60 protein-coding genes, 1 tRNA gene and 1 pseudogene are annotated in these 83,132 nt (G+C 38.8%); 32 read left to right on the forward strand and 30 right to left on the reverse strand.

The genetic code is table 11. The features are described 5' to 3' along the window. From BUA16_RS19075 to BUA16_RS18635, 5 genes and pseudogenes are all read left to right on the forward strand, one after another. Positions 1 to 558, forward strand: a pseudogene (locus BUA16_RS19075) (collagen-like protein); the annotation flags it as partial. Positions 559 to 599: 41 nt separating this feature from the next. Continuing rightward, positions 600 to 1,814, forward strand: a complete 1,215-nt coding sequence (locus BUA16_RS09470; protein ID WP_245795545.1) for a T9SS type B sorting domain-containing protein — start codon at positions 600 to 602, stop codon at positions 1,812 to 1,814. Positions 1,815 to 1,925: 111 nt separating this feature from the next. Continuing rightward, positions 1,926 to 2,660, forward strand: coding sequence for a M15 family metallopeptidase (locus tag BUA16_RS09475; RefSeq protein WP_072764511.1), 735 nt, complete (start codon positions 1,926 to 1,928; stop codon positions 2,658 to 2,660). 33 nt (positions 2,661 to 2,693) lie between these two features. Then, the gene (locus BUA16_RS09480; RefSeq protein WP_072764512.1) at positions 2,694 to 3,467 is read left to right on the forward strand and encodes a M48 family metalloprotease; all 774 of its coding nucleotides are present in this window, start codon (positions 2,694 to 2,696) and stop codon (positions 3,465 to 3,467) included. Positions 3,468 to 3,587: 120 nt separating this feature from the next. Further along, positions 3,588 to 3,755 carry a DUF6747 family protein gene (locus tag BUA16_RS18635; protein WP_178338866.1) on the forward strand — a complete coding sequence of 56 codons (168 nt, stop codon included), beginning with the start codon at positions 3,588 to 3,590 and terminating at the stop codon, positions 3,753 to 3,755. 96 nt (positions 3,756 to 3,851) lie between these two features. Here the strand turns inward: BUA16_RS18635 and BUA16_RS09485 are convergent, their stop codons facing one another. Continuing rightward, positions 3,852 to 4,247: an ankyrin repeat domain-containing protein gene (locus BUA16_RS09485; RefSeq protein WP_072764513.1), complete on the reverse strand. Its 396-nt coding sequence runs from the start codon at positions 4,245 to 4,247 to the stop codon at positions 3,852 to 3,854. A 225-nt stretch (positions 4,248 to 4,472) separates the two neighbouring features. Here BUA16_RS09485 and gpmI point away from each other — a divergent pair, with 225 nt between their 5' ends. The 3 genes from gpmI (at position 4,473) to BUA16_RS09500 (ending at position 7,792) form a co-directional block, all read left to right on the forward strand. Beyond that, positions 4,473 to 5,990, forward strand: a complete 1,518-nt coding sequence (gene gpmI, locus BUA16_RS09490; RefSeq protein WP_072764514.1) for a 2,3-bisphosphoglycerate-independent phosphoglycerate mutase — start codon at positions 4,473 to 4,475, stop codon at positions 5,988 to 5,990. Between the two features lie 79 nt (positions 5,991 to 6,069). Then, positions 6,070 to 6,888 (forward strand): type I methionyl aminopeptidase, encoded by an 819-nt coding sequence (gene map, locus BUA16_RS09495; protein ID WP_072764515.1) that lies wholly within the window; start codon positions 6,070 to 6,072, stop codon positions 6,886 to 6,888. A gap of 127 nt (positions 6,889 to 7,015) precedes the next feature. Next, on the forward strand, positions 7,016 to 7,792 hold the full coding sequence (locus tag BUA16_RS09500; RefSeq protein WP_072764516.1) for a class I SAM-dependent methyltransferase: 777 nt from the start codon (positions 7,016 to 7,018) through the stop codon (positions 7,790 to 7,792). Here BUA16_RS09500 and BUA16_RS09505 read toward each other — a convergent pair. The 8 genes from BUA16_RS09505 to BUA16_RS09540 form a co-directional block, all read right to left on the reverse strand. Further along, the gene (locus BUA16_RS09505; RefSeq protein WP_072764517.1) at positions 7,784 to 8,815 is read right to left on the reverse strand and encodes an FAD:protein FMN transferase; all 1,032 of its coding nucleotides are present in this window, start codon (positions 8,813 to 8,815) and stop codon (positions 7,784 to 7,786) included. The two genes, BUA16_RS09500 and BUA16_RS09505, sit on opposite strands and share 9 nt — an antisense overlap. Next, positions 8,790 to 9,152: a Na(+)-translocating NADH-quinone reductase subunit F gene (locus BUA16_RS09510; RefSeq protein ID WP_072764518.1), complete on the reverse strand. Its 363-nt coding sequence runs from the start codon at positions 9,150 to 9,152 to the stop codon at positions 8,790 to 8,792. The genes BUA16_RS09505 and BUA16_RS09510 overlap by 26 nt, the downstream gene beginning before the upstream one ends. 107 nt (positions 9,153 to 9,259) lie before the next feature. Beyond that, positions 9,260 to 10,567 carry an NADH:ubiquinone reductase (Na(+)-transporting) subunit F gene (gene nqrF, locus BUA16_RS09515; RefSeq protein ID WP_072764519.1) on the reverse strand — a complete coding sequence of 436 codons (1,308 nt, stop codon included), beginning with the start codon at positions 10,565 to 10,567 and terminating at the stop codon, positions 9,260 to 9,262. 2 nt (positions 10,568 to 10,569) lie between these two features. Then, a complete protein-coding gene (gene nqrE / locus BUA16_RS09520; RefSeq protein ID WP_072764520.1) occupies positions 10,570 to 11,307 on the reverse strand; it encodes an NADH:ubiquinone reductase (Na(+)-transporting) subunit E in 738 nt (245 codons plus the stop codon). A gap of 25 nt (positions 11,308 to 11,332) precedes the next feature. Further along, entirely contained in the window at positions 11,333 to 11,980 is a 648-nt protein-coding gene (locus BUA16_RS09525; protein ID WP_072764521.1) for an NADH:ubiquinone reductase (Na(+)-transporting) subunit D, read from the reverse strand. 3 nt (positions 11,981 to 11,983) lie between these two features. Continuing rightward, the gene (locus tag BUA16_RS09530) at positions 11,984 to 12,736 is read right to left on the reverse strand and encodes a Na(+)-translocating NADH-quinone reductase subunit C (RefSeq protein WP_072764522.1); all 753 of its coding nucleotides are present in this window, start codon (positions 12,734 to 12,736) and stop codon (positions 11,984 to 11,986) included. A 2-nt stretch (positions 12,737 to 12,738) separates the two neighbouring features. Continuing rightward, positions 12,739 to 14,007: an NADH:ubiquinone reductase (Na(+)-transporting) subunit B gene (locus tag BUA16_RS09535; protein WP_072764523.1), complete on the reverse strand. Its 1,269-nt coding sequence runs from the start codon at positions 14,005 to 14,007 to the stop codon at positions 12,739 to 12,741. A gap of 3 nt (positions 14,008 to 14,010) precedes the next feature. Further along, positions 14,011 to 15,363, reverse strand: a complete 1,353-nt coding sequence (locus tag BUA16_RS09540) for a Na(+)-translocating NADH-quinone reductase subunit A (protein ID WP_072764524.1) — start codon at positions 15,361 to 15,363, stop codon at positions 14,011 to 14,013. 149 nt (positions 15,364 to 15,512) lie between these two features. On the opposite strand from BUA16_RS09540, the gene BUA16_RS09545 reads away from it, so the two are divergent. From BUA16_RS09545 to pruA, 4 genes are all read left to right on the forward strand, one after another. Next, entirely contained in the window at positions 15,513 to 16,757 is a 1,245-nt protein-coding gene (locus BUA16_RS09545) for a type IX secretion system plug protein (protein WP_072764525.1), read from the forward strand. A 50-nt stretch (positions 16,758 to 16,807) separates the two neighbouring features. Continuing rightward, positions 16,808 to 17,920: a DUF3667 domain-containing protein gene (locus BUA16_RS09550; RefSeq protein WP_072764526.1), complete on the forward strand. Its 1,113-nt coding sequence runs from the start codon at positions 16,808 to 16,810 to the stop codon at positions 17,918 to 17,920. An 11-nt stretch (positions 17,921 to 17,931) separates the two neighbouring features. Further along, a complete protein-coding gene (apaG, locus tag BUA16_RS09555; protein WP_072764527.1) occupies positions 17,932 to 18,318 on the forward strand; it encodes a Co2+/Mg2+ efflux protein ApaG in 387 nt (128 codons plus the stop codon). Positions 18,319 to 18,401: 83 nt separating this feature from the next. Then, positions 18,402 to 20,030: an L-glutamate gamma-semialdehyde dehydrogenase gene (gene pruA / locus BUA16_RS09560; protein WP_072764528.1), complete on the forward strand. Its 1,629-nt coding sequence runs from the start codon at positions 18,402 to 18,404 to the stop codon at positions 20,028 to 20,030. Positions 20,031 to 20,588: 558 nt separating this feature from the next. On the opposite strand, the gene rsmG is transcribed toward pruA, so the two are convergent. After that, positions 20,589 to 21,224: a 16S rRNA (guanine(527)-N(7))-methyltransferase RsmG gene (rsmG, locus tag BUA16_RS09565; RefSeq protein ID WP_072764529.1), complete on the reverse strand. Its 636-nt coding sequence runs from the start codon at positions 21,222 to 21,224 to the stop codon at positions 20,589 to 20,591. Positions 21,225 to 21,339: 115 nt separating this feature from the next. Between rsmG and BUA16_RS09570 the strand changes: the two genes are divergently transcribed. Both BUA16_RS09570 and BUA16_RS09575 read left to right on the forward strand, forming a co-directional pair. Next, positions 21,340 to 22,443 carry a fatty acid desaturase family protein gene (locus tag BUA16_RS09570; protein WP_072764530.1) on the forward strand — a complete coding sequence of 368 codons (1,104 nt, stop codon included), beginning with the start codon at positions 21,340 to 21,342 and terminating at the stop codon, positions 22,441 to 22,443. 14 nt (positions 22,444 to 22,457) lie between these two features. Further along, on the forward strand, positions 22,458 to 23,642 hold the full coding sequence (locus BUA16_RS09575) for a pyridoxal phosphate-dependent aminotransferase (RefSeq protein ID WP_072764531.1): 1,185 nt from the start codon (positions 22,458 to 22,460) through the stop codon (positions 23,640 to 23,642). A gap of 405 nt (positions 23,643 to 24,047) precedes the next feature. Here the strand turns inward: BUA16_RS09575 and BUA16_RS09580 are convergent, their stop codons facing one another. Further along, complete coding sequence (locus BUA16_RS09580) at positions 24,048 to 25,538, reverse strand: TrkH family potassium uptake protein (protein ID WP_072764532.1); 1,491 nt, start codon at positions 25,536 to 25,538, stop codon at positions 24,048 to 24,050. Between the two features lie 4 nt (positions 25,539 to 25,542). Next, positions 25,543 to 26,892 carry a Trk system potassium transporter TrkA gene (trkA, locus tag BUA16_RS09585; protein WP_072764533.1) on the reverse strand — a complete coding sequence of 450 codons (1,350 nt, stop codon included), beginning with the start codon at positions 26,890 to 26,892 and terminating at the stop codon, positions 25,543 to 25,545. A 392-nt stretch (positions 26,893 to 27,284) separates the two neighbouring features. On the opposite strand from trkA, the gene ubiE reads away from it, so the two are divergent. Both ubiE and porT read left to right on the forward strand, forming a co-directional pair. After that, entirely contained in the window at positions 27,285 to 28,013 is a 729-nt protein-coding gene (gene ubiE / locus BUA16_RS09590; protein ID WP_072764534.1) for a bifunctional demethylmenaquinone methyltransferase/2-methoxy-6-polyprenyl-1,4-benzoquinol methylase UbiE, read from the forward strand. 3 nt (positions 28,014 to 28,016) lie between these two features. Next, on the forward strand, positions 28,017 to 28,718 hold the full coding sequence (gene porT / locus BUA16_RS09595; protein ID WP_072764535.1) for a type IX secretion/gliding motility protein PorT/SprT: 702 nt from the start codon (positions 28,017 to 28,019) through the stop codon (positions 28,716 to 28,718). Between the two features lie 6 nt (positions 28,719 to 28,724). Here the strand turns inward: porT and BUA16_RS09600 are convergent, their stop codons facing one another. Next, complete coding sequence (locus tag BUA16_RS09600; protein ID WP_072764536.1) at positions 28,725 to 29,447, reverse strand: RNA methyltransferase; 723 nt, start codon at positions 29,445 to 29,447, stop codon at positions 28,725 to 28,727. A 24-nt stretch (positions 29,448 to 29,471) separates the two neighbouring features. Here BUA16_RS09600 and tamL point away from each other — a divergent pair, with 24 nt between their 5' ends. The 12 genes from tamL to BUA16_RS09660 all read left to right on the forward strand — a co-directional run bounded on the left by tamL (position 29,472) and on the right by BUA16_RS09660 (position 45,302). Next, positions 29,472 to 32,060, forward strand: a complete 2,589-nt coding sequence (tamL, locus tag BUA16_RS09605) for a translocation and assembly module lipoprotein TamL (protein ID WP_072764537.1) — start codon at positions 29,472 to 29,474, stop codon at positions 32,058 to 32,060. Positions 32,061 to 32,117: 57 nt separating this feature from the next. Continuing rightward, the gene (gene fbaA / locus BUA16_RS09610) at positions 32,118 to 33,185 is read left to right on the forward strand and encodes a class II fructose-bisphosphate aldolase (protein WP_072764538.1); all 1,068 of its coding nucleotides are present in this window, start codon (positions 32,118 to 32,120) and stop codon (positions 33,183 to 33,185) included. Positions 33,186 to 33,209: 24 nt separating this feature from the next. Further along, a complete protein-coding gene (gene accD / locus BUA16_RS09615) occupies positions 33,210 to 34,070 on the forward strand; it encodes an acetyl-CoA carboxylase, carboxyltransferase subunit beta (protein WP_072764539.1) in 861 nt (286 codons plus the stop codon). A gap of 109 nt (positions 34,071 to 34,179) precedes the next feature. Beyond that, positions 34,180 to 34,449 (forward strand): 30S ribosomal protein S15, encoded by a 270-nt coding sequence (gene rpsO, locus BUA16_RS09620; RefSeq protein ID WP_072764540.1) that lies wholly within the window; start codon positions 34,180 to 34,182, stop codon positions 34,447 to 34,449. A 228-nt stretch (positions 34,450 to 34,677) separates the two neighbouring features. Then, entirely contained in the window at positions 34,678 to 36,897 is a 2,220-nt protein-coding gene (locus BUA16_RS09625; RefSeq protein WP_072764541.1) for a polyribonucleotide nucleotidyltransferase, read from the forward strand. A 452-nt stretch (positions 36,898 to 37,349) separates the two neighbouring features. Then, positions 37,350 to 38,213 carry a sigma-70 family RNA polymerase sigma factor gene (locus BUA16_RS09630; RefSeq protein ID WP_072764542.1) on the forward strand — a complete coding sequence of 288 codons (864 nt, stop codon included), beginning with the start codon at positions 37,350 to 37,352 and terminating at the stop codon, positions 38,211 to 38,213. A gap of 162 nt (positions 38,214 to 38,375) precedes the next feature. Next, entirely contained in the window at positions 38,376 to 38,831 is a 456-nt protein-coding gene (locus BUA16_RS09635; protein ID WP_072764543.1) for a tRNA (cytidine(34)-2'-O)-methyltransferase, read from the forward strand. A gap of 108 nt (positions 38,832 to 38,939) precedes the next feature. After that, a complete protein-coding gene (locus tag BUA16_RS09640) occupies positions 38,940 to 39,398 on the forward strand; it encodes an FKBP-type peptidyl-prolyl cis-trans isomerase (protein ID WP_072764544.1) in 459 nt (152 codons plus the stop codon). A gap of 472 nt (positions 39,399 to 39,870) precedes the next feature. After that, positions 39,871 to 42,069 carry a B12-binding domain-containing radical SAM protein gene (locus BUA16_RS09645; protein ID WP_072764545.1) on the forward strand — a complete coding sequence of 733 codons (2,199 nt, stop codon included), beginning with the start codon at positions 39,871 to 39,873 and terminating at the stop codon, positions 42,067 to 42,069. Between the two features lie 209 nt (positions 42,070 to 42,278). After that, positions 42,279 to 43,514: a DEAD/DEAH box helicase gene (locus tag BUA16_RS09650; RefSeq protein ID WP_072764546.1), complete on the forward strand. Its 1,236-nt coding sequence runs from the start codon at positions 42,279 to 42,281 to the stop codon at positions 43,512 to 43,514. Positions 43,515 to 43,665: 151 nt separating this feature from the next. After that, a complete protein-coding gene (rpe, locus tag BUA16_RS09655; protein ID WP_072764547.1) occupies positions 43,666 to 44,325 on the forward strand; it encodes a ribulose-phosphate 3-epimerase in 660 nt (219 codons plus the stop codon). Beyond that, positions 44,325 to 45,302: a YpdA family putative bacillithiol disulfide reductase gene (locus tag BUA16_RS09660; protein ID WP_072764548.1), complete on the forward strand. Its 978-nt coding sequence runs from the start codon at positions 44,325 to 44,327 to the stop codon at positions 45,300 to 45,302. Before rpe ends, BUA16_RS09660 begins: the two co-directional genes overlap by 1 nt. Before the next feature lie 73 nt (positions 45,303 to 45,375). Here the strand turns inward: BUA16_RS09660 and BUA16_RS09665 are convergent, their stop codons facing one another. The 15 genes from BUA16_RS09665 to BUA16_RS09735 all read right to left on the reverse strand — a co-directional run bounded on the left by BUA16_RS09665 (position 45,376) and on the right by BUA16_RS09735 (position 77,432). Further along, a complete protein-coding gene (locus BUA16_RS09665; protein WP_084668475.1) occupies positions 45,376 to 46,890 on the reverse strand; it encodes a sulfatase family protein in 1,515 nt (504 codons plus the stop codon). A gap of 115 nt (positions 46,891 to 47,005) precedes the next feature. Next, entirely contained in the window at positions 47,006 to 48,589 is a 1,584-nt protein-coding gene (locus BUA16_RS09670; protein ID WP_218616759.1) for a sulfatase family protein, read from the reverse strand. Positions 48,590 to 48,701: 112 nt separating this feature from the next. After that, positions 48,702 to 50,327 carry a DUF4955 domain-containing protein gene (locus BUA16_RS09675; RefSeq protein ID WP_072764549.1) on the reverse strand — a complete coding sequence of 542 codons (1,626 nt, stop codon included), beginning with the start codon at positions 50,325 to 50,327 and terminating at the stop codon, positions 48,702 to 48,704. Positions 50,328 to 50,383: 56 nt separating this feature from the next. Then, positions 50,384 to 53,461, reverse strand: a complete 3,078-nt coding sequence (locus tag BUA16_RS09680; protein ID WP_178338867.1) for a chondroitinase family polysaccharide lyase — start codon at positions 53,459 to 53,461, stop codon at positions 50,384 to 50,386. Between the two features lie 62 nt (positions 53,462 to 53,523). Beyond that, positions 53,524 to 54,270 carry a hypothetical protein gene (locus BUA16_RS09685; protein ID WP_072764551.1) on the reverse strand — a complete coding sequence of 249 codons (747 nt, stop codon included), beginning with the start codon at positions 54,268 to 54,270 and terminating at the stop codon, positions 53,524 to 53,526. Continuing rightward, positions 54,242 to 55,771, reverse strand: a complete 1,530-nt coding sequence (locus BUA16_RS09690; RefSeq protein ID WP_084668477.1) for a sulfatase family protein — start codon at positions 55,769 to 55,771, stop codon at positions 54,242 to 54,244. The genes BUA16_RS09685 and BUA16_RS09690 overlap by 29 nt, the downstream gene beginning before the upstream one ends. A 5-nt stretch (positions 55,772 to 55,776) precedes the next feature. Next, the gene (locus BUA16_RS09695; RefSeq protein ID WP_072764553.1) at positions 55,777 to 57,006 is read right to left on the reverse strand and encodes a glycoside hydrolase family protein; all 1,230 of its coding nucleotides are present in this window, start codon (positions 57,004 to 57,006) and stop codon (positions 55,777 to 55,779) included. Positions 57,007 to 57,329: 323 nt separating this feature from the next. Beyond that, complete coding sequence (locus tag BUA16_RS09700; RefSeq protein ID WP_072764554.1) at positions 57,330 to 60,677, reverse strand: VCBS repeat-containing protein; 3,348 nt, start codon at positions 60,675 to 60,677, stop codon at positions 57,330 to 57,332. 212 nt (positions 60,678 to 60,889) lie between these two features. After that, positions 60,890 to 62,485, reverse strand: a complete 1,596-nt coding sequence (locus BUA16_RS09705) for a SusD/RagB family nutrient-binding outer membrane lipoprotein (protein WP_072764555.1) — start codon at positions 62,483 to 62,485, stop codon at positions 60,890 to 60,892. A gap of 27 nt (positions 62,486 to 62,512) precedes the next feature. Next, the gene (locus tag BUA16_RS09710; RefSeq protein WP_072764556.1) at positions 62,513 to 65,572 is read right to left on the reverse strand and encodes a SusC/RagA family TonB-linked outer membrane protein; all 3,060 of its coding nucleotides are present in this window, start codon (positions 65,570 to 65,572) and stop codon (positions 62,513 to 62,515) included. Between the two features lie 214 nt (positions 65,573 to 65,786). Beyond that, the gene (locus tag BUA16_RS09715; protein WP_084668479.1) at positions 65,787 to 66,716 is read right to left on the reverse strand and encodes a DUF5017 domain-containing protein; all 930 of its coding nucleotides are present in this window, start codon (positions 66,714 to 66,716) and stop codon (positions 65,787 to 65,789) included. Positions 66,717 to 66,758: 42 nt separating this feature from the next. Continuing rightward, positions 66,759 to 68,342 carry a RagB/SusD family nutrient uptake outer membrane protein gene (locus tag BUA16_RS09720; RefSeq protein ID WP_072764558.1) on the reverse strand — a complete coding sequence of 528 codons (1,584 nt, stop codon included), beginning with the start codon at positions 68,340 to 68,342 and terminating at the stop codon, positions 66,759 to 66,761. Between the two features lie 11 nt (positions 68,343 to 68,353). After that, the gene (locus BUA16_RS09725; RefSeq protein ID WP_084668480.1) at positions 68,354 to 71,533 is read right to left on the reverse strand and encodes a SusC/RagA family TonB-linked outer membrane protein; all 3,180 of its coding nucleotides are present in this window, start codon (positions 71,531 to 71,533) and stop codon (positions 68,354 to 68,356) included. 658 nt (positions 71,534 to 72,191) lie between these two features. Continuing rightward, positions 72,192 to 76,355 (reverse strand): hybrid sensor histidine kinase/response regulator transcription factor, encoded by a 4,164-nt coding sequence (locus tag BUA16_RS09730; protein WP_072764560.1) that lies wholly within the window; start codon positions 76,353 to 76,355, stop codon positions 72,192 to 72,194. 57 nt (positions 76,356 to 76,412) lie between these two features. Next, positions 76,413 to 77,432 (reverse strand): LacI family DNA-binding transcriptional regulator, encoded by a 1,020-nt coding sequence (locus tag BUA16_RS09735; protein ID WP_072764561.1) that lies wholly within the window; start codon positions 77,430 to 77,432, stop codon positions 76,413 to 76,415. Positions 77,433 to 77,881: 449 nt separating this feature from the next. On the opposite strand from BUA16_RS09735, the gene kduI reads away from it, so the two are divergent. The 4 genes from kduI (at position 77,882) to BUA16_RS09760 (ending at position 82,479) form a co-directional block, all read left to right on the forward strand. Beyond that, positions 77,882 to 78,724 (forward strand): 5-dehydro-4-deoxy-D-glucuronate isomerase, encoded by an 843-nt coding sequence (kduI, locus tag BUA16_RS09745; RefSeq protein WP_072764563.1) that lies wholly within the window; start codon positions 77,882 to 77,884, stop codon positions 78,722 to 78,724. A gap of 18 nt (positions 78,725 to 78,742) precedes the next feature. Continuing rightward, complete coding sequence (locus tag BUA16_RS09750) at positions 78,743 to 79,537, forward strand: gluconate 5-dehydrogenase (protein WP_072764564.1); 795 nt, start codon at positions 78,743 to 78,745, stop codon at positions 79,535 to 79,537. Positions 79,538 to 79,556: 19 nt separating this feature from the next. Next, positions 79,557 to 80,732 (forward strand): DUF4861 family protein, encoded by a 1,176-nt coding sequence (locus BUA16_RS09755; RefSeq protein ID WP_072764565.1) that lies wholly within the window; start codon positions 79,557 to 79,559, stop codon positions 80,730 to 80,732. Between the two features lie 205 nt (positions 80,733 to 80,937). After that, positions 80,938 to 82,479, forward strand: a complete 1,542-nt coding sequence (locus BUA16_RS09760; protein WP_072764566.1) for a pyruvate kinase — start codon at positions 80,938 to 80,940, stop codon at positions 82,477 to 82,479. A 256-nt stretch (positions 82,480 to 82,735) separates the two neighbouring features. Here BUA16_RS09760 and rpsT read toward each other — a convergent pair whose 3' ends face one another. Next, positions 82,736 to 82,987: a 30S ribosomal protein S20 gene (gene rpsT, locus BUA16_RS09765; protein ID WP_072764567.1), complete on the reverse strand. Its 252-nt coding sequence runs from the start codon at positions 82,985 to 82,987 to the stop codon at positions 82,736 to 82,738. A gap of 52 nt (positions 82,988 to 83,039) precedes the next feature. Then, a tRNA-Glu gene (locus tag BUA16_RS09770) sits at positions 83,040 to 83,111 on the reverse strand. Between the last annotated feature and the right edge of the window lie 21 nt (positions 83,112 to 83,132).

Genomic DNA, 83,132 nt, shown 5'->3' on the forward strand with positions numbered 1-83,132 from the left:
GGAATCCAAGGCGAAACTGGAGCTACTGGAGCCACTGGTGCTACTGGGGCGGCAGGCACGGATGGTATGGACGGTGCAACCGGGGCCAAAGGTGATACGGGAGCGACAGGTCCACAAGGTGTAAAAGGTGATAAAGGAGAAACCGGAGCTACTGGCGAACAAGGAATCCAAGGAGAGACCGGAGCCACTGGGGCGACCGGTGTACAAGGAATCCAAGGTGAAACCGGGGCTACTGGCCCAACGGGTGCCCAAGGGGCCACAGGTCCACAAGGTCCTTCTGGTGAAAGTGAATCTGGAGGTGGATTTGTTCGAAAGATCAGAAAAGTCAATAGTGATACGACCTTAAAACTAGATGACTTTACCTTAATCATTGAAGGAAACAACCAAACTATTTATTTTCCTTCAACCGCTGAAATTGGCCAGATTTACGTTGTTAAAGTTATGGGGACTAATACCAATACAAATATTAACGACAACGGGAATAAGACGTTAAAATTAACAAATAACAGTGTGAACTGGTTTCAATTTGATGGCGCTAACTGGCATCTAATAAATTAAGATAAGAAGCAATTCAGAATTACTCCTTCTTTATAAAACCTTTGATTACAAAACAACAAAGCAAGTCCAATAGTATCATGAATACCATAAAATACATAGTTAATATTCTTCTTTTTGCCAGTGCATTTTATGCAAATTGTCAAGAGGCAGTCCATAACTATGGTAGCATCCAAATACATGAAACGGCTATGGTGGGCTTTCATATGGATATTATTAACGATGGGACTTTTGATGAGAACAAAGGATTGGTAGGGTTTTATAATGAAGATAATGCATTGACCATCTCTGGGGCTTTTGCCCCGATCTTTGACGATTTGGAAGTGGCCATTACGGATGGACTATATCTAGAGACGTCTATGGGAGTGAACAACAATCTTAATTTTGTCGATGGCAATATTTTTACCCCTAAGAATAGAAGCGATATAGTTGTTCGGTTTTTTGACCAAGCCTTTTATGTTGGCGATGGTATAAAAACTAAAATTGAGGGCTACGCTACCGCAATCAATAAGGACACTTTTACCTTCCCGGTTGGGGATGATGATCGTATTAGGCCTATGACTGTTATCTCTGACACCATCATTCCCCTGTCCAAATGTGCTTATTTCTTTGAAGACCCCAACGGTCTTGAAACAACCCAAAGGAATAATGAATCCAAGAAGTTAGATTTTAACGTAAAGAAAGTAAGCTCCAAGGAATATTGGCGTTTAGAGGGCGATAATCCCGTACAAGCAACCCTGAGTTGGGATACCAAAAGTAATATTGGTAGCCTCGGAGAATATCTTAGTGATCTTATTGTAGTGGGGTGGCGTAAAAAAGACCAGAAATGGCAGAACCTTGGAAATGCAATAGTGGAAGGAGAAATAGGCATGGGCAGCATTACTTCGAATACTTTTTTACCCAACGACTACGAACTGATTACCATTGGTGGAATATTAGATCTTAATGAAGTATTGACAACAATTGATTTGGGCAATTATTTTTTAACACCAAATGGCGATGGAAAAAATGATTTTTTGGTGCTAGACGGTATCACGGAATCTCCCAATAATCTATTGCAAATATTTAATAGATTTGGCGTTTTGGTATATTCTAAAGCTAATTATAATAATGAGTTCAATGGCTTATCAAACCAAAAAACACTTATAAATGGTGATAGAGGACTGTCTTCGGGAGTATATTTCTATATCCTCACCTTACATGATTTAAAAATAAAACATCAGGGTTATATGTATATTTCGCAGAAGGCAACCCCTTAATTCCATGTCTGTAACATGTAGGCTCCCCTACTCTATAAAATAATTTCCATGAAACATATGTTATCTATTTATTCATCTGATTTCCTTATATTTAAATAATTTACTAGTCCTATGCATAGAAGATCTTTTATAAAAAAAAGTAGCTATACTGGTTTAGCCATGTCTATTTTACCAGGGCTTAGCCTTAGTAAAGAGTCCCAATATTCGGTCTTGGAATTGATGGGAAAAACTAGTATTGACCTTTTTGGAACAGAAATTAACCTTAGAAAGGAAGCCCATGATGCTTTTTTAGACATGAAGAAAGCCGCTTATAGCGATGGGGTAGATTTAAAAATAGTGTCGAGTTACCGAAATTTTCACCGTCAGGATGCCATATGGGAAGGCAAATACTTACAATTTACGGAGCAAGAAGGGATGTCTCCGCCCGCAGCTATTGAAAATATTATTCAATATTCTACCATACCAGGAACAAGCCGCCATCATTGGGGTACCGATGCGGATATTATTGACGGTTACCCAAGAACTACAGGTGATGTTCTTGAGGTTGAAAAATTCGAGGAAGGCGGACCTTTTGCGTATTTTAAAAAATGGATGGATGAAAACGCTACCAAATTTGGCTTCTATTTGGTCTACACCGAAAACCCAAAAAGGAAGGGTTTTAAATACGAGCCCTGGCATTACAGCTATGCTCCCCTATCCGTTCCGATGTTGACAAGCTTCAGGAGAAAAAATATTTTTAAATTGTTGTTGGAAGAAGACATCATAGGAAAGGAAAATTTTAGCTCTGGCTTTTTAAAAGACTATATACAGAACAACATACTATCTATAAATCCGGAATTATTATAATTATTTAGAGTATTGACCTGATAATTAAGCATCATGAAAAGAGGCAGTTGGAAAATTAGAATATTTATTGGCGCAGCCATTATAGCCTTTGCTTTTATTCAACGTTGTAACAATAAAGAAAAAAACCCATATACCGGAAGGGTCCAAAACATTAGTATGGATACGGAGCAAGAAATTGCCATTGGTTTACAAACAGCTCCTGAAATCGCCCAACAATATGGCGGTCTTTATCCCGATGAGCGTATGCAAGCTTTTGTAGATCAAATAGGAAATAAACTTGTTAACAATAGTTTGGCAAGAGAGACACCTTATCAGTACGACTTTCATTTACTTGCCGATGACAACACCATAAATGCCTTTGCCTTACCGGGCGGACCGGTTTTTATCACCTATGCCCTATTTTCTAAATTGAACGAAGCACAACTTGCCGGTGTGTTGGGACACGAAATTGGACATGTCATAGGCAGGCATTCTGCCGAAAGAATAGCCGATAGCAATTTTTGGAAAACCGTTACCCTAGGAGCTTCTGTAGGTGCGGATGCTGGGGATATTGTAGGAAGCATAGGTAGAACCACTCTTTTGACCAACGGTAGAGAAGATGAGTTGGAAAGCGATGAATTGGGCGTTCTTTTTATGATAAACGCTGGATACGACCCCCATGAAATGATAAAAGTAATGGAAATATTAAAATCGGCAGCAGGGGAAAATAACATTCCTGAATTTCAAAGTACACACCCCGATCCGGATAACAGAATTGAAAAAATTAAGGCTGCCATAAAAAAACACCAAGAAGCATTACAACGATAAATCACTAAAAGATAATAAGTTATTCATTATCTTTTAGTACCTTGCGTCCATACCCAAACTTATTGCTACCTCATACCAAACTCTTATAGCTTTGATTAATAATCATTAAAAAAGGACTATATGGGAACACTATTACATTTTAAAAGTATTTATCTGGAAGCGTTTGAGAATTGTAAGCCAGAGATTGCTGTAGTACTCTTAAAAATTTACTCTATTTTTTGTATGGCCATGATATTTATGGCCCTTTATGCCTTTGTTTACAGAGCATTTACTGGATTTGAATTTTAGATTTACAATTTTAGCAGAACACTAGAAGAGTTTAACAGCATTTAAAATAACCTATTGGGATTTCCCAATAGGTTTTTGGGTCCTTGAAAAATGTGATTACTTCTTCAATTGATTTTCAATAATTCTCAATGTTTCAAAAGCATTAGCTTCTTGTGCATATTTTTGGGCCGAATAACCACTATTACATCTTAGTGTAATATCGGCACCATTTTTAATAAGAAGTTCTAAAATTGCTCCTCTATTATAGCGGGCAGCAAAAATCACTGGCGTTTTTCCCAAAGATTTTTGATTTACATCAACGCCGTTCTCTAAATAGCGTTTGACCGATTCGATATCTCCTTTTACAATAGCTTTGCAAAAAGGTGATATTTCCTCGATTTTAATGGTAGTTTCTGAGTCATTTCCCATTCCATTGCCCGATAGATTTTTGGCACTAAGTCCATAAACCACAAGCAATAATACTCCAGTTGTGATGATGATTGTCTTTCTCATGATGAATAATTTTTAAAAGTTTTTTGATGATAATTAATAGACCTGTCCAGGGGCCATTTGTTTCAGCATAACATATTAAATAACATAATTTTAACAGTTGGATCGTTTTCGAAGGTTCCATTTACAACATCGCCCCTATCGTATGTGAAATTTTCAAAAAAGCTCCGTTATATGCTAGTTAAAGAGCTTAAATCGTACTATTTTTGAAGTAGAAAAACATAGAACATGAACAAGAAAGTGATTTTAATGATTTTGGATGGCTGGGGAAAATCTCCAGACCCTAAAGTCTCTGCAATAGAAAATGCCAATACTCCATTTATAGATTCTCTATATACTACTTATGCGAATGCCAATCTTTTAACCGATGGTATGAATGTAGGCTTGCCGGAAGGCCAAATGGGAAATAGCGAAGTAGGCCATATGAATTTAGGTGCTGGCCGCATTGTTTATCAAGATCTGGCAAAAATAAACCTTGCCATTGAACAGGACACCTTAAAAGACGAACAGGTTCTTAAAGATGCTTTTTTACATGCTAAAAAAAATAATAAAACTGTACATTTTCTTGGGTTACTAAGTGACGGAGGCGTACATAGCCATACCTCGCACCTTAAAGGTCTTATTAGTGCCAGCGAAAGCTACGGGATTAAAAACACCTTTATCCATGCCTTTACCGATGGTCGTGATGTAGACCCTAAAAGCGGTGTAGGTTATTTAGATGACATCAATAATTATTGTGCCGATAAAAATGCGAAATTGGCTACTGTAATAGGACGTTATTATGCAATGGACAGGGATAAAAGGTGGGAACGAGTAAAACTTGCCTATGACCTTTTGGTGAATAGTGTTGGAACAAAAACCCAAAACATTTCTGAAGCTATCAAGAGTAGTTATGAAGAAGGTGTTACCGACGAGTTTATAAAGCCAATAGTACTTACAAACGAAGAGGGTGCGCCTTTGGCCAATATAAAAGAGGACGATGTTGTAATCTTTTTCAACTTTAGGACAGATAGAGGTAGAGAACTTACACAGGTCCTTAGTCAGCAAGACATGCATGAGCAAAACATGCATAAATTAAACTTGTACTATGTTACAATGACCAATTATGACGAATCTTATACAGGGGTTAAGGTAGTGTATGACAAAGACAATATCCAGGACACCTTAGGCGAAACTTTGGCCAATGCCCATAAAAAGCAAATTCGTATCGCAGAAACTGAAAAGTATCCGCACGTTACCTTTTTCTTCAATGGGGGTAGAGAAATTCCGTTTGAAGGGGAACAACGAATTCTATGTCCTTCTCCCAAGGTAGCCACCTATGATCTGAAGCCCGAAATGAGCGCTTATGAAATTAGGGATGCTATTATTCCTGAATTGAATAAAGGGGAAGCCGATTTTGTTTGCTTAAATTTTGCCAATCCAGATATGGTTGGACATACTGGAGATATGCAAGCTGCTATTAAAGCCTGTGAAGTTGTAGATAGATGTGCAGAATCTGTAATAAATGCAGGTTTAGAAAATGGATATACGACATTGGTCATTGCAGACCACGGGAACTGCGAAACCATGGTTAACCCAGATGGCACTCCTAATACGGCCCATACGATCAACCCGGTTCCGTTAATTTTAGTAGACAAGGACCTAAAAAATATAAAAGATGGTGTTTTAGGTGATTTAGCACCTACTATTCTAAAATTAATTGGTGTACCACAACCTAAATTAATGACTAGGGAGTCATTGGTATAAAGGTTAAACTTTTAATAAATTATAACTCAACACCTTAGGAACTCTGTGTTTTTAAAGTATTGTTTTACATTTGTATTCTATGGTAAAAATTAAAACTTTAGAGGAGATAGAATTAATGCGTGAAAGCGCATTAATAGTGAGTAAAACCTTAGGCATGCTTGCTAGTGAAGTAAAACCTGGTGTAACCACCTTGCATTTGGATAAGCTTGCAGAGGAATATATAAGAGATCATGGCGGTGTACCTGCATTTTTAGGCCTCTACGATTTCCCAAATTCTTTATGCATGAGTCCTAATGCCCAAGTAGTTCATGGTATTCCCAATAATACCCCATTACAAGAAGGTGATATTATTTCAATTGATTGTGGTGTTTTAAAGAACGAATTCTACGGCGATCACGCCTATACGTTCGAGGTTGGTGAAGTAGCTCCGGAGGTTAAAAAATTACTTCAGGTAACCAAGGAATCCCTTTATATTGGCATACGCAAATTTAAGGCAGGAAACCGCGTCGGCGATGTGGGTTATGCCATTCAAAAATATACCGAAGACCACGGTTACGGTGTAGTCCGCGAATTGGTAGGACATGGATTGGGCAGAAAAATGCACGAAGATCCGGAAATGCCAAATTATGGGAAACGAGGAAAAGGCAAGAAATTTGTAGAAGGTATGGTGGTTGCCATTGAACCTATGATAAATCTAGGAACTCAAAGGATAAATCAGTTACAAGACGGATGGACTATATTAACGGCCGATAATAAAGCTAGTGCCCACTTTGAGCACGATGTAGCGATTGTTAACGGAAAGCCCGAAATTTTATCTACCTTCGCGTATATTTATGAAGCCTTAGGTATTAAAAGTAATGAAGAAGACGAATTTCGTCAAAAGGCATTAGTATTGTAATCCTTCTTTTAAGTCTTCAGGATACTTATTAATTCCCTATACCAAGTACTAGCAGTACCTATTTTTTAACAACGAACCAAGTTTTATATCTTTAGAACTTGGTTTGTTGTAATATGACTAACCATTTATGAAACGTATTTTCAAGTTTTTTCTTAATACCATTCCACGCCCATTATTAATAAAACTGAGTTATCTCGTTAGACCCCTTCTCTCTGTTTTCTTACGAGGAAAGAGGTATACAGATCCAATTGATGGAAAACAGTTTTCCAAGTTCCTCCCGTATGGATATGAGAACCCTAGGGATAATGTTTTGTCCCCTTCTACCCTATCATTGGAACGCCATAGACTATTATGGTTGTTTTTACAAAATGAAACCAAATTTTTCACGGCAAGGTCTAGAGTATTACATTTTGCCCCTGAACAAGCCTTTTATGATAGGTTTAAACTACTAGATAATATAGATTATACCACTACGGATTTAGATTCTCCGTTGGCCGATGTCACCGCCGATATATGCAATTTACCCTTTCAGGACAATTCCTTTGATGTCATATTCTGCAATCATGTTTTAGAACATATTCCAGATGATACAAAGGCTATGCAAGAATTGTACAGGATATTAAAACCAGGAGGTTGGGGTATTTTTCAAGTTCCTCAAGATTTAGAAAGACAAACTACCTATGAGGACGATAGTATAACCGACAAAAAAGAAAGAGCTAAAATATTTGGACAATATGACCATGTGAGGATTTACGGGAAAGACTACTTTGACAAACTCAGAAGCATAGGCTTCAAAGTACATGAAATAGATTACACCCTTAAAAACCTCACCGCAGAAGAAATTGACCGTTATCGACTAGCAAAAGGAGAAATTATTCCCTTTGTTTCGAAGCAATTACTCTAGGATCATCTTTTTAAAGCCTTCGGTCATATATTCTTGGGTATTCCCGTTTTCACCGATATAGATAATATATCCTTCCAGATTTTTATGACCTTCCAAAATAGCTTTTGACTGCTCAAGATCCATTGCCATAAAGCCTGTTGCAAAAGCATCGGCGGTAGCACAATTCTCGGCGACTACCGTAGTGGCCAAAATATTTGAATTTTTAGTAAAACCGGATTTTGGATCGATGGTGTGTACATATTTCTCCCCTGTATTTTTATCGACCCTATATTTTCTGTAATTACCAGAAGAAGCCATGGCCCTATCCTTAAGGTTAACTAACCTCTTAGACGTTCTATTTTCTCCCATTTGAGGATCGTCTACAGCCACTACCCACTGTTTTTTCTTTATGGTATTTTCACCTTTAGCAACCAGTTCTCCCCCTACTTCCAAAAGGTAATTTGTTATTCCTTTGCCATCTAACATTACCGCTAACCTATCTATAGAATAGCCCTTAGCGATAGCATTGAAATCGAAATAAATATTTGGATTCTTCTTTTTGATTTTGTTTTCTGCAGTGAGTAAGACCTTGTTAAATCCGACAAAATCCAATAAACTATCTACTTTAATACTGTCTAGTTCTATCTGTTCACCTGGTCCAAAACCCCAAGCATTTACAAGAGAGCCTACTGTGGGATCAAAATAACCATCGGTTTTTTCGTAAATTGCTTTAGAAAGGTTAAATACCTCTTGAAACATATGATCTACCACTAGGGTTGAATCTCCTTTATTAATCTTGGAGATATCAGAGGTTGGTATATAAGTAGACATAGAATGATTAACCACCTCAAAGATAGAATCTATTTGTTGTTCCAGTTTTAACTCCTTATCGGAAATAATGATAAGATTATAGGAGGTTCCTAAGGCCTCCCCGGAATGAACATTTTTAACTAATTGATTCTTTTCGCCACAGCCTTGCACCATAACAACCAATAATGCTCCTACTCCTAAAAGCCTCTTAGGATATTTTAATAAGTCCCTCATAATCTTCAATATAATCTTGGTTTAAATAAACAGGCAAATCTTTATCTGTAGCGTTGTACAATCCCACTCCGGCATAAAAGGCATCAGCTTGATGTTTTTCGGCATGCTCCTTCATTTTTTTCATCAATACGGGGTCGTAATCCGTAGGATCATGAGGATAGGCCACAGCCCTCACTACTATAAAGTATAATTGCTTGTCTTTTAAGCAAACATATTGTGGATTTTTCTTGGGCTGACTATTTATCCCCATAAACTCAAAGCCATTGGCTTCTAAATGCTTGCCAACAATATTCATGGCCAAATTATGCAATTCCTGCGCTGTCAAAGGTGTACTCATACTACAAAATTAAGACAAAAAAAACCGATGTAAAATACATCGGTCCTTAATATTATTATAAGACCTGTACAGTTTTTATACCATGCAGGTCTCTTAAAATTTAATGGTTATCCTCCAAAATCATCAAATCTGATATGCTCATCTGGAATACCGAAATCTTCACCCATTTTCTGAACTGCTTTGTTCATCAATGGAGGTCCACAGAAGTACAATTCAATATCTTCCGGAGATTCGTGGTGGTTAAGGTAGTTTTCAATTACACAATTGTGAATAAATCCAACAAATCCATCCCCTGGGGCATCTATATTTTCTTTCACCTTCCAATTATCTTCTGGCAATGGTTCTGAAAGTGCCAAATAGAATTTAAAGTTAGGGAATTCTTTCTCTAATCTATAGAAATGATCTAGGTAGAATAATTCTCTCTTAGATCTACCTCCGTACCAATAAGTAACCTTACGGTTTGTCTTTAAGGTATTAAACAAGTGATATAAATGAGATCTCATTGGCGCCATACCTGCTCCACCTCCTACATAAAGCATTTCTGACTCTGATTCATTGATAAAGAATTCTCCATAAGGTCCTGAAATAGTTACAGGATCTCCTTTTTTCAAGTTAAAGATATACGAAGAAGCGATACCTGGATTTACATCCATCCAACCGTTTTTAGCCCTATCCCATGGCGGAGTAGCGATACGAACGTTCAACATAATTTCTCTTCCTTCAGCTGGGTAAGAAGCCATAGAGTAAGCTCTTTCTACAGTCTCCGGATTCTTCATCACCAAAGGCCATAAGTTAAACTTATCCCATTCTGCTTGAAACTTATCTGGTGTCTCGTGCTCTTCTGGATGCGCAGTGATATCCATATCAGAGAATTTCACCTCACATGGTGGAATTTCAATTTGGATATACCCACCAGCTTTATAGCCCATATCCTCAGGGATTTCGACTACAAATTCCTTAATAAAGGAAGCAACGTTATAGTTACGTACAACGGTACCTTGCCATTTTTTAATACCAAAAACCTCTTCAGGTATAGTAATATCCATGTCTTGTTTCACCTTTACCTGACAGGCCAAACGGGCACCTTGAGTTAATTCTTTTTTAGAAAAGTGTGGTGTTTCGGTTGGTAAAGCCTCACCACCTCCAGAAAGAACGTGACATTCACACTGAATACAGGTACCCCCACCTCCACATGCTGAAGGAAGGAATATTTTTTGATTTCCTAAGGTAGATAACAAAGACCCCCCTGAACCAACTTCTATTTTCTTTTCGCCATTTATCGTAATGGTTACCGGTCCTGATGGTGACAACTTTTCTTTTGTAAAAAGTAAAAGAGCGACCAACAATAACAGTAGCACCATAAAAGCAACTACCGTAATAATTATTGTACCAAGTGTACTTGTAGCTAATATCATTTTTACTCGTTTATTATAGCATTGTTGTATGAAACTGAATTCCCATCAGTTTCTTTAATCGTTTTAACTTCTTCGGTTTTCTGAACGGTATTCTTTTCAACCTCTGCTGGAGCTTCGTCACCACCAGTAAGCATACCTCCGAAACTCATAAAACCAATAGCCATAAGTCCGGTTATAATGAAGGTAATACCAAGACCTCTTAATGGAGCTGGCACATTAGAATAGCGTATTTTTTCGCGAATAGCAGCAATTGCCAAAATAGCAAGGAACCAACCAATTCCTGAAGACAAGCCGTAATTAAAAGCTAATCCCAAAGATTGAATATCTCTAGACTGCATAAACAAAGATCCCCCAAGAATAGCACAGTTTACCGCAATTAAGGGTAAAAATATTCCCAAGGAATTGTAAAGTGCAGGAGAAAACTTTTCTACCACTATTTCCACCAATTGTACCATCGTTGCAATGGTAGCAATAAACAAAATAAAGGATAAAAAGCTTAGGTCATAATCGGCATATTCTGGCCCCAACCAAGCCAAAGCCCCATTTCTTAAAAGATACTGATCCAACAACCAGTTAAGGGGTACCGTAACCGCAAGTACAAATATTACTGCGGCTCCCAAACCTACTGCAGTAGTCACTTTTTTAGAAACGGCAAGGTAAGAACACATTCCTAAGAACGTGGCAAATACCATATTATCTATGAATATGGATTTAAAAAATAATTCTACATGTTCTAACATAACATTCTTTTCTTAATAATGACTACTAGTTTTCTTCTATTAATGCTTTGTTACGCGAGCGTTGTACCCATATAATGATACCAACTACTATTAAGGCCATGGGCGACAACAACATAAATCCGTTGTTTTCGTACCCAATAGCATATAGACCAGTTTTTTCGATAGGATCTCCTAACACCTTAATACCTAATAAGGTACCCGATCCCAATAGCTCTCTAAAGAATCCGATAATCACAAGGATCAAACCGTATCCCGCAGAGTTACCAATGCCATCTAGGAAAGATTTCCATGGTCCATTCGCCAAAGCGAAGGCCTCAAAACGTCCCATGATAATACAGTTAGTAATGATTAACCCAATGAAAACAGAAAGAGTTTTGCTCAACTCATAAGCAAAGGCTTTTAACACTTGGTCTACAATAATCACCAAGGTAGCTACCACCACCAATTGAACAATAATTCTGATCTTCGAAGGAATTATATTTCTCATCAAGGAAATAACAACATTTCCCAACCCCAGTACAAACACAACGGACAATGCCATTACGATTGAGGCTTTAAGTTCTGCTGTAATTGCCAATGCGGAACAAATACCCAATACCTGGATGGTAATAGGGTTATTATCTGCTAATGGATCTAGTATAAGTCTAGAATCTTTTTTTGAAAGTAGTGCCATTGTTTAATTTTTAACTCTTATGGTTTCCAAATAAGGTTTATAAAGGTTTACGCTTTCTTTGATCATTGCAGATAAGCCGTCACCTGTAATGGTTGCACCTGCCAATGCATCAACTTCATTATCGTCTTTGTCTTCATTGGTAGGGTCGTTGTTTCCTTTTGCCACGGCAATACCAGCGTAACGATCATTATCAAGGATAGACTCTCCAATAAAATCATCCATAAAATAACGTTGCTTAATATTTGCACCGAGTCCTGGAGTTTCACCTTTATGATCAAAATACACTCCTTGAACTACCATGGTTTCATCCAAGGCTACAAAGCCCCAAATAGCATCCCATAATCCTTTGCCTCGCATAGGGATAATGTAATTCTTCTTACCGTCTTTTTCCCCGACAAAAACAGGCAACCTTCTTGTCTTTCCGTTTTTAGCCCTAGTTTCTTCTGCTTTTAAATCTATCAAATAAGCATTAGGATCCGAAGTAATATTCTCTCCTTCAATCACTAATTGTTCTTTGATATATTTAGAAAACTCACCAGCTACTTTATCTGTTGAAACAAAATTAACGCTTCCTTCGTCTTCATTTTCATTTACACCCATGGCGTAAAGAATATTTTGTTGCTTTTCCAATCTTTCGTTTTCCCCAATTCTTTCTTTCAAGGATGATGCGAAAAATGCTAAAAGCGACCCAACGACGATCACCATAATAGCGGCGAACATAATTGTGTAACTATTTTTTTCTGTATTAACTGCCATGATTATACTGTTTCTGCTTTTAATTCTTTTGCTTTTCCATGAGCTCCTCCTGCCAAATCTTTACTAGCTTGAAGACGCTTCATTCTTTTATTAACGTTTGCTCTAACCACGTAGTGATCAATAGTAGGAGCAAATACGTTCATTAACAAAATAGCCAAGAACACTCCTTCTGGATAAGCTGGGTTAAACACTCTGATCATTACTGAAATAAATCCGATAAAGAATCCATATATCCATTTCCCTTTATCCGTTTGAGAACCAGTAACTGGATCAGTAGCCATATAAACGATACCAAAAGCCAAACCACCTACAAGTAAGTGCTTCCAGAACTCAAAGCTCATCAATCCATAAAACTTAGAAGTTTCTGCGATCCAACCTAGTTCTGTTGCACCATTAAAAATAAGTCCCATAACCAAAGCTCCGGCCACGGCACTCACCATAATTCTCCAGCTTGCGATCTTAGTAAAGATTAAGAACAACCCTCCTAACAAAATAAGGAGCGTAGAAGTTTCCCCTACAGAACCTGGGATAAATCCGAAAAACATATCTGAGATAGAATAACTCATTTCAGATCCTCTTCCTTGTGCTAAAAACCCCAGGATAGTTTCTCCAGAGATTGCATCAGGCCCTCCTGCTTTTTCAACTGCTTGGTGTACCCAAACCTTATCACCACTCATCCAGGTAGGATAAGCAAAGAACAAGAATGCTCTAATAGTCAATGCTGGGTTTAGAATATTCATTCCAGTACCACCAAAAACTTCTTTTCCAATAACTACTCCGAAGACAACAGCTACAGCCAACATCCATAATGGTGTATCGATAGGAACGATCAACGGCACTAACATACCGGTAACCAAATACCCTTCTTCCACTTCGTGACCTTTAATTACCGCGAATATAAACTCTACGACAAGACCAACAACATAGGACACAATTACTAAAGGCAATACTGTCCATGCTCCCATTAAAAAATTCTCCCAGGTAATAAAATTACCAAAAAGAGATGCTTGACGGATAACGCCATTCGCAGCATCTACCGCAGCGTAATGCTGATATCCTGCATTAAAAATACCGAAGATAAGCACTGGCACCAACGCCATGATTACCGTATTCATCGTACGCTTCAAATCATCCACGGCACGTACATGTCCGCCTGAGTGCGTAGTTTCATTTGGAGTATATAAAAAAGTATGCAACGCATTAAAGGCCGGAGCCATCTTTTTACCCTTATATCTCTCCTTAAGGTTATGTAAATTACTTTTTAAGCTCATCTTTTATCCTATTTCTTTATATAATAAATCCAAACCTTCCCTGATGATTTGTTGGTGGGGCTGCTTAGAGATGCAAATAAACTCCGTTAGAGAAAAATCTTCAGGAGCTACTTCATAAAGTCCCAATTGCTCCATTTCATCAAGATCTTTAACCATGCACGCTTTTAGTAATTGTAATGGGTAAATATCTAATGGAAAAACCTTTTCGTACATTCCAGTAACCACAAATGCTCTGTGCTCTCCGTTTGTATTGGTATTTAAATCGTATTTTTTATTTGGGGTCAACCAAGAAAAAGTAAGTGATCTTGTTGTTGATATCTTATCAAAAACTGGTTTATTCCATCCAAACAGCTCATAATCGTCTCCTTCTGGAATAGCGGTAACGGTACTGTTATAATACCCTAAATACCCATTAGGTGTAGTTTGACTACCTGTTAACACATCGCCATTAATAAGCCTGAAATTCTCTGTATTCACACCGCTAGCATAAAGAAAGGTTGCGATTTCAGCTCCTATTTTAGTAACATAATACTTAGGTTCCTTTACACTAGAACCTGCCAATGCCACTATTCTTTCGGCATTAAACTTACCGCTCAGCAACAACTCACCAATAATCACCAAGTCTTGTGGAGTAACCGTCCAAACAACTTCTCCTTTATTAATAGGATCTATTTTATTTATCTGGGTACCTACCAAACCAGCTGGATGCGGCCCTGAAACTCTATGCAGTTCAATACCGCTCATAGCTTCAAGAACAGACTGACTTCCTTTACCCACAGAAACATGTACTTTGCCAGAAGTCAATTTCGCCAAGGCACCGATAGCAGCCTGCAGCTCTTTTTCTTTTCCTTGAAGAATATAATCTAGATCTGCCGACAATGGACTCGTCGCATAACCGGAGATAAAAATTGCTTTAGGCGTAACGTCCGGATTCGCAATAATATCGTACGGCCTTTGTTTTATAAAAGACCAACATCCAGATTTTAAAAGCAGTGCTTTAATTTCTTCCGTGGAAGCGTTCTGCGGCACAATCGTCTCGTGCTCAACAAATTCCTGGCTCTTATCGGCCAAAATCTTTAAAGTTAAAATCCTCCTTCTTGCACCTCTTACTACCTCAACCAGTTCGCCGCTCACAGGAGAAACAAAAAGCATATCCTCTTTATCTTTATTAAAGAAAAGTGGTTGTCCAGCCTTTACCTCAGCCCCTTGCTTAACTAACATTTTAGGTGTAATACCGTGAAAATCCTGAAGATTAATCGCATAAACATTACTTAAAACAGCTTTGGAAGTTATCTTTTCCGCTTCACCAATAAGATTAATGTTCAAGCCTTTTTTAATTCGAATGTCTTTTGACATATTTAGTAGACCTTAGGTTATCAAAATTTCGAGCAAATTTAGTACTTAAAAGAAAGTTTTCATAATTATTACCCATAAATTTAGAGATTAAGGCTTGCTAAAATATTTGACCCGCCATTTTTCTTACCTTTACGTAAAATTATCATAAAATGCGATCCTATTTTTATACGATAATATTTCTATTAGGCACCTACCTATCTCCTGCTCAGGTACAAGAAGAAATAAATCCCCCTTCGAATATTAAATCTATAATTTTCAAAGGTCAAACTGACGACCAATTTCCCATCGTGTTATTAGGAGACCCTATATATTTAGAATTTGACGACCTTTTCGCTAACGAAGAAGACTATTATTTCAAAATTATCCACTGTAATTACGATTGGACCCCCTCGGCCCTGCTCAAATCCGAATACTTAAATGGCATGGACAACCAACGAATCACAGATTACAACAACAGTTACTCTACCTTACAGCCATACTCTAACTACAAGCTTTCCATTCCAAATGAGCACTTAAGTTTAAAGGTGAGCGGTAATTACCTAATCGCTATTTACAACAACTATGATGAGCTTCAATTTTCCAGACGATTTATTGTCTACCAAGACCTGGTATCTGTCCAATCCGAGGTAAAGCGCTCCAGAGATTTTAATTACCTCAATGAAAAACAAAATGTACAATTTTCCATCAACGCCAGTGACATCTCCTTGGTCAACCCAAAAAAAGAGGTAAAAGTCGCCATCTTACAAAACTACCAATGGTCCACAGCTAAGTACAACCTTACACCTCAATTTATTTTAGGAAACACCTTAAGCTATAAGTACGACAAGGAAACCAGTTTTTTTGGAGGCAATGAATATCTGAATTTTGACACCAAAGACCTAAGGGCCCCCAGTGCTGCCATTTCTAAAGTAGCATTGAACGATCTTTACGAGCACTACCTTTTCCCTAACGAATACAGACATAAGCACCCTTACACCTATTTTCCTGATATCAACGGCGATTTTGTAATTAGAACCCTCCAAGGAGAAAACAACTCTACAGAAGCAGAGTACTCTTTTATTCACTTCTATTTGCCATACTCTAAAGAATTAGGCCTTAACAACGTATATGTTTATGGTAAATACAACAATTACGCTCTTAATGAAGAAAACAAAATGACGTACAATGAGGACAGCGGGTATATGGAGGCTACCATAAAAATGAAACAAGGTTTCTACAATTACAAATATGTTGTTGAAAACGAGGACGGTGACATAGAACTAAATACAGTATCTGGCAATTTTCATTTTACGGAAAACAATTATTTAATACTAGTCTACTATAGAAAATTTGGCGATATCTATGACAGTATTATCGGAATAGGCTCTGCAAACTCAACCTCTTTAACCAACTAAAACAAAAAATGTAACTGTTTCCTATTTACAATCTATAAAATCGGATTCCTATGAAACATATTACGACTCCGAAAGGGCGATACAAATTAAAGCACCGAGGTACAAAGTGCTTAAACTGTGACCATTCATTGGACATCAGTGATAGATTTTGCCCTAATTGTTCACAAGAAAACAGCACTAAAAAACTCAGCCTAAAGGTTTATATAGTCGAGTTTTTCTCCACCTTTATTGCTTATGATTCCAAACTAATAAGAACCTTATCCCACCTCTTGTTTCATCCCGGCAAGATGACTAAAGACTACATTCTGGGAAAAAGAGCTAGCTTTACGAATCCATTTCGGTTTTTACTAAGTTTATCTATAATATACTTTTTACTTCTAAATGCAACTGGAGATTACACGCAACTTGACAATATCAACACTCCCGATGATAGCAATTTTTTATTTTCCGGAATATCGGAATTGAATATCGATAACAACGACAGTGACACCAAAGGAATCAACCCCTCAGACTCCCTAAGCACAACACGAAATTTAGATAGTTATAAAAAAAGTAAGGATTCGGTCATACTTCGTAATCCGGAGGCATATTTTGAAACTATAAAAGATAAAACCACCCTCAACCGAATCACTAAAAAGATCGACTTTTACAATACGCTTATTAGAAATGAAAAAGTGTATTCGTTTAAGGCACTTTATCAGAAATACAATATCCCCAACACTAAGGAAAACCTCTTTTGCTATAAAACCACAAAAGGCTTATTGAAGGCTTTTAATCAACCTGGAAGCTTTATTGCGGCGCTTATATCGAGACTTCCGTTCTTAATTTTCTTTTTACTTCCAATATTCACCTTGTTCATTTTCCTGACATATGTCAGGAAAAAATATAATTATACCGATAATCTAATTTTTTGTTTCCACAATCAATCAATGTTATTTATATTGCTCATTACAAGACTTTTAATAGATACCACATTCAGCATAAGCAGTAATATAGTTTTCCTTTTAATATTTGGAATATACCTATACAAAGCTATGCTTAACTTTTATGGCCAAAGCAGAATTATGACTTTTGTTAAATATATGTTTTTAAACGTAGTGTTTCTTATTTTAGCAGTACTTTCAGTGGTTTTGCTTTCGTTAGGAAGCATTTTAACATATTAGAATTTATCGTTATGACAACACAGATAACCAAAGGGATTAAAATATCGGTAATCACTAGTTTTGAAGGCACATTTTTCAAAAACTACAAAATGCATTTTGCTTTTGGATATACGATTACCATCGAAAACCAAAGTAAAGATTCTGTGCAGCTCACTTCTAGACATTGGCAGATTTACGATTCTCTAAACGATTTAGAAATTTTAAACGGGGAGGGAGTGATAGGCAAAAAGCCTGTTTTAAGACCTGGACAATCTCACACCTATAGTTCTGGCTGCTTATTAACCTCTACCATTGGAGCTATGAAAGGCCACTATAACATGGTAAACTTAAACAATTCTGAAAAATTTAGAGTACAAATCCCCAACTTCAAATTCAGTGCACCATTTGTTCTAAATTAGCCATAAATTACTTATAATCTTCGTTTTAATATCGCAGATGCTTTTATTACCTTTGCCTTAATTTTAATCTAAAATTCAAAATCATGGGTAAAGGATTTTTTCAAGTCCCCACAGCGTATAACGAACCTATAAAAAGTTTTGCTCCCGGAACTCCGGAGAGAGAAGCTGTTCTAAAACAATACAAGGCATATTTTAACGATACGGTTGATGTACCAATGTATATTGGCAGTAAAGAAGTTAAAACAGGGAACACCAAACCTATGTCTCCTCCACACGACCACAAACATATTGTTGGGCAATACCACCTTGCCGACAAGGAGCATGTTACTGAAGCAATTGACAATGCTTTAGAGTCTAGAGAAAAGTGGGCTAATTTGGCTTGGGAACAACGCGCCGCAATTTTCTTAAAAGCAGCAGATCTAATCGCTGGTCCTTATCGAGCTAAAATAAATGCTGCTACGATGATTGCCCAGTCGAAAACCATACATCAGGCAGAGATTGATGCGGCCTGTGAATTCATCGATTTTCTTCGTTTTAACGTAGAATACATGACCCAAATATACGCAGAACAACCAGAATCTGCCGAGGGTATTTGGAATCGTGTAGAGTACAGACCCTTAGAAGGATTCGTATATGCCATTACTCCGTTTAACTTTACTGCTATTGCCGGAAACCTTCCCGCAAGTGCTGCTATGATGGGTAATGTTGTTGTTTGGAAACCAAGCGACCACCAAATCTTTTCTGCCAAGGTTATTGTTGATATTTTTAAAGAAGCCGGACTTCCTGATGGTGTTATCAATGTTGTGTACGGCGATCCTGTTATGATTACCAAAACAGTTATAGACCGTCCGGAGTTTGCAGGAATTCACTATACAGGCTCTACTTTTGTATTTAAAGAATTGTGGAAACAAATTGGAAATAACATCCATATTTATAATACTTACCCAAGAATAGTTGGTGAAACCGGAGGTAAAGATTTTATCCTTGCACACCCAACAGCCAATACGAAGCAAGTAGCTACGGCTATTGTCAGAGGAGCCTTTGAGTTTCAAGGACAAAAATGTAGTGCTGCCTCAAGGGTATACTTGCCAAAATCGACGGCACAAGAAATCTTGGAACATGTAAAGGCCGATTTAGCGTCTTTTAACAAACCGGGATCGCCTGAAGACATGAGCAATTTCATTACGGCGGTTATTCACGAAGCCTCTTTTGACAAACTTGCAAAATATATCGATCAGGCCAAAGCAGATACAAATGCTACCATTTTTGCCGGAGGCAATTACGATAAGTCGAGAGGTTACTTTATAGAACCTACCGTAATCGTAACAACTGATCCAAAATATACTACGATGGAAACGGAGCTTTTTGGCCCTGTTGTTACCGTTTATATATACGAGGATGCAGAATGGTCCAATACACTTACATTGATAGATCAAACTTCGGAATACGCCCTTACGGGAGCTGTTATTTCTGGAGACCGCTACACTATTGAAGAAGCGACTAAAGCCCTTCAAAACTGTGCCGGTAACTTCTACATCAATGACAAACCAACCGGAGCTGTCGTAGGACAACAACCGTTTGGTGGTGCAAGAGCTTCAGGAACCAACGACAAGGCTGGTTCTGCACAAAACTTATTGCGTTGGGTTTCTCCAAGACTAATAAAAGAAACCTTTGTTACTCCTGTAGATTACAGATATCCGTTCTTAGGGTAACACTTAATAATATTTCAAACAAAAAAAAGGCTGCTCATTGAGCGGCCTTTTTTTATTAATACTTATACTATGCCATGTTTCCTGAACTACGACTTAGAAAAAATAGGAGTCGCATTTCTTTACGCTTTAGAATTAGAAGTAACACTGTTTTATAGTTGCTTTTCTCTAGTAACGCTTCCCCTATAAATTACAGTACAAATTGCCTAGATTAAATGTTTCCTATACTTTATTACTCAATAGTATTGATGAAAAAAATCTTCTGTCAGGAATCATACCCCTTTAATTTAGAAGTCAGCCCTAATACTCCATCATAAATACTGCAAACCCTCCTTGTACAGACTTTTTCTTACATTTTAACCGCTCCAGTGTAAAGTTTAGGTTAATTTTTTGTAAATTCAGCGTAAACTCAATTATAAAAATCTAAGATATGAAAACAAAAAACCCAACATACCACCAAAAACAATCAAAACCTTTTTCCTTTAGTCTACTCTTTAAATATCTAAAAGACTACGCTAAAAGATGTAAAGAATCGTACTACCGAATGTTAAGTTTATAGTATTATCCCTTAAACTTCATAGGAAGATATACTAGTTTTTTGGTTTCATAGAACTCCTCTTCATAAATATCGGACAGCTTATATATTTGCACCGTGCGGTACTCTTTTAATTCTTCTTCCAAGTCGCCTCCTTTTAGATAAAGAATACCGTTTTTACGGTCGTGCTCGGAGTTCTTTTTGATTCTGCCTTTTACCCAGTGCACAAAAGTAGGCATAGCGGCTACGGCCCTGCTTACAATAAAATCGAATTGTTCTTTAATTTCCTCTACCCGACAATTTTTTGCAGTTACATTGGTTATCCCGAGTCCGTCTACCACTTCTTGAACCACTTTTATTTTTTTCCCTATAGCATCGACCAGCGTGAAATGGGTTTCAGGAAATAATATTGCCAAAGGGATACCAGGAAAACCTCCTCCGGTACCTACATCCATCACGGTGGAACCAGGCCTAAATTGTTGGAATTTAGCAATAGCCAGGGCGTGCAATACATGTCGCAAATACAGTTCATCTATATCCTTTCTGGACACCACGTTAATTTTAGTGTTCCAGTCTTGGTATAAAAACTGTAGTTTTTCAAACTGTTCTTTTTGCAATTCCGTTAGATCCGGAAAGTATTTATATATGATATCGATCCCCATAATTTTCAAAATATTAATTGCAAAAATAGTATTTTCGACGCCATTTGTTAACTTTTAACAAAGTAGATATATATAATAAAGTTATGAATTACCGTATCTTTACAAAAAATTACGCATGGATAATAAAACCGTAAGGTTTTCAAGAAAAGACTCCACTCAATTCTTCAAAACCTTAAACAAAAGAGTAAACGATTATTTTAAGGAAAATAATATTAAGAAAACGGGGAACTGGAGATTGCATTTAAAGACTGCTATTATGTTCGCCTTATTTTTGGCACCCTATTTTTTAATTTTGACCCTTGGTCTCCCTAATTGGGCCAACCTGTTATTGACCATCGTTATGGGAATAGGAATGGCCGGAGTTGGCATGAACGTTATGCACGATGGCAACCACGGGTCCTACTCTACCAAGAAATGGGTCAACAAGATCATGGGGGGCAGCATCTATATTCTTGCTGGAAACGTCTATAATTGGCAAGTACAGCACAATGTGTTACACCACACCTACACCAATATTCACGAGCACGATGAAGATTTGGAAGCCGGTAGGATCCTTAGATTTTCGAAACATGCCGAATGGAGAAAATACCATAAATTTCAGCATTTTTACTCTATTTTCCTTTATGGACTTTTGACCTTTAACTGGGCTATTACTACAGATTTTCAACAAATGTACCGTTACACCAAACGAAAACTAGCTTATGGCAAATTCCCAAATCCATTTATGAACTGGAGTATGTTGGTAGTGACTAAAATTATTTATATCACGATTTGGATTGTCCTTCCAATGTTATTTTTAGACATTCCGTGGTGGACGATTATTTTAGGATTTTTCATCATGCATTATGTTGCCGGGGTTATTCTAAGTGTTGTTTTTCAATTGGCACATGTGGTAAAAGATGCCGACACCCCACTACCCCAGGAAGATGGTAGCATGAAAAACACCTGGGCTATTCACCAACTTTTCACCACGGTAAATTTTGGCACTAAAAACCGTATTATCAATTGGTTTACAGGAGGATTAAACCACCAGGTAGAGCATCACATTTTCCCTAACATCAGCCATGTACATTACACAAAAATTGCCAAAATTGTTAAAGAGACAGCAAATGAATTTAATTTGCCCTACAACGAATATAAAACTACTAGAAAAGCCATAATTTCGCACTTCAAGCATTTGAAAGAACTGGGCAAAAACCCTGAAATACAATATCAGTAAATTTAAACATCGAGATGAAAAACCACTTATCCAATAGGATTAACTCAATGGCTACTTCGGCTACTTTAGCTATGGCCGCAAAAGCAAGAGAATTAAAAAGCGAAGGAAAAGATATCATTGGGCTTAGTTTAGGGGAGCCTGATTTTAACATTCCTGATTTTATCAAGGAAGCTGCCAAACAAGCCGTAGATGACAACTACAGCAGCTACTCTCCTGTTGATGGATATGCAGACTTAAAGCAGGCAATAGCCAACAAATTCAAAAGAGACAATGGTCTAACCTACGGTCTTAACCAGATTGTGGTTTCTACTGGAGCGAAGCAATCTTTAGCCAACATTGCCATGGTAATGTTAAACCAAGGAGACGAGGTTATTTTACCTGCACCTTACTGGGTAAGCTACAGCGATATTGTAAAACTTGCCGAAGGGGTTCCTGTAGAAGTTGCTACAAGTATTGATACCGATTTTAAAATGACCCCGGAACAATTGGAAAAAGCGATTACGCCAAAGACCAAAATGATTTGGTTTAGCTCTCCATGTAATCCAAGTGGATCTGTTTACAACGAAGAAGAATTGGAAGGTTTGGCCGTGGTTCTCAGAAAGCACCCAAATATTTTTGTTGTCTCCGATGAAATCTACGAGCACATAAACTTCAGAGGAGGCCATGTAAGCATCGCCAATATCGATGGAATGTACGATCGTACCATCACTGTAAACGGTGTTTCCAAGGCATTTGCCATGACCGGATGGAGAATTGGATACATTGGTGCTCCTGAATGGATTGCCAAGGCATGTACCAAGTTCCAAGGCCAAATTACCAGTGGTGCCAATGCTATCGCCCAACGCGCTACCATCGCCGCGCTTGAGGCCCCTGTTTCTTCTATCAAATACATGATCGACGAATTTCACAAAAGACGCGACCTTGTTTTAGCCCTTTTAGGCGAAATAAAAGGGTTTAACCTAAACGTTCCTGAAGGGGCTTTTTACGTATTCCCGGACATTTCTGGTTTCTTCGGAAAAACTTTAAACGGTAGTCTCATTAACAATGCTTCTGACTTTTCATTATACCTGTTAGAACACGCCAATGTAGCAACCGTTACCGGAGAAGCTTTTGGCAACCCTAACTGTATCCGTATTTCATACGCAGCATCGGAAAAAGAACTAAGGGAAGCGATCGGCAGAATTAAGGCTGTTCTATAACTTGTTTTTATATATATTTATAAATATGGCTGCCTTTAAAAGGCAGCCATATTTTTTTTAGTCCTCTTAGCCACTTCCTAAAAAAACCATTAGCATTTCCCGAAGGTAGCACTGTTAAGCTATTTTCATAAATCACCTTGCTTGGTTACCCACAACTAGTCGTAACCATGGCAACCATTAAAATCGCAGTTTATAAAGTTCAATACGATCGTATTTTTGCGTTAGGGACCGCGGCGGCATCCCCGCAGCGGAGCAAGGGATACAGACAAGGGCCCGCCCGACGAAGGAGGGAACGCCCAAAATAACATGCCAAAATCTAAGGGTATTTAGAGTCAACTTTTCTTAATACCTATTCTATTTGATTTAGCACACAAAATCCAGCTGTTTCCCATAGAAACTCAGTCATTAGCTGGTTTTCCAAAAATATGGTGTACATAAAATAAGGACGGTAAACAGTTCTAATCTTCCCAACAACATTAAAAAACCACACCACCATTTACCCAATTCCGGAAGACTATTATAATTGCTTACCGGATTTAGGCTCCCTAGGGCAGGCCCTACATTCCCCAAGGAAGAGGCTGCACCCCCAATGGCACTGGTAAAATCGAGTCCTAGAGCACCCAGGCCGAGTGAACCAATTATAAACAACAACATATACAGCACAAAAAATCCGATGATGTTATATACGATATGCTCATCTACGGTCTTATTATTATACCTTACCGGAATAATGGCATTGTTATGAAGGGTACGCTTAAACTCTAACAAGCCATTCCTAATAATCAACAAATGCCTCATCACCTTGATTCCCCCTGAAGTAGATCCGGCGGAACCACCTAGAAACATTAACCCAAAAAATAGCACCGTAAGAAAAGGAGCCCATGAGGTAAAATCGGCCGTCACAAAACCTGTGGTGGTAATTACAGAAACTACCTGAAACAAGGAATGTCTGAAGGCACTTTCTGCCTCTCCAAAGACCATAGGATGAAAATCGGACATTGGCACATTGGCCTTTAAATAAACAACCAAGGCCGCGATTAGAGAAAAACTGATTATAAAAATGGAATACATTTTAAATTCTTCATCAAAAAGAACCTTTTGGATTTTCCCCTTAAAGGCATAATAACTCAATACAAAATTGCTCCCTGCCAAAAACATAAATAAAATAACTATATATTGAATCAAAGGCTGGTCGTTCCAATAGGCCATACTTAAATTCTTGGTAGAAAATCCGCCTGTAGATAAGGTTGCCAAGGAATGATTTATAGCGTCAAAAAAGGACATTCCCGCCAATTTCAACAGCAGGGTCTCTGCCACGGTATAGCCAAAATAAATCAGCCACAATCTCTTTGCTGTGTCCGTAATCCTAGGGTGTAGCTTATCGGTACTCGGACCCGGAGCCTCGGCCGCGAAAAGCTGCATGCCCCCGATTCCCAAAAGGGGCAAAATAGCAATAGCAAGGACTATAATCCCCATCCCCCCTATCCAATGGGTCAGACTTCTCCAAAAAAGAATTCCTTCGGGAAGCGCTTCGATATCGTCGACAATACTAGCCCCTGTAGTGGTATACCCTGATATGGTTTCAAAAAAAGCGTTGGTAACACCTGGAATGGCTCCGGAAAAAAGATAAGGCAACATACCGGAGGCAGACATAACAAGCCACCCAAAAGTAACGATGATATACCCTTCCCTACGTTTTACCTCCTTCTTATGGGTACGTGTATAGAACATAGAAACGGTTCCTATGAGCATGGTAATAATCCCTGCCAAGGATATATCCAAAGTGACGCCATCGTCATAAATACCGCTTACTATGGCCGCTATAATCATAAAAAAGCCATTGCAAAGCAACAGCAATCCCATGAGGTGAAATATGATTTTTAAATTTAATCGCATGAACCTAGAGAAATAACTTTTCTATTTTTTGAATCGCGCTAGGCAAACAACAGACTACCACTCGGTCTCCCTGAAGAATCTCAAATCCACCTAGTGCTATGATCCCTTTATTATCACGTATAACGCCACCGATGGTAGCCTCTCTAGGAAACTCTAATTCCCGTATCAATTTCCCGTTGACCCTAGAGGTTGGTTTTACCACAAATTCCAATATTTCGGCATTTAAATTATTCAACCTGGTCACTGCTACAACTTCTCCCTTACGGATATGCCTAAATATATTATTGGCCGCCAGCAGCTTTTTATTGAGTAGGGTATCTATTCCGATAGAATGCGAAAGCTGAAAATAATCCATGTTTTCGACCAAGGCTATCGTTTTTTTAACATTCTTTGATTTAGCGACCAAACAGGACATGATATTGGTTTCGGAATTTCCCGTCACCGCAACAAAAGCATCCATAGCCTCTAAATTCTCTTCTTCGAGCAATTCTACATTTCTACCATCGCCATTAATAATTAAGGCATTGGGAAGCATATCGGCAAGATCGAAAGCTTTTTCTTTATCCTTTTCAATTAGCTTTACATTGAACTTATTGACACAGAGATCACGAGCGGTTTTAAAGCCAACCTGACTCCCCCCTAGTATCATTACATTTTTTATTTCTTTACGCTCTGTACCGGTTAGTTTATGAATTTCTTCGACACCTTCTTTGGAGATAATAAAATATACCTGATCTTTTTCCTTAAAAACCGTATCGCCTCGAGGCACGGTGGTATATTGAGTACCGCTTCGCTGAAGCGCTATGGGCATAAAGTGCAGTTCGGGAAAAATTTTCGCAGCATCTTTCACCATCTTCCCTACAAAGGGTGCCGTTTTTGGCATGCACACCCCCACCATAATTAAGGCACCATCTTCAAATTCGTAGGTATTATTAAAACCCGATTGATTTAATAAAAGTTGTATCTCCGTAGCAGCCAATGCCTCTGGCGAAATTAACTCATCTATTCCAAGATCGGAAAATTTAAGATCTTCTTTATTATGAATAAATTCTGCATTAGAAATCCTAGCAATGGTTCTTTTACTCCCCAATTGCTTTGCCAACATACACAAGGTAAGGTTAGTCGTCTCCGAAGACGTTACCGCAATAACTAAATCCGATTTTCCCACTTGGGCATCTTTTAACACTGCAATAGAAGTAGCATCTCCTCTGAGCACCCGTATATCCAAATGGCTATCGGCATAAGACAAGCTGTCTTTATTGCTGTCTATTAAAGTAATATCCTGGGATTCGTAAGAGAGCAATTTTGCCAAATGAAATCCTACTTCACCAGCCCCCGCAATAATAATTTTCATCTATTGAGTAAAAAGTTTTTCATAACATGAACCTACAATATTAACCTGGAAATAAAAATAATTAAATTAACTATTTCGATTAATAGACTTGAAGGAAAAGCATGGCAAAACTACATAATTTTATTGTGTTGCCACTGTTTATACCCGAGAGAAACTCTCCCATCCCACCTAAAGACAAAGATTTACAGGATATCCCTTCCCTTTTTATGGGTATTTTAAAGAAATAATAGCTAATTTATATATCCTATGGAATCAAAACCCTTGGCATTAATTTTTTCAAGAAACACTGTACCTAAACCATTGGACATAAATTTTCGCTCCAGTCTAATATCTAAACCAAAGTTGCACCATAACTTTATGGTTAAATAGTATCTTTACCAAAAATTTTAAAAATGAACAAAAAAGTCACTCCATACAGCGATTCTAAACTTGGCAAAAAGGAGCAAGTAACACAAATGTTCGATAATATTTCTGGCGATTACGACGGACTTAATAGGGTTATTTCTTTTGGCATTGATATAAAATGGAGAAAACGGGTTGTAGCTATTATTGGCAAAACGAATCCCAAAAACATTTTAGATATTGCTACAGGCACGGGTGACCTTGCCATAAACATGGTTAAAACAGGCGCTAAAGAAATCATTGGCTTAGATATTTCTCCTGGCATGTTGGCTATAGGAAAGAAAAAAATAGCGGATAAAAATCTAGATAAGACCATTAAAATGGTGGTCGGAGACAGTGAAAAATTACCGTTCCAAGACAACACTTTCGATGCCGTTACCGTAGCTTTTGGTGTGCGTAATTTTGAAAATCTTGAAGTAGGGTTATCAGAAATATATAGAGTTCTTAAGCCCACGGGCACATTTGTGGTATTAGAAACTTCAGTACCAACAAAAACACCTTACAGACAGGGTTACAAAATATACACCAAATATATTTTACCTACCATCGGACGTTTATTTTCCAAAGATCGTAGCGCTTATTCTTATCTTTCGGAATCGGCTGCTTCTTTTCCACACGGACAGGCCTTCAACAATATTTTACAAAAAACAGGGTTTATAAAGGTAGAGAACAAACCTCAAACCATGGGTGTTGCCACTATTTACGTTGCTACAAAATAACAGATGAAACAGATTCTTATCCTTTTTACCGTTTTTGTGTTCCTAGGCCCTACCCTTAGGGCCCAGTTTAACGAAAAGCCTGTATTAAACCTCCAAAACGAGGATAAGGCTCTCTTAAATTGGGGCTATTTCCTAGGTTTTAACCAATACGATTTTAAGTTTAACTACAAAGAAGACACAGAAGATATTTTGGTTCGCAAATCTATAGGCTTCAACGTGGGGCTTATTGGGGAATTGCGACTCAATAAGTTTATGGATCTACGTTTTGAACCCGGTCTCCATTACAATCAGCGCGATTTAGGATCTCGTAAGTTTTTCGAAGGCGAAGAAGACGAAGCTGTTCGAGAGATAAAATCGACTTACATCAATTTCCCCCTATTATTAAAGGTAAGTACCAAAAGGTTGGGCAACTTTAAACCTTTTATCATTGGGGGAGCATCGACCTCTTTAAACCTTGGGAGCAACGAAAAAAGCGTAGAAGATAACGCAAGTGGTACCTTCCGCATGAAAAAGAACACCCACTACTACGAACTGGGCTTTGGCATCGATTTTTATTTGGAATACTTTAAATTTAGTCCGTCTATCCGGGGCGTTTTTGCCATCAACGACGAATTAATTCGCGACAAGGACCCTAATAGTAGGTGGACAGGAAATATAGACACCATGAAAACCAGAGGGCTTTTTGTGAATTTTACTTTTGAATAAACCTACTTAGCTTCTTCTAATTTCGTTTAATAGAATTGCGGTAGCCGTAGCCACATTAAGGCTTTCTGTGGCAGTGGTACCAAACTGGGGAATACTAATTTTTTTGGCAACCAAGGCTTCTATACTTTTAGAAACCCCATTGGCCTCGTTCCCCATAACCAAAATTCCGGTTTCTGGCATTTTTTCGCCGTAGACCAACTTTCCTTCCATAAAAGCTCCGTACACAGGAACCTTTACCTCTTGAAGAACGCTGTGCAAATTAGCATACACGATATTCACACGGGTAATAGAGCCCATGGTTGCCTGTAGCGTTTTAGGATTATAGCAATCGACCGTTGCCGAAGAACAAAGCAGCGTTGGAATGCCGAACCAATCGCAAAGACGGATGATGGTCCCTAAATTTCCAGGGTCTCTAACATCGTCCAGTGCCACCACCCAATTAGAAAAATCTATTTCTTTCTCTTCGGGCATGTGAAAAACCCCTAAAACCTTATTAGGAGTGGTTAAACTGCTCATTTTTTTCAGATCGCCTTCGGCAACCAATGTCATTCCTTCCGTATTTGGAGGCAATACAGAAGGATCGCTCACATAAACTTGGTAGTTTTTTAAGCGAGAAGCTAATAGCTCTTTTACGGTTTTTACCCCTTCAACCACAAACAACTTATGTAGTGCTCGGTATTTTTTTTGCTGTAAGCTTTTTATAAATTTTATTTGGCTTTTACCAACCATTCAAATAACGTATTTTTGACTCCTATGAGGACCCGATTGTCTATGATTAAAAACTTCCCAAAAATAAGCTTAATATTCCTAGCAATTGCAATCACCTCTTGTAATGCTTTAAAAAGGGTTGGAAAGGACGAACTGTTACTTTCCAAAAACACTCTGTATGCCGACGATAAAAAAATTACCGACGAGGACATCCATAGTTTAATTGTTCAAAAACCAAATAGCAGAGTGTTAGGATACCCCCTGCGCCTAAACTTGTACAACCTTGCAAAAAAAGACCCCGACTCTTCTTTCCAGACCTGGTTGCAGAAAAAAGAAAAAAGGGAACAACGCCTCATTAATTTTTTATCGGAAAAGCAGGTAAACCGCTTAGGGGAGTCCTTTCTTGTGAAAGGAGCCAGCATTTGGTTAAAAAATATTGGCGAGGCCCCAGTGGTTATAGACACCGCAAAAACCAACAAATCCCTCCGAAGATTAAATGCCTATTATAAAAGCAAGGGGTATTTTAATAACAATACCACTTTTGTTATAGACAGTAACAAACAGAGAGGCCGCATCACTTATAAACTAGACTTGGGCGCCCCGTTCCTTATCGATTCTGTATCGGACAAAATCGCTTCCAAAGCATTGGATTCCATCTACCATTCGGAGAAAAGGAATTCTTTAATTAAAAAGGGACAAAAAATAGATTTGGACAATTTAAACAACGAAAGGGAAAGACTGACAAATTTATTTAGGAATACCGGGGTACATAATTTTCAAGAAAGCTCTATCTCTTATGATTTAATTGGCGACACGACAAAAGTTAGTGGCAATCAGAAATTGGATATTCTGTTAAACATTGATAACCTTCGAAAAAGAACCGACAATAATATTACTACTACGGAGTATAAGGTGTATAGATTTAAAGATATTAATATCTACACAGACTATCTTTTTAATTCCGACACGGATAGCTTGCAATCTATCACCTATAATGACTTTACCATATATTATAAGGACAAATTACGATACAAACCAAAAGCCATCACCGACGCTGTCTTTCTAAAAAAGGATAGTATTTATAGGGAAATTGACAGAATTAGGACATATAGGCAGATCAACAATTTGAATTCTTTTAAATATCCCAACATCGAATTTAAAGAAGACAGCATTCAACCTTATTTAACCACCAATATATACCTGGCCCCAAGGCCTAAATACTCGTTGGGAACAGACTTGGACATTACCCATTCTAACATACAATTTTTAGGCTTGGGCTTTAGCCCATCCTTGCAAGCTAGAAACTTATTTAAAGGTGCCGAACATCTCAGTATCTCTGGAAGGATCAACCTAGGAGCTTCTAAAGACCCAAAAATAACGGACAACCGTTTTTTCAACATTTTAGAATTTGGAGGCGACGTCAACTTAAACATCCCAAGGATTTGGTTTCCGTTAGTAAACACCAATAAGATTATCCCCAACTATATGTTACCACAGACAAAAGTGTCTATTGGTACAATGTTTCAGCAAAATATAGGTTTGGACAAGCAAACTTTTAATGCTGTCTTTGGATACAATTGGTCGCCTACAGATTTCAAGAAAAACAATATAGAATTGTTAAATGTACAATTTGTACGCAATGTAAACCCCAACAGGTTTTTTATGGTATATCAAAATACCTATAATAAATTAGACAATATAGCGGACAATTATCAGGACAATGCAGCCCTTGCCGAATACTTCGAAACTTTGGAAGGGGAAACCGAACCAACGCTCATTATCCCGGAAGGCACCACAGGTTTTACCAACGCTATTTTAAACAGACAAGTGGCATCTTCTTCCCAAGACTACACCGAAATCAGCAGTATTGAGGAAAGAAGGAAAAGGCTTTCTGAAAATAATTTAATCTTTGCCAGCAACTATACCTATAACAAAACCAGTAAAAAAAGCATTACTGATAACAATTTTTATCAATTTAGATTCAAATTAGAAAGCGCTGGAAGTCTCCTAACGGGTTTATCAAAATTAATCGACTTTAATAAAAACGAAGAAGACAAAGCCTTAGTGTTCAAAGTTCCGTATTCCCAATACTTAAAAACGGAATTAGACTTTATAAAGCACTTCACCATTTCAGGTTCTGACGTACTGGCCTTTAGAAGCTTTTTTGGCATCGCTATCCCTTACGGCAATTCGGACAACATTCCTTTTGTAAGGAGTTATTTTGCAGGAGGCTCTAACGACAATCGCGCTTGGCTGCCGTATTCCCTTGGCCCTGGCGCTACCAAGGATTTAAATGACTTTAATGAGGCAAACTTAAAAATAGCCTTTAACCTAGAGTACAGATTTCCTATCGTTGGCAATATCAAAGGAGCGCTATTTGCCGACGCTGGCAACATTTGGAATGCCATGGACAACGTTCAGGACAGCGCTGCCACTTTCAACGATTTTAGCTCTTTGGCCGAAATAGCTTTAGGGACCGGCATAGGTTTAAGATATGATTTTACATACTTTGTTTTTAGGCTAGATATGGGGCTAAAGACCTATAATCCTGCTGAAGAAGCGGCAAAAAGATGGTTCAGAGATTACAACTTAGCGAACGCTGTCTTCAATATAGGGATAAATTATCCTTTTTAGAGCTAATTATTTTATTACTTTTGTCAATCTTTTAATTAACTACACTAAAGTAAGATTATGGCACACGAGATTAAACCAGGAGTTGCAACCGGAGATGAAGTACAGGCAATTTTTAAATATGCGAAAGAAAAAGGATTTGCCCTTCCTGCTGTAAACGTTATTGGTTCTGACACCATTAATGGGGTTTTGGAAACTGCTGCAAGTTTAAATGCACCGGTTATTATTCAGTTCTCCAATGGCGGCGCACAATTTAACGCTGGGAAAGGATTATCTAACGACGGACAACAAGCGGCCATTCAAGGAGCTATCGCTGGGGCCAAGCATGTACACCAATTAGCAGAAGCTTATGGAGCTAGCGTAATTTTACATACAGACCACTGTGCAAAAAAATTATTGCCTTGGATCGATGGTTTATTAGAAGCTAGTGAAAAGCATTTTGCAGAAACAGGAAAGCCTTTGTTCAGCTCTCATATGATCGATTTATCGGAAGAGCCCTTAGAGGAGAATATTGCCATCTGTAAAGAATATCTTGCTAGAATGAGCAAAATGGGCATGACCCTAGAAATTGAACTGGGAATCACAGGTGGTGAAGAAGACGGTGTGGACAATACCGACGTTGACGATTCTAAACTGTACACCCAACCAGAAGAAGTTGCTTATGCTTATGAGGAACTTTCTAAAATAAGCCCTAAATTTACAATTGCCGCTGCTTTCGGTAATGTACACGGTGTTTACAAGCCTGGAAATGTTAAATTGACTCCGAAAATCTTAAAGAACTCTCAAGAGTTTATTTCTGAAAAATACGGGGTTGAAGAAAACCATATCGATTTTGTATTCCACGGAGGTTCTGGATCAACTATTGAAGAGATTCGTGAAGCTATCGGTTATGGTGTTATTAAAATGAATATCGATACAGATCTACAATATGCTTTCTTATCTGGAATCAGAGATTATATTCAAGATAAAAAAGACTATTTACAAGGACAAATTGGCAATCCAAATGGAGCCGATGAGCCTAACAAAAAGTATTACGACCCACGTGTTTGGTTAAGAGAAGGTGAAAAAACTTTTATCGAGCGTTTAAAGAAAGCCTTCGAAGACCTTAACAACGTAAATACTTTATAATCCGCAAACCTTAATACAACATTTATGTCATCTTGGTTCAAAAGAAAGGAAAAAGGTATACAAACTGCCACAGATCAAAAAAAGGACACTCCTAAAGGCCTTTGGTATAAATCCCCTACGGGAAAAATTGTAGAAGCCGATGAATTGGCCAAAAACTTTTATGTAAGCCCCGAGGACGATTACCATGTTCGCATCGGCAGTAAAGAATATTTTGAAATTCTTTTCGATAATAATGAGTTTAAAGAGCTAGATGCAAAGCTTACGTCCAAGGACCCTTTAAAGTTCGAGGATACTAAAAAATATGTTGACCGTTTAAAAGCGGCCGAGAAGAAAACAGGATTAAAAGATGCTGTAAGAACCGGCGTTGGAAAATCACTGGGCAAGGAAATAGTCATCTCATGTATGGACTTTAGCTTTATTGGCGGGTCTATGGGAAGTGTCGTTGGCGAAAAAATCGCAAGAGGTATAGATTATGCGATCAAAAACAAACTACCATTTGTTATGATCTCAAAATCTGGTGGTGCCCGTATGATGGAAGCTGCCCTATCCTTGATGCAATTAGCCAAAACATCGGCTAAATTGGCTCAACTTGCAGAGGCTGGATTGCCGTATATTTCCTTATGTACGGACCCTACCACTGGAGGAACCACCGCTTCTTATGCCATGTTGGGAGATATTAATATTTCCGAACCAGGTGCTCTTATCGGTTTTGCCGGACCACGAGTGGTAAAAGAAGCTACTGGAAAAGAATTGCCAGAAGATTTTCAAACAGCAGAGTTTTTGCAAGAACACGGTTTTTTAGATTTTATAGTTCACCGTAGAGATCTTAAAAAGAAAATTAATCTTTATATAGATCTAATCGAAAACAAGCCTGTTAGGGCCTAATAATTTTCTGTTTGTCAATTATCGGCAGACTATAAAAAAAATAATCGTATATTTGCGCCCTTGACCGAATTTCGGTCATGTACATAAAAATCATTAAAACAATATTGGAATGTATTTAACTAAAGAAGTAAAAGCTGAGATTTTTCAGAAGCATGGTGGTGAAGCAGTAAACACAGGTTCTGCCGAAGGACAAATTGCTTTGTTCACTTACAGAATCAACCACTTAACAGAGCACTTAAAAAAGAATCGCAAAGATTTTAACACTGAGCGTTCTCTAGTAAAATTGGTAGGTAAGAGAAGATCTCTTCTAGATTATTTAATTAAGAAAGATATTACTAGATATCGTGCTATAATTAAAGAATTAGGAATTAGAAAATAATTCACGAAAAGGGGGAAAGTTGTACTTTCCCCCTTTTTTACAATACCCATAACGTTGATTATCAATTCTATGGCAAAGCCCTTAGGATCCCTTAAGGCAAAACAAAAAGCTTACTTATAGTTTTTCATTGGTCCACAACACACAACTACAACACAACAACTTCGTTTCTACAAGGCGAAAGACCATTGTTTAACAAACCTATAAAGAGATAGGTTTTAATTCGTATTTATGATACCAAAAGTATTTAAAGAGGTCATTGACCTAGGTGACGGTAGGGAAATTTCTATCGAAACCGGAAAATTGGCTAAGCAGGCCCATGGTTCTGTTGTTGTTCAATCAGGCGACTGTATGTTATTGTGTACCGTTGTTTCTAACTACAAGGCCAGTGATGTAGATTTTCTACCTTTGACGGTAGATTACCGTGAAAAATTTGCCGCTGCCGGACGTTACCCAGGTGGATTCTTTAAAAGAGAAGCCAGACCTAGTGACGGTGAAGTATTGACTATGAGATTGGTAGACCGCGTTTTACGTCCACTTTTCCCAAAAGACTATCATTCAGAAACTCAAGTGATGATTCAGTTAATGTCTCATGACGACAATGTAATGCCAGAAGCTATGGCTGGTTTGGCTGCTTCTGCTGCCATTCAGTTATCTGACTTCCCATTTGAATGTGCCATTTCTGAAGTACGTGTAGGACGTATTGATGGTAAATTTATCCTTAACCCAACTAGAGAACAATTAGAGTTGTCTGACATCGATATGATGATCGGAGCCTCTGCAGATTCTGTAATGATGGTAGAAGGTGAGATGAAAGAAATCTCAGAAGAAGAAATGGTAGAAGCCATTGAGTTTGCCCATGAAGCTATAAAAGTTCAATGTGCCGCCCAGTTGCGTTTGGCCGAAGCTTTCGGTAAAAAAGAAGTACGCGAGTACACCCCAGAAAAAGAAGACGAGGCCTTAGCTAAGAGAATTCACGATATGGCTTACGACAAAGTATATGCCATTGCAAAAGCCGGATCGTCTAAAAAAGAAAGAACTACTGCCTTTGCTGAAATAAAAGAGGAGATCAAAGCTTCTTTTTCTGAAGAGGAAAATGCCGAATTTGGAGACTTGGTTTCCAAGTACTACTACCAAGCAGAAAAAGCTGCCGTTAGAGACCTTACCTTAAACGAAGGATTACGTCTAGACGGTAGAAAAACAGATGAGATTCGTCCTATCTGGTGCGAGGTTAACTACCTGCCTTCTACCCACGGTTCTGCAATCTTTACAAGAGGAGAAACTCAGGCCTTGGCCACGGTAACCCTAGGAACTTCTAGAGAAGCCAACAAAATAGACATGCCGTCTTTTGAAGGTGAGGAAAAATTCTATCTACATTATAACTTCCCTCCTTTCTCAACTGGTGAAGCTAAACCAATCAGAGGTACTTCACGTAGAGAGGTAGGACACGGAAACTTGGCACAACGTGCCTTAAAAGGAATGATCCCCGAAGATTGCCCTTATACTGTAAGAGTGGTTTCGGAAGTATTAGAATCTAACGGTTCTTCTTCTATGGCTACCGTATGTAGTGGTACTATGGCCCTTATGGATGCCGGTGTTCAAATGATCAAACCGGTTTCGGGTATTGCTATGGGATTGATCTCTGATAGCGAAAGCGGTAAATACGCCGTTTTATCGGATATCTTAGGTGATGAAGATCACTTGGGAGATATGGACTTTAAGGTTACCGGAACCGCAGATGGTATTACTGCCTGTCAGATGGATATTAAAGTAAAAGGTCTTTCTTATGAAATTTTGGTGAACGCTTTAAAACAAGCAAGAGCCGGACGTTTACATATCTTGGAAAAAATTACCGAAACTATCGCTACACCTAACCAAGATGTAAAAGCACACGCTCCTAAAATGGTTACAAGAACTATTCCTGGACAATTTATCGGTGCTTTGATCGGACCTGGTGGAAAAGTTATCCAAGAATTACAGAAAGCTACCGATACTACTATCGTTATCAACGAAGATCCTGTTACCGAAGAAGGTATTGTAGAAATTTTAGGTACTAATCAGGACGGAATCGATATGGTATTGGCCAAAATAGACTCCTTAATGTTTAAACCAGAGTTAGGTGGTGCTTATGAAGTTAAAGTAATTAAAATGCTCGATTTTGGTGCGGTAGTAGAATATACCGAAGCGCCAGGAAATGAAGTATTGCTTCACGTATCCGAACTAGCTTGGGAACGTACCGAGAATGTATCCGATGTCGTAAAGATGGGTGATGTTTTTGACGTGAAATATTTTGGTCTTGATCCAAGGACTAAAAAAGAAAAAGTATCTCGCAAAGCGTTACTTCCAAAACCTGAAGGATTTGTTGAAAGACCTCCAAGGGATAACAAAGGTAGCGGAAGAGATAACCGTGGCCGCGACAACCGCAGAGACGATAGAAAACCAAGAGACTAATCTTTCAGTCTTTTAAATACATTAAAGCCTATTCATTCAGATGGATAGGTTTTTTTTGTTACCCCCTACTTCAAAATTTACAATGGCCATATTGCTTTGGGCGTTCCCTCCTTCGTCGGGCGGGCCCTTGGCTATATCCCTTGCTACGCTGCGGGGATGCCGCCGCGGTCCCTAACGCATCATTACCTCTCCATGCTAATACGCTCTCAAAAGCAACCAATCTGCCATCTATGCGGCTTTTAAAAAAATATAGATAAAGACAAGAAGAATTACTAAATCCTTCTATACCATAAAGCTAGCCCTGCTCAAAAGGTGTTAAATCAAGCTTTTTTTCCTGTTTTTTCGTTATTATGTAAAAAAAAATAATTAAATTGTAACATTTTAGTCGCTTCGAACGTATAACCTAATGCAGCCCATGCTTACTGCACTTAATTTAGAAAGGAAAAACTTCGATGAGACAGCTAAAAATTACAAAACAGGTTACCAATAGAGAAACCGCTTCTTTAGATAAATATTTGCAAGAAATTGGAAAAGTTGATCTTATTACTGCGGATGAAGAGGTTGAATTGGCACAAAGGATCAAGGCGGGCGATCAGGTTGCCCTAGAGAAATTGACAAAAGCCAATTTGCGATTTGTGGTTTCCGTAGCAAAGCAATACCAAAACCAAGGCTTAACCCTACCCGATTTAATTAACGAAGGCAACCTTGGACTTATTAAGGCTGCCCAACGTTTTGACGAAACCCGTGGATTTAAATTTATCTCCTATGCCGTATGGTGGATTCGTCAATCGATCCTTCAGGCGTTGGCAGAGCAATCTCGTATTGTTAGACTTCCTTTAAACAAGATTGGATCTATCAATAAGATCAACAAGACATTCGCCTTCTTGGAGCAAGCACACGAAAGACAGCCTTCCGCAGAAGAAATTGCCAAGGAATTGGATATGACTGTTGAAGACGTAAAACAATCCCTAAAAAACTCTGGACGCCACGTATCCATGGATGCCCCTTTGATCGACGGGGAAGATTCTAACCTCTACGATGTATTGCGAAGTGGAGAATCGCCAAACCCAGATAGGGAATTATTACACGAGTCTCTTAGAACAGAAATAGAAAGAGCTTTAGAAACCTTAACCCCAAGAGAAGCCGATGTTATCCGTTTATATTTCGGATTGGCAGGACAGCACTCTATGACCTTGGAAGAAATTGGAGAAACTTTTGACCTTACAAGAGAAAGAGTACGTCAAATTAAGGAAAAAGCCATCAGAAGGTTAAAACATACTTCTAGAAGTAAAATTCTAAAAACTTATTTAGGATAAACCCATACATGTATTCATTACCTGCAACAACATCGTATTTGGAAAGTTGTTGTTAAAATAATACATTGTGAACCGTAACAACAGTTATCATGACTGTTCGTTTTTTGATTGATGAATAAACTCCGGCTGATTACCGGAGTTTTTTTTTAAAACCCCTCATTAATGCCCTACAATATTGTTCTTATAGAACCCGAAATTCCGATGAATACCGGAAACATCGGTAGATTAAGTTTAGCCACCGGAGCAAACCTTCACCTGGTAAAACCCTTTGGTTTTGAATTGGATGACAAACGAGTTAAACGTGCCGGCCTGGATTACTGGCAACATATTTCGCTTTTTATCTATGAAAGTACCGAGGATTTTTTTGCCACTCATAAAGACAAGGAAATGGCATTCTTCTCTAGTCATGGTGAAAAGGACCATTGGTCAATAGACTTTAAGGAAGACATGTTTTTTGTTTTTGGCAAGGAATCCAAGGGGCTCTCAAACGAAATCACGGACAACAACCAAGACAAATTATATAAAATTCCCTTATACAGTCCACATATACGCAGCTTAAATTTAGCCAATGCGGTGAGTATTGTCATGTATGAAGGCCTAAGAAGTCTTCGCAGCTAAGATTTTTTTAGATCCAGCATCCTGCTACCAACCGCTATTCCTTTAGGAGATGTAAGGTATGCTTTGGCATTTTACTATATTTGTGCCGTTTTAAAATAATAGAACCTTATGAAGTATACCTTTTTTGCACTAGTATTTGCCCTGTTTATTTCGTGTGATGACGATAAGAAAGCAGAGGATATAGATTATGTTGCCAAGAATGAATTGGAAATTACCGAGTATATTAAAGACAACAGCCTAAACGCCCAAAAAGGTGAAAATGGCCTGTATTATGTCATCGATGAACCGGGAGAGGGAAAACAACCTACTGCCTCTTCGCAAGTAACCGTTGCCTATAAGGGAACTTTTATCAACGGAAAAAAATTCGATGAAAGTGGTGCAGAGGGCATAACTTTTGGCTTAAACCAAGTGATTAGTGGTTGGACCATGGGCATCCCTTATTTTAAAGAAGGTGGTAGCGGTATGCTTTTAGTACCGGCACATTTAGGATATGGAAATAGAGATTACGGGCCAATCCCTGGCGGTTCTGTGCTTATTTTTGATGTAAAACTCATCGCTGTCAATTAACATCAATACTATGGTACTCAGTTTATAAATTAGGAATAAGTGCCATTAAAGCGCAATCCAAAAAGAAAAAGCCCTTTAATGGGCTTTTTTTGGGGCTATGTTTTAGTGTTTAAGTCCTTTCTTCCACAACTCTTATTAATATTGATTTAGAGAGCTTTAGTTTGCGTTAGGGACCGAGGCGGCATCCCCGCAGCGTAGCAAGGGATACAGCCAAGGGCCCGCCCGACGAAGGAGGGAACGCCCAAATAAAAATAATAAGACCGTTTATACTTTGTAATACCTTATTTGGACTCCAGCTATTAAGGTGCTAGGGAAAATAATGGAGGGGAAATTAATATACATTGCCTTGGCCTTCCGAACCTCAAGGCTAAACCTCTTGTTAAAAAGCCTATTATTCCTTAAAATTTCATTTATTTTTGCACAGACTTTAGACCTTGTAACCTATCCTGTCTATTGGTAAAACCCAAAACTTTTGAAAGACATTCTCCTTCTTACGCCTCCCTTTACCCAATTAAACACCCCTTATCCGGCAACCGCCTATTTAAAAGGGTTCTTAAACACCAAAAACATTGGGAGTTTTCAGATAGATTTGGGCATTGAGGTTATTTTGGCCATTTTTTCAAAAAAAGGACTGGAAAACATATTTGCATTGGCCGAAAAAAACCAACGGATAGTGACAGCGAATGCAGGGCGTATTTTTGCTTTACAACACCACTATTTAAAGACCATAGATCCTGTTATTTCTTTTTTACAGGGCCATAATGCTACCCTGGCCAGACAGATATGTACTGATGATTTTTTGCCACAGGCTTCTAGATTTCATCAGTTGGACGATATGGAATGGGCATTTGGCGCTATGGGCACCCAAGACAAGGCCAAACATTTGGCTACGCTGTACTTAGAAGATCTCTCCGATTTTATCGTGGAATGTATAGACGAAAATTTTGGTTTTAGCCGCTATGCAGAACGCTTGGGAAGAAGTGCCAATTCTTTTGACGAACTGTATCAGCATTTACAAAAGGAGCCTACCTATATAGACCGTATTACCCTAAATATTTTGGAACAACGCCTAAAAACCGTGCAACCAAAACTGGTCTGTATTTCTGTTCCCTTCCCTGGCAATTTATACAGCGCCTTTAAATGCGCGCAGTTCATTAAAGCGCATTATCCCGGAATTAAAACTTCTATGGGCGGCGGATTTCCAAATACGGAATTGCGATCGCTCACCGATACCAGGGTTTTCGAATTCTTTGATTTTATTACCCTAGACGACGGAGAGCTTCCTATAGAGCTTTTGGTATCGCATATTACCAATACCGAGCCAGCGCAAGAACAGCCGGAATTTAAACGGACCTATGTCCTTGAACACGGAGCGGTATCGTACCATAACTCCTCCCCAAGGCCAGACTACAAACAAAGTCAGGTAGGCACCCCAGACTATTCGGATCTGCTTTTGGACAAGTATATTTCCGTTATAGAAATTGCCAATCCCATGCACAGCCTTTGGAGCGATGGCCGATGGAACAAGCTTACTATGGCCCACGGTTGTTATTGGGGAAAATGTACTTTTTGCGATATCTCCCTAGATTATATAAAAATCTACGAACCTATTGCTGCCAAACTTTTGGTAGACAGAATGGAAGAGCTCATAGAAACCACCGGGGAAAGAGGTTTTCATTTTGTAGATGAGGCGGCTCCCCCGGCCCTTATGCGTGCTTTGGCGCTCGAAATTATAAAACGGAAATTAACCGTTACCTGGTGGACCAATATCCGATTTGAGAAAAGTTTTAGCCGCGACCTATGCGTGTTGTTAAAAACATCGGGCTGCATTGCTATTTCGGGCGGATTGGAAGTGGCATCGGACCGATTATTGGCCTTGATAAAAAAAGGGGTTACCGTTACCCAAGTAGCCCAAGTAACCAGAAACTTAACAGAGTCGGGAATCATGGTACACGCTTACCTTATGTACGGGTATCCTACCCAAACTGTTCAGGAGACCGTAGATAGCCTTGAAATGGTTCGACAAATGTTTGAGCTTGGAGTATTACAATCGGGCTTCTGGCATCAATTTGCCCTTACGGCCCACAGTCCTATTGGCTTAAATCCGTCGGAATACAAAATAGTCCCACAATACGAAGAAATAAGCTTTGCCAACAATGATGTGCAGTTTATTGACAAAACCGGTATCGATCATGAACAATTTAGTTATGGGCTTAAAAAATCGCTCTTCAATTTTATGCACGGCATTTGCTTTGACTATCCCTTGCAGGACTGGTTCGATTTTAAAATCCCAAAAACTACTATCGCCCCCAATTTTATCGAAACAGCACTAAACGCGGAACCTGTGTTTACCAATAAACAAAATGCCAAAATTGTCTGGTTGGGAAACCCACCATTGGTACAAACCCTGACAAAATCGAAAAAAGGACAAAGTTGGGAACTATTAAAACTAAGCTTTCATGACAAAACAGAAACGGTCACTATTTCGGTCGACAAGGAAAAAGGAGCATGGCTTTTGGATACTTTAGGCAAAATATCGCCTTATAAAGATAAAACCCTTACTTTTTCTCAATTAAAAGCAGATTTTGAAACTTCTTTTGATGACTTCGAGCTTTTTTGGTATTCAAAACCCTTATCGGTTTTAAAAAATCATGGCTTATTAGTACTTTAAGATAAAAGAGGATTCCGTTTGAAGGAAGAGTATTTTAGTAACATTAACTACTCGCAGCAAACATCTCTTTTTTTGTGATACCAAGTTTTTTTACCCAAGGTACTTTCCAGATTTATTTTGAAAAAAATTGGCTATAAGTTGGGTAGAAAAAAAAGGTAAACTACGAATTTACCGTACCTTTGTACACATATTTTCGAAAATTAACATCCATGAATTTTAAAGAGTTAAGGCTTAACAAACCTATCTTAAGAGCAATAGCTGAAAAAAATTACGACGCTCCTACTCCGGTCCAAGAAATGACTATTCCTCTTATCCTCGATGGGAAAGACGTTATTGCTTCGGCACAAACGGGTACTGGTAAAACAGCAGCCTTTGCCTTACCTATTTTACAGCTTTTATTTGACAGACAGGACGCCTCTAAAAAAGGTAAAAAGATAAAGGCCTTAATCATAAGTCCAACCAGGGAGTTGGCCATGCAGATTCAGGATAACTTTAAAGATTACGCCCAATACACCAATCTTGTTTCGGCTGTTATATATGGAGGATCGGCTATAGAACCACAGATAGAAACCCTAAAAAAAGGAGTCGATATCCTAGTGGCAACCCCCGGTAGGTTATTGGATTTGCACAAACAGGATGTTATTAATTTAGATTATATAGAGACCTTGGTTTTGGACGAGGCAGATTTAATGTTGGATATGGGCTTTATTGACGATGTCAAGAAAATAGAACGTCTATGTCCAAAAGGAAAACAAATTTTATTGTTCTCTGCTACCATGCCTTTTAAAGTGGTTCAATTGGCTAATAGTATTTTAAAAGATGCCGAAAAGGTTGCCGTCACCCCTACCTCATCGGCGGCAGCCCGGGTTCATCAAATACTTTATTTTACGCCTAAACCCAAAAAAATAGAGCTGTGCCTTCACCTTTTAAGAAATACGATAAAAGGCAATATCCTTATCTTTAGGAGAACCAAACACGGTGTCGACAAACTCGAACAAACCCTTCTTAGAAACAATTATAAGGTAGATAGCATTCATGGCGCCAAAAGTCAGGAGGAAAGACAAGAAGCCTTAAACAGGTTTAAAAATAAGGAAACCAATATTCTAATAGCCACAGACGTTGCTGCAAGGGGTATTGATATCGATAACCTGGACAGTGTTGTAAACTTTGATTTACCCAACATTCCAGAAACCTATGTTCACCGAATCGGAAGAACGGGAAGAGCGGGCCAAAGCGGTACCTCGTACTCCTTTTGTTCTGCAGACGAAAAGCAATATGTCATTAGCATTCAAAAATTGATGCAAAAACATATCGATGTAGAAGAAGACCACCCTTATCCATTAGATCCGAAAGCTCAGCCCGAAGTGCACAAAAGAAAAGGCAGTAAACACAGGAAAGGCAGAAAATCTGAAGGTTCAAAAAAGAAAAAGAAACGCTGGTATTAATAACAGTGGCATTGCCCCTAATGCTATTAACACCCAATATGTTTTCCATAAATATGCAGGAATCATAGAATTCATCTACTAATGAAGAGATCGTTTTTTAGGAAACCTATCAAATTATTATCTTTATACCATAAAATTATAGCGACTGAAAATGGATAAAAAAATCATAGCACCTTCCCTGTTGGCTGCCGACTTTGCCAACCTACAACAAGATATAGAAATGGTAAACAACAGTGAGGCAGATTGGTTTCATATCGACATCATGGATGGTGTGTTTGTCCCTAATATATCCTTTGGCATGCCTGTTTTAAAAGCCATTACGGCACATGCCCAGAAGACTATAGATGTACATTTAATGATTGTAGATCCAGACCGTTATATCAAAACCTTTGCCGATTTAGGAGCTCATAATTTGACGGTACATTATGAAGCTTGTACACATCTGCACCGAACCCTACAAGCCATAAAGGCCGAAGGGATGACAGCTGGAGTGGCCCTAAACCCACATACGAATATCAATCTTTTGGAAGATATTATCAATGATATTGATCTAGTTTTGATAATGAGTGTAAACCCTGGGTTTGGCGGACAATCCTTTATTGAGAACACATACGATAAGGTCAAGGCTCTAAAAGAACTCATCAACCGTAAAGGGGCTCATACCATAATAGAGATCGATGGCGGTGTTAGTTCGGAAAATGCCAAAGAGCTTATCGATGCCGGTGCCGATGTATTGGTGGCAGGGAGCTTTATTTTTCAGAGTGACAACCCTACCAAGACCATCAAAGAATTAAATGAATTAATTGGGTAATGAAGAATTTTGATATTGTCATTGTTGGAGGAGGACCTATTGGTATTGCATGTGGCCTAGAAGCTAAAAAGAAAGGCCTTTCCTATGTTATTCTAGAAAAGGGATGTATCGTCAATTCCCTTTACCATTACCCGCAGAACATGCAGTTCTTTTCTTCTTCGGAGAAATTAGAAATAGATAATATTCCCTTCATCAGTATTGAGGCCAAACCTAAAAGAAATGAAGCCTTAGAGTATTACAGACGCATTGTGACCAGCAATGAACTGAACATACAACTGTTTGAAAAGGTAGGATCCGTCCAAAAAATGGACGGGTATTTTGAAATCCAAACAACAAAAAACACCTATCGTGCATCCAATGTTATTTTAGCAACCGGGTTTTATGACATCCCTAATAAGATGGATGTTCCTGGGGAAGACCTGGATAAGGTATCGCATTATTACAAGGATCCCCACTTTTATTCTAGCCAGAAAGTAGCCGTTATAGGCGCCAGCAATTCGTCTATAGATGCTGCCTTGGAGTGCTACCGAAGAGGCGCCGATGTTACCCTTATCATTCGTGGCCCAGGGGTAGGAGAACGTGTAAAATATTGGGTAAGGCCCGATATTATCAATAGAATTGAAGAAGGCAGTATAAAAGCCTACTATAATAGTACCGTAAAAGAAATTACCGAAGAGGAGATTATAATACAATCGTCCACAGAGACCATAGCCTTGAAAAACGATTATGTATTGGCCCTTACGGGATATATGCCAAATTTTGGATTTTTGGAAAAGATAGGCATCCAACTATCAGAAGACGAAAAAAGACTTCCACAATACGACCCGGAAACGATGGAAACCAATGTAGAAGGTATTTATTTGGCTGGAGTTATTTGCGGGGGCATGGAAACCCATAAATGGTTTATAGAAAACTCTAGGGTTCATGCCAACATGATCATAGGTTCTATACTCGAAAAAAGAACCGTAAACACCTAAGAAACGCCTTAAAATAAAAACCCAAGGAGACACTATACGGAAGCGTCTTCTTGGGTTCTTTATTCAAGAATACTTAATACGGTTTATCAAACAGCTCGCTCGATGAGATAGTGCTATTGGCAGGTAGTATTACTTTTCTTAAAAACTTAGTGTCGTTGGTTTCCTTGCACCAATCGAGTAGCTTTTGACGATACACATCCAATTTTTCTGAATAGGTTGTAGAATTCACCAAATTATTCATTTCAAAGGGATCGTTTTCTAGATCAAATAACTGCTCTCTGTTTTTTCCCCAACTGTACAATACGTACTTGTATTTTTTACCGATCAACGCCCTACCTAAGGTTCCATAGGCCTGCTTTCCTTCAAATTTAGTCTCTACCACTACAAAGTCCCTTTCTTTACTTTTCTTTTTCCCTTCCAGTCGCGGTTTTATACTTTCTCCTCGCAACTCTTCTGGAATAGGAATTCGGGCATAATCACAAATAGTAGGGTACAGATCTAACCCATTACTGATCAAGCTTTGGTCTACCCCTTTCTTAAACCCTTTTTTTCCTTTGTAAGTCATAATAAAAGGCACTTTAACGCTTTCCTGAAAAAGGGCCGTTTTTTGGTTCCAACCATGGGAAGCATTTCCGTCGCCATGGTCACTGGTAAATATAATCAGGGTATTGTCACTTAAGCCCATAGCATCAATGGCGTCTATAATCTTTCCTATCTCTCGGTCTACTTTTTCTACCAGCCTATAATAGGTATAGCGGTACTGTCTCCAATCTTCTTCGGTATAATTTTGGGTCGGGTACACCTTCTTATCTACGTCTTGCTCTATTTGCAAGGCTTCGGGAAAAGTTTCCGATTTCTTGAAATTAGGGGGCAGCCCTGGTGTTTCGCTAAGGGGAACCATGGGGATATTCCCATAAGGCAAGGGTTCGTTCCTCGCCCATTCGCATATATTATGCGGGTTGTCAAAAGAAGCTACCAAAAAGAAGGGCTTGTTGCCATCTTTTTTAGATGCCATATAGTCGATACATTTCTCTGCCAAAGGGATATCCCCAAAATCTGCGATCTTCTCAAAACCATTTCCTTCGGAGATAGCCGCCTCATGGGCATGCCATTTACCACCATAGGCACAGTCATACCCTGCCTGTTGCATGATATTCCCTAAGCCCATTTCCTTATTTTCAACGGACATGATATTATCACCAGAAACATTGGAATTAACCCCTAGGGTATGTGGCATTTTCCCAGTAAACATACTGGATCTCGAAGGACTGCACAACGGAAAAGTAACATAGGCGTTGTGAAAGCGAACGCCATTTTTGGCCAATTTGTCTAAATTAGGGGTTTTTAAATCCGTATTCCCCGCTATACTCATTGCCGCTGCTTGGTGTTGATCGGTCATAATCAACACTATATTGGGTCTTTCCTTATCCTGAACCCCATCTGAAAGAGATTTTTGAGCCCAGCTTAGTTGGCAGACCAACAACAAGCCTATTGTTAATAAGTTGTTTATTGCTGTTTTAAGTGTTCCCTTCGACCAATTCCCTGAATTGGCGACAATCACAATGTTCTGATTTGGTTCGATGTTCATAATTTCCCTTCAATTGATTTATGGCATATATCTAAGTCACTAAAATATCATATAAAGCGGTTCTATTTTTTTAATACTTTATAGCACTATGTATCGTTAACGATTCTTTGGTGTCCTACTCAACGATATTTACCTCGTGAACATTGACAAAGGAACCTTGTGTTACTATGCCCATTTTCTCTTGTAATTCGGCTACCTTTTCGGGCATCTCATTCGCTAGATTATCTTGTTCATTAGGATCTTCTACCAGATTATACAATTGCGGTTTAGTCTCAAACCCCGTCTCAATCTTAGGTCCCCATGGTACCATTTTAGGTCCATCGTGGGGCAGAATATATTTCCACCCGTTCTCTATATAAGATAACGGACCTTGAAAGCTCTCGTGTATCAGGGATCCTCTACCGCTCTGGTCTTCGCCATTTAGGACAGCCAGCATATTTTGGCTATCTACCGCTTGGCCCTTATCCACATCAACACCTAGCAAAGTACTAAAGGACCTTAGAAAATCGACCTGACTAAACAGTGCGTTAGAAATGCTCCCCTTTCCTTTGGCATCGGGCCATCTGATGATCATGGGGATTTTTGCTCCACCATCATAAGAACTGTATTTACCTCCTCTTAAGCCGCCTGTAGGTTTATGGTCACCCACCAATTCTCTTGCTTGGTCGTGGTATCCGTCGTCTAAAACCGGACCGTTGTCACTCGAAAAAACAACTATGGTATTATCTAATAAATTTTGGGTTTCTAAAATTTTCATAATTTCCTTGACGGTCCAATCTAATTGAAGAATAACATCTCCCCTTGGGCCCATGCCACTTTTACCTTGGAACATTTTGTTGGCTACTCTTGGCACATGTATGTCATGAGTCGATAGCAATAAGAAAAATGGTTGATCCTTACTAGAATTAATGAATTTTTTAGATTTATCTACCAATTCCATAGGGATGGTTTCATCATCCCATAAAGCGGCTTTACCACCCTCCATAAAACCAATTCTACTGATACCGTTTACAATAGTATTGTTATGGCCTTGCGAAGGTTTCATGGTTAATAACTCCGGATTTTCTTTCCCTGTAGGCCAATTTCCAATCTTCTCTTTGTAATTTACTTTTACAGGATCGCTAGGGTCCAAATTAACTATATGATGATTTTCAACAAAAACACATGGTACTCTGTCGCCCGTTGCTGGAATTATATACGAATAATCAAACCCTATTTCTAAAGGTCCAGGACTAATTTTTCCGTTCCAATTTGGTCCATTTTCATCCCCTAGACCTAAATGCCATTTCCCTACAATACCAGTATTATAACCAGCAGTTTTTAATATACCTGGCAAAGTTGTTTTCCTGGTATCAATCAGAAGTGACTCATCTCCTGCAGCAACCCCAGTTCCTTTTTTACGCCACGCATAATCCCCTGTTAATAACGAATATCTTGAAGGGGTACAAGTAGCGGCCGTGGCATAAGCATTTGTAAATAGTATGCCATCCTTGGCCAAGGCATCAATATTAGGAGTACTAATGGTAGTGGCCCCATAGGAACTGATATCCCCATATCCTAAGTCATCTGTGTATATAAAAACGATATTGGGTTTCTTTTTGTCCTGAACAACTTGGGCAGACTTTTCTTTTTGCTCTTTGCAGCCCACCATAGCAATACCCAGCAGTATTGCTATTATATAGCTTCTTTTTATGGTCATAATTATAAGTTTTATTGTCGTTATTTAAATATTTTATGTTTTTGCCCTCTATGCAAAGGAATAAACCCCTCATGGCTGTCCTTCTCTACTAACTAGCAGAAGCCACAGCGTTTTATTGCTGCCCAACCTTTTGCGAAGCCAACTCCCTTTCTATTTTATACCATTCTTTTTGATACTTTTCAATCCATTCTGGGGGGTTCCCTAATCTGTATTTTAATTGTGCTTCGTATAAGGATTCAGGAAAAACGGCCTGTCCTAAACTTTCAAGATATCCGAGGTTTTCTTGAATGAAGCTTGTCCTTGAACCATGCATACCTACAACGGTAGGATTCACGACAGAAAACCCCCAATACAAATGTTTTGGACCTGACAGTTTCCAGAAATCGTAATTATCTTGTGGTTCACCCACTCTTTTATAGTTCCATAAGGTTAATCCTTTTAAGTGATGCGGCTCATTCTTGTAATAACCACCGTGGCTGGTCATTTTTGAACCTTCGTACATATCCACCAAATTATTGATTGGAATGTCGGCATGGGAATCCCATCCTTGTTTTGGCGTTTTTACGCGCCAAATTACAGATCCCGATGTTTTGTGAGACATAGATGCGCCATGGAATTGCCCGTTATTGGAAGCATCCTTAATTAAACCCGTTAACACCCGTGTAGACTGTGTCACGTTCGTTAATTTATGTCCGCTGTTCCCTTCGACCCATAACATTAAAACAGAAGATGCATAACTTTTGCTAACAGAAACAGCTCCACTAACACTGCTAAACCGGCATCTTCTAACCCAAGAGTTTGCCACTCTTTGCATAGAAACCATAGACCAAGCATTGTCGTGCAAAAAATCTTTATGGTGCACAAATGTATCCTTAAAATTTGCTTTGAAGAAGATATCTTCTACACCCACATTTTCTAACGGATAAAAAGGTTTTGCTTGCCAATTGTAATCGGTATTAATCGAATTTATCAACGGGTCTTTTAAGGTGATTTTATTCCCAGAAATACTTTTTATTTCATGGTTCTCAATAAATGTCACTCCTTCTTGTTGAATCTTTTCCCATTGTGGTCTTGGTTTCTTTCCTTCAAATGATTCTTTTGCAACAGTGACATTATAAGGCATTTGTAGTTGTATAAACTTTGTATCTTTAAAGATGTCTGCATTTTTCACAACAATGGTAAACGCTCCTTCATTTGCGTTTTCTGTGATCTTTGTTCGTTGTTTTTCTCCTTTTTTTGAGGAAAATGTAAACATATAACTCACTTTCCATTCAGGTTCATCGGGCGTTCGTTGCAACATGTGATCTTTCATATTAATCACCGTTCCATTTTTCCCCATGCCACTTCCCTTTAAAATAATATTAGAAGATGATATTTCAATAGGATTTGTTTTTTTGGGTTTCACATTCACCATAAAATCTCCTGGCGGAAAAAACACAATGCCCCCCTTGTTTAATTCTGCTGCGTTTATAGCAGCCTGAATAGCCTCTTGGTCCGAAATACTATCATTGGGGATAGCGCCAAAATCTAACACATTAAAAACCTTTAAACCCTTATGATTTTCGGGGATTCCTTTTTCACCAAGTTGATATCCGGCATAGGAATAATCAAATAGCAATGGAATTTCAGGGTCGTTTATTTCACCTGTAAATTTTTTCCATATAACCGCTTCTTGAGCAAATGACGGGCCTATGTTAAATATGAAAGCTATAAAATAAGTAATAAAAAGTACACGCATTGTTGTGGGTAATTTCTCTATTTAAAGACTTAGAAGCAACAGGATGCCTTCTTGGCCTAAGAACTTAATTTCATCATTTTAAACACCCTTGGAAATCCATCTTTACACTCTAAACTAATGACGGTTTTCGTACCAGAATTATCGATAGCGGTTATAAAATCGGCTGGCAAGGCACTCCATTTCCCTTCTAAGGTAATGGTCAGTGTAACTGGGGTGCTGTAATTCCTATATTTATTCGGTTGGTATTCCGGAAAATTCAAATCGGGCTGCACAGCACTGATGGTTATATTTTTATCAGAATCCTTTCTCACCATAATTAATGCAGGTTCCGACACTTCTGATAAATAACCACTATCCAATTTTCTCTTTGCCTCAAAAACGGCGTATGCCGTGCTGTTCGACTTATGGTCCGAAACAATATGAGCTGTACTATCGGCTCTAATAATGGTATAAGAATCATCGGCCTTTGCCTTTTTCTCGAATTTCTTTTGATCTTCCTCCTTCAGAAAGGGATAAATAACATATTGATAGTTGGCATTTTTAGGAGCCAATCCATGGTCTATCCAAGCAGCAGCATAATCGGCCTCGGTCTCTTTTGCTCCTTTGCCCTTGGCATTCATTCTCCCGGTATTGACCGAATACTTGTTGTGATAAGAATGTTGATGTTCCTTCTTTAATTGTACGGCGGTATTGGAAAGGATATAATACCCATTCCCATAAGGATCTACCACCCAGTTATTCTTTTTCACATCAGAAGCCAATTCTGTTTTTACCGGAAACTTTGTTATAGTTTTATTAGATGTGTAGAGCGGAATTTTTGGATCTATTAACAAAGACTGAAAAAGATTGGTCTGTACAGGATTATTTTCGTCTACACTACAAATATTGGTTCCTATTACTATCAGCTTGTCACCAAATGAAAATACCGATTTCTTGGCATACAATTTTCCTGGAAATCCCACTTTCGTTTCTGGCCATTCCGAATTAGAGCCTTTGCCTTCATTTAAGATCATTCCAAAAACCCCGTTCCCGTCCAATTCCGTTGCCCCGGCAAAGGTTTCATTGGAACGGAACATTATTAGTGGCATTTTTGGTTCCAATTCTTCAAAAGGCAAGTTAATTACGGTAGCCCCTGGATATCGGTTCCAATCCCAACCCTCCTGAACAAAGCCGCTTCCTATTTCTCCATTTCGGTTTAACAGTTGTATGGTTCCGTTGGCAGGGTATCTACCATACCTATTTTCATCAACATAAATTTCAGATGCCCATACATATTTACTATACCCCTTAACAATGGCGGCCCAATCGTTGCGCCTATGAATTGCCGTGGCTGCATAGGGCATGGTATGATAGCCTTCGAGCTGTTCTGGTTGTATTCCGTTAATTTCCCTAAAAAGGGTACTATTGAGTTTATCTTCTTTTCCCCATAGTCTAAGATATGCAGCGGCTATCTCCTTATCAATTTTCTCGGTTCCCTCGGGATTTCCAGCATATGCCATTAAAAGATACTCTTCTTTTAAGGATTTAATACTGTTGGCTTCCAAGGGATGTCGTCCTGCATTTCCAAATCCCCAATCGTACAGTTGACTATAAGCTCTAGTATTTAAAAAGGCCTTTTTAAAATTCTCATGTCCGTCCGTTTTTATTCGAAACCTAGTCCCTGACAAGGTTCTGATTACTTTAGGGACCGTTTTAAAGGCACCATAGCCGTAAGCCGGATAGTGACCATTGTGATGCCATGCCGTACCATCTACCTTAAAGCCCCATTCTTCATTTTGTTGTGCTAGGGTTATAGAGATATAATTAGAATAAGCATGTAATAAGGCTGCTTGCTTTTCCTGGCTATCCATAAGGAAAATCAACATTAAATGATAATAGGATTGTGTGTTTAGGTAATCGATATTTACATGAAAATTACTTTCATCGTCCAAAAGCATTCCTAAGTTAAACAACCAGTGCAAACTTGCGCCAATCTCATTTAACAAACCGTTGTCGTATAGCAATTGTCGCATGGTAAAAAATGCCTCGGTAATGTCCCTAACGTTATACCCAATATGATGCCTTGTACCGCCAGCGGCACCAGCCACCCAACCTTGATCTAAAAAGTATTTAGTCCCGGTCAAAAACATTTCCTCAATTTCCTGTTTCTGGGAGGTATCTGCCCTATCGTGAAAATTAGCCAGTTTTTTTAATACTTTCCCCAAATCCGACACATCATTAACCTTTAATGGCCCATGTTGTTTCTCATCATAATACTCCTGCCTTATCATAAAAGTTAAAGGAGGCCCTATTACCGTCTCACCCGTATCCTTTATATTTAACTTTTGAAAATCTTCCCGTAAAGACTTTATATACACCTTGTATTTCTTATCGATCCTTAAATCTGCGTCAATTAATTTTTCGAATTTTTGTAAATCCATCCTCACAGCCATAGAAATTGGGGATACCTCCAAATTCTTAATGCGTTCGTAATTGCTTATCAAAGGCATCCAATGATCACTTCCCAATTTAGTATCTGCCTTAATAAAGGGCACCAAAAGATCTGGGTATTGATGCCTGTCATCCTGGTATTGTGAAAAAACAATGTCGTCTAGATATAGTTTTCCCTTTTCTGCTGAAGTACTAATTCTAAAATAATCATAATCTACTTCTGCTCCCTTCTCTGGAGCATTTCCTTGCATTTCATAAAAAGGAACCCAAATTCGTCGCCATCCTTTAAAAGACAATGGAACATCAAACCAAACCGCTACTTTTCCTTCTTTTTCAAAGGAAATAGTTAGGGTATCGTTTTGTGGTGTCTCGTTGTAAAGGGAAATCGCTGTAGTGGGACTAGACGGAAAGTAATTTCCGTACCGCAATGGACTTTCTGCATGTGACAATATCCTAAAATTGGCAGTCCCTAGACTACTTTGGCCTTGCCATTCCCATTTCAATGACGATTTTCCTAACCTCATACGATCAGTACTGATAGCCAAAGTGCTATTAGAATTTTGATATAACTCTAATACGTTGCTGGACTCAAAAGATTCTAAGGCGGGTAGCTTCGTTTGTTGTGAAAAACCTATACCAGTGATTAAAAAAAGGACCATTTTAATTGGCATACGTTTTCTTGATTTATAAAATAATGATCTCATTAGTTTCCTTATATTTTTAATAGGCATATATCATGGCTTCTTTTGCCAAAACACCCTCATGATTAATATATTTTCCAATCTTTAAACCAAACACTTTTTGTAAAACTGCTTTGGTCTTTAGCATTGCTTTGAAAATTACTCACCAACGCCAAATCGCCCTTCCACCTTTCTATAGCTACATGGTTCTTAGATATATTGGCCAATAATTTACCCGTGCTAATGTCGGAGATAGCAACATTTACCACATAGTTATTTGTCTCTGGCCTAAGTTGCACTTTTAGGTTCACTCCAGTAGGCAATGCTTTCATCACATTCTTATTTTTAGGATTAGGGCTTGGCGTTCCTATAAACAATACCCCGTTAGTACTGACCCCTATATTTAAGCCTTTTCGATCCACCGCATGATCTGAACTTAGGTTATCGGCTCCCAAATTAAATCCGGCCCAATTCTTACTATTCCCAACCAAATCCCCATTATAAAAACCAACCTCAACTTCCATTTCAAAGGTTCCCTCTCTTAACTGAGGTGTTAACAGGTGAACTGTTCTATTTTCCCTACTGACCAAACATTCCAATTTCCCATTGGACACCTGCCAATCTTCCAATGGATAAGGCGTATACTCTGGCCCTACCCTTGAAGGTGTTGCAGTGCCTGTAAAATCACATTTAAAGACGATCTTATTTTCTATCTTGCCTTTACACCCCAGCAAGGTATAAAGCAAGATAATTAAGCATACAACTGTCCTATTAAAACTCCAGGCATTCATTGGTCTCGATGGTTTACTTTGCTGGTACCGTTTCTGAATCATTTAACTTTTGGAATCGTTTAAACCAAGGGTCCTTTTTATCCTTTAATTGCTTTAAAAGTTTCTTTTTCAACCCGCTTTTCAATTCCGTATCCTTTTCGGCTATATTATGTTTTTGAAAAGGATCGTTTTTATTATCGTATAAAAATTCACGGGCTTGGTTTTGGTCATCCAAGGTGATCACATAAGTATGGGTGTGGGTCCTTATTCCACGGTGTCCCGATGCTGGCTGTCCTTCTTCTATATAGTAATACAAGACAGAACTTGGTCTTTTCCCTTCATTTTTTAAAATGATGGACGATAGGTCTTGGCCATCTACATTGGAAGGAATACCATCTGTAGTACCTAGCATATTTAGGATAGTCGGCATAATATCCGTAGCACCAATAAGCAGATCGTCTTTTTGGCCTCCCTTAATTTTAGCCGGCCATCTAATGATAAAAGGAACGTTTATAGCTTCTTCATACCATACATTTTTTGACATTAAAGCATGGCTACCCATCATTTCGCCATGATCTGAGGTAATGACTACTATAGTGTTATCTTCCAATCCCTCTTCTTCCAAGGCCTTTAACACTCTCCCTATTTGGTCGTCTACACCCGTCACCATAGCATAATAATTACGGATATGCTCTTTGGCCAATTCGGTTCTTTTCCTGGTTGCTCCCTTATGGAAGGCCAATTCTTGGGCCTCGCTATCCAAATCTAGATTTCCTCTATTGAGCAATTCCTCCAAGGATTTGTCCTTATAGGGTGCTATATATTTTTCAGGCACATATTGATATGGGGGATGGGGTGGATTTACTGACCAAAAAAGAGCAAAGGGCTTGTCTTTAGTCCTTGTTTTCTCGGAGGGGTTTTTAATATAATCGATGATCACATCTGCTTCGTGCTTGGCAGACCATTCGTTGATATACGTCAGCTCATCCTCCGCAGCATCGTTGATCCAATAATGAGGTGTGTTGTGCTCATCAAAAGTGCCATAAGCATACCAAAAATTAAACCCGTGCCGAAATTCCTTAGGGGTATAAGCATCCCATAACACCGTATCCTTATCCGCAACAGGCGGTGGAGAGGTTAAATGTAATTTCCCTACATAACCGGCATCATAACCGTTCTTTACCAAAACATCGGAAAAACTAATATCGTCTTTTTGCCATGAATTATTGTACTTATACCTATTGGAGTTACTATTGGTCAGCACCGAATTATTATAAGGTAATTTTCCGGTCATCAACATAGCCCGGTAAGGGCTACACAGCGGAAAGTTACTTATAGCATCTGTAATCACCATTCCCTCTTTGGCCAGTTGATCCATATTAGGAGTCACCACCGGATCTTGTCCATTGATCCCAATAGCCGAATTTCGCAATTGATCGGGAAAGATAAACAGCAAATTGGCTGCTTCCTTTTGCGAGGGTTTTAAGGTAGGCTTACAAGAAACCATAGTGGCGAACACCCAACTAAATAGCAACAAATACCGAATTACAAAATGCATGTTCATAATACCTAGTTTACTGAATTCATTTTCTTTAATCTATCCAAAGCCTCAATATAATAATAATCGGCATAGATCAGGGCAACGTCAATTTCGTGTCCCAATGATTTTGCACCTGTCGAATGAAGTAAAAAAGAATCGGCTTTCCCTACTCCCGAATATTTTTCGGAACTTAAAGAAGTTAACATGTTTAGGGCCGCGTTATAATATTTATTTTGCAATGCTTCGTCTTCCATGTACGTACTAAGCTCTAACAAACCAGAGGCGACTATAGCGGCAGCAGAGGCATCCCTATCATCATCTTTTGTAGTGTCTATATCAAAATCCCAATGAGGTATGTAATCTTCTGGAAGTAGTTCTAAGTACTTATCGGCAATCTTTTGTGCAAAATCTAGAAACTTTTTGTCCTTTGTTTCCCTATACATCAAGGTATACCCATAAATCCCCCATGCCTGTCCTCTAGACCAACGGCTATCATCGTGAAGACCTTGTTTGGTATGCTTGTTCAATACCTTTCCGTTTAAGGAATCGTATTCTACGACATGCCAAGAGGTGTAATCGTCCCTAAAATGATGTTCCATGGTCGTTTCCGCATGTTTCACGGCAATATCATAATGACTTTTATCCCCACCATTTTTAGCCGACCAGAACAGCAGTTCCAAATTTAACATATTGTCTATAATGGTGATATGTTGTTGCCAACGTGGGTGCATTTTATTAGACCAAGACCTAATAGTTCCTACCTTAGGATTAAATCTACTGGCAAGCGAATTTGCCGAAGTCAATAAAATATCCTTATACTCCTTCTTGTCTCCAAAAAGGTACCCATTGCCATAAGCAGGAAACATCATAAATCCTATATCGTGGTGTTCGGTAATGGTTTTAAAATCTTCAAAAACTTCGGTTCTTTTGATAGCTTCTTGTTTCCATTTTTCATCCTTGGTAATTTCGTACATATACCAAAGTATACCCGGGTAAAATCCGGAGGTCCACACCAATCTTCCGTTTGGTATTTCTTTCCATTCGGTTTCGTTTGTTTCTATTAGCCTAGGGTGCTTGGAAAGATCGGTTAACTTGGGTACGGCTATTTCCAATTGTGACTCGCAATCTTCAATGGCGCCATTCAAATCAAATGCCACGCTTTTTCCATTTAGGACTTGTGCCGTAGCAGTTTCTTTTTTCTTTTGTCCAGATTGGCAGCTTGCCAAGCAAAAAACTAGGGACAGTAATAATAATCTCATTCGTTTGCATTTTTATGTTAATACTTTACTTTTTAATCTTTGGTTTCCGTTAGATGATGATTGTAAAAAAAACACCCCACATATTTTTCTATGGACAATACGGGGATGTTCTAAACTCAACTCAATCAACTAACTTTTCAATGGTGCTTTGAGACCTATTTTACTTTTAGGTTTCAGGGCCTAAGACAAAGTTGCAGTATATTCATAAAAACTAGAGGGGCTAAAAGTTCAATAAGCGGGTGCTCACTGACCAAAGCCATCAAAAACACTTAAAATTCAATATTTTATAAAAACCCCACTTCTTCGCTTTCAAAGAATGGCGTTTATTTTTTTAAAGGTTGATTGATCCTATAAATTTGAAGCGGGCCATTATTTTGGGCAAACACCATCAATTGATCCGAATCTCGTTGTGTCACTATTGCAATATCACGAATTTCTCCATTCAAATAAAGTCCGCTTTCCAGATTGTTCACCGCCTTAAAGCTTCCTTTACCATCTCCTAAAAGTAAAAGCCCTCTATTGGCATCATAACGCCCATATTTTACTCGTGTACCGAAAAAATTTCCTCCTAAAAGCAGATCTAAATTCCCATCCAGATCAAAGTCTTTGGCAACCATACCGTAAATGGGACTAAATTGTGCTTCTTTTGGCAAGGGCGATAGCTTAAACCGGCCCTCCCCTAAATTTTCCATATAGCTAGTTTCAAAACTTCTAGCTTCCAAGACTGTAGCCTCCTTCAATTGATCGGGGGTAAAAATGTCGGTAATTTTTTCATCGGCATAATCTACATAATTAACGTACCTTGCTTTTAACTTGTTTAACTGCCCCAATAGATCGTCTTTAGAAAACACCGGATAACTTTCGTTCCCGATATAGGAACAAAGAATCGGATCTAAAGAACCATTGCCATCAAAATCGCTGACATACAAACTCACCGGTTTTTCTTGGGATGCTTTTAATTGGGAGTTCAGTCCAAAATTTCCTATGACATAATCTATATCCCCATCTCCATCAAAATCTTCAGCTATGATTTTGTTCCACCAGCCCTGTGAATTTTTAAGGCCAGAGTTATCTGCCAATTCTTCTAATTTTCCATTCTGACTACGGAAGGCGCGAATTCCCATAAATTCGCCGACAAGAATAAGGTCGTAAGCTGCATCCCCATTAAAATCGCTCCATACAGCATCGGTAACCATCCCCGGATATTCTAGCAAAGGATTTACTTGGTTTGTAATATCTTTAAAATTCCCTTTTCCATCATTTTCAAGGACATAGCTACGGGCCGTATTTGGATATTTCCCTGGAACTAATCTCCCTCCAACAAATAAATCCAAATCCCCATCATTATCCCAATCAGCAGCCTTTACACAAGAGCCACTATGTCTCATCGTGGGAATAGATTCGACCTTCTTTTTAAAATTCCCCTTCCCATCATTAAAATATATCCTATCCTGAAGTTGCGGTGAACCTGCATCGTACTCATTGCCCCCACTTACAACATACAAATCTTGGTCCCCATCATTATCGGCGTCAAAAAACAATGCGCCTATATCTTCACTGTCCTTATCTTGATCGAAGGATTTTTGATGCGACAAAGTGAATGTTCCAGATGTTGTCTGAGTATAAATTTGTCCTGGACTATTCTTTGCGCCTCCAATAAACAGATCCTCCAAGCCATCACCATTAATATCGGCCTTGGTAATTTTAGGGCCTTGGGTAGATAATTTATGGGGCAGTAATTGTTCTCTTTTAAAATCGACATACCTATTTTCCCTATGTGTATAAGCCATCAAACTATCCTTGGTTAGCATAATAAAATACTTCTTAGTTGAAGCACTTATGGTCGCTAAATCAACTGCCTCAGCTTCCGTATGATTCAAGGTTACTGTTTCGTTTGCTTTTATATTATTTAATTGTTGAACCTTCCCATCTGGCCAGGTTATTGCTAGTTCATTTATATTTACAGCCTTCCCTAAACCGAACAAAAGGCCATAATCTACAGAAGACTGATAGCCTCGTGTAGGAATCATTTCTTGAGTAAGAACCTCATTATTTATTTTTAAGGTTACCTTGGCCCCTACGCCAAAAACATTGCCTTTAGCTCCTTTCAGTTGTACTTTAAGGTAATTGTTCTGTGTTATAAGTTCACTGTTGTTTCTATATATAAATGCTTCCTCGTCTATATTGTTTACTACAAGATCTAAATCCCCATCATTGTCCAGATCGGCATACGCGGCACCATTGGAGAGTGATTTTTGCCCCATTCCCCAATCACCATTCATCTTTTGAAAGCTAAGGTCGCCCTTATTCCTATAGATATAGTTTTCTTCAACAGTAGCAGGTATTTTTTCTATCAGCTCCATTAGGGCCTTAGATTGTCGGGTTTGATTTTCCTTTAGTTTTTCATTTACCGCATAGTTCATAAAGTCCATATTGGTATAATCGCGTTTATAGCCATTGGTAACAAAAAGATCTTTAAAACCATCGTTGTCAAAATCGGCAAAAAGGGATGCCCAACTCCAATCTGTATTTGATACGCCTGAAAACTGACCTATTTCGGAAAATGATTCTCCTTGATTGTTTAGCTGTAGCATATTTCGCATGGTCTGGTTGTAAAATCCAGAATTCACTAAGAGTTGGTATTTGTCGTAGTTGTCAGGTCCAGAAATCATTTTTTGACGACTATTTCCTTCTGGCAGCATATCCAAGGTCATAATATCGGTAAAGCCATCATTATTTATATCGGCAATATCAGATCCCATGGAGAAAAGAGAAGTATGGCCAATAAACTGTTCCAAACTTTCTATAAACGATCCGTTTTGATCATTGATATATAGATAATCCTGTTCATTATAATCATTGGAAATATAAATATCCAACCAACCGTCGTTATTTATATCTGAAACGGCAATTCCCAATCCAAACCCTAGCACATTTGAAACTAGACCAGCTTCTTGACTTGCCTCTTTATATTTCCCATGATCGTTTCTATAGAGCTTATCTGAATATGCGCTATTCTTTCTGTTTTTTAAGGAAGGGGTTATTTGTCCAAATCCTGCATAATCTTGGGTAGAATGGTTAAGGATATATAAATCTAAGTCTCCATCGCGATCATAGTCAAAAAAGGCCGCTTGAGTAGAATACCCATCATCGGCAATACCATATTCTTCTGCTTTTTCTGTGAAAGATGGCAGTTCGGAATTGGCTGTGGCTCCGTTATTAATAAATAACAGGTTTTTTCTTTTATTGGGGTCCTTTGCTGCAGATCGACATATGTAGATATCTAAAAAGCCATCACCATTAACATCTGCCATGGTAACTCCAGTATTCCACAAGCCCTCTGCGAATACGCCAGCTTCCTTGGCTACTTCCTTAAATTTAAAATCCCCTTGGTTGAGGTACAAATGGCTCCCCACCATGTTACCGGTAAAATAAATATCCGAAAGTCCATCATTGTTAACATCTCCTATAGCCACACCTCCCCCATTGTACAAATACCCATATTCCAATACATTGAATTCTTCCGTTTCTTGAAGTATGTTCTTAAAAGTTATTCCGGTAGTACTAGGCGATAACAGGCTAAACATTTTATCTCTGTCATTACCTCCACATGAAAACAATAAAAGAGCAAGGAGTATGGTTATGGTTGGTTTAATTTTAGGTATTTTCATATGTGTTTTAATTATTGTTTTTAACAGTCATTTGAAATTCACATAGCTGAATTCGTAGTTGCGACCAGTTTTCGGTCATGCTCATTTCATAGATATATTGGTTAAAACAAATCAATTTACGGTCTTTTTGTACGTATGACCAAAACAAATCAACAAAAAGACCGCACTAATGGCGGTCTTTTATCACTTCTTCATTAAACTATATCAACAGTTTAATTTTTCTTATCCCACCAAACTTTTGTAGTTCCATTGTCCGGACCCCCTAAAAGATTGCTCACAGCATTTTCTACAGCTGCACCATTATCTGAATATTCACTAGATACATAAGGCATCCTACGTGGAATTTCGTTCACAGGAATATCTGGATTAAGGGAATTTAACCTGTTGTATAAGGTTGGATATCCAGTCCTTCTACGTTCGGCATAGGCTTCTTCGCTGTCTGGGTATAGGGCGATCCACTTTTGAGTAATAATTTGTTCGAGTTGTTTTTCCTTAGGGGCCAATAGGTCATAAGCCACTGGTATATTAGATACTGGTGGATTTGATGCATCCATAGCGGCTGGCACATTAGGACTACTCACATAATCATTCCCTGAAAGATCGGTTCCCGAATACCCATATTCGGTATGGGATGCGTTAATTCCACTCTCATAAAGGGCTAGTGCACTTCCACCCATATTCCAGCCTTCCAAAGCGCCTTCTGCTCTTAAGAAATAGGCTTCTGCAGCCCTTATGATACTATAAGCAGGCCCTGGACTGTCCGCAATGGTATATGGTTCGGCCATATCGGAGGCAATTGTATTAAAACTAATTCCCTGTTTATCAGATTTTGTCTGCCCGTTGCGCATTCCTTCGTAATTAAATGTTACTCCCACAGGATCATCCGAAGTATCGGGACTTCCCGCTTCTGCAAAATAGTCCGCTACCCTAGGATCTTGGTATCCTTTAAGAATACTTTCCATATCACCACTCATACGAAATTCACCCCATTGGGTAATAGTAGTATAAGGGTTTCTAAAATTGGTATTGGTTGCTATGGCTGCATTGTCGGCATTGGATTCCATGACTCCATCGGCAACCGCCTTTTCTGCTTGCGCTTGTGAAAGTGTTGGATTGGCATATTTAACTCTAATAGCCAAACGCAAACGCAGGGTATTGGCAAATTTCAACCAGGAATCTGCCGATCCACCATAAATTACATCATTAGCGCCAAGAAATGATGTTGTACCTGCATTAGCTTTTAATACGGTAACGGCTTCATCCAAGGTGGTAAAAAAGTCGTTGTATATGTCCTCTTGTGAATCGTAAGGTACTTCCTTTTCTAAATTACCAAAATTTGAATACGGAATTGGCCCCCAAAGATCTGTAACTCTGTGATAAGCGTACACCCGCCACACTTTCATCATGGCATTTTCTAAATTAAAGCCAAGTTCCTCGGCAGTGTCTTCCGCAATCTTGATATTCGGTGCCGATCTGGTATAAAACCAACGGTAAGCACCATTTAACCATCTTCCTACCAGGATATATTGATCACTGTCAAAATTTGGTGCCGTAGTAGAAAAATAGTTTGCATATACATCCGTAAACAAAGAGTGTCCTAATTGAAATGGTCCTCTCCCTTCTGGATAAGGCAGGTTTGTAGGAGTATATAATGCCCTTTTAACAAATAAAGGGTATTCGGACTGGGTAACGGCATCCTGGGTAAAATTCTTGGGATCTGAGTTGATCTCGTCAAAATTGTCCGTACAACTTCCCAGCATTGCGGTAAGCGTTATCCCGAGACTAATTTTTACTAATATATTTTTCATTTTTTTTCTTTTAAGGTTAGGAATAATTTAGAATCCAAGATTTAGGGAAACTCCAAAAGTACGGGTCGTTGGTGGTGCAAATGCTTCCCTTCCTTCTGCTGAATTATCAACACTATTGACCGCTTCTGGATCTACGTTTTCCGCTTTATTGGAGAAAAAGAATAGGTTTCTACCTACTAAAGAAACTCTGGCAGAGGTTAAAAATGTTTTTGAAAGAAATCTATCAGACACGGCATACCCTAATACAAGCTCTCGTAGTCTTATATTTGAAGCATCTCTGATAAAGGCTTCTCCTACTGGCGTATTTCTCCCCCCTACTCTGTTCCAAAGATCTTCGGAATTAACAGCGATATTATTAGAGGCTCCGGTTTCTGTTACCGCCGTTTCACCCTTATAAACATTTTCTCCGAACACCAAGGATCCATCACGACCTTGTGCAGTATAATCTAACTGCCCGTCTCCTGCAAGAATGGCCTCGGTAAAACTAGCTATAGTTCCTCCTTGACGGATATCGATCAGTGCACTCAATGAAAAGTCCTTGTAGCTAAAAGAATTTCTAATTCCGCCCAACCAGTCTGGATTAAAGTTGGCAATTTTCACATCAAGACCAGGGGTAATTTGAGGAAGCCCAAGAGCATCAACAACAACCCTTCCTTGATCATCACGAAGAAATCCTCTCGAATAAACGTCACCAAATTCTCCACCTTTAACCAATTTATAAGATCTAATGAAGTCGGTACTAATCGTTAATTCATCAAAGCCATCGGCTATTTCTAAAACTTCACTATTGTTTTTGGCAAAGTTTATATCCAAGTCCCAAGAGAAATCGGATGATTCAATAATTGTAGCTCCCAAAACAATCTCCAACCCTGAATTCTGTACGTCGGCACCATTCTGAAATCTCGCCGCTATACCAGACCCGGTTGGTGTTGGGGTACTGAATATTTGATCGAAGGTATTAGACTTGTACCAAGTTAGGTCAAAACGAAATCTATTATCCATAAACCTAGTATCGAAACCTATTTCTGTTGATCTTGTCGATTCTGGTCTAAGATCTGGGTTAGGCAATACTGGGTTAATATCAAGTGTTCCATTTCTTATATCTGCTCGTCTAGATAAACTAAAAGCATTGGTATCATTACCTACTTCTGCCCATGATCCTCTTAACTTTAAAAAGCTAAAAAACTCAGGTAATTCTACCAAGTCACTAACCACGGCCGTTAAACCTACGGAAGGATAAAAATAAGACCTATTAGCACTAGGAAGGGTTGAACTCCAATCATTCCTACCAGTAAGATTTAAAAACAATGCATTCTTATAAGATACTTCTGCAAGAGCGTACACCGATTGAACCTCAAAGTTATCAAATGTTTCTGTGGCCGTTGGATCAGCAGTGTTACTCAAGGCAAAAAAGTTTTCTATTGTAAAAGTAGTTCCATCACCAATAAGGTCATTAGATTTAAATACCCTTTTATTAGCTCCAGCACTTAGATCTAGTGCGAAATCCTCAGAAATACCTTTTTTATAATTAATAAGCACATCCGTATTCCAATCATAAGAATTATTTGCTCCTTTTAAGTACCTTCCATTAGGAGCTCTTGTATAGGTATCGTTATACCAAAGCCTTTCTTCGGACCTACTTGTCCTATCCATGGTAGACCTTCCCATAATTGAAAGATCCACAGTAATATTGTACTGTAAAGACAATAGTCCCAATACCCTTTCATCTAATCGAGGATTAGTAATGTGATTGATGGACCAGTAAGGGTTACCACCACCGTTAAAATTAGGTCTAAAATAATGTTGTCTTAGTTTACCCTCATCGTTTAAAAACTTATAATGTGCTATATCCTGGGTACGAATATTTCTTGGCAAAATATAAAGGTATCTCAGCGGATTATCGAAGTCTTCGCCAGAAGCCAGCACATTGGAAAAGTCGTCCCTTATGTAATTTATTTTCGCATCTACTTTAAGTTTATCGGTAAGTTTGGTATTAATCCTCGCCGTTATATTATGTCTATTAAGGTTATTTCCAGGAATTATACCACCGGCATCAGTATAAGTATACCCAAGAAAAGTATTTGTATCCTCACTGTTGATATTCACCCCGATATTAGTAGCCACGTTATATCCAGTCTTAAAAAAATCCTTTACATTATCTGGTTGTGCCTCATAGGCATAGGTACTTCCAAATTCCGGGGAATTAGGGTCATTGGACCAATGTGCAACCTGACTTCCATCAAACTTTGGTCCCCAAGAAGTAACAGCATTGGGGGAATAATTCCCTGCTGATCCCTGACCATAATCATTCTGAAAACTAGTCAATAAAATAGGGTCTGCAAAAGTAGAGGTAAACCCTATATTGGTAGTCACTCCTTCTTTGGCTCCCTTTCCAGATTTGGTAGTAATTATAATGGCACCGTTATTGGCACGGCTTCCATAAAGGGCAGCTGCATTCGCACCTTTTAAAACGGATATTTCTTGTATATCGTCTGGACTTATGTTTGAAATATCTCCATTAAGCAAAATTCCATCTACCACGTAAAGCGGTTGACTACTACCATTTATAGAACGGTTTCCACGAAGAAGTACCTTGGAAGCTGAGCCTACTCCTGACCCTCCTGTTGTCACAGAAAGTCCGGCTACCTTACCACTGAGTCCTTCCACTACGTTTACCGATCTGGCCTGGGTAAGCTCTTCGGTTTCCACTTGTTGGGTAGCGTAGGTTAACGCCTTTTTTTGTTTTTGTAAGCCCAAGGCCGTAACCACAACCTCTTCTAATTGGCTAGCGTCTTCTTGCAACGAAACGTTATAAGTATTTGATGCTCCTACCGTTAAACTTTGACTTTTCATTCCTAAATAGGAAAATACCAAAACATCTCCGCTTTTGGCTTCTATAGCATAATTCCCGTCAAAATCTGTTTGGGTTCCTATGGTGGTTCCCCGTACCAAAACGTTGACGCCAGGTAAAGGCAAACCGTCCTGTGCACCAGTAACGGTACCCGTAACTTTTTTATTTTGCGCCACTGCTACTTGCATAAAAAGCAGTACCGCCAATAATAAAAAGCAGTTTAGTTTTCTTTTCATAAGATTATAGTTTTTGTTGGTTTATTTAACAAGCTACAAATTTTAACATATTTTAACAAGTTTTAGGGGGACTATCTGGTCTTTTAAAGGGGGGGGGCTGTTCAAATAATTCTATGAGCCCCTATATTTATTACTGTTTAGCCTACCCAATAAAAAATCCCAACCAACACATGAAAATGCATCAATTGGGATTTTAACAATTATTTATGATTAGCTATTCGGTGATGGTAATGGTCAATTCCTTTACCGTTTCTTGACTTCCATGAATGGTAGTATTTGTTCCTACCAAGGTTACAGTATAGGTCCCTGGAGTCTCATAGATATGAGTAAAAGATTCTAGCTTTTCAGAAAACGATTTTAAGGGTGTTCCTTTGTCCGGATTCACCTTTGTTAAATTAATAGCATTGGTAATCAACCAATCTTCATTGACTATCTTATGACTATTACCCCTCATTCTCCAATGATCCTTTCCCCCATCAAAATACCATTTTGCGGCATTGAATGATGATTCTATTCCTAATACATCAACAGGAGTAAAACCCGGCTCCTTTTTTGAAGCGACCGTAAGTGGTGCCGGAGCACCTTCTACATCCATGGTTATACTTAATTCATCAAAATACCATTCGGGTTGCCTATCTTCTGTATTATCAGAGAAATATTTAAATCCAAAATATATGGTATTCCCATCGGCTAGATCCGTAATATCGACAAGACCTGACTCCTGAAAAGTGAAATCATAAAGTGTCGAAATATTGAATCTCTCGGTTATTTCCGTCCAGGTTGCATTGCTTACGGCTTCTGGAGTACCAGAGCCATCATAGTCCCTAGAATACCATACTGATAAGGTCCCTGAAGCATTACCTCCTAGGCCCCACTTTTGTGAATTTAAAAAGGACATTGTTACTGTTCCTTCTGCATTTGTTCTATTTCTATGTTTGTAAGTATGCCCAAAATCTCCGGCATAGAATTGTAGAAAATTAGGGGCATTATCGACCATAAATTCTACTGGCTCCCCGACTTTTGCAGTAGCGGTTTCTGGTGTTACCGTAAAATTAGGCACTGTAACTTCTTCAAAGTCCTCACATCCTTGAAAAACGAAGGCGAAGAGCAGTAAGACTGACATTATATTTATTGATTTTTTCATAGTTGATTTTTATAAGGTTTATTATCAAGATGGGTATCTCTTTTACCAACCCGGGTTTTGCGTTATCAAATCATTAGCTCCTATTTCCTGTTCTGGAATTGGCAACAGTTGGTGTTTAGAATCTACATAATTATTATAGCCATCTAAATAATAATTTTCTGTAATGTTCGTCCTTGTTGCTGGACTACCACTTCCGTAGATTGGCCAATCAGTATTTTCACTTCCATCCGCGGCTTGTAGTGCAGCTTTGGTTTCATTTACTTTTTCCTCCAATATCCCCCATCGGATTAAATCGTACTTACGAAGTCCTTCAAAACACAGTTCCAAACGGCGTTCTTCCTGAATTAATGCTTCTGTAATTGGGCCAACCAATGGTGTTGCCTTTGCTCTGTTCCTTACTTGGTTTACGGCATCCAATGCCGCTGCGGATCCAGGATTCAGTTTATTTTCAGCTTCGGCATACATTAATAGCACGTCAGAATATCTTAAGACAGGAAAATGATGTGGCCCGTAGCTACCGGTTCCCCCACTTTCTAGGAACCTGCGATATTTTGATGCAGGATAAGCTGTTTGGTTAAATTGTGTTCTAAACTCACAATTATTGTTGTTTGGCACATAGTAAGGAGAGACATTCCAAAGACCTCTTTCATCGGAAGGATCGTTTCTATAGGCCTCTGTCAATGTTATAGCGGCAGAAATTAAACCGTACCCTCTGTTATTACAGGAGCCATCGTCTACCCTCATTCCTATCGTTGACCCCAATTTATTGGATTGGTTCTGGTCCTGATTCCCAAAATAAAAACCTATTTGAAACAATACTTCTTTAGTATCGTACTGTTCTGTTGCCAATTTATTAAAAATATCCTCATAGCTAGGGTTCAACTCCTGATAGCCATTCTCCATTACTTTTTTGGCCCAATCCCTTGCTTTTGTATAATAGTCACCATCATTGGTAAAGGGAGCTCCCGCCCTGAACAAATTCACTCTGGCTAACAATGCTTGTGCGGCATCTTTACTGGCTCTCCCTGCCGTAGCCTCCTGAATCCTCGGCAAATTTTGCTCGGCATATTCCAAATCGGCAATGATTTGCGCATACACATCTACCCCTTTTGTTCTTGGCAATAATTGTTTTAGGGTGTTTTCCGTTGGCAATGGTATTCCTTCTATTCCTCCAAAGTTCTTTTGTAGTTCAAATAGCAGATAAGATCTTAAAAAACGTGCTTCGGCCTCAAAAACAGCCTTAGAGGTTTCGCTGATGCCCGTTGAGTTTTCCAACTCGGCCAACATAATATTCGCAGCATATACCCCTTCATATAATAAGGTCCAACTATCTAGAATCTGTGCATTGTTACTCGCAAAGCTATTCTCTAAAAAGAATCGGTTTACACTTCTATTCTCAAAGCCCTCATCTGTTACTGCACTCGGATACATAGCATTAAGGATAGATTCTCTATAGGCCGCAACAAACCTACTGTAAACACCAGAAAGTCCGGCTAAGGCTCCAGCATCATTTTGATAAAGAGTAGCAGATCCTAGGCCATCTTCTGGCAAGATATCTAATTGATCGTCACAACTTTGAAGAAACAATAGACTCGATAGGGCAAATATTAATATTTTTGATTTCATGTGTCTTTTTTTTAAAATGTTATGTTTAATCCTAGGCTAAAGGTCCTACTTACAGGGTATGACGAATAATCGACCCCAGGCATAATAGCAGATCTATTCACCGAAACATCAGGATCGAAACCACTGTAATCCGTCCAAGTAATTAGGTTTTGGCCCGAAAGAAAAATCGATAAACTATTAACTTGTAGTTTATCCAATACTTTTTTAGAGAAGGCATAAGACAGATTCACTGTTTTTAAACGAATATAAGATCCGTCCTCAATGACTCTAGAAGAGACATCTTCAAATCCTCTTCCCAGAGCTCTAAACATATCGGTATCTTGATTGGTTGGTGTCCATCTATTTTTTACAGAGGCATACTGATTTTGTGCACTATGAGTCATTTCTTCAAAAATTAACCTATTGGCATTCATTACATCATTACCATAGGACCATTGAAAAAAGGCACTTAGTTCTAATCCTTTATAAGAAAATGTATTTCCCAGACCACCAAAATGCTTTGGCAATCCATTTCCTATAATTGTTTTATCATCAGGGGTAATTTTTCCATCGCCGTTCAAATCCTTATATTTTTCATCTCCTGGTTGACGTATAGGGGAACCGCCGTCATAATCTGGCTGACCGGCAATTAAGGTGTGCGAGGCATCGTCTTCATTATAATTTGCAAAGTCTTCTGGTTGGTATACCCCATCGGAAATATACCCGAACATATTCCCCAATGGCTTTCCTTCCTCTACAATATATTGGTTGGAAGCATACCTCCAATAATAATTAGGGTTTCCAAAAATCGGCTTCCCTTCTGGCAAGGACAACACTTTGTTCTGGTTAAATGAGATATTAAAATCTGTCGTCCATCTAAAATTCTTAGATTTTACATTGCTGGTACTCAGGGCTAACTCCAAACCTCTGTTTCTTACGGTACCGCTATTTTTCCAAACGCTACTAATCCCTAAAGAAGGTGGGGTATCTGCATTGATCAACAGATCATCGGTAGTCTTTTCATAGACTTCGGCGGTTATGGCAATCCGACCGTTAAACAGCCCTAAGTCTACCCCCGCATTATATTGGGAAGTAGTCTCCCATTCTATATCGGGATTAGCACCGCTAGAGGTAGGACGCTGTCCCAAAACTTCTGAACCATTTAAAAAATAGGACGCTAAATTAGACGTAAACAAGTCGAACCTTGCATCCCCTGGAATTCTGTCGTTCCCTGTTTTTCCATAGCCTCCTTTAAATTTAAGCTGAGAAATGAAGCCAAGATTTTTTATGAATTCTTCTTCCTCTGCTTTCCAAGAAAGCGCCAAGGAAGGAAAATATCCAATATTATGTCCTGGCCCAAATTTGGAAGATCCATCTCGCCTTATAGAAGCCGTTAATAAATATTTGTTGTCATAAGCATAGGTCAATCTCCCTAAAAGCGACTGTATTCTTTCTTCAGAACTCCCAATCAAATCATCTGTGCTAGACAAAGTGCCCTCATCCATTGCGTTGATTCCCTGACTTTCGGCATATTTCGGAATTTGTATAGAACGTATAAAGGTTCTAGTAATTTTTCTACTGTTAAGCGAGCTACCTACCAATACGTTTAAATTGTGTTTCCCAAAAGAATTTCGATACGTCAAGGTATTGATATTAGACAAAGTCTTGTAGTTCTGGTAATCCATGGTTCCGTTAATTCCATTAATAGGATTTATTAACCTTCCATAAACGGTATTACTATTATTAAAAACTCCCGTTTGTCTAAAATCTCCGTTATATCCGCCCTTGGCCTCAAAATCTAAATTCCGTGTGATTCTATATTTTACAGAAAGATTGGCGATAAATTGATTTGTTTCTCTTTTTCGGTATTCATTGTTCAAGGACACTATTGGGTGCCAGTTAAAAATGTTATTGACATCGAACTCATCTGGATTAATCCCGTACAAAGGATTGCTATCTCCATAATCCTTAAACTTGTTCACCACATTTGGATACGTTATAAGGTTTCTCATAAATGAATAAGAAGAAGTTCCTTCGGTATCAAGCCCCAACCTTTCTGTATTGGCATATATAGTGTTTAAATTAAAGTCTAGTTTATCATTAACTTTATGTCTAAGGTTTAACCTACCGTTAATCTTCTTAAATTCGGATTTAAGCAAGGTTCCTTCGTCATTCACAAGATTAATCGAAGCGTCCAATTTTGTCGCTTCACTTCCACTAGCCACCTTCATGGTATGCGATTTGGTATACGCCGTTTTAAAAGCTTCATCTTGCCAATTGGCTGTAGGAGCATTTAGATAATCTTCTACCCCACCAACAACGGCCCCGCTATCATCCCCGAAAAACTTTTCAGATGCTGAAGACGGATTGATCTCATCGGCCAATTTCACAAATTCATAAGCATCTAGTACCTCTAGTTTATTGGCAACGTTTTTTACATCGAGCCTTGTTTCGTACGAGATTCTGGTTTTTCCAGATTTTGCCTGTTTGGTAGTAATCAGCACCACTCCGTTAGCACCCCGTGCCCCATAAATAGCAGTTGCAGAGGCATCTTTTAGGATATCGATGCTTTGGATATCCGTAGGGTTTAAAATACCGGGATTAAAATTTTCTATAATAAAACCATCCAAGACATACAGTGGGGAATTATCTCCATTAATAGTATTCCCTCCTCTAATGGTTATCTGAAGTCCAGCTCCAGGTTCTCCAGTATCGGAACCCACCTGAACCCCTGTAACTCTACCTGCCAAAGCTTGGTCAAAGTTAGCTACAGGTGCCTCGGTCAACTTATCCATTTTCACGGAGGCGACCGAACCTGTCAAGTCTTTTTTCCGAACGGTCCCGAATCCTACCACAACCACATCGTCCAATTGTTGGAAATCTGGATCTAATCCTATATTATAGGTCGATTTTTCGCCTTGAATGAGTACCACCTTTGTAGTATAGCCAACATAACTAATAGTTATGGAAGCTCCCTGATTGACCTGAATGGTATAGTTCCCATCAAAATCTGAAGTGACCCCATTTTTTGTTCCTGTCTCCATTACGGTTGCGCCCGGTAGTGGAATCCCTACCTCATCGGAAATGACCCCCTGAATGGTTTTTACCTGGGCCTGAGCCGAAAAGCTGCACAAGACCCCACATAGAATCATCAGAAAAACGAGTAGATCGCTTTTCCGTTTCTTAATAAAAAGTGTCAATTGATTTTTCATTTTTATTTTGGTTTGATTTTAGTTTGGTTATTAATTTCAAGTATAAAATTATAGAGATGCTCGATGAAAAATGAGGGGGTTTGGGTTCATTTGGGAGGGGTCTAGTGTTCATTTCACCTGAAAAGTTGATTTTTAACACCCTAAATACCTATAAACCAATAATTCATTAACATTTGACGCAACCAATACGGCGCACATTAAATTTTGATAAATATTAGATTTGACGGTTTCAGAAGAGAAACGTACTTAAGGCAACATCTTTTGATTCCTATTGCCCTCTGATTCTATATCTAGAAAAGGGACTGGGAACCATTATTTTGTTCATATTTTTTGCGTTAGGGACCGCGGCGGCATCCCCGCAGCAAAGCAAGGGATATAGACAAGGGCCCGCCCGACGAAGGAGGGAACGCCCAAAATACAACAACATGAACTATTGATTTTTAAAGGCGAACCGACTTCAACACGAACAATTGGAAAATAAAACATCCTACCTATTAGTGTTTTAAAAAAAGAGGACAGTCCAAATCATATTTAGAAAGCCCTATTCCTTTTTTATATAAAAATTTCAATATTTTCTAACTTAAAAAAGGACATCGTTCTTTTCGCTCCTTTCTTCAAGATTACCTAGACAATAATTGCCTCCGAAAGATGGAACCTATTAACTAATATGGCTTTTTTCTGTCTTACGCTCACTGTGGTTCAACCGGTACTCCGAAGGCAACTCATTGAACACTTTTTGAAACGACTTTCTAAAGTGCTTCAAATCATTAAAGCCAAGGTCAAAGGCAATTTCAGAAATATTCAATTGCGATTGCAAGATCAGTTGCCCCGCTCTTTTAAGTTTCACCGTTCTAATAAATTCCGTTATCGACTGGTTGGTGAGCGCCTTCAGTTTTCTGTATAGGGCAGAGCGACTCATATTCATCTCCATTATAAAGTCATTGATCGTAAACTCTTGGTTCGATATATTTTCTTCTACTAATTTAATCGCCTTTTGCAAAAACAATTCGTCGGGTGAGGTAGCCGTTAATTCCTTAGGTTCTAGAATAATATCTTTTTTGAATTTGTCAATTAGAAATTTCCTAGAATTAAGTATGTTATTTACGCGTAACTCCAATAAGTTTGCATCGAAAGGCTTGGTGATATAAGCATCGGCACCCGTGGTAAAACCAGTTTTCTGGGCCTCTTCCGAGGTTTTTGCAGTTAACAAGAGGACCGGAATGTGACTGGTGGTAATATTTGATTTAATCCTATTACATAATTCTACCCCATCCATAACGGGCATCATGACATCGCTAATTATTAAATCTACCTTTTGGTTATTCGCTATTTCTACAGCGCTAGCGCCATTTTCAGCCTCTAAGATATTATAATTACTTTCAAAAATAGTTTTGATGAACGCCCGTACTTCCATATTATCCTCAACTAAAAGAATGGTTGCAGAAACGGTATCAACAGTAGTGCTTGCTTCTTCCTCTTTTATTTCTTCCTCGATCAATTCGTTCACCAAAAAACTTGGCTTATTAAAATATTGAGAGCTGGAGCCCAACTCTTCTTCGGTATTGGATATGATTTGATCTTCGTTTAAATGATCTTTTCCCATAGGTAACAATACTACGAATGCCGTTCCTTGTCCTACCTTGCTTTTGGCTTTTATAGTTCCTTGGTGAAGTTCAACAAGACTCTTGGTAAGGGCCAGCCCTATTCCCGTTCCAGAGCGTGTATTCTCATCTTGCCCCAACTGAAAAAATCGATCAAAAATAAATTTCTGATTTTTTTTAGGAATCCCTTTCCCATTATCCTCTACCACCAGCTTTAAAAATTCTGTCGGAGTACCTTTGCGTTTTCTTTTGGTAACCAGGCTAAGGGTTATTGTTATTTTTCCCTTGTCAGGCGTAAATTTAAAAGCATTGGACAAGAGGTTGAAAATTATTTTTTTCAAATTTATTTTATCAAACCACAGCTCAATAGTATCGGAAAATGGCTCAAAGGAATACTCTATTTCCCTTATTCTTGCCAATTCTTCGAACGACAGTTTAATATTTTCTATAAATGGAACAATATTCTCCTTGGATGCCTGCAACTGTAATTTCCCGGAATCGCTTTTTCTAAAATCCAATAATTGATTGATTAGCTGCAACAGGACACTAGCGTTTCTATGCATTATCTCGTGCTGTCGTTGCACGAAGGAATCCCCAGATTTATTGCTCAACATTCGCTCCAAGGGCCCAATAATCAAGGTTAAAGGCGTTCTAAAATCATGGGAAATATTAGTAAACAACCGCAATTTCATTTGATTTATTTCTTCTATCCGCTCTTTTTCCAAGCGTTCTTGCTTTAGTTCATTTTTCTCGTGCATCCTTATGAGACTATATCTTCTTATGGCCAAAATAGCGGCCACCAATAAAATAGCATAAATGAGATAGGCCCACCAGGTTTCCCAAGGTGCAGGTAATATTTTTATTATTATGGAGGTTCCCTTTTCATTCCATAAACCATCACTATTTGAAGCTTTTACTTTAAAAACATAATCTCCATGATCTAAATTGGTATATGTTGCCGACCGATTATTCCCAATATAGATCCATTCCTCATCAAAGCCTTCCAATTTATAGGCATATTGGTTTTTACTAGGCTGAGAATAACTGAGGGCCACAAAGTTGAAGTTAAAATCATTTTGATTATACTTTAACTTTATAGACTCTCTGCTAAAATCGCCATCTACAAACGGTTTATTATTAACATGCATCGCAGTTATCTTCACCGGGGGTATAAAGGCATTTTCTACCAGATCGTCCGGATTAAAGTAATTAAGTCCGTTGGTCCCGCCAAACACAAGATCTTCATTCGCTAATTTCGTATAGGATCCATAGTTAAATTCGTTCCCTAAGAGCCCGTCCGAAACATCGAAATTTTTAAACTGAAACGATGCTAGGTTTAATCTGCTTAGACCGTTATTGGTACTCACCCATAAATTATTCAGGTCATCGGGCAGTATACCGTACACAACCTCATTGGGCAATCCGCTTGTACGTCCGTATTTAACGCTCCTTTTGATTTCGGCATCGTAATAGTACAATCCATCGCCCTCGGTACCAATCCAAATATTGTTCTTTGGATCTTGGTAAACACTAAGAACGGCACTTATATTATAAGCGTCTTGCTCGTCTTTCTTATATATCACCGGAACTATGGTTTGACTCAGGAGATTAATTTTTGCCAAGCCGTTACTCCCACCGACCAGCAGCACGTCCTTATCGGAAGTTTTGGCAATGGTGTATATAATGGTCCCTAGGACATCATCGGAATCTTTAATCCTGTGAAAGGACTTTTTCTGGTTATCAAAAACATTTAAGCCCCCTCCCGAGGTACCTATCCAAATATTGTTCTTGTGGTCCTCGAAAAGGGAAATCACCCTGTTGTTACTTAAACTAGTACTATCTCCAGGTATATTTTTATATTTTTTAAAATTGAAAGGTTTCTTTTTTGGGTCCAGAAAATTAAGTCCGCCGTCGTGGGTGCCGATCCAAAAATTCCCAGATCGAGTTTGGATCATAGCTTTAACATTATCTGTACTAAGGCTTCTAGGATCTTTTTCGTTATGCTTATAATAGGTAAAAAGTCCGGTTTCCCTATTCATAAAATTAATTCCCCCTCCTTCGGTAGCGATCCACAGATTTTGTTCCTCATCTTCAATGATAGAGCTGGTTACCTTATAATTAAGCTTTGTTCTATTAGCTCCAGAAGAGATGCCCTTAAAAAGGTCATAGCTCCGATCATAATAATTTATCCCTCCGGCATAGGTCCCTATCCAAAGATCTCCTTTCGTGTCCTGTAAAATTTTATAGATAGAATTCTGACTTAAACTTGTGGGATCGTTTTCGTCGTGTACGTAATGAGAGATTAGGTTTAGGTCCTTATTAATTACATAGAGTCCGTTATAGGTACCCACCCATAAATTCCCCAAATAATCCTGCTCCAAACTTCTAATTTCATCGGTGATTTGGTTTAATCCGGAAGACGCGATGCGAAATGATTCAAACTTATCGCGTTCTTTATTAAACAGAGAAAGACCATTATTATCTCCCAGCCAAAGATTTTTGTTTTGATCTTCAAAAAGCACCGGGATATAATTCATGTTTATTTCAGTTTTCTTATCCTTGGGATAATAGTACTTTTTAAAATGGTTTGTTTCCGAATTGTAAACATCAATATTATTCAAGTTACATATCCAAAGCGTTCCATCGGTTGTTACTAGTAACGACCTGATTTTAGTAATTGTATTCTCCTTAAAATTGTTTTTTTCGGTTTGAAAAGAAACAAACTCCCCGCTATTGACATTAAATTTCTCTAGGCCGTAGTTGGTACCCAACCATAAATTCCCGTTCCCATCAGAAACAATGTCCCAAATTTCAGTATTGGCAACACTACTTCTATTGGAAGGCAAAGAAATTCTTTCGAACCGGTCCTCCTCTGAAAGATATTTATTTAAACCATAATTAGTACCTACCCATAGCGTTCCTTCCTCATCTTGGAATAGGGACCTTATATAACTATTGCTAATACTATATGGATCTACGGAATTATGCCTGTAGGTTTTAAAAGAATGTCCATCATATTTATTCAGTCCATCCCTAGTGCCAAACCACAAAAACCCCTTATTATCCTGCAAAATCTCCAATACGGAACTTTGCGACAAGCCTTCGGCAATAGAGAAGTGTTTAAATTTTAATGTTTTTTGTTCTCTGCTCTCAATTTGACCAAAAACTGAGGATATTATTAAATTAAAAAAAAGAAATAATAAGTGATTTCTTAACTTCATTTGGTTGGTATTTTAAATGCAAAAAATGTAATAATTATTGCTTGCACTAAAGCTACTTTATTTGATTGACGATCTTCGTTCTATCAAACTTGGCTTTAATACAATGGTCTCCTTCATAATCTCTTTAGCCTTATTTTCTATTTGGGAAACCAACAGGTTGGTTGCCAACCTACCCATCTCAAAACCAGGCTGATCAATAGTAGTTAAGGATGGTTCCATGATCCCTGAAATAGGTTCGTTACTAAAACCTACGATCGCAATATCATGGGGAATTTTAATTCCTTTCTCCTTAAAATATTGCATCGCTCCAATCGCGGCAACGTCATTGGCCGAAAATAAGCCGTCGACCTTGGTGTTAAGAGCAAGAATAGATTTCGCACTTTCAGCACCATCCTTCTCCATCAATCTAGAACTAAACACCATTTCTTCTTTAAAGGGGATATGATATTTCTCTAAGGCTTTTTGATATCCCTTAAATCTATTCTTATAAATTTCTACATTCTGAGGCCCGGATAAATGGGCTATATTTTTACATCCTTGCACAATTAGGTGCTCCGTTGCCTCAAATCCAGCTCGGAAATCATCGATCAATACCGTGTTATAACCGGGAATATCACAATGTCTATCAAAAAACACCAAAGGCACCCCCCTATTTTTTAATCCTTGAAAATGGTCGTAATTTTCTGTTTCCATCGATATAGAAACCATAACGCCATCTACTCGGTTGGCCAAAAGAGTGTTGACTAAATTTTGTTCGCGTTCTAACTGCTCCAAGGATTGACAAATAAAGACATGATATCCGGCCTCATAGGCAGTTTCCTCTATTCCTGCAATCGCGGAAGAAAAGAAATGACGCGAAATCCTAGGAACTATTATACCGATAGTATGCGTTCTACTGGTACGTAAACTAGATGCCAAAAGATTTCTCTGGTACCCCATTTCATTAGCAGCAGCAATAATTTTGTCCTTGGTCTTCTGCGTAACCCTTGGACTATTGTTTAATGCCCTAGATACCGTAGAACTATTAATATTTAGTTTTTTGGCGATATCATGTATCGTTATTTTATTGTTTTCCATTGTTTAACGCTATTATAAAAAGCTTCCCTTTGCATGAATCAAACTTCTTAAAAGAAGGTGTTCTACAAATATATATATACTGTCCTGATAATTTCTTTAACCACAGTAGTAAGGGTCGTATACTATCAGATCTTTCCTTCTTTTTCACCTCCTCATCCTCACCTAAAAGCAGACCAATGGCAGACTTGATTTTTAGAATATACAAAGAGATTCTTTACGGCTTGTATTTCCCTATGCCCCTAGGAGATAGAATCATTTACCATCCCTTAATGTATTTGGTATGATCCTCTTTTTTGTCTTTAAATAGCCCCATAATCTTCTAACAAATATACAATTATCAAAATACAATCGATTGTATTTTGATAATTATTATTACATTTACATCAAATGAAAAGGAAAAACCTGTTCTAAGACACCTCTTAAAAATCAATAATCAAACATATATAATCATGAAAAATCAATTCCAAGTAAGATATGCCTGCTCTCCTAGAGAGACAAAAGAACTAACCACAGAAGGGTTACGAAAGGAATTTTTAATTCAAAATTTAATGGAGGCCGATACCGTAAATTTAGTTTACACCCATTTTGACAGATATATAGTAGGCGGTGCGGTCCCGGTTACGACCTCCCTAAAATTAACCACCATAGCCCCATTAAAATCCGATTATTTTTTAGAGAGAAGAGAGCTCGGTATTATCAATGTTGGCGGTGCCGGCAGTGTTACGGTAAATGGCGAAAAGTATCCATTGGCCTATAAGGAAGCCCTTTATATAGGCAGGGAGAACAAAGATGTGGTATTCTCTAGCGACAATGCAAAAACCCCGGCCATGTTTTATTTAAATTCTACACCGGCACACAAGGTACTGCCTACCAAAAAAATCAGTCAGGGCGATGCGGAGGTAGTAGAACTCGGTGCTATGGAAACTGCCAACGCCCGAACCATTAGGAAATTAATTGTGAACAGCGTGGTAGAAACCTGCCAAGTACAAATGGGAATGACCGAATTAAAAACCGGCAGTGTTTGGAACACTATGCCTGCCCATGTTCACGACAGAAGGATGGAAGTTTACTTTTACTTTGAAATCCCCCAAGATCAGGCCGTTTGTCATTTTATGGGACAACCACAAGAGACCAGACATATATGGATGGGCAATAATGAAGCTGTAATCTCACCGCCATGGTCTATTCATTCGGGTTCAGGAACCAGCAACTATACGTTTATCTGGGGAATGGCCGGAGAAAACTTAGACTATAGCGATATGGACCATTGCAAAATAACCGATTTAAAATAACCTTTTAACCCCATCACGATGTCTACAAAATTATTTGATTTATCAGGAAAAACTGCCCTTATTACCGGTGCCACCCATGGCCTAGGTATGGCTATGGCCATAGGGCTGGGCAAAGCCGGCGCTACCTTAATTATCAACGGTGCTTCTTCCCAAAAAAAATTAAACAATGCCCTGGCAGAATACAAGGCTTTGGGATTAAAGGCACATGCTTACCTTTTTGATGTAACCGACGAAAAGCAAGTCATAGAAAATATCGCTAAAATTGAAAAGGAGGTCGGCCAAATCGATATTTTAGTAAATAATGCCGGTATTATAAAAAGAACTCCTTTGGAAGATATGGAGGTTGTCGATTTTGAACAAGTGATCAAGGTCGATTTAGTGAGTCCTTTCATTGTTTCCAAGCATGTTGTCAAGGGTATGATCGCCAGAAAAGAGGGCAAAATTATTAACATCTGCTCTATGATGACCGAATTAGGCCGTAACACGGTTGGCGCTTATGCTGCTGCCAAAGGCGGCCTAAAAATGTTGACCAAAAACATGGCCACCGAATGGGCCAAGCACAATATCCAGGTCAACGGTATTGGTCCAGGCTACTTTGCTACCAGCCAAACAGCTCCCATACGTGTCGACGGGCACCCTTTTAATGATTTTATAGTGGGCAGGACGCCTGCCGGACGCTGGGGAGATCCCGACGATTTACAGGGAGCAGCCATTTTCTTAAGCGCTAAGGCCAGCAACTTTGTCAACGGACAAATCATTTATGTGGACGGCGGAATTTTGGCCACTATAGGAAAACCATCCAACGAGTCTTAACTCCTCTAAACCGGAAACCATGAACACTCTTAAAACCTTAGGGATATTAGCCGGCATTAGCTTGCTGACCGCTTGTTCCGAACCAAAAAAAGAAACTACCATTCTTGTTACAAACAAACTCGATAAAGAAAGGACTTTCGAAACAGTAAGCGTAACAAAAGATTTCTTAAAGGTCGATGATTTGACGGGACTGGGCATTCGCGAATTAAAATCGGGAACACTTCTAGTCACACAAAGCGTAGACAATGATGGGGACGGTATTTTGGACGAACTATTGTTTCAACCTACCATCGCTCCTAATTCCGAACAGAAATATGAAATAGTCCCTATTGACAAGGAGGCGCAACCAACGGCTCCCGAGTATTGTTATTCGCGTTTTGTACCAGAGCGCACCGATGATTATACCTGGGAAAACAACAGGGTTGCCTTTAGGGTCTATGGGCCAACGGCTCAAAAAATGATCGAAGACAAAGTTCCTGGAGGAACCTTATCCAGCGGGGTCGATGCTTGGTTAAAAAAAGTTGAATACCCCATTATTAACAAATGGTACAAAGAAACCTTGGACGGAACCGGAAATTACCATGAGGACACTGGGGAAGGCCTCGATGATTTTCACGTAGGGGTCAGTAGAGGTGTCGGCGGAATGGCCGTAAGACAAGATACCGCATACCACCTGTCCAAAAATTACACCACATGGCGTACTATTACCACAGGCCCCATCCGTACTAGTTTTTATTTAGAATATGAAAATTGGGATGCAGGAGGAAAACTTATAAAAGAATCGAAAATCATTAGCTTAGACTTGGGAAACAACTTTTCAAAATTTGACGTTTCCCTAGAAGGAAGCAATGAAGTTTCGGCCGGACTCACATTACATGAAAAAGATGGTGAAGTTACTGGAAACCCTGATAAAGGTTGGGTGAGCTATTGGCAGCCACACGGCGATTCCGAACTTGGAACCGCCATAGTTGCCCCTAAAAGTACTTTTATCGGTTTTGAGAAGTACGATATCGAGACCAAGGATCTAAGCAACGCCTACGCTCATTTAAAGGTAGAAAACAACAAGACGGTGTACTATGCCGGATTTGGATGGAAAGAAAGCGGACAGTTCAGTTCTCAACAAGAATGGGAAGCTTATTTGGACGAGTTTTCGACAAAGATCAATAATCCTTTAGTCGTTACGCTAACACCCTAAGAAACGCCCCTTTTCATATACAAAATACTGCAATACCCCAATTCATACACATGTCTTGGGGTATTGCTTTTTTAGGAGTATTTTTTTTGTTCTCTCCGTTTCTCTACAGCCATTTATCGGCTTTAATTTCGTATTTTTAAGCAACCAATATTCCCCTGAAATAGGGAATGAAAACTTCATGTTACCATTTTTAAACTGATGAGATATGACCTTGGAAAAACTAGAAAAGGAACTCGAAAAAATTCATGATCAACTCCTAAAACAAGAACCTGTTGCCAATGCTATTGCTTCTTCCGTGCACCCTGAATATAGGGCAAGCGCCAAAAACTTATACCGCTATTTACAATTGCGAAATACAGATATTAGGGCTATCCAAGATGGCTTAGCAGAACTTGGCATATCTTCTTTGGGAAGTGGTGCCGGTTACGTCTATGAAAATATTTCCAGTGCCCTTAAGCTTGTAAAAGTACTCAACAACAAAACCTGGGAGAAAAACAAGGATATTGAATCCATCGGCTTTACTGGCAGTAAAAAGTTATTGGTTCAACATGCCAATATGCTTTTTAAAACCACTAGTAAAGTTCACGATACGGAAATTATGGTGACCATGCCCGATGAAGCCGCAACAGATAAAAAGCTGATCCGAAAACTGCGAAAGGCAGGCATGGGGATCGCCCGTATAAATCTTAGCCATGGCAAGGAGAAATTGTGGACAAAGATCCTTAAAAAGTCGCACAGTGTTGCCCAAGAAATTCAACAACCCATAAAGATCTATATGGATCTTCCCGGCCCAAAAATTAGGGTCGCCAATATTTACATCAAAAAAGAGGATGACACCTCGTTTTCGGCCACTCCATTTATACCCATCGCTAAAAAATCCCAATTGTTGTTGGTAAAAAACAACTCCCCTTACCTCTCCAAAGGTAAAAAGAAGGAAAAAACCCCTTCGGACATTCCCTTGATTGAAGTAAGTATTCCTCAAATCATAGATAATTTAAAGGTCGGACAGCAGGTATTTTTTGATGATGGCGCTATAGAAGCCAAGGTGCTCTCCTTAGGCAACAACACGGCCTCTTTGGTCATTAAAAATGCTTATAAGAAAAAATTACGCACTGAAAAAGGCATTAATCTACCCAATACGCAATTAGATCTGCCATCACTGACCAAGGAAGATCTTTCGCTCTTGCCGTTTATTACCTCACATGCCGATCTAATGGGCTATTCTTTTGTCAGCAATGCAGAAGATGTATCTATGCTTTACAAGGAATTACAAACCCTAGGCGATACCGATACGGGGATTGTTTTTAAGATAGAGAACAAGGAGGCTTTTGAGAATTTACCGGCGATTCTTTTTAGGGCCATGAAAAGACCTAATATTGGCGTGATGATAGCCCGAGGGGATTTAGCTGTAGAGATAGGCTTTGAACGTATTTCAGAGGTGCAAAATGAAATCTTATGGCTATGCGAGGCTGCCCAGATACCGGTAGTATGGGCTACCCAAGTGCTCGATCATATGGCAAAAAAGGGAATGGCGACCAGGGCCGAAATCTCGGATGCCACCATCAGCGCACAGGCAGAATGTGTGATGCTCAACAAAGGTCCTTATATCGTAGAAGCCACCAAAACCTTAAAGAATGTGCTTTTGCGGATGGAAGCCCATTCACAGAAATCAAAGAATACCCTAAGAGCGCTTAAAGTTGCGAAAAAAGGACTGAGGAATATCCACAAGGAATTTACTAAAAAATAGCACGATTATTGGGGCGTTCCCCTAGCGGGTCGCGCTTTCCGCTGTATCTTTTTTAACCGGCCCAGCCGTTAAAAAAGGATGCCGCTGCAATCCCTAACGCGAGAATCAACCAATACCCGTCAAGGAAGTACATGTAAAAAGAAAAAAGACCCGCTATCAACCCTAGAACTTGCTACTACAAGATAGGAATCATTAAAAATAAAAAAAGGCTGTCTACGATAGACAGCCTTTTATTATAATATATTTTGATTAAAGCCTATAGCGATGCTACTTGCTTAGTAAGCTTGCTTTTTAAGTTTGCAGCTTTGTTATTATGGATAATGTTACGCTTTGCTAACCTATCGATCATGCTAAACACACTTGGCAATAAAGTCTCAGCAGCCTTCTTATCTTCCTCAGCACGCAATCTTTTTATCGCGTTACGAGTCGTTTTGTGCTGATATCTGTTACGCAAACGCACTTCTTCGTTTCTTCTAATCCTCTTTAATGCTGACTTATGATTTGCCATTTCTATTTAATTTTGTTTTTTTTAATCGAGATAAACTCCTAAATATACTATGTAGTCCGTAGGGGAATCGAACCCCTGTTACCAGGATGAAAACCTGGCGTCCTAACCCCTAGACGAACGGACCATTAATTGATTTTGAGAACGT

Origin of the sequence: Arenibacter nanhaiticus (genome assembly GCF_900141935.1) — a bacterium.
In the GTDB taxonomy this organism is placed as follows: Bacteria; Bacteroidota; Bacteroidia; order Flavobacteriales; family Flavobacteriaceae; genus Arenibacter; species Arenibacter nanhaiticus.

Excerpts from the sequence above, each read along its gene's own strand:
- BUA16_RS18635 (WP_178338866.1), top strand. The coding sequence starts at position 3,588 with ATGGGAACACTATTACATTTTAAAAGTATTTATCTGGAAGCGTTTGAG.
- BUA16_RS09710 (WP_072764556.1), bottom strand. The coding sequence starts at position 65,572 with ATGAAAAGAAAACTAAACTGCTTTTTATTATTGGCGGTACTGCTTTTT.
- BUA16_RS09720 (WP_072764558.1), bottom strand. The coding sequence starts at position 68,342 with ATGAAATCAAAAATATTAATATTTGCCCTATCGAGTCTATTGTTTCTT.
- BUA16_RS09685 (WP_072764551.1), bottom strand. The coding sequence starts at position 54,270 with ATGATTCAGAAACGGTACCAGCAAAGTAAACCATCGAGACCAATGAAT.
- BUA16_RS09570 (WP_072764530.1), top strand. The coding sequence starts at position 21,340 with ATGGATAATAAAACCGTAAGGTTTTCAAGAAAAGACTCCACTCAATTC.
- nqrF (WP_072764519.1), bottom strand. The coding sequence starts at position 10,567 with ATGATATTAGCTACAAGTACACTTGGTACAATAATTATTACGGTAGTT.
- BUA16_RS09670 (WP_218616759.1), bottom strand. The coding sequence starts at position 48,589 with ATGACCATAAAAAGAAGCTATATAATAGCAATACTGCTGGGTATTGCT.
- gpmI (WP_072764514.1), top strand. The coding sequence starts at position 4,473 with ATGAACAAGAAAGTGATTTTAATGATTTTGGATGGCTGGGGAAAATCT.
- ubiE (WP_072764534.1), top strand. The coding sequence starts at position 27,285 with ATGAACAAAAAAGTCACTCCATACAGCGATTCTAAACTTGGCAAAAAG.
- rsmG (WP_072764529.1), bottom strand. The coding sequence starts at position 21,224 with ATGGGGATCGATATCATATATAAATACTTTCCGGATCTAACGGAATTG.
- kduI (WP_072764563.1), top strand. The coding sequence starts at position 77,882 with ATGAAAAATCAATTCCAAGTAAGATATGCCTGCTCTCCTAGAGAGACA.
- BUA16_RS09575 (WP_072764531.1), top strand. The coding sequence starts at position 22,458 with ATGAAAAACCACTTATCCAATAGGATTAACTCAATGGCTACTTCGGCT.
- BUA16_RS09510 (WP_072764518.1), bottom strand. The coding sequence starts at position 9,152 with ATGAGTACACCTTTGACAGCGCAGGAATTGCATAATTTGGCCATGAAT.
- pruA (WP_072764528.1), top strand. The coding sequence starts at position 18,402 with ATGGGTAAAGGATTTTTTCAAGTCCCCACAGCGTATAACGAACCTATA.
- rpe (WP_072764547.1), top strand. The coding sequence starts at position 43,666 with ATGGATAAAAAAATCATAGCACCTTCCCTGTTGGCTGCCGACTTTGCC.
- BUA16_RS09540 (WP_072764524.1), bottom strand. The coding sequence starts at position 15,363 with ATGTCAAAAGACATTCGAATTAAAAAAGGCTTGAACATTAATCTTATT.
- BUA16_RS09630 (WP_072764542.1), top strand. The coding sequence starts at position 37,350 with ATGAGACAGCTAAAAATTACAAAACAGGTTACCAATAGAGAAACCGCT.
- BUA16_RS09550 (WP_072764526.1), top strand. The coding sequence starts at position 16,808 with ATGAAACATATTACGACTCCGAAAGGGCGATACAAATTAAAGCACCGA.
- fbaA (WP_072764538.1), top strand. The coding sequence starts at position 32,118 with ATGGCACACGAGATTAAACCAGGAGTTGCAACCGGAGATGAAGTACAG.
- BUA16_RS09480 (WP_072764512.1), top strand. The coding sequence starts at position 2,694 with ATGAAAAGAGGCAGTTGGAAAATTAGAATATTTATTGGCGCAGCCATT.
- BUA16_RS09635 (WP_072764543.1), top strand. The coding sequence starts at position 38,376 with ATGCCCTACAATATTGTTCTTATAGAACCCGAAATTCCGATGAATACC.
- BUA16_RS09750 (WP_072764564.1), top strand. The coding sequence starts at position 78,743 with ATGTCTACAAAATTATTTGATTTATCAGGAAAAACTGCCCTTATTACC.
- nqrE (WP_072764520.1), bottom strand. The coding sequence starts at position 11,307 with ATGTTAGAACATGTAGAATTATTTTTTAAATCCATATTCATAGATAAT.
- BUA16_RS09535 (WP_072764523.1), bottom strand. The coding sequence starts at position 14,007 with ATGAGCTTAAAAAGTAATTTACATAACCTTAAGGAGAGATATAAGGGT.
- BUA16_RS09755 (WP_072764565.1), top strand. The coding sequence starts at position 79,557 with ATGAACACTCTTAAAACCTTAGGGATATTAGCCGGCATTAGCTTGCTG.
- BUA16_RS09675 (WP_072764549.1), bottom strand. The coding sequence starts at position 50,327 with ATGCGTGTACTTTTTATTACTTATTTTATAGCTTTCATATTTAACATA.
- BUA16_RS09545 (WP_072764525.1), top strand. The coding sequence starts at position 15,513 with ATGCGATCCTATTTTTATACGATAATATTTCTATTAGGCACCTACCTA.
- BUA16_RS09695 (WP_072764553.1), bottom strand. The coding sequence starts at position 57,006 with ATGAGATTATTATTACTGTCCCTAGTTTTTTGCTTGGCAAGCTGCCAA.
- BUA16_RS09715 (WP_084668479.1), bottom strand. The coding sequence starts at position 66,716 with ATGAAAAAATCAATAAATATAATGTCAGTCTTACTGCTCTTCGCCTTC.
- BUA16_RS09640 (WP_072764544.1), top strand. The coding sequence starts at position 38,940 with ATGAAGTATACCTTTTTTGCACTAGTATTTGCCCTGTTTATTTCGTGT.
- BUA16_RS09580 (WP_072764532.1), bottom strand. The coding sequence starts at position 25,538 with ATGCGATTAAATTTAAAAATCATATTTCACCTCATGGGATTGCTGTTG.
- BUA16_RS09625 (WP_072764541.1), top strand. The coding sequence starts at position 34,678 with ATGATACCAAAAGTATTTAAAGAGGTCATTGACCTAGGTGACGGTAGG.
- BUA16_RS09600 (WP_072764536.1), bottom strand. The coding sequence starts at position 29,447 with ATGGTTGGTAAAAGCCAAATAAAATTTATAAAAAGCTTACAGCAAAAA.
- BUA16_RS09665 (WP_084668475.1), bottom strand. The coding sequence starts at position 46,890 with ATGAACATCGAACCAAATCAGAACATTGTGATTGTCGCCAATTCAGGG.
- apaG (WP_072764527.1), top strand. The coding sequence starts at position 17,932 with ATGACAACACAGATAACCAAAGGGATTAAAATATCGGTAATCACTAGT.
- BUA16_RS09760 (WP_072764566.1), top strand. The coding sequence starts at position 80,938 with ATGACCTTGGAAAAACTAGAAAAGGAACTCGAAAAAATTCATGATCAA.
- BUA16_RS09530 (WP_072764522.1), bottom strand. The coding sequence starts at position 12,736 with ATGGCAGTTAATACAGAAAAAAATAGTTACACAATTATGTTCGCCGCT.
- rpsT (WP_072764567.1), bottom strand. The coding sequence starts at position 82,987 with ATGGCAAATCATAAGTCAGCATTAAAGAGGATTAGAAGAAACGAAGAA.
- BUA16_RS09485 (WP_072764513.1), bottom strand. The coding sequence starts at position 4,247 with ATGAGAAAGACAATCATCATCACAACTGGAGTATTATTGCTTGTGGTT.
- BUA16_RS09690 (WP_084668477.1), bottom strand. The coding sequence starts at position 55,771 with ATGAACATGCATTTTGTAATTCGGTATTTGTTGCTATTTAGTTGGGTG.
- porT (WP_072764535.1), top strand. The coding sequence starts at position 28,017 with ATGAAACAGATTCTTATCCTTTTTACCGTTTTTGTGTTCCTAGGCCCT.
- BUA16_RS09650 (WP_072764546.1), top strand. The coding sequence starts at position 42,279 with ATGAATTTTAAAGAGTTAAGGCTTAACAAACCTATCTTAAGAGCAATA.
- BUA16_RS09680 (WP_178338867.1), bottom strand. The coding sequence starts at position 53,461 with ATGAGATCATTATTTTATAAATCAAGAAAACGTATGCCAATTAAAATG.
- BUA16_RS09500 (WP_072764516.1), top strand. The coding sequence starts at position 7,016 with ATGAAACGTATTTTCAAGTTTTTTCTTAATACCATTCCACGCCCATTA.
- rpsO (WP_072764540.1), top strand. The coding sequence starts at position 34,180 with ATGTATTTAACTAAAGAAGTAAAAGCTGAGATTTTTCAGAAGCATGGT.
- BUA16_RS09730 (WP_072764560.1), bottom strand. The coding sequence starts at position 76,355 with ATGAAGTTAAGAAATCACTTATTATTTCTTTTTTTTAATTTAATAATA.
- BUA16_RS09475 (WP_072764511.1), top strand. The coding sequence starts at position 1,926 with ATGCATAGAAGATCTTTTATAAAAAAAAGTAGCTATACTGGTTTAGCC.
- tamL (WP_072764537.1), top strand. The coding sequence starts at position 29,472 with ATGAGGACCCGATTGTCTATGATTAAAAACTTCCCAAAAATAAGCTTA.
- trkA (WP_072764533.1), bottom strand. The coding sequence starts at position 26,892 with ATGAAAATTATTATTGCGGGGGCTGGTGAAGTAGGATTTCATTTGGCA.
- BUA16_RS09505 (WP_072764517.1), bottom strand. The coding sequence starts at position 8,815 with ATGAGGGACTTATTAAAATATCCTAAGAGGCTTTTAGGAGTAGGAGCA.
- BUA16_RS09525 (WP_072764521.1), bottom strand. The coding sequence starts at position 11,980 with ATGGCACTACTTTCAAAAAAAGATTCTAGACTTATACTAGATCCATTA.
- BUA16_RS09700 (WP_072764554.1), bottom strand. The coding sequence starts at position 60,677 with ATGAAAATACCTAAAATTAAACCAACCATAACCATACTCCTTGCTCTT.
- BUA16_RS09660 (WP_072764548.1), top strand. The coding sequence starts at position 44,325 with ATGAAGAATTTTGATATTGTCATTGTTGGAGGAGGACCTATTGGTATT.
- accD (WP_072764539.1), top strand. The coding sequence starts at position 33,210 with ATGTCATCTTGGTTCAAAAGAAAGGAAAAAGGTATACAAACTGCCACA.
- BUA16_RS09725 (WP_084668480.1), bottom strand. The coding sequence starts at position 71,533 with ATGAAAAATCAATTGACACTTTTTATTAAGAAACGGAAAAGCGATCTA.
- map (WP_072764515.1), top strand. The coding sequence starts at position 6,070 with ATGGTAAAAATTAAAACTTTAGAGGAGATAGAATTAATGCGTGAAAGC.
- BUA16_RS09705 (WP_072764555.1), bottom strand. The coding sequence starts at position 62,485 with ATGAAAAATATATTAGTAAAAATTAGTCTCGGGATAACGCTTACCGCA.
- BUA16_RS09735 (WP_072764561.1), bottom strand. The coding sequence starts at position 77,432 with ATGGAAAACAATAAAATAACGATACATGATATCGCCAAAAAACTAAAT.